A 115,343-nucleotide genomic window follows, 5' to 3' on the forward strand; every position below is an offset into this window, starting at 1 on the left:
GGTTTAGCAACTTTCATTATAACAGAGAGCCTTCTTATTTTTTTATTTTTTTGTCACAAATGTATTATACCCTTACACGTTGCCATTCAGAGTAACTATATCACTGACTTTCGATTATAACTTGTCACATCAGTGCCAAGTTTTTCATACAATTCTTTTTCAGTAATCTTTCGGTTCCTAAGCGCTTGTAACTCTTTTTTTGTAATACCAATCAGTGCAATGAAGTCCACACGACCATAGGGTGTTTCAAGAGATTGTAAGTCTTTATCTGGAACTGTAATAAATGCAACAATGTTAGATGTACCTGCAATATCTATACCGACATTTTTCTTTGAGTACATACCTTCCACTAAATAAGTATCTTCATAAGGCTTTACTATACTATTTTCTTGTATAATATATTTTGCAAACTTCTGCAAAAGCAAAGCTATATTAAGCAGTTCTTTTTGTTCCTCAGCTTGATCTTTATATTCTCTTTTCTTTAATTTGAAGGTCAATTCCATACCAAATCCACTTTTTGTTTGGTCTTTACTCTCTTTATCATGCAATTCTGTTAATCCATATGTAATGAAGTGAAAATAATCTTCTTCTTTATGTATACTAATTTTCTCTAAAGGTTCTGTTCCGCCAGATTCCCATGGTACTTTCGGTGTGTAGTATCTTACACTCCACACAGAGGGGTGTATACGTTTTACTTCATTTTCTATAGCATCCATCCCATAGCGGTGCGTTTCTATAGCAGGAGAAGACTCATTGGACTCACTGGCTTTTTTAGGTGCAATATTAGCAAATTTACTGTTTGGTTTATCCAAATTAAAATCGTACCAAGGGTACCTTATATCATAAGGAATTGTAGTACCAGCATAGTAACTTATTCCTTCCTCCATATTACTAGTTCCAGTGATACCCGTCACCTCATTATCTGCTACACCATTCATAGCAAGAGCTCCAAAGAAGATTTGTCCTATCACAGCTATTAATAGTAACACCTTTTTACATACTTTCATTGTATCTCCTTTTTCTATACTGACAAAAAATCAGATATATATATTATATCAAACCATTATCTCATTTCCCATGATATCTTTTAATCCTACTATTCGTTGTATCAATAGTTCTTCCATGACTTTCATAATGACATAGAGAAAAGCAGTCCCATAGGAACTGCCTTTCATGAATAACTATTCTATTGTATCGTATCAATTATTTAGAACATGCATCTAACAGGTACGCAATGCCAATGAAAGGTATACCAGCACGCTCTCCTAAACCAATTTCACATGTGGAGCTAGAACTTACTCCTAGAGTTGCTCCGTATTCTTTTACTTCATCCCCTAAATCACGTGTAGCGGAATGGTTCAATTCCGGTGTAAAGAAACCTTTTTGCCCTGCAAAGCCACAGCATGCAAAGGATTTAATATTGAATACTTGATCTGTACATGCACGAGCAATGAGTTCAATGTATTTTTCTTTACCTACTTTTTTAATTTTACATTGTTTGTGAACAATGACACGTTCTTTACATTTCACAATGTCTAATCGTGGCACAATATGTGTATATAAGAATTCAGAAACATCCAAAATTGTTACCGATTTAATATGTTTTAAGGCATGTGAGAAACAAGCAGAATGATCAATAACCACTGGATACACACCACCACAGCTTGCTTCTAACAAAGCATTCTCTAAATCACGCAATGCGCGTTTATCAATATCTTCATAATTTTCAAAGCTTAATCCACAGCATAAGTTTTCAATATGAGGTGGATAAATGACATTGTAATTAGCCTTTTTACATAAGTTTTCCATAACTTGTTGTAAACTACGAGTATCTTTTTGACCTTGATTTGGTTTAAATGCTCGGTTAGCACATGTACTGAAGTAAACTACATTATCATTACCTACTGTATTACGTTGATTTTTTAATGTATGACGATTAGCTTTTGGCAATGTAGTAGGTGCATATGGAGTAATTCCAGTTAATTCATGAGCTCCTTTAGTAATCTTAGAAATTAATTTTTGAGTCAGAACTTTACCAGCTGCACCACCTAATGTAACCCCCATACGAGCTGCTGCCAAAGTTGCTGGGAAGTTATCATAAATGGCTTCTGCAATACCATGACCTTTTGCAGTCACTTTACGAACAGATAAAGCAATTTGTGCTGTATCAATACCTAGTGGACATAACATAGAACACATAGAACATGCCGCACATGTATCGACACCATAATATTGATAACCTTCTGCCAATGCATCTGCTTCTGCATGTTTACCTTCTTGACGCAAACGAGTTTCTTCACGAACTAATGAGATACGTTGACGAGGGGTCAATGTAATATTTTTAGATGGACAGTTTTTCTCACAGAATCCACATTCAATACACATATTGAACAATGGATCGATAGCTACCATCGCTTTTAGGTTCTTTTTATATACATCTGGGTCATCTGTAATGATAACATCAGGGTTGATTAAATAATTAGGGTCAAATAATTCTTTGATGCGGCGATTTACTTGGTATGCTTTCACACCCCACTCTAATTCTACGAATGGAGCCACCATACGACCAGTACCGTGTTCCGCTTTGATACTACCTTCAAGGGCTGCCACGCGTTCAGCCATTTCTTTCACTAGTCCACTGAAATTATCTCGTTCTCTAGGATCGTTCAAATCTGGAGTGATGATAAAGTGTACGTTACCACTTAACGCATGACCGAAGATGATACCATTATCCATAAAGTCATAGGTATGGAACAATTCAGTGATCATTTCAATACCTTTTACGAAGTCTTCGATTTTAAAGCATACGTCTTCGGTAATAACTGTAGAGCCCGATTTACGTTGGCCAGCGGCGATTGGTAACAAGCCTTTACGGATATACCACCAAGAATTATATTCTGCTGGATCTGTGGAATACAAGCTCGGAATAATAGTTGGAATATCTTTTAATTGATTTTTAATATATTCTACTTGTTCAGCTAATTCTTGTTCATTATTACTTTCAGATTGGAACAAAATACAGCTAGTTCCCTCAGGTACCCCACGTACGAAATCAGGCACTTGCTCAAGGTTTTGTACACTCTTCAAGCTAAGGTAATCCATCATTTCCGCAGATACAACGTATTTACGACCCATGTTAGCTAAGGTAACAACCGCACGAGATGCATCGGATAATTCTTTGTAGAATACAAGACCGCAGGCTTTGAATTTTTTGTCTTCTACTGTGTTATACACCACTTCGGATACAAAGCCTAATGTACCTTCAGAACCGATGAAGATGTGGTTTAAAATATCTACGATATCTTCAAAGTCAACTAAGGTATTAATGGAATAGCCTGTTGTATTTTTAATTTTAAATTTGCGTTGGATTAATTCCACTAATTCAGGGTCATCAAAAATCCATTGGCGAAGATCTAATAAACCTTTCACAAGATCTGCACGAGATGTTAAGAAGGATTTCACACTAGCTGGGTCGCTGGTATCTAAAATAGTGCCATCCACTAGTACCACACGAACAGATTTCACTGTTTGATAAGAGTTTTCTACGGTACCACAGCACATACCAGAGGAATTATTGTTGAAAATACCACCTACTAATGCACTGGCAATAGTAGCTGGATCGGGACCAATTTTACGACCGTAAGGAAGTAATTTTTCATTTGCATCAGAGCCAATAACACCGCAGTCACAGCGCAACGCTTTGCCACCATCAAGAACTTCCATCTGTTTAAATCCATCGTTTGCAACAATTAATACATTATCACTGGATGCTTGACCAGATAAAGAAGTTCCTGCTGCTCTAAATGTAACTGGTGTACCATATCGATTCGCCAATTCTAATAAACGAACCACTTCTGCTTCATTGTTTGCTTTCACCACAACTTCTGGCACATAGGAATAACAAGACGCATCGACACCATAGGCATAGCGGTGTAAGAAGTCTGTAAATACTCTGTCAGGACAAATCGTAGCTGCCTCAGTAGCAAATGAGGAAAAATCGTAACGTAACGGTGCTTTCATAATAGGACCTCCTAGCATTACTGCATGTATCAATCTTCACAATATTGAACCACTTGTTCAAAAAATCATAGAACACTATGTTATATCTATAGCTTATCATATATTTAATACTAAGTAAAATCTTTAATAATTTTTTATAATTATTGCTATTACCAAAAATCATAATAAATTTACAAAATTATTTTTTTCTTATATAATAGATAAGGAAATGAAAGTAGGTGACAAAATGCACGTATTAGGGGAACATGTATTAATCGATTTATATTCATGCATTGACGAAAAAATAGAATCTCCCGCTATTTTACAAGAAGCCATTGTGAATGCCCTGGCTATTACAAATCAAAGAGTAGAAGAAATTAACTGCCAAATTTTAGATGACGAAATTTTCTTAGTTGCAGTATCTCACCACTGCCATGTCATTCTTCATGCCTATCCACAAATTGGTTATGTAGCAGCAGATATTTATACATTTGAACGATCTGTAGAAACAAAAGTTATTATGAAAGAACTACAACGCTCTGTAGGATCTGAAAAAGTAAAAGCTACTAGTATTCGTCGTGGTGACTTTGGCAATGAACGAGATATGAAACCTCGTAAACAATCTTCATTAACTACTATGGGGCGAGTAACACGTACTCGAACTCGCTTGACAAAAACAGGTAAGAACATCACTAGCAAAGGAGTAAATGCTCTAAAAAAAGTGATGGGTACAAAAAAATAATATCGAACATAGAAACGGCTAGTTACTCATGGAAACTAGCCGTTATTTTGTTCGGTATTATAAAATTGATAGATAAAAGGCTGAGTCTAAATATATTCTATCTAGATTCAGCCTTATAATATGTGATTAGACTATTCAATTATAGCTGCAATGATAAGTGTCTACCACTTGGCTCATAGGCAGTAATAGTAACACCGGCAGTTTGAAATAACCGTTTTGATGCTTGCACTTCCCGAGTATCCTTGTAATCATCGCGCCAATAAATGACTTCTTTAATACCACTTTGAATGATAGCTTTTGCACATTCATTACAAGGGAACAAGGTGACATAGATTTTGCTGCCTTCTAAAGAACCGCCTCGATAATTTAAAATCGCATTCAGTTCACTATGAACAATATAAAAGTATTTATTGTCTTCTTCACGATTACGATTCCAAGAAAACTCATCATCATCACAACCTAAAGGCATACCGTTGTAACCGATAGATAAAATTTTATTATCATCGCTAACAATACAAGCCCCAACTTGTGTATTGGGATCTTTGGAACGCTGCCCTGCAAGCATAGCAACGCCCATAAAGTATTCATCCCAACTAATATAGTCCTTGCGCTTTTCCATGGGGAACCTCGACTTATTTTACGACAATATTAATTAATTTTTTAGGTACTACAATGACTTTTACAACAGTTTTACCTTCTGTAAATTCTTGTACACGTGGTAATGCTTTCGCTGCTGCTTCTAATTCTTCTTTAGATACAGATACTGATACAGTCAATTTATCACGCACTTTACCATTCACTTGGACAGCGACTTCTACTTCATCTACTACAAGTGCAGATTCTTCATAAGTAGGCCAAGAAGCCGCATGAACAGAACCTTCAAATCCACATTCATGCCAAATTTCTTCTGTAATATGTGGTACAAATGGCGCTAACAATAATGTTAATTTTTCAACTAATTCTTTTGCTAAATCGCTTTGTACTGTGTCATGACTATCTTTAAATTGGTACATAGCATTTACCAACTCCATAACAGTGCTGATGGCTGTATTAAAATTGAATTTACCATCTAAGTCTTCTGTTACTTTTTTGATAGCACGATGTAATTCACGGCGTAATGCTGTTTCGTCTTTGGATAAGCTATCATGATGACCAGCCGCACCTAATTGTTGATATGTATCGATGATACGCCATACACGACCTAAGAAACGATAGGAACCTTCTACGCCTTGGTCACTCCAATCAAGGTCACGATCTACTGGTGCTGCGAATAAAATAAATAAACGAGCTGTATCGGCACCATATTTCGCAATGATTTCTTCTGGAGATACTACATTGCCTTTAGATTTAGACATCTTAGAGCCTTCTTTTAACACCATGCCTTGTGTTAATAAAGCTTTGAATGGTTCGTCCACTTCTACTAAACCAATGTCATGTAATACTTTGACAAAGAAACGAGCATATAATAAATGCAAGATAGCGTGTTCAATACCACCAATATATTGGTCAACATTCATCCAATATTTAGCAATTTCTTTATTGAATACTTCTTTATCATTACGTGCATCTGCATAGCGTAAGAAATACCAAGAAGAATCAATAAATGTATCCATTGTATCAATTTCACGACGAGCAGGACCTCCACAACATGGGCAGGTAGTATGTAAGAAACTTTCCGATGTTGCCAATGGAGAAATAGCACCACCATCAAAGGATACGTCTTCTGGAAGTTTTACTGGCAATTGATCTTCTGGGACTAATTGTTCTCCACATTTGTCACAATATACCACAGGAATTGGACAACCCCAATAACGTTGGCGAGAAATCAACCAATCACGCAGGCGGAAGTTTACAGTTTTACGACCTGTGCCCTGTTCAGTGAAATAATCACCTAATGCTTGACGAGCTTCTTCAGAAGTTTTACCACTGAAGTCACCAGAGTTCACCAATACACCATCTTCTGTAAATGCTGTATCTAAAGAGGCAAAATCTAAATCTTGAGCACTGTTTTGTATCACCCAATTGATCGGTAAGTCATATTTTTTTGCAAAGGCATAGTCTCTTTCATCATGTGCAGGAACACCCATGACAGCACCTGTGCCATAATCTGCTAATACATAGTTAGCAATCCAAATTGGCACTTCTTTGCCAGTGATAGGATGTGTCGCATAAGAGCCTGTGAACATACCTACTTTTTCAGCTTCTGTAGATGTACGCTCAATATCACTTTGATTGCGCAATGTTTCAATAAACGATTCTAACTCTGCTTTATTAGCAGCATCCTGGATCAATTCTTTTACATATGGATGCTCAGGTGCCAACACCACATAGGATACACCAAATAAAGTATCTACTCGCGTTGTGTACACTTCAAATGATTTATCAATTTTAGGCACATGGAATGCAAATTGCGTACCTTCACTACGACCAATCCAGTTGCGTTGCATTGCTTTTACGCGATCTGGCCATTGGTCTAATGTGTCTAAATCTTCTAGCAAACGATCTGCATAATCAGTGATTTTTAAGAACCATTGTTTCAAGTCCTTTTTCACCACATCATTATCACAGCGCCAGCATTTACCATCGATAACTTGTTCATTCGCTAATACTGTATGATCGTGTTCACACCAGTTTACTTTGGCTTCTTTTTTATAGGCTAACCCTTGTTTATAAAATTGTTGGAATAACCATTGTGTCCAGCGATAGTAATCTTCTTTACACGTCGCAACTTCACGGCCCCAATCATAAGATAAACCCAATTCTTTTTGTTGACGTGTCATGTTGGCAATATTATCTAATGTCCAATCTTTTGGAGATACACCATGTTTAATCGCTGCATTTTCCGCAGGCATACCAAATGCATCCCATCCCATTGGATGTAATACATTAAAACCACGCATTTTTTTGAAACGCGCTACCACATCACCAATCGAATAATTACGCACATGTCCCATATGTAAATTGCCAGATGGATAAGGGAACATCTCTAACACATAGTATTTTTCTTTACTAGGATCATATTCCGTTTTAAAAACACCTGATTCTTCCCAATATGTTTGCCATTTCTTTTCAATATCTTGTGCCACGTATTTCTCGTACATGCTATGCCTCCTCATTCGTATGATTTATTACATTTAAGTATACTCCAATTATCGCCTAATATGCAAAGACTTTTTATAAGCCACAGCTTATTTCCTTTTAAATGTTAATACTACTTCTTTACCATCTTTTACAATCGTCGTAGAACGTGTTCCTGTGCTATCCTTTACATCTTCTTGCTTATCTTTTTGTTTCTTGTCTTTTTTCTTATCTTTTTTATCTTTCTTACTTTTAGATGCTTTTGTCTTTGTTTCTTGTTTTTCTAGCTTTTCCGAAGTACTAGGTTCAATCTGTTTCACACCATCTTTGTGATACACGCTATCTAACGCATAACTAATAACCGGCCATGCTTCTGGTGATTCAAATCCTTTCCTCCAAGCGGCTACACCAGCTAAATTAAGATCATTCACGATTGACATTTTATAACTTAATGATTGAGGATCTTCAAACCAAATTTTAGTAATTGACCCTTCATATGGTTTTGTTTCATCGTATATACCATATGTCCCATTCATATTAGTGAAAGTTACATAATTAGCTTTTAGACTATCATCCCAACGTATTGCCTCTTTAAAAGTTTCTTCTAATGCTAATGCTTTCGTCATAGCCAAAGTTTTACCTTTAGCTTTTCCTTGCCAAGAACCTTTTACCGGAATCGTCCATTCTCTCATGTAAAATGGCACCCCTAAGATAAGTTTTGAGTTAGGTACTTCCGACAATACTGTTTCTGCATGGTTTCGAACCCATGGATAGGATGCTACTGGCCCTGCCTTATCACTGGATGCCCAAGTTTCATCATAGGCCATGAGTATCACATAATCTACGGAGTCCGCGTAGCTTTTACGATCATAGGACTTAGACCAATTCTCACTGTCTGAATATCCTGTAATATCAATGGATGAATATAAATTATTATTACGTAATCCTTTGGCCAGAAAATCAACAAACTTTGCCATCTGCGCTTTATCTTTATAATGGATATTTTCAAAGTCAAAATTGTACCCATCATATCCATATTCAACAGCATAATTCACAAGCCCTTGCTTATACCGTTCCCATAGAGATTCATTTTTTAATATTTTACTTGTCAAGTCAGGATTAAACTGATTTGTAATTAAGGGCCATACTCGATATCCTTTGTTCGTGTATTCTTTGACATATTCATAGGATAACTTAGAACTTGCTTTTAATCCTTTTAGATCCAATTCAAACCAACTAGGCGAGATAATGGATGTGCCAGACTGTACATACTTATCTTCATACTTAGGTTCAGATACAAAAGGATCAAATACTATCGTAATCGGCAATGTTATCTCTTGTCTTGCAGGAACATGCAACATAGGTCCCTTATATTGTACATCCTTAACATCTGTTCCTACTTGTACAGTTTCGCGTGAAGCTTGTCCGTAAGGAATATGAATCATTGCTTCTACTTGATGATACATTCCAACTATAGTCCAAAGAGATATACTTAATATGACACTTTTTATACACTGTACATGTTTCATAATAGCTCCTATCAGCATACCATTCCGTATGCATCTACACCGTTATTCTTTAACTAATTATAAACTCATTAAATGTATTGGCTTCCATAAATTTGCCGTATTTTGTAATCGTACTCATTTCCTAGCCGTGCAATTAACTCAAACACTTCTGTCTGCTGTAATAAAGACTCCCCTCCTGTAATTGTAACAAGCGGATTCCCTAGGTCTCAAATCCGATCTGCCACAACTTCTACAGACATAGGGGTGTACTCATTCCCTTCATAGCTATAGGGAGTATCACAATAAGAATATCGTAAATTGCATCCATAAAGCCGCAAGTATGTATAATTTCCAAACTGGATAACTAATATATTATACCATAGATAGAAACACTATATCTAAAATATCCACAACTTTATTATAAAACTATCAATATAATCATTATAAACATAGAGTCTTCTATCGTAATTACAGGCATTTTATGATACACTACAATGGTAGGATATATTGTAATACTATGACATGAAATATAAAAGGAGGATGTATGCATCAATATTTATTCTTTATAGGAGAGTTTCCTATTCGCGCCTATGGTCTATTATTGGCATTAGGTATTATTAGTGCTGCCATTGTGGGCTATTTCATCATGAAAAAAGATGGCCGTGGTTGGGAAAAACACATGGTTGACTTTACTATTACTGTTGCTATTGCCGGAATCATTGGTGCTCGCTTATGGGATGTATTCTTCTTCGATTGGGGATACTACCATAATCATATATCAGAAATTCCATATGTATGGCAAGGTGGTATGGCTATCCAAGGTGGAGTTCTATTAGGTGCTATTGCAGGTATCTATTATTTAAAAAAACACAATGTAGATCCTTGGGCATTCGCTGATCTATTTGCTCCAGCACTCATGGTTGGTCAATCTGTTGGGCGTATGGCCAATCTAATGAATGGAGATGCCTTTGGACACCCAACCGGTGGTAATTATGGCATTATTTATCCAGAAACTACTCTAGCCTATCGCACCTATGGAAACCAACCTTTATGGCCAGCAGAAATTTGGGAAGGTCAAATCGACATCATTATATTTGTCATTTTACTATTAGCAAATGTGTTCCCTCATAAAAAAGGTCAAATCTTTTGCTTATATGCCTTCTTATATTCTGGGTTGCGCTTCTTCCTAGAATTCTTACGTGGTGACTATGTAAACTTAACCTTGGGATTTAAATCTGCTCAGGTCACTAGTTTAATTGTAATGGCTATATCATTTGGGATCTGGCTATATCTACACTATAAAGGAACAACAGATACACATGTATTCCCTACAGTGAAAGGCAAAAAACAAAAATAAGAAAAAGAGGAAAGGATGTATATAACAACACCTTTCCTCTTTTTCTTATCTAAGACAATACGTCTTCTGCTATAATTAATGCATCTAATTCTTCTAACGCACGTTGCGCAATCAATGCATTCTTTTCTTTTTTCTTACGTACTTTCGCACCCCAAGGTTCCATAATACCAAAATTTATATTCATAGGTTGGAAATTTGATCCTTCATAGGCACTAATATAGTGGCTTAATCCACCTAATGCTGTTGTTTTAGGGAACGTAACAAACTCTTTTCCACGAAGCATACGAGCTACTTGAATGGCTGCCATCATACCTGCTGCCGCTGATTCTAAATATCCTTCTACGCCTGTCATTTGACCAGCAAAGAACAAACGAGTATCCGACTTCAATTGGAATGCGTGGTTCAGTAATTCAGGAGAATTGATATACGTATTACGATGCATCACGCCATAACGAATGAACTCTGCATTTTCTAGCCCTGGAATCATTTGGAAGACCCTCTTTTGCTCTCCCCATTTTAAATGGGTTTGAAAGCCCACTAAATTATACATAGTAGCTTCCTTATTTTCTTTACGTAATTGTACCACTGCATGCCACTCAATGTTGTTCCGAGGATCTACAAGTCCTACTGGTTTTAATGGTCCATATCGCAATGTATCTACTCCACGGGATGCCATAATTTCAACCGGCATACAGCCTTCAAAATAGATTTCTTTTTCAAAGTCTTTTGGTTGCACCACATCAGCTGTAGTTAAGGCTTCATAAAAAGCATCATATTCTTCCTTTGTCATAGGACAGTTCAGATAGTCTGCATCACCTTTATCATATCGGGATGCAGCAAATACTTTGTCATAATTCAATGACTCAGCTGTAACTATCGGTGCTGCAGCATCATAGAAATAAAAATCCTTTGATCCTGTTAAGGCTTTGATTTTAGCCCCTAAAGCTTCAGATGTTAATGGACCACTGGCAAAGATGACAATCCCTTCTGGTGGAATCTCTGTCACCTCTTCATGAAATACAGTGATCAAAGGATGCTCTTTAATCCGCTTTGTAATTCTTTCACTAAATGCATGACGATCTACCGCTAAAGCACCACCTGCAGGCACTTGCGTTACATCAGCAGATTCCATAATCAAGGAGTCTAGACGACGCATTTCTTCTTTCAAAAGACCCACTGCATTTTCAATCGTATTCGCACGAAGTGAATTAGAACACACTAGCTCTGCAAATTGATCGGTATGATGCGCCGGTGAAGAAACGTTAGGACGCATTTCATATAAATGTACTGGAATCCCTCGTTTAACCAGTTGATAAGCCGCCTCTGATCCAGCAAGGCCAGCTCCAATAATAGTTACATATTCATTCATTCTTTATCTTCTTTCTTTGTTCTAGATTTACGTTTTGGTCTAGTTTCGCAGTCTGCATTAGAACAAAACTGTTTCGTTGTACCATTTTTATAGACTTTTTCAGCCATTAAGCTACCACAAACGGGGCAGGTTGCATTGATTGGTTTATCCCACATCGTAAAGTCACAGTCTGGGTACCCTTCACACCCATAAAACAGACGACCACGTTTTGATTTACGCTCTAAAATCTCATGTTGTTTACACTTAGGGCACATGACGCCTGTGCTAACTGTAATGGATTTAATATTTCGGCAATTAGGATAGTTTGAGCATGCCAAATATTTACCATATGGGCCTAGTTTATATACCATGTCATGGCCACATTTTTCACAAAGAATACCACTTTTTTCTGCCTCAATTTGTATTTTTTCAGCAGACTCAGCCTCATATAACTCTTTTTCAAATCCTTCGTAAAATTTATGAATAACAGCTTCATAAAAATTAGTGCCTTGTGCAATATGGTCTAAATCTTCTTCCATAGAAGCCGTAAATTTTGTATTAATGAACTCTCCAAAATGAGAGGTTAAAAACTCTACCACAGCAAATCCTAACTCTGTAGGTACAAACTGTTTATCCTTACGCTCCACATAATTTCGTTTTAAGATTGTGTCAATTGTGGCTGCATATGTACTTGGACGTCCAATACCTTGTTCCTCCAACACTTTAATAAGGCCCGCCTCTGAATATCGACTTGGTGGTTGTGTAAAATGTTGAAGTCCATCCATAGAAATAGGCTCCACTATGTCTCCCTCTGCAAAATACGGCAACATACGGTCCTCTTCTTTTTTAGTGTCCTCATAGACCTCTGTGAACCCCACAAATAATACACGACTCCCCGTCGTTTTTAATGTATAGTCATCTATTTCAAATTGTACAGTTACCGTTTCACTTTTTTGTGGTGCCATTTGGCTGGCTAAAAAACGATTCCAAATCAATGTATACAGTTTTAGCTCATCACTAGTTAAATAGGTAGCTACCGCTTTTGGTGGTAGTTCTAACATAGTAGGACGAATAGCTTCATGCGCATCTTGTGCATTAGCTTTTGTACCAAAAGTATTCGGTTTTGATGGGTAAAAATCTGGCCCAAATGTTTTGAGAATATAGGATTTAGCTGCCACTTGCATATCCTTTGAAATCCTTGTGGAGTCCGTACGCATATAAGTAATCAATCCCACATGACCATAGCCACCAATTTCTTTACCTTCATACAAATGTTGCGCCGCTGCCATCACACGCTTAGCATTCATATTTAGTTTACGCACACCATCTTGTTGCATCGTGGATGTCGTAAAAGGGGCTGGCGCTTTTCTACTACGCTGACGTGTTTCTATAGTTCGAACAGTCGCCTTTCTATCGCGAATATCTTCTAAAACTGCAGTGCTTTCTTCTTCATTAGAGATACTTAATTTATCTTCCCCTTTGTGCGTCACTACTACATCAAAGGTCTCTTTGGTATTTGTCTTATACTGACCTTCTATGGTCCAATATTCTTCTGGTACAAAGGCCTGTATTTCTCGTTCACGATCACAAATAATCCGCACTGCTACAGATTGTACTCGACCAGCACTAAGACCTTTGCAAATTTTTTTCCACAATAACGGGCTTAATTTATATCCTACGATTCTATCTAACACACGACGCGCTTGTTGTGCATCAACCATATGCATATCAATAGGTCTAGGATGTTCCATTGCCTCTTGAATAGCATGTTTAGTAATCTCATTAAAAGTAACACGACATGGCGTGGTTCCATCCATATTTAAAATATGGGCCAAATGCCACGATATAGCCTCTCCTTCACGGTCAGGGTCAGTGGCCAAGTAGATAGCTTTTGCTTTATCTGCTTCTTTACGCAAGTCTTCGATCACTGCTTTTCTACCTGGTACATTTAAATAGCGTGGTAAGAAGCCATTTCCAATGGAAACACCCATCTGCATCTTCGGTAAATCTCGCAAATGCCCCATACTTGCTTTGACCACATAGTCTTCACCAAGAAATTTTTCAATCGTATTTGACTTCGCAGGTGACTCCACAATGATCAACGTTTTACCTTCATCATTATAAGTTCTTGTAGCCTCCATCGTGATAGGCTCAGGACGCATCACCAAAGGTCTAGGCTCTGGTACTTTTGTACGCTGTTTTGCATCTGTAGTTGTCTCTTTATCTTTTTGTTTCGTTCCCGTCACAAAGGATCTAGTAATGGCCAAGAATCATTTCCTCCTCTAAACTTGAATGACATACCCTTGAGCGGTATGCATAATCAACTTTTTGAGCTCTAATTGTAACAACAAACCATGAAGAGAAGATAAAGTGTACCCTGTGCTTCCTATCAATTCCTCAATCGTGGTGACACCCCTTGGATTCATAGAAGACAATATAACTTGTTCTTCCTCATTCATGTGACATTCTTTGCTACTCTCCATGTTACTATACTTTGTGACCTTTTGCCAACCATATTCATGCATGACTTGTTCAGGATCTGTTAAAACAGTAGCACCTTGCTGGATTAACCAGTGGTTACCATCACAGGTATGCGTCAATACATTTCCTGGTATAGTAAATACATCTCTACCTTCATTAATGGCCATATCTGCGGTAATGAGAGATCCACTGCTTGCCTTTGCTTCCACCACAATAGTGCCTCTTGTCATACCACTAATAATTCGATTACGCAGAGGAAAATGATGCGCCTTAGCTTGTATATGTGGTCCATATTCTGATAATAACAGTCCCTCATTATCTAAAATCTCTAAAAATAACGAGCGATTACTCCTTGGATACACTACATTGAGACCACATCCCATAACAGCCACCGTTGGAGTCTGACCCTGTAATGCGCCTTCGTGACTGGCCCGATCAATCCCCATAGCTCCACCGCTAACAATAATTACACCAAGATTTGATAAGGATCTACCAAAATATCGTGCTACTTGTATACCATAGGTAGAGCATTTTCTAGCCCCTACCATCGCTATAGATCGCTCCATAGATTGTAATACTTCGATATTACCTCTTCCATAAAGCACCATGGGACTATGGTAGATTTCTAACAAAGATGGAGGATACATAGGTGATTCTCTAGTAATAACCTGTATATGATATCGTTCTAAGTCTTCTTCTAATTGTTGTAAATAAGTTTCATCAATCGGCCTATGATTTTCATCGTATAATTCGTAGGTACAACCTAAAGATGGATCAACACTATGATGAATCACATGATGCCATGCTTCTTTTGCACTTTGATAATAGGTTAACAAATGGCCTAAGCTGGCGTTACCCAATCCATTCACATGTTGTAATGCGCTAGCATAGATTTCCTCTTTCATATTACAATCCCTCCTGAACTTGACGATAACTCAAGGCCTCAGCAATATGATGAGGTTCAATGTAATCTGATGTTTCTAAATCAGCAATGGTTCTAGCTACCTTAATGATTCGATCATAACTACGTAGACTTAAATGCAATGTAGTAAATGCGGCGTCTAATAACTCTTTTCCTTTCTCTGAAAGTGCTCCGAATTTTTCTATATCACCATGACTCATATGAGCATTGACCTGGATGTTAGTTCCTTTATAGCGTTTCATTTGAATCTCCCTAGCTCGAATGACACATTCACGAATATATGACGTGGTCATAGTATCTTTAGGCCCATGTATATCTGTTAATGTAGGTCTTTCGATGGGAACGATTAAATCCATCCGATCTAAAATAGGACCCGATAAGGCTCGTTGATAGCGTTGGATCTGTGTGGCCGTACATGTACATTGATGATCTTCATTGGTGCCAAACCAACCACAAGGGCAAGGATTCATAGCCATCACAACAATACAATCACTTGGATAGGTAGTAGCCATGCCGATTCTAGCAATATGAACCTGACGTTCCTCTAAAGGCTGTCGTAGAACTTCTATGACAGGTCGTCGAAATTCAGGTGCTTCATCTAAAAATAGAACTCCCTTATGTGCTAGTGTTATCTCCCCTGGTCGCGGCAATTGACCACCACCAGCCATCGCGACGAGGGTGCTTGTATGATGAGGGCTCCTAAAAGGGCGTTGCTCCATTAAACGACCACGTGTTAATAATCCCATAACACTATAGATTCGACTAACTTCTAACTGCTCTTCTCGAGATAAAGGGGGTAATAAATAGGGTAACCGTTTCGCTAACATCGTTTTTCCAGATCCTGGGGGGCCTGTCATCAATAGATGATGTCCACCCGCTGCTGCAATTGCGAGAGCACGTTTCCCCATCGCCTGCCCTTTTACATCTCGTAAGTCCAATATTTCATCAGCCATTTCTTCTTTATGTAATACATTTTCATCTACTTCTGAAGTAGGGACCATATAAGTTTCTATACTCTCTGGATGTTGCACGATCTCTACAACTTGAGCTAATGTACTCATCCCTAAGACTGGCAATGAAGCGCCAGCTTTTGCTTCATCACGATTCTCTTTTGGAACAATTATATCTTGAACATTAGATATACTCTGCATGGCTTCTACCTTGTGAAATGTAGGATTTGATACACTCATCACCATAGATAACATACCGATTACCGGCTGTAGCGAACCGTCTAATGAAAGCTCCCCTATAAATACATGTTGAGAATCAGCAACAGATCCTCTTTTCTTAGATTTGCCTTCTTCTTGTGCTCTTAAAATGCCCATCGCAATAGCTAAGTCTAAGGAAGATCCATCTTTCCGAATATGAGCAGGCGCTAGATTGACCACAATTCGTTTCATAGGAAACTCAAACCCACCATTCTTTATGGCAGACCGAACTCGCTCTTTTGCTTCTTTTACAGATGTAGCTGGTAGCCCAACAATATCAAAACTAGGTAAGCCTGGGCTAATATCTACTTCAACGGTCACAACATATCCATCTATGCCATTTATACAAACTCCATAGGTTTTTGCATACATGATACTCCTCCTATCTCCTATAGCTTACATCCTTTCATATGCCGTATTTGTAGTTCTCCATCCTGTGGTACATACACCTCTATAACATCAAAACGAATGTATTCATAATGAATGTCACGAGTAGCTAAAAACATAGAAATAACGCTCCGTATATGTTGTTTCTTTTTCCAATTTACAGCCTCACAAGGCATACCATACGTCCTACTTCTTCTTGTTTTCACTTCCACCACAATCAGCCCTGCATCTTGCATAGCAATGATATCAACTTCCCCAAAACGGTATCGTAAGTTTCTCTCCAACACTTGGTAACCATGCTTGTCTAAATACTTTGCCGCTAGCGTTTCCCCATAGCGCCCTAATTCTATATGATTCATAATTACCTCCTTAGTTCTACCTTACTTTCATTTTGAAAGAATGTAAACATCACATACTACACTGTTAAGAGTGTGTAGCACTAAGAGCGTTATAATCTATTGATATATTTAAATATGAGGTTATAAATTGAATGAAAAAATATAATATTCAGGAATAGGCAGCTTTACTTATCGCTAATCAGTTCTTGTTTTGATTATAGGATAAGATTAGGGGTATAGGACAAAAAGGAGTTATAGGGCAAAAAAGAGTTATAGGTCAAAATGAGTGGTAGACTAATCCCAATATTTCTTATGTAATACAAAAAGCACCCTTATAAAGTCGATCTATAAGAATGCTTTGTATATATCTATTTAGTTTTACTCATGTCTATATATCTTCCACTGGTTTACCTGCTACAATGGATTTGATAGGTTCAAAACTATGTCTATGCAAGGGAGTAATCCCTAATTCTTTAATAGCCTGCTTATGCACATCTGTATAATACCCTTTATGGATAGCAAATCCAAATCCTGGATATTCTTCATCCATAGATTCCATGAAGCGGTCCCGTGTTACCTTTGCTATAATGGATGCCGCCGCAATAGACGCACTTTTAGAATCTCCTTTAATCAGAGATTCTACTGGTACCTCTAAATCTGGTAATTTCATGGCATCAGATAGCACAGCTTCTGCTTGTACAGGCAAATTGCGTATAGCTTCGTACATGGCTTGTCGTGTAGCCTCATATATGTTCAGTGTATCGATCTTCTCTGCCTCATAAGACACGCAGTGTACAGCTACTGCTACCTCCATAATTTGATCAAATAAGGCATCACGCTTTTCCGGAGTCAGTTTTTTAGAATCATTTAATCCTACTAGCTTGCAATGAGGCGGCAAAATAACAGCGGCTACTGTGACAGGACCTGCAATAGGACCTCTGCCCACTTCATCTACACCCGCTACTAAGAATTTTCCTTCTTCATAGAAACTATCTTCATAGGCGTACATAGCTTCTAACCGTTGTTGCTCTTCTAGCACTTTTTTTTGCTTTCGCAAATACACACCAGCAGCGTTCTTCACAGATTCACGGGAATCCTCCAATGCCCATTGTACATAGTCAAAGGGACATTCTCCTTGCAATAGGTCTTTAATTTCTTTTACTTTTAAATCGTGAAACTCACTCTTCGTCAACATAGTACGGCTCCTCATCGACGCCATCAAAGGTAATGTATCCCAATTTGTTATTTCTGTAATCCGTCAAAATCACACGGCGCACCTTGTCATAATCCACGACGCCACCGCTTACCAAACAACCACGACGACGACCAATAGCCTCTAACATGGTATCTACGGATGTACGCTCTTCTTCCGTCAATTTATAACGCTCATGCAATAATGTCGGTTCATGCTCTTCTAAATATGCCAACAACTGCTTGATAACAGAATCTAAATCATACACATCGTCGGAAATAGCTCCTGTCATCGCTAACCGAGCTGCTGCTCGTTGGTCTTCAAACTTAGGCCATAATACACCTGGCGTATCTAATAATTCTAGATTTTTACCTACTTTCACCCATTGTTGACCCCGAGTATGACCCGGTTTATTAGCAGTTCTTGTCGCAGCAGAACCAGCCAATTTATTAATTAATGTAGATTTACCTACATTGGGTATCCCTAGAATCATAGTACGTACTGTACGACCTTTGATTCCTTTTTTTAGCCATCTATCGATGATGGGCTGTGCTAAGGATTCTACGGTTTTCACGAGTTGCTTATTTCCTTTGCCATTTTTAGAATCAATAGCAATGGCATGAATACCTTCATTTTTGAAAAATTCAATCCATTCCTTTGTAGCTTTCGGATTTGCCAAATCACATTTATTTAAAATCACTACATGTGGTTTATCCCCGATCAATTCTCGGATCACAGGGTTGGCACTACTGCGAGGAATGCGTGCATCTAGTAATTCGATAACCACATCAACTTTCTTTTTATGTTCCGTAATCATGCGAGTGGCTTTTGCCATATGGCCTGGGAACCACTGCACGACTGGAAAAATTTCTTGACTCATACTTCACCTATTCGTCTATTATTTGTATTATACAATTATTTTAATCAGTCTATTCCCATGCAATTCTTATATCTATCATGGCACTACTATCAAATTACATCATTTCTGTGAAAGTATGTACCTAGCACTATGACAAGATTTGTAATAGACATCAAAATGTATGGTTATTGCAATAGGAAATAAAAAAAGGTTAGCCATAGACTTACGTCTCATGGCTAACCCTTTTAAATTAGCGTTTTTCGCGAATACGAGCAGCTTTACCAGTAAGGCTACGTAAGTAGTACAATTTAGCACGACGAACGATACCGCGACGAGTTACTTCGATTTTTGCTAGACGTGGGCTGTGAAGTGGGAATACACGTTCAACACCAACGCCAGAAGCGATACGACGAACTGTGAAAGTTTCACGAACGGAACCACCTTGACGGTTGATTACCAAACCTTCGAAAACCTGAATACGCTCACGGCTACCTTCCACAACTTTTACGTGTACTTTTACAGTATCACCAGCGCGGAACTCAGGAATGTCAGAGCGAAGCTGTTCTTTTTCTAATACATCAATAATATTCACGATTTTTTCCTCCTATTTTGCAGACGTTCATTACTTACACCTTATAAGCAGAGGACCATCTCAAATTAACAGTATTATTCTATCATAAATGAAAGTTTTTATGCAAGAGGGAAATTATAAAATTTGAAGCACTTAATTCAAATTTGTTTCCATCTACCAATCAACTGGAATTATCACTTTAGTACTTAGGTAAATAAAATCCCCATACATTATTACTAAATTCACCGGCAGCAAATTTATGAAGTTCATCGTTAATATACACAACATAAATAGGAAACCTACAACTCTGATGATATAGCGGATCCGTTACTGATACGTATTCCCCTGTTTCATGCCAGTCATACTCAAAAATATTTGTATCAAACAGAATTGCATTCCCTTCTATACCTGTAATTTCATATTGCCATGTCATTTGTTTGCATTTTTTCAATCTTATTTACTCCTCTTAAAACTGGAATTCGGCAAGATGTTAGCTCTATATTTTAGTTTTTGATCTTTTTTATCATATCTAAATACAATTTCTTGCCACCATCATTATTAGCTAAATCATGTTTTGTTTGTAAAAAAGAAATTACTTCTTTTTTGTATTCTTCAGGGACATTTTGGATATTTTGATTAATAATATGGACCAAATTTTGATGTGCAATTTTTTTTGGTGTCATTTTTTGCATACTCATAAAGTATTTCCATTTATCAGGGTAATATTTAAAATGTTTTAAACGCGGTAAATAGATAGAAACATAGCCTGCAAGTCCTTTTTTATAAGCATTTGATAAAATAAATTTATAAATTTCAGTGCTTTCTTCAAGTTGGTATCTTAGTATCATATTTCCCAAAATAGATATGATATTCAATAGTATTTTTTCATTATCTGAATAATTAAGTGCTATCTGTAAAAGTTCCTCAGCAAATTTGTCATCTTTAAAATACGGAGAATAGTATAATGACATTTCATCTCTAGGTGTTTTTTCAAATAACTTAAGAATATTAACTACTTCTATTTCCGTTTTCATTTTCCAGTTTTTAATCTCTACTTGAAGTAATCGAATATCATTTATTTTTTTCTTGATCTTGAATGGAATATTTTCACTCATGACTCCCTCTTTTAATATTTTACATTTTATTCAAGCTCTTCCTCTGATATTAGCATTCCTATAAATTCTTCAAAATTATTTGCAAGGACTTGAACTTCATAATCATATTCCTGAAAACAAACGGATACTTTGGGTTCTCCATCTTTTCCACATTCACGATAATCTAAATAGATCATGTCATGTCCACCAGATTCTGTATCTGCAATAATAATACCTATATCTCGTGGATATTCCCATTCCTTAAACCAAAATTCATTTCCAAATTTTCCAAATAAAGAGTTGCGCTTCTTACCCCCTATTCCAAAAAATCCAGCAAGCCCAATTGTGTTTACCTCATTTCTTTTAGCATATTCATTAAACCAGTATTCTTTTTTTGGAGCACCACCATTTTGTATTTTCATAAGTTGAATATAAGACTGAGGCAATTTGAGCCCTAATTTATTTTCATAAAATGCTATTATTTCATCAGTTAATGGTTCTTCTACATAGTTTTCGGTATAGTATTCATGACTATTCCAAAAATCCTTTAAATCACTATTTTCAAACATTGTTAGTCCCTCTTCTTCCATGCTCTCCCTCCGTTGCTTAATACATATATACCTATCCAACAATAGTTGCTTCTTTGACGATCAGATTGTCAAAATCCATGGTAATTATTTTTTCGGTCATGTCCATGTGCTTCAACCGTATAACCACTTACTGACATGGTTGTTCCCTCCCTACACAAATTTTTCTAAATGTACAGTTAATAGATTGACACTAATACGGCTCTTTCTTGCTCTGCCATTTTCTCATAAAATTTTTTCAAACTTTCAAATGAGGTTCTTACATCATCTTTAATTTCATCAGCTTCTTCTTCGTATTCCCAAATATCAGGGTAAATATCATTTTGGCGAAACGCACTCAGATCAAATTTATCAATATATGTTTTAAAATCAAGCTTTTGTAACGCTTTTGCTATTTCTTTCACTCTATCACTTTTCGTTCCAGATATAAATTCTTCGATTTCTTCCCCAGAAATATTAAACTGCCCTACAATCGCTTCGCTGATTAAATTATCTTTAATCGGTTCGAGGGCAGATTTTCCTGTCAACAAAAAATGAAGTGCATCCCACATTTTATCTATATCACAAATTTCTAAGTTCTCTTCATCTTGTGCTTCTTCCACATCATCAAGACACATAAATTTTTCTAATTCAATGTCAGTAGTTGACTGATAATTTGCAATCATTCCCATTTGTTTTTCCTCCATATTTTACCGTATTGTTCTTTACTTCCGCACCCGCTGTAGGTTGGATTTTATAGATTGCCGTTGACTGGCTTTGCTATCTGGCTGATAAAATGGTATTCATAGCGCAAATACGCCAAATATCATTTACATGTTCAAACTCAATTTTCAAATCTTGCTGAAAATGAGCAAGTACTGTTTGATTATCCCATTCATATTTCGTATTGTTCCACGAGAGAAATCCCTCCACAAAAATTTTGTGATCAATATTAAATTGTTGAATACATTGCGTCGTTATAGATACGAATTTTTGAACATCGACGGAAGCAAACACACTATCAGGAACATCTGAAAATGCAACAAAAATTGCTCCACCAGAATGTGGGCCTCTATAATAACAATACTTATCAGCCAAGCCACAAGTTACTATAGACAGGTTATGTCCGTTGAATGTATCGTCTAATGTAAATTTTGCTGTCGTTAGCGGATCTAAATTCCAGCATTCCCCAACTACTTTTGCGTGTGTGGCTACCTGAATAATTTTCTCGGAAAATCCATTGATATTTTCCCACCCCCACATCCATGTGTTACTTAATGTTGCCTCGCTTCCGATAAATTGAAGCGGATACTTTTGATTTCCAAAAACTATTACGCCCTCTGAAAAATCAACACTCCAGTCCTGCCCCTTTACCACCTGTTCACTACAAGCAGTCTGTATTGCTATCATTTTACCTAAGCAAGCTGAAAACACTTGAAACCAGTTTCCTGTATCAATATTGAGATACTCAATCCAAATATTTTTTCTTTTATCCTGTTTTCTGTCTTTTCCCCAAAATCTCATCTGTATTCCCTCCATATTTTAATGTATTGTTCTTTACTTCCTCCCCCTTTATGGGTTTGGATTTTTCAGCAAGTCCGACTTCTGTCCAATCTTTTTCAGCCACTTCTTTTCTTCCTCGGACAGCTTCTTCAAATTCAAAAATCCATCATGTTATTTTTCATCTCATTTTGTACAAGTTCCCGTATTTCTTTATTTTTCATCAAGTCCTCTAAATTTAAATTTACAAAATTATATTTCTATAATAATTGTGTAAATTAAATTAGAAATGCTTAATGCACATAACTACTCTATTCTAGTTCCATCTGGTAATATAATATCGCCTTTTTCTCCACTCACATCAAAAAATCCCACATTATGTTTTTTAGCTAAATCTCGCATAAGTTCATAGGCTTCATCTGCCACAGACCAAGGAAAAGCTACATAAATCACATCATATCCGATACAATAATCAGCCATGGGCATTTCCATTTTTGTAGCTTCATCTTCAGCAAGATTATCAAAATTTGGTGCATACTCTCCATTCATAGGTATGAATGTATCTTTCATTTCCATAAACCAATTTTGCAAATTAGGAGAAGATACTCCTATTGTTTCATAATCGTGTTCTTCTTCCCATTCTGTTTGCTTATCATACCAAACCATAAATTCTTTTTTTGTATTAGGTGCTTTTGTTTTTTCAAAAACCATTAAATCATAACTCATACTTAGTTTCTCCTGTTTCTTAGTTTGCTACTTTACCGCCTCGGTATGCGTGTAAGATGTGATGAAAGTTCTTTCAATGCCTGTCTATAAACACCGGGATTTATGTGTCAAGTCTATATATTATTTCTCCTGTATTATATATGTTAAGGATTCCACTTACTGGCTCTTTGTCTTCCTGCCGAATCCACCCCGAATATATCGTAGAACATTCGCTATATCCTTCAGTCAAAATTTCAAATTCAGCATTTGAATACTGTTTAATATAATCGGCTAACGTCATAGCCTTTCCTGCAAAACTGCCTTCATACACTATTTTATCAAAAATGAGTATATTGCAATCATCAATATCGCATTCTGTAAAATCAATCTCACCCGAATAAATAAGCTCCCCTTGACCTCATCTTTCTATCTCAGCACCAAAAACACAAGACCACAAATAGCTAATACTAGTCCACAGATTCCAATAAAAACTCTATATCCTTTTTCTCCCCATACTTCAAAAATAAAAGCATGACGAGCCTTATCACCAACGGTTGCACTAGAAATCCATTTCCAATCTAAAATTGCCCCTATCAAGAACAAAAGTCCTCCGGCTATTAGCACATACTCAAAATGGGATCTTAAAAATTCAAATATATTTTCCATACGATATGTTCTTTCTCATCTAAAATTCTAAAGATACGATTTTTTACTATTCAAATCTGTTACAAAATACGGATTATCTTGCTTAATCAATTCGTATAGTCTTAATGCATTATCACTATCTTCTTTTAGCTTTTGTAAATCATTTTCCGTTATTCCAACAATTTGTAAAAAATCTGTTTTTCCGTAAACCGTATCTATTGTGTTTAACTCAGTATCATTCACAATGAACAGAGCGGTAATTTTTGAATCTTTATCATTACAAATCGAACTACCGTCACCTTGTATATATTGATAGGGTTCAAAAAATCTTTCAGATGAATAAGTGTATCTAGCCAAGTTACCTAACATATCCATCGCCCACATACAATCATCGTTATCAGCTTTAAGTTTGATCGTCATCTCATAGCCCCACTTGTTCCATTCACCACCAAATGCTTCCTCATTCCCATAAAGTTCTGTCATACCAAATGTAACAATGTGTTTATATCCGTTAGAAGAATCATATATTGAATATCCATCTAAATATTCATCACCACCAAAAATCGCTCTTCTTGTAATGAGTGTGCCAAAGTGCGCAGGTTCTTGGTTTTTGTAAATGACTTTTAACGCTCCTTCGATTGCTTCCCAACCGGGTGCATAGTCTTCATCTTCTCTTACTCTTTTAATAAATTCTTCTTTTGTTATTTTTTTATCACCTTTATTTCTTAGCTTATCAAATAACCCCATAATTCATACTCCTATTCCTTCACTGTAACACAGCCCCAGCCATCATAGTATCCCTCTAGTTCTTCGGCTAACTCCATCAAATACCAAGTTACGCGATTTACATTGTGAAAGTCATCTTCTCTGCCAACAACAATTTGATATGGATACTCGTTTGTTTCATCTATAACCTCATCTGCCCTTTCATCAATTCGTCTAAATCCTTCAGTTTCCACTTTCTCCAAAAATTCTTTTCTTTTTTCTTTGGTCTTAAAGTAAAGGCAATGCTCCAGAACTCTAGGCACCATAGTATCGCCATCCATTTGTATTTGGTGAATTAGTCTAATATTCAAAATACCTTGATACTCATATTTATCAGGATAAAGAGCATTAAAATAAGTCTCCCACTCTTTGTCTTCATCCACCCAGAACTTATATTCATAATCCGGGAATTGTTCTTTTAAGGCAACTGCAAATGCTTCTTCATAACCTTTTTCATCTTCTACATAAGCAAAAATGCTAAGTCTCTTGTCCCATCTTAAGAAACCTGCCAATATGCCTTCTTTTTCTTTGATGACGCTTTCAAGCAAATCTTCGATATGATATAACGTTTCTTCTTCTTCCTTTATTGGAAGACCATCTTCATCAGGATTTTTTAGCATGACAGAGATTTGTATCCTTTTCGTATATTTCACTTGTGGGTCAAACTCAAGCAGGGCTAAGCCTAAATTCAGTCTAACACTTGCCAGTTGTCCATCAGACCATCTGCAAAGATATCCTCCCCAGTCCTCTATGATTCCACCATCATCCTCGTCTCCTACTAAAATTTCACGTAAAAGACCTTCTGTGTAGTCATCATGTAAATTATATTTTTCTTGAACCTTTGTTATCTTTTCATATATGGCTTCAAATTCTTCCTCGCTTATACTATTATAATCATCAACATTTTCTATACCATGCTCTTTCAGAATTGCTTCAAATTCTTCTTTTACCACACCCTCTATTTCAGCATATTTTTCGCGCGTTTTCTTTCTTTTTTCAATTTCCTCTTGGCACTCTTTTACGACTTCCAGTGCATTTTTATCTTCCGGATCTAACTCTGCCCAGCGCTGTGCATAGGGAATTGCTTTTTCTTCTTGGCGAAATAAATATTGATAGCCATATGCCATACGCATATTCCACTCTGCCTTGTCTTGACCTTCTTTTCTAACAGACTCAAGGATATCTAATGACTTTAATAAAACTTCATATCCTCTGTTGTATTCTGTTCCCTTGTCATCATCCCCTACAATAGCAAAATTTTGTAATGCACGAGCAAGCTGATAAGTGATTTCATAATCTCTTTCTTCAGCCGGAATACTCTCTAAGGCATTGATACATTCTGTATGTTTATCTTTCTCTGTAAGTTCATCAATCTTTGCAAAAAATTCTTCTCTGTTTTCTTTGTTATAAATGAGTTCAGTTTTCACAGTAAATTTCTCCGTATCTCTTCCACCAAGACTTCTTTTTCTTCTTTTCATAAGAAATCTTTAGTGTGTCCTGATCAGGAAGAGCAACACCTTTACTCCGTGTGATTTGATGAATATCATCTGTAGAAAGTCCTATTGTTTCTCCATCCTTAAATTCCACATTATCTTGCAATACATATGATGAAATTGAAGATATAAACGATAGCAATTTTCCTGCTTCTTCATCGACATCTAAGATTTCAAGCTCTAATTTTCCAAAAGTTTTCATTCCATAAGTGTAGGTAGATAGCCCATTTTTACTCCTATATAAGCCGAACCATACCCAGGTAAAAATTGGAAGCTCCCCATCTCTAATCATCTCAGCAGATTGCATATAATAACTAGGCTCAAATACTACACCACATGTGAATACGCCAATGGCGTTTTCTTGCTTGCAGCAAGTAGCCATGATTTTCGTATAAAGTATGCCCCTTGATATTACATCTTCTTCATCCCCCAAAATAGCTACAAAAATGTGAGCCTTATGAGTCTTTGTAACCTCTACAGCCTCTTCCCACATCCAATTATTTTCTGCGTTGATTTCAGCTTCTTCATTTGGTATAGGTGCAGGGAAATTACTGATTATTATACTATATTTATCAAAATAGGTAACGATTGTATCTTCATCTCCCGTATCTTCTTTTGATAGTTCAATTTCCCAATCCGCTTTTAAATCGCTGATTAATTTTTCTTTATCCCATACATCTTCTGAAAGTAAAACACTTCCACAAAATGAGCCTACAGTTTCCTCTTCCGATGTAAAACCTTCTTCGTTAGCATAGTCAAATTCTTTAGTCATTAGTTCTTTGTTCATAAGTGGGAATCCTTTCTTACACATAACATTCTATGTTTCACTCCTCCGAATTATCTACAATTATTGTATCATCCACATATTTAGCAATCAATATCAATACCTGTCTTTTTATCATTCTCCTATCCTTTTCATCATTTTTCCTGTAGTTTTCCTTCATTTTTCTTTAGTTACCAATACAAAAATACCTAGCTCATGATCTATTCATAGAGCTAGGTATTTTTATAGTTGTATTCAATTATATAGGTACGATGAAACTATCCAATGTTTCAGGGCTCATACATGAGAACTTACTTCCCCTCTACATATTGTCGCAATCGTTCAATTCGTTTTTCTGTGGCTGGGTGTGTGCTATAAAGTTTACTCATAAGTCCACTTTCACTACTTTCAGAGGTGTAGTTACGCAAGGTAATTAAAGCATTATGTAGTTCAGCCCCTAAGCCGATTTCATAAGCATATTTATCAGCACGGTATTCTGCTCGTCTGCCTGTGAACAAATCAGTAATGATTAACGGTGCTTTAATCACCCACTGCATGAACAAAATCTGCAAGATTACACAGAAATAGAATACCTGTACAATGATAGTAATCACCGGCAACCGTAAGTATTGAATCCACAATATGACACGAGCAAATAGTTCATACACACGAATACACATTTGACCCAAATAATTCATATAATATCGAGAGAATCCATAGGCGCTATCTTTGTAATGAATATGACCCATTTCATGAGCCACTATGCCTAGTAATTCATCATACGGTAAGGTTGCTATGGTTCCCGTATTAATGCAAATTCGGTTATGACCCATCGCAAAGGCATTGATGGAATCATCATTCTTAATAAACCAATCAAATTGTGACATATCGATACCAGTATGATTTTGCATATCTTTTTGAATCATCTGCAGAATCTCTACCTCTTGCCCTAGGGGACGACGTCCTCCATAGAGCCACATAGTAATGCGATGAAACCAAGGAATTTGCGCTAGTGCCGCCACAAGTAACACAGAGGTACCTGCTACGGCATAGCTAATATTTTCCAAATTGATACGCACATGAAAGAGGTCCATCGCTTTCATTAAAAAAGGATGATTAATAGGCCCAAAGATAACTTGGTACATATACACAATACTGCCAATGATAAACACATTCGCAAAAAATGTTAATACTGTGATAATCATGGGGACCTATTTTAATTTACCCAAGTTACTTACTTCATAGGTCATGCGCAATAATTGAAGACGATTTTGCTTCACTGCTTCGTCTTTATCCATAACCATAACATGCTCAAAGAATGTTTCAATATATGGCACCAAGGATTCTGCCAAGCTTACAGCTTTCACATAGTCTCCAGCTTCTAAGGCTTTACGATTTGTTGTATACACTGGTAATGCCGCTTTGTACAAGGCTTGTTCAGAATCTTCTTTCAATAAGGATTCCTCAACGCCTGTGAAAGTCACATCTTTTACCATGTTAAAAATACGTGTGTAAGCTTGCATTAATGGTTCGTTTTCATCAAGACGGTTGGCTGTTAAGGCTTGTCCTAAACCTTCTGCTAAGGCAACTGTCACAGTATCTTGGCTCAATACGATATCTACTACTTGATATGGCATTCCTTGTTCTAACAAGATATTTTTCAAACGAAGGATGAAGAAGTTTTCTAATTGACCTAGTAGTTCTTCTTGTTTTTCACTAGCCACGCCTAACAATTTCATCGCTTTTACCCAGATTGGACGCATGGATAAGGACCATTTGCTATCCATCAAGATATTGATGATACCGATTGTTTGACGGCGCAATGCATATGGATCTTGGGAACCTGTAGGGATTAAACCACGGCTGAAAGTAGCCACAATAGTATCTACTTTGTCAACAATACTCAAAATACGACCTGCATCGGTAGTTGGTAAGATATCTCCAGCAAAACGAGGTAAGTATTGTTCAAAAATTGCTTCCCCTACGGCCGGTATTTCACCATCTAGTAAGGCATATTCTTTACCCATAATACCTTGTAATTCAGTAAATTCGCTCACCATACCTGTCGTTAAATCTGTTTTCGCAAGATGTGTAGCTCGTTCTAGCGTAGCTGTATCTGCAAAGCCTACTTCTTTTGCTAGTACAGCACCTAATGTTAGTAGGCGCTCTGTTTTATCTTTTAAATTGCCCAAACCTTCTTGGAAGACAATTTTTGTCAATGCTTCATACCGGCCTGCTAATGGTGTTTTACGGTCTTCATTAAAGAAGAACTTCGCATCGTCTAAACGAGCGCGAAGTACTCGTTCATTACCAGCTGCCACCACATCCAAAGATTTGCTATCGCCGTTACGAACAGTTAAAAACATAGGAAGTAATTTACCTTTGCCGTCCACCATTGGGAAATAGCGTTGATGGTCTTTCATTGGTGTAATAATACAGTCTGATGGTAACGCTAAATAGCTTTCATCAAAAGTACCACAAAGTGCTGTTGGATATTCTACTAGGAAAGTAACTTCATCTAATAAATCCTCATCCCACACCACAGTAGCCCCTTTAGTGGCTGCTAGTTCTGTTAATTGTTTACGAATTGTCTCACGGCGTACATCTTGGTCAATCATAATGAAGTTCTTAGTTAGTGTATCTAAGTAATCTTTTGGTTCTGTTATGGTCAATTCAGATTCACCTAAGAAACGATGTCCACGGCTTACATTTGTACTTGTTACATTAGCAAATGTCACTGGTACTACATCTTGACCAAATAATGCCACCAACCAACGTACTGGACGAACGAAACGTTCTTCTAAATCGCCCCAATGCATGGATTTAGGGAAACTTAATCCTGTAATCAAGGATGATAATACATCAGATAAGACTTCTTTTGTATCTAAACCAGCTGTCGTTGTGTCAGCAAAGATGTAACCATCTACTACTTTCAGTTCAGATACGTCTAATCCTTTACCGCGAGCAAAACCGATAGCTGCTTTTGTAGCATTGCCGTCAGCATCATAAGCAATAGATACAGATGGGCCTTTATGAGTTTCCTGAACATCTTCACTACGTTCTGCTACGTCATTGATAAGTAATGCAACGCGGCGAGGTGTGGCATACACTTTTACATCCCCATGAGCAATGTGGCGTTCCGCCAAAGCTGCTGTTGCTAATTCACCTAATTGTTTGATAATATTTGGCAAAAATCCTGCAGGAATTTCTTCTGCCCCAATTTCAAAGAGTAAATCCTTAGCCATCTTATTTATCTCCTTTCAACAATGGGAAACCAAGTTCTTCTCGTTTCGCCAAATAGTTTTGTGCACAAATACGAGCCATGTTACGAACACGACCGATGAAAGCTGTTCTTTCAGAAATAGAAATGGCACCGCGTGCATCTAACAAGTTAAATGTATGGGAACATTTCAACACATAATCGTAAGCTGGCAATACAAAGCCTAATTGACAAACACGAGTCGCTTCTGCTTCGTACATGTCGAATAATTTGAACAACATATCTGTGTCAGCCAATTCAAAGCTGTACGTAGATTGCTCTACTTCATTCGCATGCCATACATCGCCGTATGTGTATTGTTCATTCCATTGTAAGTCATACACATTTTCCACGCCTTGAATGTACATCGCCAAACGTTCTAATCCGTATGTGATTTCTACAGATACTGGTTTTACATCGATAGATCCCACTTGTTGGAAATAGGTAAACTGTGTGACTTCCATGCCGTCTAACCAGACTTCCCAACCAAGGCCCCAAGCACCTAATGTTGGAGACTCCCAGTTATCTTCTACGAAACGGATATCGTGATCTTCTGCATGAATGCCAAGAGCAGCCAAACTTTGCAAGTATAATTCTTGAATATTGTCTGGAGACGGTTTAATAATCACTTGGAACTGATGATGTTGGAATAAACGGTTCGGATTGTCACCATAACGGCCGTCCGCTGGACGACGGGATGGTTCTACATAACATACAGACCAAGGTTCAGGTCCTAAGGCATGTAAGAATGTAGCAGGGTTCATGGTACCCGCCCCTTTTTCAATGTCATATGGTTGTTGCAAAATGCAACCTTGTTCACCCCAGAAATTTTGGAGTGTAAAAATCATCTCTTGAAATGTCATTTCCATTCCTCCTTATGTTTTACAGGGAATAAAAAAGTCCCTGCAACGAAAATCGCTACAGGGACGAGATATACCCGCGGTTCCACCCTAATTGGCTAATGCCCTCTTTTAAAAAATAGCCTTTACTAATTGTCCATACCTAGTATGGTACAACGTTCCTGCTCATGCTCCACAGCGCCTTCTACTCAATCGTGAGCTTTCACCGTCCTCACTCGCTAAAGGGAGTATACTCCTCTGCTTCATCGCTTATGTATATACTATTGTATGGATAAAAGGGATTAGTGTCAAGGTGTATCCACTGAATCAACGATGTAAGTTTTTCATTACTTTTACTATACCCATATTCTTCAATAGTTCGGTAATATGTTCAGCACATTATTTTTCTAAGAACATCTTACACCACTCCATGTTCTCTATCCACATGGCCGTTTCATATTCGATGTCTTCCATTTCTGTGATGGCTGAAATCACCGCAATGCCGTCCACAGGCTCAGCTAGGACATCATCAAAGTTATCTCGATTGATGCCACCAATGGACACCATTGGGATAGTCGGATTATGAGCCCGTAAGGCTAAAATTAATTCTGGGCCTCGCACAGTTTTGGCATCTTTTTTTGTGCTTGTCTCATACATAGGACCTACACCGATGTAATCCACATAGTCCAACTTTGTGTTTTCTAACTCTTCTACAGAATTAATGGACGTCCCCACAAGAGCATTAGGTAATTGTTTGCGTACCTCTTCAAGAGCCATATCGTCTTGACCTACATGAACTCCATCAGCACCAATTCGTTCTGCTAATTCTACATCATCATTGATGATGAAAGGCACTCCATATTCCTTACAAATGTGTTGCAACTCTCGTGCCAACTGTTCTTTTTCGTCCCCTACAAGAGCACCTTCCCCTTTTTCACGGAATTGAAAGCACGTAATGCCACCTTTACACGCTTCTGTAAGAGTTTTGTGAATATCCTTCGTATTCGGTGTTCCACAAATGAAGTACAACCCCATCATGGATCGCACTATATCTATATCATGATGTTTCAAAATAATCCTCGTTTCTTAAATGCCAACTATAAAAGATCACTTATAGTATACCATGACACCTAGTATAGTCGATATGATATGAATCATACCTGTATTACTCAGCATACTCATCCCCATAGGCCATATGATTCACTGGTCCATTGCCTGTGCCCAACGCTGGATTATGCAAGATTGCTAGGCGAATATACTCTTTACCAATGGTAATGGCATCTTCCAAGGATTTCCCTTTTGCTAATTCCGCTGTGATCACCGCTGAGAATGTACAACCTGTGCCATGGGTATGTACTGTATCATATTTAGGACTTGTCCAAGATCGACGCATGGACATAGTCTCTTTCGTAAATAAATAGTCTGTAGCCTCCTCACCGATGTGACCACCTTTAATAATCACTGCTTGAGGACCTAACTCTTGTAAAATACGAATTCCGGCTGTATGCATAGCTTCTACCGTATCGATTTTCATATCTGCCAACACTTCAGCCTCACTACGGTTCGGAGTAATCAAAGTCGCTTTCGGAATCAATTTACTTTGTAAGGCTTTCACAGCCTCATCGGAAATCAATCGATCCCCACTAGTGGCGATCATCACAGGGTCTAACACATAGGGTACCTTAGGATCTATATATGTCCCGATGAGTTCCATCATCTCTGCTGTGGCTAACATACCAGTTTTAACTGCTTCTGGTACTATATCTGTATACACCGATTGTAACTGTGCTTCAATCATAGATACATCCATATGGACAATGTGGGTTACACCACGAGTATTTTGTGCCACTACGGAAGTAATCACAGCCATACCGTATACATGACGACTTTGAAAGCTTTTTAAGTCCGCCATCACCCCTGCACCACCTGTTGGATCTGTTCCCGCAATCGTTAATGCTCTATGTAATTTCATAGCTATCTCCTTTACTAGTAACAAAAAAGAACCAATCCTTCGGACGGTTCTTGTACGATTCTTAGTATTCGATGCCATCCACTTTCCTACGCCAGCATTATCTGGTTCAGGTCTAGGGTTTTGATACTCATCAATCTCAGCATAAGCACCCCTAGTGGTTCTTATATTAATTTAGTTATATCATGAAATAGGAACCAATGCAATATAAATTCCTATTGACGTAGTATCCTTCACTCCGTATAATACACCTATAAGGGGTGCTCACTGAAGTGGGCTGAGAAGTCTCTATGTGTGACTAACCCATAACCTGATTTGGATAATGCCAACGTAGGGATATATTAGTATATTTTTTATAATACCTATACAAATACACAAGGACATATTACTATATGGATCCTTCTTATAATACTAGGTCTCTTAAGAATATCTATCATCTACAGGCTAATCGTTTCAGATTAGTCTTTTTTGTTCCCACTGGCATGGATAGGAGTATTCATGACTGATTCAAAACTTTCATCATCGCGGTTGTCCCTCATTTGGTTCGGCGCCGCTCTTTCCATTGCGGAAATTATGACGGGCACCTATTTTGCGCCCCTAGGATTTTCCGACGGCCTATTAGCCATCATCATCGGTCACGTCATCGGCTGTTTGTTATTATTTGGTGCAGGACTCATCGGCGCTCGTGAACACATGAGTTCTATGCAAACTGTATCCACTGTCTTTGGCAATGGAGGCATGAAATTATTTTCCATTTTAAACGTTCTACAACTGATTGGTTGGACCGGTATTATGATTTATGACGGTGCTCTTGGTGCCGTAGAGTTATGGAATCTACCATTCACTGCGTGGACTTTCATTATCGGTGCTCTCATCATTGTATGGCTCTTCATTGGTATCCGTAACATGGGCTATATCAACAGCATCATGGGCTACGGCTTAGGTATCCTCTGCATCTATTTGTTAATTAGCTTGTTACAAGAAAGTTCCATTCACAGCCAAGGAATCATCACTGATGAAATGACTTTCACGGCGGCCTTAGAATTATCCATCGCTATGCCATTGTCTTGGCTTCCATTGATTAGCGATTACACTCGCTTGTCCAAGAACCCTGTAGCAGGTACTGCGGCTAGCGCCACTGTATATGGCATCACTAGTTCCATCATGTATGTGTTAGGCCTAGCAGCGGCCCTCTATACAAATGAAACCAACATTGCAAAAGTTCTTCTTCACGCCGGTTTAGGATTTGGTGGGTTAATCATCATCGTATTCTCTACTGTCACAACTACTTTCATGGATGCATTATCTGCTGGTATTTCCTCTGAAAGTTTACAAACTAAATACTCTGGTCGTACCATCGGTATTATCGTTACGATCATCGGTACCATTGGCGCATCTATCTATCCAATGGATAATATCATTCCTTTCTTATATATGATTGGATCTGTATTCGCCCCAATGATTGCTATTTTATTAACCCACTATTTCTTATTACGTCGTTGTCCGTACCTTGACCATGGTCCTACCCTATACATTATTTGCTGGGCATCTGGTACCGTTATGTACCATCGTTTCCTTGACAGCAATCCATTCTTAGGAGCTAGCCTATCTACCATCGTAGGAACAGCATTAGCAACCATTGCAACGACCTATATTATAAGCCTAATATCTAAAAAGAAAAAAGAAATATAACCGTTTACTATACTATTTAGTGCGTATATAAGCACTCATTATATCATCACACACTTTACAATAACTTCACAAAGCAAAACAGGAGCATTCCTTCTATGAAAGGTAGCTCCTGTTTTCATTTTAATATATTAATTATATCATCATCTCTAAAAACTCAATACTATGTAATGTATATCCTAGTTGATATGTTAAAAGTTTCCGTAATAGAATTTCTAATTGATCCCATTGATTCGCAGTAAGACGTAGAGGCTTTGTAGGAATCCAATCATAGTTCAAAATCAATGTGATAGCTTGTTGTAGATCTTGTTTCACTACATATTGACAGGTTTCATAGATTTCATCACAAAGACTTGCCATTGCCTCTGGTTCCTTACAATGTTGTCCTTGGGGAACAAATCCAGCAATACTTAACATATGCCACCCTAATACAATAGACCCTAATCGAACTGGCTTATCTTGTATGGCTTGTAAAAATCGACTCATATTCGTATACACACCACGATCTAATGTACCTTTTTCAAATAAAGCACTCACTAGTTCACCGCTAAAGGTAGCGTAGGAAATATCTTCTAAACTTTCATAATTACGTGTAGAAATCCCATCCATCTGAATAATATCGTACATGTCTCCATTAGGCGCTACTGTTAAATATAAACGGCTTAAGGGCTGCAAATATGCCCCTTCTTTATAGTTAGCTTTACGCTTATGAGGCACAGAGCAAAGTATAATGCCTTCTAACTTTGTGAGGAACGCATAGATACTGTAATATTTTCGCTTTTTACGCCACAGTACAATGGCTTCACTAGTAAACGTATTTGCTTTCATCTATATGTCCTCTCCACTCAGGTATACTCAGTTTCAATTACAACATTACACTAGGATGTTATTATGTATTATGCATAATATTATATAGATTGACTTACATATGTGCCTTGAAATTGAATTACTATCAATTAACTTTTGAAACCTATATCCATATTATTCTGCCGCAATTAACTCCCTTTCATCAGGAACTGGTACAGCATAGACACGCTCAATACGATATCCCTGCATTTCCGTCACTGTAAAGGTGTATCCATCTACAATTATGACATCACCAACGGCTGGGGTTCGTTCTAGGATACCAAAGATAACGCCACCAATAGTATCTTCGTCCACATCACCGAAGGAAATATCTAATAGATCTTCTACTTCATCAACTAATACTTTTCCGGCAAAATTGTAAGTACCGTTGGAATTTTCCACAATAGCCGGTAGATCACGTTCATGTTCATCTTGAATATCTCCAACCAGTTCTTCTAGAATATCCTCAAGACCTACTAAACCTACCATACCACCGTATTCATCCACCACAACAGCCTGATAAATACGACGTGTTCGCATGTGCTGTAATAGAACAGATAATTTCATCACTTCTGGAATAACAAGAATATTACGGCGTATGGACCGTAAATCTTCGCTTGCTTCTTCACGACGTTCCATTAAGTCCTTAATATGGACAAGACCAATTATATGATCCTTATCCTCTAAACACAAAGGATAGCGAGTGTGGCTTGTAGAAGATACGATATGCATAGTCTCTTCAAAACTATCCTGGGTGTATACACACACTACATCTTGCCGAGGAATCATAACCTCTTTTGCAATGCGGTCAACAAAATCGAATACATTGTCGATGAGCTCACCTTCCACATGGTCAATTTCACCTTGTTGATGACTACGACTCACCAATACACGGATTTCTTCTTCTGTATGAACTAAGTCAATTTCTGTACGATACGGAGCTTTGAAAGCTTTTAATATAGTATTTCCAATCCACTCTGCTACATATACAAAGGGTAATACTATTTTTCCAACCATACGAACTATAGTTACACTGAAGCCTACATAACGTTCTGGAAAGGATAGCGCTAACCCTTTCGGAATAATTTCACCAAATATGAGTACTATTACCGCAAATAATGCTAACACAATCCACTCTACTACAATAGTATAGGTTGAATCATAAAATCCTAACTGTTGCAGTATAACATCTGTACTAACTTCTAAATATCGCCCCATATAAACAGCTAAGACAATAATAAAAAACAAAATAAAGAATGTAGACGTATTCATAAACCGTTCAGGTCGTTGATATAATTCACGTAATTCTTCTTTTTTTCCATCGCTCAATGTATCCATATCTTCTAAATGTTCTTCACGAAGACGAGCAAAAGAAAACTTACTAATCACAAATACACTAATAATTAAAATACAAAAGATGGCAAATAGAATCATGCCACCCGTGACGGGGGTATCGATATAAATCAGTCCTTTCTATTAATACACTGTAAAGATATATACAAATAATATGTTACTTTTGTCTATTGTATTATATTTTATCCTATTCTATGATGAGTCTATCTCATCAGTATTCATCATTCATAGGTAATACAATATACTATATGACCTAGGTTTAATTGCGATATCCTAATTCCGATAACATACCGGATTTATTACGCCAGTCTTTTTTCACTTTTACCCATAAGTCTAGGAATACTTTTGTAGCCAATAAACGCTCTATATCACCACGAGCTTGGCGGCCAATAGTTTTTAACATGGCCCCTTGTTTACCAATGATGATACCTTTTTGGGAATCTCGTTCCACGTAAATAGTAGCTCGTACATAGGTAGTGCCATCCTCTCTCGTTTTCATTTCATCTACGTCTACAGCAATAGCATGGGGAATTTCATCATGGGTCTGCAATAGAATTTTTTCACGCACAATATCAGAGATAATCAAACGCTCCGGCTGATCGGTAATCATATCATCAGGGAAGTATTTTGGACCTTCTGGCAAATGTTTTTCTAATAAATTCACCACTTCCTCAATATTGTCTCTTTCCTTTGCAGAAATCGGTACCACCGCCTCAAAAGGATAGCTATTTTCATAGGATACAATAGCCTCTAACAAGTCTTGTTTTTCCATTATATCAATTTTGTTCACAATGAGGAACACTGGTACATTCACCTTACGTAATTGCTCAATGACGAAGTTATCCCCAGGACCACGTTTTTCGTTCGCAGCCACCACAAACAGAACCGCCTCTATTTCACGCAAAGAATCTACGGCTTGGTCCACCATGAATTCACCCAATTTATGTTTTGGCTTATGAATTCCTGGTGTATCCATAAATACGATTTGCTTCTTTTCATCTGTATAAACACAAACAATACGGTTCCGTGTTGTTTGCGCTTTATCAGATACGATGACAATTTTATCATCAATCAATGCATTAATTAATGTAGACTTTCCTACATTTGGTCGTCCTACAACGGCTACAAAGCCTGATTTGAATCCTTTTCCATTATTCATTATATGGCATATCCTCTCGTACATAACCTAAATTACCAAGCACAAACTCTTCTTCTGTGCGCATTTCTTTTTTATCTTCATCTGTCATATGGTCATAGCCTAAAATATGTAAACAGCTATGAACAGTTAAATAGGCAAGTTCACGAATAAAATCATGGTTATACTCTTTTGCTTGTTCTGCTGTACGCTCTAAGGAGATAACAATATCTCCTAATAATTGACCTTCTTCCTCGATAGAAGCTTCATCTCCCTCATTGAGGGCAAACGATAACACATCTGTAGGCATATCTTTTCCACGGTATTCACGATTTAATTCCTGAATTTTTCTGTTGTTACAGAGGAGCACACTATATTCATCTTCCTCGTGCAATCCATACACACGAGCCACTTCATTACAGCACCGCTGAATGACCTCTTCGTAAGTGCTATTCTGTTCCATTCCCTCATCATAGGAAATACTTACAATCATTCTTGTTTCCCTTTCTCTGAAAGTTGATACTCTTCATAGGCTTTCACAATACGACCTACTAAATCATGACGCACCACATCTTGGTCGGAAAAATAAATACATCGAATCCCTTTGATGCGTTGTAACACTTGCTCTGCCTCAATCAAACCGGATGTGATTTTCGGAGGTAAATCAATTTGCGTAGGATCTCCATTGACCACCATTTTCGATTGATACCCCAAGCGAGTTAAAAACATTTTCATCTGTTCTGGCGTCGTATTCTGCCCTTCATCAAGGATAACAAAGGATCGTTCCAAGGTGCGACCACGCATGTATGCTAATGGTGCTACCTCGATAGTCCCTTGTAAGAGCATCTTCTGCACTCGTTCTACACCGAACATATCATGTAAAGCATCATAAAGAGGGCGTAAATAGGGATCTACTTTTTCTTGTAAATCACCTGGCAAATATCCTAGCTTTTCTCCTGCCTCTACGGCAGGTCTCGTTAAAATAATGCGATCTACTTCACGATTTTTCAAGTAAAATGCTGCCAGTGCAACAGCTAAATAGGTTTTTCCTGTTCCTGCAGGACCAATACCAAAGGTGATCGTATTGCAACGGATACTATCTACATACTGTTTTTGGCCCACTGTTTTAGGAATGATAGGATTCCCCTTCACAGTCACATTGATAGTATCTTCGTAGAGTTGAAAAAGAGCCTCTTTTTCGCCTTTTAAAATCATATTGGCAGCAGTACGCACATGATGATCGGCGATTTTAATATGATTTTTAAACAAGTATAACAGTACATCTAGAACTTCCATTGCTACTTGTACAGATTCCTCTGAACCTGTTATATCCACAATAGTATCTCGATGTAATATATCAACTGTCAATAGTTCTTCTAATACTTTCATGTGAGATCCTTGAGGTCCCACGATAGGTCCTACCATGTCATAAGTAGGTATGGTAAATCTCTGATTAGCCATATGCTTCCTTTCACAGAAATTTTTGAACCGCAGCACCATGTAAATAATTATAGCCACTGCCTTGAGAAATATCTTCGTCTTCCATAATCTGGTCTATCAAATCTTGTACGCGCCACCAACCCATAGACCAATTCGTAAAAATCGTATTTTCCTCTGGCGCACGTCCTACTAGTCGTTGTAATACAATCTTAGGGTCTAGGTAACGTAAGAATTCTACCACTCGTCGAGCGTATTCTTCTGCACTGATTAAGGTAAATTCACCAGCCTCATAATCACGTGTCATTTTCGTATTCTTTACTAAGTATAATGCATGAAGCTTCACTTGGTCTACTTGTAAGGCTGATAAAGTTTTCGCTCCTTCAATGACATCGTCCATGGTGTCCCATGGAAGGTTGAGTATCATATGAGTACACACTTCAAACCCATAGCGCTTGATACGTAATACTGCATCGATAAACTCCGCCATCGTATGCCCACGGTTTACCTTTTGTAGTGTATGATAGTTCACCGATTGTAAGCCAAGTTCTACATAGATATCAATGCCATATTTGTTTTGTATATCTTTTAAAATATCTAAATAGACATCATGTACACAATCAGGTCGTGTGGCAATGGCAATGCCTACCACATGTTCTAAGCACGCTTCCTCCACATAGTGGCGGAACTTCTCTGGTGGCAAATAGGTATTACTAAAATTCTGAAAGTACGGTATATATTTATAGGCCTTATACTTTTTTGCAATATGTACCACAGTCTCATCAATTTGCTGTTTCACCGTCATCGAGGCTGGTCGATTTTCGTAGCCTGCTCCAATTTCACCGCAGAAGGTACATCCACCTACACCTGCTGATCCGTCACGATTGGGGCATGTCAAAGGTAATGCCACTGGAATTTTATACGCCTTCTCCCCATAGCGCTCTTTGTAAAACACAGATATCATACGATACCGCTTTGGCTTTGTCGTATCACTCATATCACACCTCCTCGCTGATCGTTGGACTCGCATCATGTTCGTAATGAGTTAGTTGGGTATTTCCACATTGTTGAGGACGTATAAAAGGTTTCGTCTCACCTTTTACGTCGATGATGATAATATATCTATTATCGGCTATAACATTATCAGTCGTAGCCCCAAGAATCTTACTTTGTTTAACCGCACTGGTTTCTTGTGTATAGCATTCCTGATCACTATGTATAGAACTTGTGGTAGAATAATTGTACTCCACATTTTTGGATGGTACAACTTCTATAGCATCATAGAAACTTCTTGGAATCCCTAAGTACGGCAATGATTCCCCACAGACCTTAATCGTATGGTAATCCTGTCGGATTCTTCGCCATTCTACAAAGGAATAGTTAGGAATGTATTGTCGAACTAAGTCTTCCTCACGCCAGAATATTTCGGCATCTTGCATTTCTTGTTTTCTGTCTTTAGACAAACCAAATCGTTCATCACGGATTTTCCCATTGAAAGAAGTCAGTACATCATAGCGCAATAAATCACATGCCACTCGATCTCCTTTCAAGGTGAAGAACTCATAGAGAAATGCTATTTGATCTGCATCGTTTAGTTTGCGGTCTTGATTCCCTTTTTCTAACCATAGCTTGGTCATGTCTTCAAAATAGGCAAAGGCCGATCCTTCTTGGATTAAGCTTTTACTAATGTATCCAAAGACTGTGCGATACCGTTCACTATTATAGAAACGTTCAAACACATCTTCAAAATGTTTCAACATACGCACATCATCATAAGGCAAGACATGAGTTTGTAGTACTTCGTAAGGTGCTTTCGGATTCGCAATATACTCGTACTCTGCCATGGAACGTACGCCAGAGCCTTTTAATAACTTTAAAAATCCAATCTGCAACGCATGAGGTTGCAAACTGAATAAATCATTAAAGGATTTTTCAAAAATAGACTTACTTTCATGTGGCAAACCAACAATTAAGTCCATATGCACATGAGTGCGCCCCGCCTTGATAATCGGAGGGATAACGGACTGAATACGGCCCCAATCATTGCGCCGATGGATGGCATCCAATGTCTTATCATGAGTACTTTGGACACCAACCTCAATCTGTATTTGTCCATGACGAGTAGAACTTAAAATATCCACTTCTTTTTCAGTCATTAAAATGGATTCCATTTCCAAGTGAAAGTTCGTCTGTCCCCCATGGTCACGCATCCACTCCATCAATGGAATATGATGATGAGGAGCACAGTTGAACGTACGATCCACAAACTTCACCTGTTTTACATTGTGACTCACAAACCAAGCCAACTCTTCTAATACCCGTTCTCGGGGAAAGAATCGAACGGTGTTGCGATTACCAGATAAACAATACTGGCAACAAAACGGACAACCTCGTGAAGATTCGTAATAGACAATTTTATTTCCTAAGGTCAGCATATCTTCTTCCGTGTACGGGAAAGGTATAGTGCTTAAATCCTTTACCTCTACCACCTCTTCAGATCCCTGAATATGACCCTGTTCTCGGCCTAAAATGCCAGGTATGACGGGATTAACAGGAGATTGCCCTGTACGAATTGCTTTCACAAAGGAAGTAAAAGCCTCCTCAGCTTCCCCTTGCACAATATAGTCAATATAGGGGTTATCTTCTAATAGTTCCCTCGCTGTATAACTTACCTCAGGGCCACCTAAGATAATCTTAGTACTAGGACGGACCGCTTTGATCATAGAACATAGATGCAATGTCATATCGATATTCCAGATATAACAAGCAAAGCCTATTACATCTGCATCTAACGTGGTGACATTGTTTAAGATATCTAAAATAGGCATATTAATAGTGTATTCCACTATCTCATATGCCTCGTCCTTCGTTCTTCCATAGGCCTGCAAATAGCGCAACGCCAAAGAAGAATGTATATATTTTGAATTCAACGTTGAAATAATAACTTTCATCTGTACCTCACTCATCGAATGAAACTAGTTCATCGGCTATTTTTCTATTATATCATATAATACAACCCTCTCCCACATAATAAAGTCCTAAAAAACGATGACAAGCCTAACGTGTATAAGTGGTACGAACACTTATCATTTACGTTAGGCTTTGTCATTTCTAGTTAAGGAAACAATAAATATCTATAATTAATTTTAATAGTTTTACCATCCCTATCCTAGAGGAACGCAGTCAGGCGTAGCAGCCTTTGTGTCAGCCCTTACTGACTAAATAAAACAAACACAAGAAGAGCACGACATGTTCCAAAGCAAACCTACCGTAGGATCAGTTTGTGAAGGAATATGTCGTGCTCTAATTATACTCTGAGAAACGCAGTTAGACGTAGTAGCCTTTGTGGCGTCCTTATTAACTGAATAATACAAACACAAGAAGAGCACGACATGTTCCAAAGCAAACCTACCGTAGGATCAGTTTGTGAAGGAATATGTCGTGCTCTAATTATACTCTGAGAAACGCAGTTAGACGTAGTAGCCTTTGTGGCGTTCTTATTAACTGAATAATACAAACACAAGAAGAGCACGACATGTTCCGGAGCAAACCTACCGTAGGATCAGTTTGTGGAGGAATATGTCGTGCTCTTCCCTTTATCTAATTAAGACCGTCACAAGGCTGCATAGCCTTACAAGTGACGACCCACGAGGCTGCATAGCCTAATTAGTGACGTTTAAATCCCATTTTTTCCATAATAATGAACAGCATAGGAATGATTGCCACCCCAAAGAATGTAGCTGTAATCATACCAAATACTACTGTTACGCCCAAGGATGCACGGGCACCTGCGCCAGCGCCACTTGCCAACATCAATGGCAAACATCCAATGATGAATGCTAAGGACGTCATCAAAATCGGACGTAACCGAATCTTCGCTGCTTCAATAGCGGCATCTACATAGTTCATACCTCTTTCATCAACACGAATCTTAGCATATTCGATGATTAAGATGGCATTCTTCGCTGCCAAGCCCACTAATGTAAGTAAGCCGATTTGGAAGTAAATATCCAAGGCAAAGAAATGTGTAGATTTCATCATGGCACCAATCATATTGAATAACCATGGACCAAGAACAGCACCAAAGATACCTGTTGGAACAGATAATAATACTGCAAATGGCACTTTCCAAGATTCATACAAGGCAGCCAACACAAGGAATACAAAGACAATACCGAATCCAAAGATAATCAACACTTGAGACCCCGCTTTGATTTCCTCACGAGTTTGTCCACCCCAATCATAGGTATATCCTTGTGGCAATGTATTTTTCGCCACTTCTTCTAATGCTTTGATAGCATCACCAGAGCTGACACCTTGGTTAGTATTACCACCGATGCTCACTGCTGGGAAGTTGTTATATCGTGTTACCACAAAGGCAGATGTCGTTTTTTGCGGTGTAATATACGTATCAACTGGCACCATTTGACCTGCAGCGTTACGAACAGTTAACAGATGATTCATACTAGGATCGGTACGGAACTGATTGTCCGCTTGTAACATAACTTTGTAGTTTTTACCAAACTTAGTAAAGTCATTTAACTGCATACCACCATAATATCCTTGTAAGGCTGTATAAATATCTGTCACCGCTACGCCATCACGAGCCGCTCTATCACGATTCACATCAAAATTATAGGATGGTGTGGCCGTATTGAAAGTCGTATAAATACTGCGGAACTCAGGACGTTTTTGAGCTTCTCCTAAGAACTGTTGCACTACCGCATTCATTTGTTCTGTACTATGACCCGCTTTATTGATGAGGTACATGGAGAAACCACCTGTATTACCAAGACCTGGGAGGGATGGTGGATTCAACGGAATAATCGTTCCTCGTGGGTCCTTAGAACCATGGATGAAAGTATTTCTAATCTTCGAACCAAGCTGTTGATCTGGTTGCGTTCTTTCATCCCAATCAATTAAGGATGTAAAGATGGCACCACCACTAGTTTGTGCCGTTCCTGACAAGACATCAAAACCTGGCACTGTGATCGTACCATTCATATCTTTATCTTCATTCAAGAAGTGACCTAAATCAGTTAACACATCTTTTGTACGGCTAGAAGTAGCCCCTGGCGGCAAGGATACCGCAACCAGAAAATAGCCACTATCTTCAGCAGGTACGAATCCACTTGGCACCATACGCATCATACCAAAAGCTGCACCTAAGAAGATAGCCAATGCCAACCATGTGGCCCATAGACGATTGGACCAACGAGCTAAAAGAATACCATACTGATCGATTCTTCGATCCAAGAATCCATTAAACCACTCCAAGAAACGACCCACTATATTAGTAGTCTCTTTTGGCTTATGTGGTTTTAACATAATACCACACAATGCAGGCGTCAATGTCAATGCTACAAAGGCAGAATTAATAACAGAAATAGCTACTGTTAAAGCGAATTGTTTATACAATACCCCCGTTAAACCACCCATGAAGGCCACTGGAACGAATACGGAAATCAATACAAAGGCAATACCAATAACAGGGCCTTGTACTTTTTCCATGGCTGCCACAGTAGCCGCTTTTGGTTTCAACCCATTGTAGCGCATTTCATATTCTACAGCTTCGATTACGACGATGGCATCATCCACGACGAGGCCAATCGCTAACACCATGGCTAGCAAAGTCAATGTATTAACAGTAAAGCCCATTACTTGGAACGCCGCAAAAGTACCAATCAAAGATACTGGCACTGCAATCATTGGAATCACTGTAGACTGCCATGTTTGCAAGAACAAGTACACAATTATCGCTACGAGAATCAAGGCTTCTGCAAAGGTTTTTACTACTTCTTTCATAGAAGCTTTTACGAATTTTGTATTATCTACAATAATCTTCGCTTGCATATCCGGTGGGAATGCTTCTTCTTGTTGGTGAATAACCTCTTTTACAGCATTGATTGTTTCTAATGTATTCGCATCATTCGTTAATGAAACAGCAAATACAGCTACTGGTTTATCATTGCCCGTTTCTTTTGAGAAGCTTGTAGGCTCTACAGAATAACTTTGTGCCCCTAATTCAACACGAGCTACATCTTTTAAATGCAATAAATTATTCTTTTTATCTTTTTTAATTACGATATTTTCAAATTCTGAAATTTCAGCCAAACGACCTTGTACTTTCACAGATGTGTTGAAAGCTTGATCTTTGTCAATTGGATCGGAACCTAACGCACCTGCTGCAGCCTGTTTGTTTTGACTGCGAATCGCATTGCTTACATCTGTTATGGTAACGCCATACTTAGACATTTTTGTAGGGTCTAGCCAAATGCGCATAGCATAGTCAGCACCGAACTCCTGCACTGTACCCACACCATTCACAGATTGGATGGCATCCATCATGTAGTTAGTGGCATAGTTTTTCAAGAAAGTTCTATCATAACTACCATTTGGCGATACCAAGGAGAATACCATGGCCATATCACCAGAAGATTTCGTAGTGGTCACGCCCACCGTTTGTACTTCGGATGGCAAGGATGCCAAGGCACGGGCTACACGGTTTTGTACGTTTACCGTATCCATATCGGCATCAGTTCCTTGCTCAAATTGAACTGTCAAGTTATAAGAACCATCCCCTGTACTCGTGGATTTCATATAATCCATATTTTGGACGCCAACGATTTGTTTTTCGATGACTGCCGCTACCGATTCGCTTACAACCTCAGCATTGGCACCCATATAGGCAGTACGAACCTGTACCTGTGGTGGTGAAATCTGTGGATATCTATCGATTGGCAGTTTTGATAAGGAAATCAACCCTAGCAATGTAATAATAATAGAGATTACGATGGCAAAGATAGGGCGATTAATAAAGAATTTTGACACAATATCACCCTAATTACCTTTCTCAATATCTTCCTTGCTTAATAAAGTTGCCTTAACTTCTGCTCCATTTTTCGCTTTTGTTAAGCCGTCAACAACGATTTCATCGCCTACTGTTAAGCCTTTCCCATCTTTGGAAGGACGAATGATAGTGTATTTACCACTAGTACCACTTGTTGTTACTGGTACTTGTTCTACTTTACCATCTCGGATGACCATCACAAATGTTTTATCCAGTACTTGTAATAAAGCACGAGACGGCACTAAAATTGCCCCTTGAATAGTTTCACCGCTAGTAATAACGGATGCATACATATTTGGTAACAACATATGATTTGGATTTGGGAATGCTGCTTTTAAAATCAACTGACCTGTACCGCTATCTAAGTTTTTCGCAGCTTCCACAATGCGACCTTTAATTGTGCTTACAATTTTGTGATTATCATCGTAAGTACCATAGATTTCACCATTGGACAATTTCAATTCTACTTCGCCATCTACAGAACGATGTGCTTTTTTATATTCTAAGTACTCCGCTTCACTCATGCTAAATTGTACATATACTGGATCTGTAGAGTTCAATGTGACAAGTGCTGTTTGACCAGCTGTAACAAAGGTCCCTAGATCTACATCATCCATTTCCAATGTACCATCAAATGGCGCATATACAACTGTATCTTGCAAATTATTTTCCGCTAAGCGGATTTGTGCTTCCATCGCTTCTAAGGCAGCGCGATTTTGGGCCGCCACACTCGCTTGTGTATCCAGTGTTTGGCGGGCAATGGCATCTTCATTTGCCAATGTTTGATAGCGTTGTAAATCGACTTGAGAGTTTTGGTACGCTGCGCTAGATCGTGCTGCATTGGCTTGTGCACTAGCTAGGTTCGCTTCGTATTGACGTCCATCGAGACGATACAATGCTTGACCGGCTTTTACCGTGTCGCCCCCTTTTACATATTTTTCAACAACTCGACCGGATACATTCGCTCGAATCACAATAGAATTTTGTGCCAATACAGTACCATTGAAAGATTCTTGTACATTTGTATCAGTAGCTGTGATTTTATAGGAGTTAACCTCCGTTGGACCTTGCCCCGGAGCTTGTCCACCACAACCAGATACAAGTACAAGGGCTGCCAAGCTAGCTGCCACTAAACCATTATACGCTTGTTTTTTCATTCATTTCACCCTTATTTGTAATACCCTGTAATATAACTGAAATAACCTTTGGCATATATTTATAAATATCCTCATGATGATTGGAGCTTTCAAACACAATGCGTCGTACAGCACCTTGCAACATCATAATGATAATATCAACATCCACATAGCGAGCAATAGTTCCTTGCTCTTGTTGGTGTAGTAAATAGTGTTTAAGTAAGTCCCAATCTTTCTTGAACAAAGTTTTCAACGTTTCTTGTAGTTGCGGTATATAAGAAGATTTCTATGAAAGATTCTCCACTGAAAGCCGCATACAAATTTGATCGTACTCTAAAATACCTATTTAATACTTCTTCTACAGTAAGACTTTTATTGTTCACAATATTCTCATGCTGTCTGTAAAAGTCTTCTGCCCCATGGACTAAAATGGTTTCTACAATTTCATGTTTAGAACGAAATTGTTCATACAACGTACGTTTACTAATAGTCAATGCTTTTGCTAAATCATCCATGCGGAATGATATGCCTTGCTCTTCAATCATTATGGCCGCCGCTGCTAAAATTTTCTCTTTAACGGTAACCAATATAGTCCTCCTTTCACACTCTCTTGTATAAACACTAAAAACTCAATCTACATTGTTCAGTACCACTTTTAAGTTTACTTAAAATAGGAACAAATGTCAAACTAAGAAAGTAGCCAATCTACTATACTTACTACATGTATACCATCATAATCATCATCTAATGCCAAATCCATAGAAAGAACTATTTTTTTATAGTTATTAGGAATTTTTTGTAATGGTTTTAGCTCTCTTTGTCTTACTGTTTCATCCTTCATTGTTTCCGTTACTTGAATATAAAGTTTTTCCGTTGCTGTTGTTGCAATAAAATCCACTTCTAATGTATCTACCTTACCAATAGCTACATCGTATCCTCTTCGCAATAGCTCAAGATATACTACATTTTCTAAAGCATGCCCTCGATCCCTATCACGTATTCCTAGCAAATAATTACGCAATCCCATATCGACAATGTAGTACTTACCCAAGGTACGCAAATATTCTTTTCCTTTTATATCAAATCGTTTGACATCATAGAATAAATAGGTTTCTTTTAACGCGCCTATATAAGCAGCAATCGTTTGATTGGCAGGCTTCCCTTGTTTTTCACGATTCACTATCATCTGTTCAGATACAAGAGTATTGCTAATAGAGTTAAATGATGTAGTATTTCCAATATTATCGGCTAAAAATAAAATTATTTTTCTAAGTAATTCTGCATCGGTGACTTGCCGTCCTTTACGATTTCTTTCACGCTCTAAAATATCACGCACCACTACAGTAGAATACACGCCATCTAATAGTATGAAAGCTTTATCCTGTTCTAATCCTACATCTGCTATCCCTGGCATGCCACCATACCGCATATACGCATCGAATAAATCACTTAGTTCTACAATATCCTGTTGCTCATTCACTGCGCGTTTCTTAACATGTCCCATGGGCGTTTTATATTCTGTAACTTGATATCCGTGAAAGTCTATAAATTCACTAAACGATAACGGATACATTTTAATTTCAACATATCTTCCAGATAAATAAGTGGAATATTCCGATGATAACAAATACGAATTGGACCCCGTAATATAAATATCGCAATTAAAATCTACTCGGAACGAATTAATAGCTAATTCCCACTGATCAATCTTCTGAAGTTCATCAAAAAATAAATAGTATGTATTCTCTGTGGTAACTTTATTTTTCACATAATTGTATAAATCCTTATAGGTCATTTCTTGAAATGTTAAAGATTCAAAATTAATGGCTATAATTTGCTCCTCAGGGATTCCTTGCCGTATTAAATATTCCTGCATTAAAAGCATTAAGCTAGATTTTCCACAACGTCTGATTCCAGTGATGACTTTAACAGGTTCTGTATCTTTAAAAGCAATCAGCTGTTCTAAATATTTGTGTCGTACTTTTAATTGTTTCCTACGATTCATTCGTATCACTCCTTTTACATGTATTATACCCCAAACTTCTATTTTTAGAAAGTTTAGGGCATTAATACCCCAAACTTTTATTTTTCAAGAGTTTAGGGCATGAATACCCTAAATTTACAAACAAAAAATGCCACGTCTTAGCGTAGCATTTCTGTAAAAGCAAATTAATTGTCCCATACTTTCGGGATATAATATTCTGTAAATAGTTTGATGGCATAGTTATCCGTCAGTCCCGCCACATAATCCACGATATCTTGGTCTGTGATAGGATTATCATGGTGGATTTCATGACGAATTTCTTCTGGATGCTCTTTATAATACATAAAGAGGTGTTTTACTACATAATCGCCTTTATTTCGATCTGGAATTAATGAAGGAGCACGATAGACTCGTTCAAACATAAAGCGACGGAAAATATTCATGGTTTCTACCCCACGGTCCGACATGGAAATCACAGGTTGATCCATAGAAGATGTCACCATATCTGTCACCATAGCCGTAATCATCTTAGAATGGGTATCTCCAAAGACTTGTACCACTTCTTTCGGCAAATCATCTACCTTTAGCATATGTGCACGCAGTGCATCATCAAAATCATGGCATAAGTACGCAATACGGTCAGCTGTACGAATAATTTGCCCCTCTAGAGTAATCGGTATATGAGAACCTGTATGACCTAAAATACCATCACGAACTGCCGTAGTTAAGTTGAGTCCTCGTCCATTTTTTTCAATACTTTCCACCATGCGCAAGCTCTGTTCATTATGATTGAAATGGCCTACCATATCACGAAGAGCATATTCCCCTACATGACCAAATGGCGTGTGTCCCACATCATGGCCCATAGCGATAGCTTCTGTCAAATCTTCATTCAAACGCAAAGCACGGGCAATAGTCCGACCAATTTGACCTACTTCCAAAGTATGTGTCATACGAGTTCGGTAATGATCTCCAGGTGCAATATAAACCTGAGTTTTATGTTTTAATCGGCGGAAACATTTACTATGAAGAATACGATCCCGATCCCGCTGAAAATCTGTCCGATACGGATCTTGTTCTTCTTCACGGTCACGCACAGACTCTCTGCTCTTAGCTGCATAAGGACTTAGAATCGTGTATTCTCGTTCTTCTAGCATTTCACGAATACTCATATGACACCTCCTCACTTATCGCGTTTCCATGACGCGATTTTTTTGAATGATTTGCATTACCATTCCTGCCGTTTCCTCAATGGATTTGTTTGTCACATCAAGGACGGGACAATGCAACCGTCTCATCACAGTTTTTGCGTAATTTAATTCTTCTTCAATACGGCTTACATTCGCATAGTTAGCGTCTGCATGTAACCCCATTGTACGAAGACGTTCTTCACGAATATTGTTTAGTTTGAAAGGATCAATAATTAACCCCACAATTTTGCGACCAGGGATTTGGAATAATTCCTCTGGCAAAGGTACTTCTGGTACCAATGGCAAGTTGGCAGCTTTTATTTTTTTGTAGGCTAAGAACATGGACAATGGTGTCTTACTTGTACGAGAAATACCAATAATGACAATATCTGCTTTTTCAAAACCTTTTGGATTTTTCCCATCATCATATTTCACAGCAAATTCAATAGCCTCTACCTTTTTAAAATATTCTTGGTCTAGCTTATGAATCATACCCGGTGCCAATCGAGGCTCAGTCTCTGTCATGGTTCCCACTGCATTCATCACTGGGCCCATGATATCCACGGATTGCACCCCTTGCTCTTTACAAGCCATATCCAAGTAAGCACGAAGATCTGGCGATACAATAGTATGACAGATTACATGTCCACCAGCCGCTGCCTCTTTCACTACTTCATTGATTTGTAATTCATCATTAATATAGGGCACACGAACAATATCAATTGTTTCTTTATCATATTGACTCGCCGTAGCACGCGCCACAGATTCTGCTGTTTCCCCTAAAGAATCAGAGATTGCATAAATAATTTTAGCCATACTTACTCCTATCGTTTTCCACAATCCCAGAATAAACGAGTCACTGTCGTCTTTGAAATACGACCTAGCACTCGATATTCCTTATTTGCTTCTAATAATACCTTATCTATCACAGGGACGCAATCAATTTCGAAATCAATCATCCGTTCTACTGCTTCCACAACAGGCATATCCGGGTATGCTACTACTACTTTACTGGTCGGTGTCATAATCATAGAAATAGGCATAGTGTTTAAATCAGATCCACCTAAGGAAGCTCGTAATAAATCCTTACGAGATACTACACCTTTTAATATGCCATCATCACAGATTAAGATAGTTCCCACATCTTCTGTAAACATGGTCACAATCGTATCGTACACAGATGTAGTAGAGCTCACTGCCACCACACTGGACATGACTTGTGCCACTGTAAAGCTGTTGATTTCAGCAGCTAAGGGATTATTCGCCACTTTACCCACATAGTAATACCCTACCTTAGGGCGTGCGTCTAAAATACCCATCATCGTTAATACCGTCAAATCTGACCGCAAGGCTGACCTCGTTAACTCCAATTTTGTAGCGATGGCTTTCCCTGTAATAGGCCCCTCTTGCTGTACGATTTGCACGATCGATTCTTGTCGTTTTGAAAGATTCATACTATTACCTTTCTATGAAAAAGGAGACTCCTTCCAGAGCCCCCTTATGTATTACCAATCTAAAGATTCTGTATTTTGACGACCTTTGCCTGTCAAAGCATCTAGCATAATGCGTTGTTCCAATTGTGCCACCATTTTTTTAGTGGATACCACAGCATCTGGATTTACAGAAATAGAATCGATGCCATGACGAACTAAGAACTCACAGAACTCTGGATATACACTTGGCGCTTGTCCACAGATGGATACAGTTTTGCCATCTTTGTGTGCCGTTTCAATTAAATGTTTAATCGCACGTTTCACAGCCAAGTTTCTTTCATCATAAATATGTTGTACTGTTTCATTATCGCGATCACAACCCAATACAAGCATAGTCAAATCGTTGGAACCGATAGAGTACCCATCCACATATTGATTGAATTGATCTGCCAAGATAATGTTCGCAGGGATTTCAGCCATCAACCATACTTTGAAGTCTGCATTACGTTGTAAGCCATGTTCCGCCATGATGCGAGTCACTTCGGCTGCTTCCTTCACAGTACGACAGAACGGAATCATAACTTGCAAGTTTTTAAAGCCAAATTCATCGCGCACTTTTTTGATGGCTTCTAATTCTAACAAGAATGCAGGTGCATAGCGTTCATCATAGTAGCGAGAAGCGCCACGGAATCCCAATAAAGCACTGGACTCTTCTGGCTCGTACTTGTCACCACCATTCAAATCACGATATTCACTAGATTTGAAGTCGCTCAAGCGCAATACAACTTGACGAGGCGCTAAGGCTGCACATACTTTGCGCATACCTTCTGCTAAGGTATCGATAGCAAAATCACGACGTCCTGTTTCGATTAAATGCATAGGATGTTCATGGATGAAAGTAGTCCAAATGAACTCTTCACGCATTAAACCGATACCATCACAAGGTAATACACCATATTTTTCAGCCAAGTCTGGATCGCCTAAGTTCATGTAGATTTTTGTACCTGTAATAGGAGTTGGCTCAACATAGCGAGCTTCTGCAACTGGTTCTACTTTTTTCGTAGCTTCTTCTAAAATTCCATCATACACAATACCATTCGTAGCATCTACAGTAATCATTTGACCGTCGGTAATCGTTTTAGTAGCTTCTTCACTGCGAGATTTTGTACCTACAATACATGGAATCCCCAACTCACGGCTTACGATAGATGCATGACAAGTCATACCACCAGCATCGGTGACAATGGCTTTCGCTTTTTTCATGGCTGGTACCCAGTCAGGAGCAGTCATTGTAGTAACAAGGATTTCTCCTTCTTTGAAATCATCGATATCTTCTGGATTTTCGATGACATGGGCACGACCTGCTGCTTTACCTGGGCTCGCAGGAAGACCTTTTACAATAATCTTACGTTCTGTGGTAGTCGCTTCTACTACAGCTTCTTCTTTTTCTTTCTTTTGAGAGAATACAGTTTCTGGGCGAGCTTGTAAAATCCATACTTTTCCATCGCGCTCATCAATGCCCCATTCCATATCCATGTAGCAACCATAATGTTTTTCAATCGCTTTAGCATAGGTTGCTAGTTCGATAACTTGTGCGTCTGTAATCACTTGTGCACGAGCCTCTTCATCAGGAATTTTAATTTCTTCACAATCTCCATCAGGTTTACGTACTAATGCTACGTTTTTATCATTAATCATACGATCTGTAATTTGCATCGTCGCTTTGTCTACAGTGAAATTATCTGGTGTTACAGTACCTTGTACTACATATTCACCAAGGCCCCAAGAACCTTCAATGATGATCGATTTGTCATCGCCATTCATAATGTTCACAGAGAACATAACACCTGCTGCTTTGGAGTATACCATCATTTGGATAGCCGCAGACAAGGCTACCGTCATATGGTCAAAACCTTGTTTTACACGATAGTAGGTAGCACGGTCTGTGAAAGTAGATGCATAGCATTCTTTAACTTTCGCAATGATCATATCTGCGCCACGAACATTTAAGTATGTATCTTGTTGACCCGCAAAGCTAGCATCTGGCAAATCTTCTGCCGTAGCACTAGAACGAACTGCTACAAATGGGTTTTCTTCCCCAACCTTTTGAGCTAACTCTTCATAGCCCTTGCGAATCGCCTCAGCTAATGGAGCTGGCATTTCTTCATCCATAATCATTTGACGGACTTCTGCAGTGACTTTACGTAACAACGCAGAGTTCTCTACATCATGCAATTCTTCCAATTTAGCTTTAATACGTTCCACCAAACCAGTTTCTTCCATGAAATAACGATATCCATGGGCTGTCGTAGCATAGCCATAAGGAACAGGAACATTCGTAGAAGAAGTCATTTCTCCTAAAGAAGAAGACTTACCACCAACAATATCCACATCCTCACGATGCAATTCATCAAACCAAAGAACATATGCAGTATCACGACTCATGATTCATCCTCCATTAGAAATAGTATTCATAATTTAATTATATAGTACAACACATATAATAAATAGTCAAGCATTATTAAGAATGTAAGTAAAAGTGATTCAGAAAAATAATCGTCATATGCCCCAATTTATTAATAAAAAACTCCAGATAATAGCATAAGTTAAGGTAGAATATACATTCAATCATCTTATAACCGATATACCATAATTAGTATAGTACAAATAAAAAAGCACCCTATACGGGTGCTATGAATAGATTGACTAAGTGGGAGTCGAACCACACGCTTCGGACGTTTTACCTGCTATACAGCGCCCTAGGTCTTAACTTTAAGGACTGTTTTTCAAGCCATCACCAATATTTCTATTAGCGGCCTAAGGAAACCCCTCTAGTTCAGTTTTTCTTGTAAAGGCCCGCGTTCTGCTGCCATTAAACTACTAGTCAATCTATTTGAATCTATTATTCCATCTTTTTAATACTTTTGCAACTATTTGTCATGTGATTGTATTAATCTTATAGCTATGCTCAACCGATTAAATCAGTCTAACCCAAGCAGAGGAACGCAGTTAGACGTAGTAGCCTTGTGGCGGTCCTTTACTGACTATTTCATACGAACACAAGAAGAGCACCACATGTTCCTGAACAAACCTACCGTAGGATCAGTTTGAGAAGGAATATGTGGTGCTCTTCCCTTTACACTATTTAGTTAAAACTGCCACAGGCTACATAGACTAACAAGAGACGATTTTGATGAATTTCCGCTTTCCAACTTGCAACACCATACCGTCTTTCAACACGATATGCTCTTCATTGCATTTTTCGCCATCAATTTTGAATGCTCCAGCTTTAATGGATCGTCTAGCTTCTCCATTACTTGCTGTTAATCCTGCATCAGATAATAATTGTGGAACGAAAACAGGTTCTTCTGTAATAGCTACTTTATATTCAGGAATGTCTGTTGGCATCGCATGTTTTTGGAACACACGAACAAACTCTTCTTGACCAAAGTTAGCTGCTTCTTCACCGTGGTACAAACGAACGATAGTATGAGCCAATTTCATTTTCACATCTCTTGGATGCGCTGTACAAGATTCTAGGTCCTTAGCCAATTGTTCTTGCTCTTCAATAGACATATCTGTGACAAGCATAAAATAACGCATCATCAGCTCATCTGGAATCGACATAGCTTTACCATACATCTCAGCCGGAGCCTCACTAATACCGATGTAGTTACCAAGGGATTTACTCATTTTTTGAACCCCATCAAGGCCCTCTAAGATCGGCATCGTAATGATCGTTTGCTCTGGCATTCCCTCTTCACCTTGTAAATGACGGCCCATTAACAAGTTGAAAGTTTGGTCAGTACCGCCAAATTCTACATCAGCTTTCAAAGCGATAGAATCGTAACCTTGCATCAATGGATACATGAACTCATGAATGCTAATTGGTCGACCTTCTGTATATCGTTTATGAAAGTCATCTCGTTCTAACATACGAGCTACGGTGTATTTAGAAGCGAGTTTCAATACATCTGCGAAGTCTAATTTACTCAACCATTCGCTATTGAAACGAACTTCTGTTTTTTCAGGATCTAAGACTTTAAAGATTTGCTCTTGATATGTTTTCGCATTGGTAATGACTTGTTCTTCTGTCAATGGAGGACGTGTCACACTTTTACCAGTAGGGTCACCGATACGAGCTGTAAAGTCACCGATTAAGATAATGACTTTATGTCCAAAATCTTGAAATAATTTCAACTTACGCAATACTACCGTATGTCCTAAGTGAATATCTGGTGCCGTTGGGTCCAAGCCTAATTTAATAATCAACGGCGTATTAGTTGCCACGGATTTTTCTAATTTCTTTTTAAATTCATCTTCTGGTAAAAGATCAGCCACCCCATGGGAAATGAGGCGAAACTGTTCTGCTGCACTAATCATACATATCTCCTATTCTGAACCTTTCGAGGATTTAGGAACTGTAGCCGGCTCTTTCGTAGGGCCTGCTTGTTTTTTAGATCCTCCATCATCTGATGGTGATGGACTATCATCATTACTTACCTCGTCTTGTTTATCCTTATCTTTGTCTTTATCATCTTTTTTATCTTTATCGTCTTTTTTGTCTTTAGCTGGGTTTACATTACCTGCATAAGCTTCTTGTCCAACACCATCTGGAACAGGGAAGTTAGATGCTGGCGTATTCGCTAAGACAGATTGCATATACTCACGCCAGATAATCGCAGGGGTTTGACCACCTGTAATACCTCGTAAGTTCTCAGCCCCACTATCATCACCAATCCATACGACAGTGACTAACTCAGGAGTGTATCCAGCGAACCAAGCGTCTTTTTCATCATCAGTTGTTCCCGTTTTACCGGCTGCTGGTCGACCAAAGTACGCTTTAGTACCTGTACCTTGCTTAACAACAGATTCCAACATATTCGTCATCATATATGCATACTTAGCATCTACAACACGAGTTTCTTCTGGAGACCCTTCTTCTACGATGGCGCCATTACGGTCGATGATTTTTGTAATGGATACAGGTTTAACTTTCACACCATTATTTGCAAAAACACCATAAGCAACAGCTAAATCAATTGGTTTAACTCCATGTGTCATACCACCTAATGCAACCGCTAAATTATCTCGATCGCCTTCCTGGATAGTAGAAATACCCATTTGTTCTGCTAAACTTAAGACTTTTTTCATGCCAACCTTGTTAGCAGCCATAACTGCAATCACGTTATTAGAATGTACCACTGCACTACGCATAGTCATAGCACCTGAGTGATTTCTAGAATAGTTCTGCGGTGTCCATCCATAGAATTGAGTAGGTTTATCTACATATACAGTACCTGGATTATCCCCTTCCTCTAAGGCCGCTAAATAGACGATTGGTTTAAAGGAAGATCCTGGTTGACGAACAGCCATAGTGGCACGGTTAAAGGAGTCACCTCCACGACCACCTACCATCGCTATAATATGTCCATTATGAGGATTGATCGAGATCAACGCACCTTGAGGCTGATGTAATCCATTTTCATCAGTATAGTAATCAGGCAAGTTTTGCATAGCTTTCTCTGCAGCACTTTGTGCCTTTCTATCGATCGTCGTATAGATTTTCATACCTTCTTTGTAGATGGCATCAGCTCCATATCGTTCAGATACTTCATTGATCACATAATCGATGAAATACCCTAAACCACCATGTTCAGATGTAGTTTCTGGTTTTTCTGCCAACTGTAAATCTGCTTGTTTTGCTTCTTCGGCTTGTGCAGGAGATAAGTAATCATATTTTACCATCTGTCCCAACACAACAGCCTGTCTATCTTTAGCTGCTTGTAAATTGGTAAATGGGGAGTAATAGTTTGGACTTTGTGGTAATCCTGCTAATACCGCCATTTGTGCTAATGAAAGATCCTGTACATCTTTACCAAAGTATACATGCGATGCAGTTTGTACACCATATGCACCTTGACCAAAATAAATTTGGTTCATATACATTTCTAAAATTTCTTGCTTCGTATATTTTTGTTCAATCCGCAATGCTAACAGTGCTTCCATCACTTTACGTTTGAATGTACGATCTTGCGTTAAGAAAGCATTACGAGCTAACTGTTGCGTGATAGTAGAACCGCCTTCAGCTACACCATCGTGAGCAAGATTTACCCACAAAGCACGCATGATACCAATTGGGTCAATACCATGGTGACTATAAAAACGATTATCCTCTGTCGCAATAAATGCATTTTGAAGGTTCTTTGGCATATCTGCCAATTTCACTGGCAATCGATTTTCCGTGGAATGAACCGTCGTAATTAACTCCCCATCAGCATCATAAATTTGAGATGAAGCTGCTGGTTTTACATTACTCACATCTGGCAACGAAGACATAGTGGCTCCTAAAAAGCCACAACCTGCGCCTGCCACAATTAATATAAACAAGATAAAGAACATCCAAAAGGATCGTTTCCATGATGATTTTTTCTTTACCGGTTTCTTTTTCACAATCCGTCTCCGAGGAGGAACAGACGTTGATGAACTAGGACTCATATGTCACCTCTCTAAAGCTCATTATTTCCTATAGAACTCCCTTAATTATACTCTATTTGCATATTTTTGTACAAATCGAATTATATCCCTAGCATATCACTACAACTTAGAAAAATATGAACGTCATCAAAACAAACCTAACATAAGATTCGTTATTTCAACAGTACTGTAGTCGCACCTGCACCACCTTCATCTAAGCTTGCCACATCGTAATCACCAATGCCAGGCAAAGTCCTTAAATATTCATGTACTCCAGCACGTAAGGCACCAGTTCCTTTACCATGTATAATACGAACAGAGTTCAACCCTGCCAAAATAGCTTGATCAATAAATCGACCTACTTCTACAACAGCTTCATCTACCGTTTTACCAATGATGTTTAATTCCGTTGACGCCTGTTGTTGGCGAACTACAGCCAACCCTGACCGTTTCCGTTGACGATTGGACATAGGTGCAGGATTTTCTTTACGCAATAAAGCACTAGCTTCCTCACGAGTGGCTGCTAATAGATCCTTTTCTTTCACAGTCACCGTTAGTCCATTCATATCCACTTGAATCCGTTTCCCTTGGATAGCCAATATAGTTCCTAACGATTGTAGGTTATCTAGGAACACTACATCGCCCACTTTTACCTTAGTCACATCTAATTGATCTCGTTTTTCTATCACACCTGTAGGAACAGCTACATTGGATACGCCTTTTCTAGCTTTAGAAATAGCATCTTGACGCTTTTGTTTATCCGTTTCATTAAAGGAACCTTTTAACTCTTTAATGATTTGTTCACTTTCAATACGAATTGAACGCTTCATATTTTGCGCTTCTTCACGTGCTTTTTCTAAGATAACTTTTTTCTTATCTTGTAATGCTTTTTTATCTCGCATCACTTGGGTACGCATACGGCGAACTTCTTCTTGTTCTTTTTTCAAAGCTCGTTCTCGTTCTTGCATTTTACGTAGCTCTTGGTTTAACTCACGGAGCATATCTTCCATAGCACTGCGTCCATTCAGCTCCCACTGTTTGCGAGCTAAGTCTACTACCTCTTGGGGTAAACCTAAGCGTGCTGCAATGCTAAGAGCATGAGAACTACCTGCTACGCCAATATGTAAACGATATGTTGGACGCAAAGTTCTTTCATCAAACTCTACATGACCATTTTCGACACCTTCCGTTTGGTATGCATAGGTTTTCAGCTCATTATAGTGAGTGCTGACCATCATTAATGCGCCCTTTTTACGGAAATATTCAATGATTGCAATCCCTAAGGCACTTCCTTCTTCTGGATCCGTACCAGAACCTAATTCATCTAGTAACACTAAATCATTTGGTCCTACCTTTTTCAGTATCCGAATTACCTGCGACATATGGGCAGAGAAGGTACTCAAGCTAGCTTCAATACTTTGTTCATCCCCAATATCTGCATAAATATGGTGAAAGATTGGTAACGTAGACCCACTGTCCGCTGGAATACATAATCCACTCTGGTTCATCAATGCCAACAACCCCAAAGTCTTTAAGGATACCGTTTTACCCCCAGTGTTGGAACCGGTAATTAGTAAAATACGATACTTCGTCCCCAAAGTGATGGTAGTAGGCACTACCACATTAGGAGCCAACATAGGATGGCGAGCTTGTAGTAGGTTTACTTCTCGACCTTGACTGATCGTAGCACGAACAGCTTTCATCCGTATAGCCAACTCCGCCTTACCATAGACAAATTCTACGTGAGATACACGTTTACATGCATCCAGTAATGTATCTGCATGAGCTCGTACCAGTTCCGTTAGTTCTTTGTAAATACGAAGCACTTCTTGTTCCTCTGCCAAGATAGCCTCTTGCAATTCATTATTTAAATCCACCAAACGCATCGGCTCAATATACAAAGTAGCTCCTGTGGCAGAACGATCATGAATCAACCCTGGAAAAGCTCCTCGATATTCCTGTTTTACAGGAATGACGTAGCGATTATTACGCATAGTCACGATAGCTTCTTGAAAATATTTTTGATTATCCTTGTCCTGTAATATTCGTTGAAGGTCATTTTTAATAGCGTTCTTTGTACGACTCATAGTCATGCGCAACTGTTGTAATTTTGGTGTAGCACTATCCAATAAAACACCATAGGCATCAAAAGTCCGTTCAAAGCGTTTTGTCAGCTTATCATGATTTGCTAAATCCTGTACCCACAAAGATAGCAATGGATAGAGCAAATATTTTTCTTTAAAAAATCGATGCATCCGATTATATGCCAAGATAGTAGTATGCAAGTCCCAAAGTTCTTCACGAGTCAAAATGATTTCTTTACGACTTTTTGAACAGGTAGTACGAATATCTTTCGTGCCACTGATAGGTTGCTCCACTTCTTGCTCTAAAGAGCGCATAGCTTCCACAGTTTCATCTAGAGCATCTTCAATTTTTTGACGGTTGTGCATAGGTTGTAAATTTAGTGCATATTCTTTAGCAATGGCAGATGAACACACATCAGCTAGCTTTTGTCGTATATGTTGAAAGTCTAAGACTTGTTCACTATTCATTATGATTCCCCTAAAATTCCTTTAAAAAAGTGTCCTCGTGTGATATGAGTAGCTCCTTCTTTACTCGGTGCTTTCAAAGTCCCCTCTAGTAATTGATGATACATACTCACCTCTTTAGCAATCCATTTAGGACCTCGTTGTCTTCCATCAATGACCAACCGCTGTAACCCAGAACGGCGTAAGTCGTCGATATAGCTTTTCATATCTAGCTCTCGACTATTCATAATATGAGTGCGACAGAATGGATCTGTATAGATAGGGAATAACTCACCTTTTCTATCTTGTAAGGAATACTCTTTTTTCGTGCATACTAAAGGGCATCCCCGTTTATAGCCTGTACCTGCAAAACTGCTGATAGGACAATATTCAGAAATCATCAATTCTACACGGCCTTGCACAATAGCACCAATAGGCATAATGTCTTTACTAGCCATCATATTCATTTGATGTAAGGTAGCTTCTAAGGACACATTAGTAGTACTAAATCCTAAGTCATTCAATATAGCAAGAGAGTGTGAATTGAAAGTTTGCAGACCTGTATCACCTTCCACCACACCGGTATATCCCAGTTGATGTAATACTTCCAAAGCCCCCAAGAAATGCACTCGAATCCCATCTGGATTGGCTTGTACCATATGAGTTACCATATCCCTAAAGGCTGTACTTTCATTATCCTTAATCACCCTTGGGGTACTAAATAAAATTTCCTTGTTAGCCTCACGGCACATTTGTACAGCTTCTTGATATACGGAATATGCCACTGGGATTCTGTGTAATGGATCGCCAAACACAATACGGTCTACTGGCGTCATAACTGCCTGCTGCAGTCCTTCTAAGGAATCCACCAAGATTTCTAATTGTTTTGTACTAGATTCTAGGATATCCACCTGTGTAAATCCTAACACCTGTCCTACAGTTTTTGTCATATCACCCAATAGTTCCATCCCATTTGGCAAATTCTCTTTACGAGCTTCCCAGGACTCGACGTATTGACCGATAAGTAATTCCTCCATAGCATCTACGGCACTTCTGCGAAGGCTATTTAATACACTACTAGGCCACATATAAGGTCCTTCTGGAACTGTTACATGATCTAAATCAAACAGCGTATTTCCTAAACGACCTAATTGTTCCGTAATTTTCTCCACAGAGGTAGGTTTGTTAGTAGCGATTTGCAATACATATTCATCAGTGACGGTTATGGTTTGACCAGACTCTAACATCATCGTCAATGACACAGTGCTACCTTCTTCGCCATGCAAGAACATATAGGACTTGTATTTACGAGTAAAATCTTTTAACCCCCGTTGTTTGGTGTATCCACCTTGGCTGGCACGATAGACCTTGCCTGCACTAATAGTTTCCGTGAGTGAAATGTGATATATATTACGATCAAAAGTCATATCCGCCGTCACTGTAATATAGTGTACATCTCCCGTATGGGCGATGACTTTCAGCAAGTCGCCTTCTGCTACAGCCTCCTTAGTGCGCAAGACCAGCATACGTCCTTTAACCTGTCCTTCCCCAAGGTATTTTCCTAAATGGTTAGGCGCACTGATGGTCATCATCGACTTAGAGCCATTATTTTCTAAGTAGGCTGTAGAGAAACCACGATTAAACCCCTCTTCTAAACGAGCAAAATCTTCCTTAGTCGCCTGCCCCGCACGATTAATGATAGTCCGATACGTGCCGATTACTTCATGCACATAGCTTACCTTTTTCATGCGACCCTCTACTTTGAAGGATGCTACACCAGCTTCGATAAGCTCTTTCATATAGGCACTATAGTTCAAATCCTTAGGGCTCATGATATAGGTTTCTTTGTCGTGTGTAATTTGCTCACCATCTAAAGTAACCAATTGATATGGCAAGCGACATGGTTGGGCACAAGACCCACGGTTCCCACTACGACCACCGATAAAACTACTCATCAAACATTGTCCAGAATAAGAAATACAAAGAGCTCCATGAATAAAGACTTCTATTTCAGCCTTTGCATGTTTACAGATATGACGGATTTCATCTAAGCTCAATTCTCTAGATAAAACCACTCGTGTAAAACCCAATCGTTCTAAAAATTGTACAGTCTCTAAATTGGTAGCTGTCATTTGGGTACTTCCGTGAAGTTCTAGAGAAGGTGCTACTTGACGAGCAATTCTTGCCACGCCCAAATCTTGTACAATAATGCCGTCTACACCAATGCGTTCTAACTCACGCAAATGATCTGCTAAGGCTTTGCTTTCACGATCACCTACTAGAATATTCACGGTTACGTAAATACCCACTTGTAATATATGAGCTAGGCGCAGAGCTTCTCGTAACTCATCATACTCAAAATTTCCTGCATGAGATCGAGCATTGAATACCTTGCCACCTAGATAAATGGCATCAGCCCCTGCTTCAAGGGCTGCCATGAAGTTTTCCATTGTCCCTGCTGGGGCTAATAATTCCATCATAACTCCTTAATACTAAATCGGTCACCCCTGAAAGAGATGACCGATTCTATACATCCCGTAGGATTTACATGTTATCGTAATGTACAACCTTTATCAGCTAATGTTGCTAAAATCGCTTGGATTCTATCTTCAATATCAGCATCTACCAATGTTCCTTCATGAGAACGGAAAGATAACGTATACGCTAAACTACGATATCCTTCTTGAATATGTTCTCCTTCATATACGTCAAAGATACGAACATCTTCTAAATACTGTCCGCCTTCTTGCTCCATGACAGACAAAATTTCTCCAGCTTGCACCGTTTTTGGTGCCACAATCGCTAAGTCACGACTTGTACCAGGGAATTTAGAAATACCTGTGAAAGAAATACCTTTACGGTTTACTTGTAACAATGCTTCTAAATCCATTTCGAACAAGTACGCTTTACCATTGATATCATAATGGCTTGCAACTTGTGGATGCAATTCACCAAAACGTACGATTTCAACATCCTCTACAGTGATACTAGCACTCACACCTGGATGTAAATAATGTTCTTGGCTACGGCTGATTTCATACTCTTCAACACCAAGATTTGCTAATACAGATTCAATAATACCTTTTAGATCATAGAAATCTACATTTCTAGCCGGTACATTCCATTCTTGGCTATCCCATTTGCCTAGGATAACCCCTGCTGCCATCGTGCGTTCTTTTGGCAATTCTGTGAGTGGTAATGCCTTCGGTTCGTACACAGCAGCCACTTCAAAGACAGCTAAATCCAAATTCTTTTGTGCTACATTGCGTTTTGCTGTTTCTAATACGCTAGGCACCAAAGTAGTACGCATTACAGGGAATTCCTCTGAAATTGGGTTCAGAATAGGAATCGCTTGATGTCTGCTATCTGTTTCAGGAATCAACAAATCTTGTAAACTATCTTTATGCATGAAACTGAAAGTAATAATTTCATCTAAACCCGATTCAGCCAAAGCATGTTTCACATCATGTACTAATGCATGCATAGGAGACACTGTCCCCGTTTGGATACGTGCCAATGGTGTAGTAGGTGCGATATTATCATAATTATGAATGCGTGCTACTTCTTCTGCAATATCTGGCATGCCTGTTACATCATCACGCCAAGATGGGATAGTTGCTACTAATGCCTTACCATCAACTTTCACGTCGAAGGATAAGGTTGTTAAAATGTTAACCATCTCTTCTTCTGCAATATTCGTACCCAAATACGCATTCACAGCTTCACTCGTGAAAGATACTGTACGCACTTCTTTCGCAGTTGGATATACATCGATTATACCTTTTGCTACCGTAGCACCTGGTGTAATGTCCAATAACAATTGTGCTGCCCGATCTAACGCTAGTGGTGTCACTTCACTATTCACACCACGTTCAAAACGACCAGATGCCTCAGAGCGCAAGCCTAATGCACGAGACGTACGGCGAATGGATGCTCCATTAAATACAGCAGCTTCCAATACAACTGTTGTTGTTGCATTGGATACTTCACTATCAGCACCACCCATCACACCAGCTACCCCTACAGGACGGTCAGCATCAGCGATAACAAGCATAGTATCTGCTAATGTGCGATCATTGCTGTCTAAGGTTTGAATTACTTCTCCCTCTGTAGCTTTACGAGCTACTAAACTATGTCCATGAAGATGATCATAGTCGTAAGCATGCATTGGTTGACCTAATTCCAACATTACATAGTTCGTTACGTCCACCACATTATTGATAGGACGAATACCGCAATTACGCAAACGATTTTGTAACCATAATGGAGATTTTTGAACTTTTACATTTTCGATTAAACGTCCCATGAAACGAGAGCATAATTCTGTATCCTCAATGGAGATACTTAAACGACCTTCAATAGACGGTCCCTCTTCTTGGACTGTGACCACTGGGAATGTAGCTTCTGATTTACCTAATACGGCAAATTCTCGGCTTAGACCCACCATGGAGAAACAATCTGCACGGTTTGGCGTTAATTCAAATTCATAGACTATATCGTTAAGACCCAATACTTCTTTTACGTCTTGACCAATAGCTGTACCTTCCGGGAAGATATAAATGCCAGTAGCTTCTTCTGGTAATACTACATCTGTAGATAAACCAAATTCTGCTACAGAGCAGAACATGCCTTCTGACGTTTGTCCGCGAAGTTTGCCCTTTTTGATTTCTGTACCATCTGCTAAACGAGATTTATGGTACGCCACAGGAACAATCTGTCCCACTGCCACATTGGTTGCGGCTGTTACGATTTGTTTCGTCACAGGCTCCCCTTCTTCTGTTAAGCATTCTACTTGGCATACTTGCAATTTATCTGCGTCAGGATGTTTCGTAATCTCAACGATTTTTCCTGTGTATATCTTTTTAATACCTGTATCACAGTTGATTACTTCTTCTACTGGAATACCCGCTTGTGTTAAGGTATCTGCAAACTCTTGAGGGTTCTCGCCAATATTCACAGATACATAGTCTTTCATCCATTGTAAACTAGCTTTCACGATAACCTCCTAGAATTGCGTTAAGAAACGTTTATCATTTTCATAGAACAAACGTAAATCATTAATACCATATTTCAACATTGCGATACGTTCTACGCCCATACCAAAGGCAAAACCTTGCACTTCATTTGGATCGTAACCATTCAATTTCAACACATTTGGATGTACCATACCACAACCAAGAATTTCTAACCAGCCTGTATGAGAGCATACACGGCATCCTTCACCGTGGCACATGCAACAAGAAATATCTACTTCTGCACTTGGTTCTGTAAATGGGAAGAAACTTGTACGGAAACGTACGGCTGTATCTTCACCAAACATGTGTTTCAAGAACAATTCCAATGTTCCTTTCAAATCAGAGAAGGTAATATTCTTGTCGATGACAAGACCTTCTACTTGATGGAACACTGGAGAATGTGTAGCATCATAGTCCCAACGATATACTTTCCCTGGTGCAATCATGCGGATAGGTGCATTTTTTTCACTGCGTTGTAATGTTCTAGCTTGCACTGGAGATGTATGGGTACGAAGTAGTACGGAGTCTGTAATATAGAAAGAATCCTGCATATCACGAGCTGGATGGTCTACAGCTAAATTCAAGCATTCAAAGTTAAAATAGTCCGATTCAATTTCAGGACCTTCTTCTACAGCATAGCCCATGGACACAAAAAATTGCTCAATTTCTTCATTGATTTGTGTTAACGGGTGCAAATGACCTTTGCGAACAGGACGACCAGGTAAGGTAATATCGATTGTTTCCTGTTTTAACTTAGCAGCCAATACGGCAGACTCCATTTGTTGTTGCACACCGTCTAATGCCTCTTCCAATGCGACACGAACTGTATTCACCAAGGCTCCCATAGCAGGACGCTCTTCTGGAGATAGTTTACCTAAGCCTTTTAACAAGGATGTAACTTCCCCTTTTTTACCTAAATAGGTAACACGAATATCCTGTAATTCCTGCAAGTTCGCAGCCCCTTGTATTTGGGCAATTGCTTTCTCTTGCAATGCTTGCAATTGTTCTTTCATTGATTCCTATCCTCCAACTATTCTTCATCTAATAACGACCATGGTAATTCTGGTAACGCCAAATCGTCAAGAACCATAAAGGTTCCACTTCCCATATAGACGAGTTCTCCCATGTCGTTATACAAACGACAAGATGTAACCATCGTGCTCTGTCCTTTGTGCTCCACATTGGATACACCACGAATTCTTGCATTGTTAGGCAATGGTTTCACAAAGTTACCATTGATTTGTGCCGTTGTCACTTGCTTTCCTAAGGTAATACAAGCCAATCCCATGAGGTAATCTGACAAACTCAAATGCACCCCACCATACACATCGCCTCGTGGATTACTGTGTAATTGTTCTTCACTGTGAAAGTCTAGTTCCACATGTCCAGGAGATACATTCTTAAGTGTTACATGATGCAACACTTCAAAAGGATGTGAACTTGTATGGTCTTGAAAATATTCCAGCAATGTCTTATGTTCCATATTTGTAACCTCTCTAAGCTTATCTCTTTATTATAGAGGATATACTACCTCATTATCAATAGATAGACCTAGAAATCCTTGATTAAATTCAACAAGCCCTCCTCATCTATCACTGGGATGCCTAATTGTTCTGCCTTAGTTAATTTACTACCTGCATCTTCACCAGCAATCACTAAGGTTGTCTTTTTGCTGACAGAGCCTGTTACCTTGGCGCCATGAGCTTCTAGGATAGCTCCTGCTTCAGTGCGTCCCATGGAAGTGAGCTTACCAGTCAATACAATAATTTGTCCTTCTAATTCATTGCCAGCTGCTTCTTGTACTTCCTCTTCTAATCGTACACCAGCATTACGCAATCCTTCAACCAATCGTCTATTACGATCATCACCGAAGTATTCTACTAAGCTTTTCGCCATAGTTGGACCGATTCCATCAATGCTAGTCAACTCATCTATGGTGGCATTCATTAGGCTATCAATGGAAGTAAAGTATTTAGCAATGGTTTGCCCTGCTTTAGCACCAATTAAACGTATACCCAGTCCAAATAAAACTCGACCTAAGCCACGTTGTTTAGAATCGTCAATCGCTTTTAGTAAGTTTTGCGCCGACTTTTTGCCCATTCGCTCTAAGGATGTAATATCCTCTTCTTTCAAATGATACAAGTCCACTACCGTTTCAATACGATGGTTGGTTACTAAGGCTTCTACAATACTTGGTCCTAATCCATCAATGTTCATGGCATCACGGGAGGCAAAGTGAATGATCCCTTCCTTCTCTACTGCAGGGCAATGTTCATTACTGCAATAGATCGCCACTTCCCCGTCACGACGTAACGTAGGAGATTCACAAACAGGACACATGCTAGGCATTTCATAAGGTGTTGCATCAGCGTGTCGTTTGTCTAGTACTACCGAAATTACCTCTGGAATGATTTCTGCCGCTTTATGAATACGCACTGTGTCACCAATGCGAATGTCTTTTTCTTTAATAAAGTCTTCATTGTGCAAAGTAGCCCGTGATACATTCGTGCCAGATACGAAGACAGATTCCAATTCTGCAGTTGGCGTTAACACCCCTGTGCGCCCTACATTGATCGTAATATCTTTGACTATGGTCTCCACTTCTTCCGGTGGATATTTAAATGCCGTCGCCCATTTCGGGTCCTTCGCTGTGGTCCCCAATGTCTCTTGGTCTTCAAAGTCATTTACTTTTATCACCATACCATCTGTATCATAGGGCAAGCTATGACGCTCTGTATCCCAATAGCGTATATGCTCCACAACCTCTGTAATAGAATCACATAACTTATAATGAGGATTTACATGAAATTTGAAAGCTTCTAATTGCTGCAGCAATTCATATTGTGTATGTATATTAGATCCTTCCGAAGAGCCAATAGCATAAGCAAAAAAATCTAAATTTCGACTTGCCGTAATGGCTGGATCTTGTTGACGTAACGAACCTGCTGCCGCATTGCGTGGATTGACAAACGTCTGCAAGCCAGCTTCTTCTCGTTCTTCATTGATCCGTTTGAACTCCTTGTGTGGCATATAAGCTTCTCCACGAATTTCAATGAAAGGAGGTGCATTTTCAATGACTAATGGAATGGACTGGATAGTTTTTACATTGGCTGTTACATCTTCCCCTACACGACCATCACCACGTGTGACAGCTCGCACAAAGAGACCATTTTCATAATGTAAGTTAACCGCTAAGCCATCAATCTTCAATTCCACCACATATTGCGGCGCATGACCCAACTCTTTTTCGCAGCGCATCCCAAATTGTTCTACTTCAGCATCATTGAATACATTACTTAAACTGAGCATACGTTGTCCATGCACTACTTTTTCAAAGCTGCCTTCTACCTTTGCCCCTACTCGTTGTGTAGGAGACGTAGGCACAATATATTCAGGATGAGCCGTTTCTAAATCCACTAATTTTCGATATAATACATCATAGTCATAATCTGAAATGATAGGCGCATCTTTTACATAGTACAAATAGGCATGATGAGCTAATTCTCTTTGCAATTGTTGAATTTCTTCTTGAATCTTCATTATATTTATTTCCTTAGTTTTTGTATCGGTGCAAATTTAGCCATAATTTGACGCAACCCTTGTGTAGGGAACTCAATTTTTAATTTTACATTAGCACCTTCACCAACTACATCAACCACTGTACCTTCGCCCCATTTCGTATGCAGAGCTGTATCACCCACAGCCCAGTCAACAACTTGTGGATTCCGAATGATCGGTTTTGTGACAGGACGGTTTGCCACCGACTGATGAAATGGCACATTGCGTTGTAATTCTTCCTTCACAGTGCGTTTTGGGCGAAGTTCTTCCACCAATTCTTGAGGAATCTCCTTTAAAAAACGAGATGGTAAATAACTCATCGTTTTACCAAATACAGTACGAGAAGCAGCATTCGATACATATAGCTCTTCTTCTGCCCTTGTAATTCCTACATAAGCAATACGGCGCTCTTCTTCCACTTCTTCAGGGTTCATCAAGGTCCTGCTATGTGGGAATAACCCTTCTTCTAAACCAGCTAGAAATACCACTGGAAATTCAAGACCTTTTGCGGCATGTAATGTCATCAAGGTCACTTTAGATTCTTCTTGTTCAAAGGAATCTACATCATTCACCAATGCTACTTGCTCTAAGAAATCTTGCAATGTACCTTCAGGATTGGTGTCCATAAATTCCTTTGCCACAGACACTAACTCCCCGATATTTTCTAACCGTGCTTGATCCTGTGGATCTGTGCTATTTTCTAGCTCCACCACATAACCAGTTCTATCTAAAATAGCTTCAATAATACCTTGTACAGAAAGTTCTGTAGCTTCATTTACAAGAGTAAAAATTAGGCCCATAAAATCTTCTAACTTTTCTTTTGTTTTTCCTTTAATCGTAGGTATTTGATCTAATTGGCTTAAGGCTAGAAACATAGAACTATTGGTAGATCGTGCAAAATCTTGTAATTTACCAACAGTAGTTAATCCAATACTACGTTTTGGCACATTAATAATACGTTGTAAACAAATATCATCAAAAGGGTTCATCAAAATTCGTAGATAGGCTAAGATATCTTTGATTTCTTTACGATCATAGAACTTCGTCCCCCCTACCATGGTGTAAGGAATTCCTCGTTTAATCATAGATTCCTCTAGTACACGAGATTGCGCATTTGTACGGTACAGAATCGCCATATCTCCATAGCTTCGATTATGAATCTCTTTTTGCTTTTTAATAGTATCCCCTATGAAAGCCCCTTCTTCTTGTTCCGACTGTGCTTCAAAATGACGGATTTTGGCACCTTCTGCTTTATCTGTCCACAATACTTTTTCAGGGCGTCCCTCGTTGTAATCAATAACAGCATTAGCAGCCTCTAAAATCGTTTTCGTCGACCGATAGTTTTGCTCTAATTTAATAAGTTTTGCCTTAGGATAATCCTTTTCGAAATCTAAGATATTTTGAATATCTGCCCCACGCCATGCATAAATACTTTGATCCACATCCCCTACGACACATAGATTATGCCATTTAGAAGCTAATAAAGATGCCAATGTGTATTGAGCATGGTTTGTATCTTGATATTCATCAATCATTATGTATCGAAATCGATGACTATACTTTTCTAATACAGTGGGATTTTCTTGCAATAATTTAACGGCCACTAATAATAAATCATCAAAATCTAAAGCATTATTTTTACGCAATTCTGCTTCATAATAATCGTACACTTTAGACACTTGTTGCGTATAGAAGTCACGAGCATTACGTCTGAAATCCTTAGCTAACTGCAATCTGTTTTTTGCATCACTAATCTGCGCCTGCATAGCTCCTACAGGATAATATTTATCATCTAAATTTAATGCCTTTATGGCTTGTTTGATAACAGTCTGCGAATCACCAGAATCATAAATAGAAAAATTTTTACTATAGCCCATAAAGGAATCTAATTCAAAACGTAAGAATTTAGCGCAGAAAGAATGGAATGTGCTGAGCCAAATACGATGTGCCGTATCACCAACCAAACCTTCTACACGTTCCTTCATTTCTTTTGCCGCTTTATTGGTAAAGGTGATGGCTAAAATTTCATAGGGGCTTACTCCTTGTGTCAACAAATAGGCGATACGATATGTTAATACTCGTGTTTTTCCTGACCCAGCGCCAGCCAATATAAGTAGAGGACCTTCTGTGGCATATACAGCCTCTTGTTGCTCTTTATTTAAACCGTCAAATATCATAATACCTCTCTTGCATAGAACAAGGGTGCGCTGAGTTTATACTCCAACGCACCCCCTAGTATCAATTAGCCTTTCATAGCACCCACGATAGGTGGTACTACTTGTTTTTTACGGGATAATGTATGTTCTAAATATACTTCATTGTCCACAGGTTGTGCATTAAATGCAGCTGCTACCACATCATTCGCATCACCAACAAATATTAAATTAGTGGCTTCTGTTAAAATGTTTGTAATCATTAAGTAAGAAGCACTGTAATTATTAGCACTGCGCAATTCTTCCATCGCTTTTAACAAGCAACCTTTGCGACCTAAAATATCTGTTGTATCCATCACTTGGATTTGTCCAATACTGATGATTTTACCATTTGCTTCAAACTCTTTTAAATCTGTGCGAACAATTTTTTCATCAGAATAGTCGGACACATCAGAGCCGGCTTTTAATAATTCCATGCCATACTCTTCTAAGTTAACACCAGCGATAGTTGCTAATTTTCTTGCCGTTTCTTTATCTTTTTCAGTACAAGTAGGAGAACGGAACAATACTGTATCAGAAATGATAGCAGATAGCATCAACCCTGCAATATTTTTAGGAATCTCTTGACCATATTGCCAGTATAGATTAGCAAGAATCGTGCAAGTACATCCTACAGTTTCATAATGAATGAAAATAGGATTATCTGTCACTAAACCACCGATACGATGATGATCGATATTTTCGATTAATTCTGCTTCTTCGATATCGTCAATAATTTGTACTTTTTCATTGTGGTCCACAAGAACAACTTTTGTTTTTTGCTTTGGAGCTTCTACATTAGAACGAATGATACCTAAGTATGTACCATTATCCACTACAGGATATCCACCGATGTGGGAGTTAGTTTTGAAGTCACGTAATTTCGTTTCTTTGCTAATCACTTGGCAAGAAGTTTTTGTGCAAATCTCACCAGCTGTAGCTATGTGACCACCCATCGCTGCTTCTAAGGCATCAATCAAACGTTGTGCCGTAATCGTACCTACATAAGTAGTTTCATTTTCTACAACTGGAATACGATTCATTTCATGTTGCTTACGCCATGCTAATACATCTTGTAAAGATGCCTTTGCATCTACGGCTGGAATTGCTTCTAGTACATCTTCTACTGTAACTGCAAAAGATGTAACAATCTCAGGATGTTCAAATCCAAAGTATTGTAATGCAAAGGATGTTTCTTTATTAGCTTGGCCTGCACAAATTGGTTGTGCTGGAATACCCATTTGATTTTTTAAGTTTGCATAAGAAATAGCAGAACAAATAGAGTCTGTATCAGGGCTCTTATGTCCTGTCACTAAAATTGTATCTCTTAACATAGTGTCACCTCATATAATCTTCACTTGAGTTATTTATTAATGTTCTTACATTATACCATAAACGCTTAGAAAATGCATACAAAAAAGGCCTTGCAAACTTCTGTTTACAAGACCTCTTCATTCGTTTCTATTATGCATTTTTAGAAACTACTTGTTCTCCTTTGTAAGAACCACATGTTGGGCAAACGCGATGCGGCATCATTGGTTCGTGACATTGTGGACAAGCTACATAACCAGGTACTTCTAATTTCCAGTTAGCACGACGACGATCGCGACGGCATTTGGAAAGTCTACGCTTTGGTACTGCCATTATCTGCACCTCCTTAACATAATCACTAGGTATTAATCATCATTTTCTTCCTTCAGCAATGTTCTTAGCACTGCTAATCGAGGATCTACCACAAAGGATTCACAAGAGCATGGTGAAACATTTTGATTTGCTCCGCAATGAACACACAATCCTTTGCAATCATCCTGACATAACACTTGAGAGGGCTCATTGATGATTAATGTTTCCCGAATGGTCTCCGTTAGATCGATTTCTTCCCCATCGAAAGAAATCACATCATCGTCTCCATAGGTGGAATGTGAAACACCAAAAGTCTCTTCAAATGGAACAGTATGGGTATAATTAGTATCGGTTAAGCATCTTGAGCACTCATAATGTCCATTTGTCGTAATCGTGCCATTCACCACATAATGTTGACCATCGTAACGAAGCTCACCACTAATGGTTATATCATGACGGCTCCAAGGAAAAGCAGATACGTCACCAAGATCATCCCCTGATGTCGTACATAGAAAAGGGACTATACGTCCAATCTGTTCTTTTGCTTGCTCTACTTGCAGTTTCATAATTTTACCTCGACTATACTATTATAGCTACCTATACTATCTTTGTCAAATACTAGCACTATATGTTGTTGATTTTCCTAAAAACTCATACAAGACTTAGCGCTGGCTTGTCATGTTAAAAAGAGCTCCCCTACTGGAGAGCCCTTATGTATGTGGATTAATCTACCAAATAAATTAATTACATTTCTTCGAATTGGTCTTTACCAACCCCACAAACTGGGCAAAGGTAATCAGCTGGTTGATCTTCGAATTTAACGCCTTCAACAGCTTCGTCATAAATCCAACCGCATACTACGCAAACGTATTTTTTATCCATCGTGTGCACCACCTTTCGTACTAACTAGTTATCTCAGATACTTCATCTATAAACAGTATACCACCACAATCGAAAACTTTCAATATATTCTCAATCTTTTTCTATGTTATTTTTGTATACCTATTTGCAAACTACGCATAGTAACTGATTGGTACAACATATTGAATATCCTCAACGAATGCGTACATATCACCAACGTCGACTGGCTCCACCGCCTCCGGAAGAGCCACCGCCGAATCCTCCGAAACCGCCTCCACCTGAACGTCCTGAATTACCTCCACCTCGTCCAGAAGCAAGTATCCACAGCAAAGATTGTGTTAAGGTTCCTCCCAAGAATGCAAAATCAACAATGACCAATAAGAATATGCCCACACCTATCAAGAGAAGATCAAAAGTTGTCAACGGTACACTCTCTGTACCTGTATCAATTTGACTTCCATCAATGGATACGCCATATTCCTTGGCAGCCTCACCTACCAGCACTCGATAGGTAGCGACTATACCTTGACCTATGTGCCCCTTTTTAAACGCTGGGCTCGCATACTCGTCTAATATTTGGCCTGCCTTAGCATCATTGATAGCGCCTTCTAGCCCATAGCCAACTTCAATACGCATTTGTCTATCTTTCAAGGCTACTAAGAACAAAATACCATTATTAGTCTCTTTTTGACCTATCCCCCAGGAACGGAATACTCGATTCGCATAGTCTGTTACATCTTCACCATCCAACGTAGGGACCACTAACACAGCTATTTGGGCTTTAGTCTTTTTCTCTAGTTCCAAGCCCATTTGATTCATAGTCTGAATTTCTTCTTTGCTTAGACTCTGTGTTTGATCTAATACATACCCATTCTTAGGGGGATGTGGCACATCTAAGGCAAAGACAGAAACACTAGCAACAAGCATCCATATAGTTATTAATACACGGCTAATACTGACAGCCCATGTCCATCGTTTTGTCATTCTACCTCCCTAATAAGATAGCCAATCTATATACAGAATTAAAACTGTACTTTAGGCGCACCTTGTGCATTTTGATCAGCTTCAAAGTATGGTTTTACTTGAAATCCCATAGAGCCAGCAATTAATGATGCTGGTAGTGTGCGAATCTTTAAATTATAAGCTTGTACACTACCATTATAATCTTTACGAGCTACGGCAATGCGATTTTCTGTACCTGCCAACTCATCTTGTAATGCTCTAAAATTTGCATCTGCTTTTAAGTTTGGATAGTTTTCTACTACAACTAGTAAACGACTCAAAGCACTACTTAACTCTTGATTTGCTTTTGCCGTTTCTTCCACCGTCTTCGCACCACCTAGTTTAGCTCGTGCATCTGCTACTGCTTGGATGCTGTCCTTTTCATGCGATGCATAACCTTTTACAGTGTTTACCAAATTCGAAATTAAATCAGAGCGTCGTTGCAATTGTGTTTGCACCTGTGCCCACTGACTATTCACCTGTTCTTCCGTTTGCACCAAGCCATTATAAGAACTAAAAATCCAAATTAAGATAACACCTAAAATACCAAAACCAATTATCCAAGACTTTTTCATAAGCCCTCCTTTTCATGTCCTCGCATATAATAAGCTGCTACTCCTTGTTAGCACATTGTATCATATACGTGTCTACTTCCTAATCATTAACTAGTCGATATTATAATCACTTCATGCACCATTCCCCATAGAAAAGTAAACCACCATGTGTATGGAGTGTAGTACATGGAATTCTCTTATATTATACATTGTTTTATACATCTTTTATAGTAACTATATTTTTTCATTCTATTAGGCTATAATGAAAGCATGTTGAAATTCCCTGTGATTTCTTTTACAGAAACCACTCTATATAGGAGGTACTATGAAAACTAGTTTAACAGAATTATTAGGTATTCAATACCCTATTATCCAAGGTGCTATGGCTTGGACTTCAGAACATACATTAGCTGCTGCTGTAGCCAATGCTGGTGCTACCGGTGTTATCGCCACTGGCGGCCGCGATACGGAGTGGGTGCGCCAAGAAATTCGCCAATGCAAATCCTTAACTGATAAACCATTTGGTGTGAACCTGATGTTGATGGCACCAAACTTAGACGATATCTTAGCTGTCATAGTAGAAGAAAATCCTGCATTCGTAACATTAGGGGCCGGCAATCCTGTTCCTTTCATTGAACCATTACATGCAGCAGGCATTAAAGTTATCCCTGTGGTTCCAAATGTAAAACTAGCCAAACGAGTTGCTTCCGCAGGAGCTGATGCCATTATCATTGAAGGCCAAGAGGCTGGCGGTCATATCGGCACGCAAACAACAATGGCCTTACTAGAAAATGTAGTTCCAGAAGTTACTATTCCTGTTGTCATTGCAGGTGGTATTGTCGATGGCCGTGGACTTGCTGCTGGTCTTACAATGGGAGCTGCTGGCGTACAAATGGGCTCTCGCTTTATCTTGGCGGAAGAATGTAAAATGCATCAAAACTGTAAAGATGCGATCATTAATGCCACAGATACTGATTCTACAGTAACGGGATTGACGTTCAATCATGGTGTACGTGGATTAAAAAGTGAATTTACCGCTCGCTATTTAGAAGCTGAATATAGTTGCGCTCCTAAAAGTGAGTTGACGGCTATGGCCATTGGCACTAACAAAAAAGCTGCTGTAGATGGCGACATAGTAGATGGTGTTGTGCAAGTAGGCCAAGGCTTAAACCGATTGACTGCTATTGAACCTGCTAAAACAATTGTAGAATCCGTTGTGGCAGAAGCGAAAGAAGCGATTAAAAAAGCACAACAGTTTATCTAAACTTTTACAACTAATGACTAGTACAATACTGTCTAATACATGCACTACATCCTCTTGGCGAATGATCAAAGCCAAGGGGATTCTCATACAGTACTAACTTCACACAGTATTATATAGGAGGATAACATGTTACCATTCAAAGGAAAATATCCAAAATTAGACCCAAAAAGTCATGCTATGCCAGGTGCTGAACTAGCTGGCGATGTTGAATTAAAAGAATATGCCTCTGTATGGCAAAATGTGTCAGCTCGAGGTGATGTCAATAAAATTGTGGTAGGTCGTTACACTAATGTACAAGATAATTCTGTACTACATGTAGACGATGACCATGCTTGTATCCTTGGCGACTTTGTTACCATCGGCCACAGTGCCATCATCCACGCTTCCACGTTAGAAGACCACGTACTAGTAGGTATGGGAGCTATTGTTCTTAGCCGTTGTCACATTGGTCGTGGCTCTATCATCGGCGCTGGTGCCCTTGTATTAGAAGGCACAGAAATCCCTCCACACTCTCTAGTAGTGGGTAGTCCTGCTAAAGTCATTCGTACCGATGAGAAAATGATAGAAAAAATCCACAACCAAGCTGTCAAATACAAAACATTGTGGACAAAAGAATATGGATTTTTACCAGATGCTGATGGCGAAGTATGGGATCCTAGCCAAACTATTGTTTAATAAAAAATATATTAAAAACAAAACGATATGGCATAAGCCATATCGTTTTTTATATCATTTTTTCTTTTTTCAACAAAATAGATAATTGGTCCTACTATCAGCATGATGACCACTACAATTATTCGTATTGTTACGGTATCATCAGAAACTGTATCCACAGGTTCCTTTTTTACAGTACCACCTTCTTTAATTTTATCTTTATATTTTGCAAGTAAGATATTAGCAATGCCAGCATTTTGGGATCCCGATTCGATTTTTTCTCTTGGGTTGTTAGGAAAGTCTTGGTCCACTATTGCTTTGCCTGTTTTTCTGTCATACAACGTAACATGTTTAGATTGCACCCATGCTGCATCATAAATGTATAGATCAACTACAGAGTACTCTTTATCATTGTTAGGATCATCTAACTTTACTTCAATTTGAACCGTAGGAGGCAATGCATCTTTAGATCTAGGCGCTCCATACCCTTGTATAGTTTCTGAATTTATATAATATTTTATACCACTATCATCAGTACCCAAATAATCCCAACTTGCATAAGACACACTTGAAGCTAAGAGAAATACTAACGCCAATATAATATTCTTCATCTTATCATGACTCACTTTAACTACATCCTACCACATGTAATGTGCATGCTACTTATTTAATAGTATCAATTCTTCTATATAACGTCAATATTCTTATTTCCCCAAAGCTATTATACAAATACGGCTATTTGACTTATATCCATCAAATAGCCGTTATTGCTATACTACAATATACTGTTTATTCTAAGTACAACACAACCTTACCTTTCAGTAACGATGCTTGTATATCAATAATCCGCTGATTACTGCTCCCCCTAAATGCTAAGCCAGGATCTCGTAGCTCATCAACAAATTTCCCATCTACTAAGATATGGCACCGCTCTAATAATTGTCGTTTATGAGGGCAAGCCAAAATTTCTTCATAGGTATATCCCGAATAGACCCAAATTGGTTTGTCCGGGGCTACTTCTAAAACTCTATCCACGAGGGGAACTAATCCATCCACATTTTGAAACGGTTCTCCTCCCAGTAAGGTTAATCCACTGCAACTAGGGGCTACTACATAGGACAACAATCGCTGTGTATCGTCTTCAGTCCATTCTTTTCCTGCAGAAAAATCTTGGTACTCTTCATTAAAGCAATTGTAGCAACAATGTGTGCAGCCTGTTACAAATAAAGATGTACGAATACCTTCACCATTGGCAATGTCATATTGTCTTAACTGTCCGTATCGCATGGTACACCTTCTTTCAAAACAAGTTAGATATGCATAACCCTGTCTTTAATCTCTTTTGTCCGCCCTTCATTCCAGAAGTTTTCGCCTAGATAACCACAAGTTCTACGGATAACAGTCAAAGTGTCTCGATTTGTATTGTGGCACCGAGGACATTCCCATTGCACTTGATCATTCACGATAATTTCCCCATCAAATCCACATTCATGACAGTAATCAGATTTTGTATTAAATTCTGCATAGGAAATTGTATCATAAATATACTGCATCATCGTCAATAAGGCTGGAATATTGTTAGTCATATTAGGAATCTCAGCATAGGAAATACATCCACCTGTAGATAACTTTTGAAATTCAGATTCAAAGGCAAATTTATCAAATACATTGATTTCTTCACGTACATTCACATGATAACTATTCGTATAATAGCCTTTATCTGTAATATCAGGAATTTCTCCAAATCGAGCACGATCAATAGAGGAGAATCGGTTAGTTAAGCTTTCAGCTGGCGTACCATATAAGGCAAAGCCGATGTTGTGTTTGCTACGCCATGTTTCCGTAGCCTTGTGCAAACGTTCCATTACTTTTTTAGCAAATGTATGTCCTTCTTCAGATGTATTAGAGTGACCTACGATCAGCTTTGTTGCTTCATATAAACCAATATAACCTAAAGAAATCGTAGCATAGCCGCCTTCTAATAACGGGCGAATAGGAGCTCCCTTAGGTAGTCTAGCTATGGCACCATACTGCCAGTGAATTGGAGATACATCGCTTGTGACATCCTTTAATAATTCGTAACGGAATAATAATGCTTTTTCTGCCAACTCTAACCGTTTTTCTAAAATTTCAAAGAATGCCTCTTCTTTACCTTGTGCTAAAATCCCAATTTGTGGCAAGTTGAGACTCACCACTCCAATATTAAAACGACCATTAAAGACATAGTCACCTTGGTCATTTTTCCAAGGGGATAAGAATGAGCGACATCCCATAGGTGCAAACACATTACCTTCATAAATTTCTTTCATTTTCTTTGCAGAAATATAATCAGGATACATCCGTTTCGCTGTGCATTGTGCAGCTAATTCTGTTAAATAATAGTATTCACTAGTAGGGTGAACATTATGTTCATCCAACACATAAATCAATTTTGGAAAAGCTGGTGTAATATATACATCCGACTCATTTTTAATGCCTTGAATCCGCTGTTTTAAAATCTCTTCATCAATCAAAGCAGCTTCTTTCGCTAGTTCACTGCGTGGATCAAAATACATAAATAGTGTGACAAAAGGAGCCTGTCCATTCGTAGTCATCAAAGTATTAATTTGATATTGGATCGTTTGGATACCATCTTTCACTTCTTTTTTTGTTCGATTCCAAGCAATTTCTTCTGCTTTTGTTACATCTGGCTCCATTCCATACACTTCTACTTGTTCTTGTAACGTTAGCTCCAAGTATTTTTCATAAGATTTTCTCACATACGGCGCCAAAATGCGATCTATACCATTAATACTTTGTCCACCATATTGACCAGATGCCACTTGAGCAATAATTTGTGTTGTCACCGTACATGCCACTTGAAAAGACTTAGGTGTATCAATGCGTTTTCCATTAATGACCGTACCATTTGTCAACATATCTTCTAAGTTCACAAGACAGCAATTAAACATCGGTTGAATGATATAATCCATATCATGGAAATGGATAGCCCCACTATCATGAGCTTGTACGATGTCAGTAGGAATCAACTTTCTACGAGCAATATCCTTGCTCACTTCCCCGGCAATTAGATCTCGTTGTGTAGACACAATGGATGCATCCTTATTAGAGTTCTCATCTAATACAGCCACATTCGATTTATTCAATAGGCCAAATACGTCTTTATCTGTGGTATTTTCTACACGTTTGAAAGCTTGTACAGCCTTATAATTTTCATAAGCTCGAGCAGTTGCTGGATTGTTATTTTCTAACAATTTATAATAGACTTGTTCCTCTATGGCATAAATTGTCATATTTCTATCTATTTTTTGTGCATAGGCTTCGATTTCATTGGCAATTTGGAGGGCTAAGCCAGCTGTATAGACACCTGTACTACTATGCATCGCCTTTTCTATAGCAATGATAATTTTTTCTTTATCAAATGATGCTAAACTACCGTCACGTTTTATAACCTGTGTCATACTAATTGCCTCCTCACTACCATATGCCATCTACTTTCTATCATCTGTAGGGCCTATTCTATATGTAGTAACAAAATATAATCTATACGTCTTAAAAAGATCGTCATATCAAAATAAAATTCACCTACTCTGTGAATGAGGAATGATACTTACATTCAGACATACAAAAAGAGCAACCTTTGCTCTTTCTTTGTTACTACACATGTAGTTTGTTCTCTATGTTATATCTTTATAACTTTAGTGTACTATATATTGTAGTTATTTTCAATCTGCAATACAATATCATGTATTACAATTAGATATACAATATACAGAGATAAATAATACTATATCCCATTAACCCCTAGTAATTCAAAGAGATTTCTTATATTTCATCTCGTATACAATACTATCAAGCATTACAAATTGATATATGCCACAACTTCACCTATATGTCTGTAATAAAATAACGACTATCTCTATAAGAGATAGTCGTTACATACATTCGCTATTGTAATTTAATTTTTGTAGCAATCCATGCTGATAGGATCGCTTTTACAATATCACCAATCACAAATGGATAGAACAAAATCGTTAATGCTTTTTGTAATCCTTCCATATCAAATGGGATTTTTGCAACCCACATGAAATAAGGTACAGCTGCTAAATAAGTAATAATGATACTTACCAATGTCGCCACAACAGCATAGCGCAAAAAGCTTTTTGTATTCCCTTTTAAACAACTGACTGCTGTATACGCAATTGGCCAAATCAAAATGAAGCCACCTGTTGGTCCCCAAATTTTACCCATTCCACCAGTAAAGCCAGTAAATACTGGTAATCCAACAGCCCCCAACAGTACATACACCACTAGTGTGATAAATGCTTGTTTTGGAGGTAATAACAACCCGATTAAACACAAGGCGATGGTAATCATAGAGATCATACCTACACCCATTGGGTTTGGTATAGATAACTGAGCCATTACACAAGCCAAGGCAACCAATAAGGACATTCTAACTAAATCGGTCGTCTGAATGGTGCGTTTCACCTTATTAGTGGTTATACTCTCTGCCTCTGAAGAAGAATGCATATTTTTATTACTCATTATGATTCATTAACTCCTCTGTATACACCCATTTGCAGTCTGCCAATCCACCATGAGTTCCTACTAATTGACAATGGCCTTTTTGAAGCTTTCCATCTGTATGAATAGCCATTTTTTCCGCAGAAATGACATCGCCACCATAAAACGGTGATGAAAAGGTGATGTCTAGCTGAACTAACATCTCTTCATCTAATACATGATGTGCCATATGTGATAAAACCATCAATTCCGGCACGATTGGAACATCATCACGATACATAGGATTCATATCTTGTACAGCATCTGCAAACTCAAGAATTGATTCTTGGGTAAAAATAAATTTAGTTCTTGTTCTATCCTTCAAATCACAAGGCCAAGTTTTCGGCATTTCCTCTAATGATACTTCACCGTGCCCCTTCCAATCAGGATTCGATTGTTCTAACATAGTAGACACTATGGTGCCTTTAGGATTCGATGCACTTACTATGTGCTCTCGTTTCTTTGGAGTATAGTTAATTTGTAACTGCGGTGATCTTGTAGTTCGTTTGTATTGTACAGTTCGTACAATAGCGGTATTAGGTATGTCCCTTACACTTGTCAAGCCCTTACATAGTGTATGCATAAGTGCCTCCTCCCCCATTCAATGGGTATACTGGATCTTACAAGTCTTACATAAATCTTACTTTGTTACACTTTTATTATATTAATCAAATCGTATATAGTCAACTTATTTTTCAAATTCATTGTTAACAAATTTTATATTCAACGTTAACGCAATATCTTCTTAGATTCTTAATCGAACTATCTACCTTGAAAAAGGACCATCATCACTTGCATCTACTACAAGTAACGATGGTCCTATTTTTATTACAATGTGACATGTACGCCGATGAGTTACTATTCCATATTAGAAGGAGTAACCTACACCCGCATGTAAACCTTTCACATCATTTTTAGTTTCATTCATTTTATATTGATCATATTGGTAATACACGTTCAAATCAATATCAGGACGCAAACCATAGGAAGCACCTACTTGGAACGTATGCTTAATATCATTACCAAAACCTGCTTTTGCATAGCCTTCTACCTTATCAGATAATTGAGTATGCCCAATCACACCTGCTTGGTATCCAAAGCCGCTGTGTTTGTCCCCCATATCCACATAGGTACCAGCACCATATACATTCACATTTGGATGTACCGCATAGGCACCTGTTAATTGGTGGTCATTAATATCCGCTCCTGTGCGATGCACTTTATTAAAGGAATATTGAGCTCCTACTTTATCGGATAACCCTTGTTGTGCAGATATACCAAACCCATTTCTACGTTTGGAATCATTTGCTGATTTATTGCTGACAGAATATTCAGCACTGATTTTAGTTTCACCAGCATTAATTTTTGTAACTGGCACTGCTGCAGCAAATGCAGAGGCACCAAAAGCTGCCAATACAACTGTTGCTACTAATACTTTTTTCATAGCATCCTCCTATAAGAGAATCTTATCGTTTCATAAATGCAGGCACTTCTGGAGAGTTACTACCTGCACCAAATGGAGATTTACGAGCAAAGCTATTGCTGGAACCTTGATCACCAAATCCAGTTGCTACTACTGTAATATATACTTTGTCTCCAGCATTCTCATCAATAACAGAACCAAAAATAATATTTGCTTCTGGATCTGCAGCTTCAGAAATAATTTCTGCTGCTTCATTGATTTCGAATAAGCTTAATTCTTCGCTACCTGTGATGTTTAACAAGATACCTTTCGCACCGTCAATAGAAGTTTCTAACAATGGGCTGTTGATAGCTTGTTTTGCAGCATCCACAGCACGGTTTTCGCCTTCGCCAACACCGATACCCATCAATGCTTCACCTTGGTTAGTCATGATAGTTTTAACATCAGCAAAGTCAAGATTAATTAAACCTGGTTTTGTAATCAAATCAGAAATACCTTTGATACCTTGACGCAATACTTCATCCGCAGTTAAGAACGCATCTTTCAAAGATGTTTTGCGGTCAATAATGCCCAATAAGCGATCATTTGGAATCGTGATGATAGTGTCTACTTTACCAGTTAATGCTTCAATACCACGTTCTGCTTGTTCTTTACGTTTTTTACCTTCAAAGCCAAATGGTTTTGTTACAACACCTACTGTTAATGCACCAGCTTCACGAGCACATTCAGCTACCACAGGAGCAGCACCTGTACCAGTACCACCACCCATACCAGCAGTAACGAATACCATATCAGCACCTTGAAGGGCTTTCAAAATATCTTCGCGACTTTCTTCTGCAGCTTCACGACCTACTTCTGGATTAGCACCAGCTCCCAAGCCTTTAGTTGCTTTTTCACCAATTTGAATACGAACTGGTACGTTAGTTCCATCCAAGGCTTGTGTCTCTGTATTAGCTACTAAGAAGTCAACATTTTCTAAGTCGCTGCCAATCATACGAGAAACGGCATTTCCGCCGCCGCCACCAACACCAATAACTTTAATTTTTGCAAATTCTGACATCGAATGATCCTCCTCTTCACTAGAGATATATTTCATATACGATCCTATGACATTATACTACTAGTCTACCTTATCTTTTATAATTTGCTTTTATTTTACAATATATTTTAATTTTTTTCAATGAAAGCCATTAACAAAATCATTGCTAGCTTACATTAGTCAAGATTTTATTGAGTTTTAATGTAAGGAGATTTAATATTTACATCAATAAATTCTGCAGAAACATGGCGCTGCGATACATCCTGAATCATGTCGGTAGTAATTTTAGCTTTTTCTTCTAAATCACTTCTATCTCCAATGTGAATCGGCAATCCATCCACTGTATAAGCGATGATATGCTCAGCATCACCTACATTAATTTCTCCAATTTGTTTTCTTTTATCTTCAGGAAATCCCATCATGTACGTAATAGCCCCTCGAATTCCCTCTGATTCAACAGTGTCCCCCAATAAAGCGTTTCCCAAGCGCACGCCAGATATAATAGGCACTGTCGTGTCAGGAATGGTTGGGCTACTTGCGATAACCATACCTTGCCTATCTAAGGCAACAAAGCCAAATTGGGAGGGTACTACCACAACAGCTGTACGTTCTTTCATATCTACTTGCAAAGTAAGAGGAAGTGCATACGATACATGCGCTGTATCAACACGCATATCTTTTTGCAATCGTTCTTCAAGCGCTCCCGTTCTCACACGTAATATATTCACTGGATATCCTAAATCGCCAATGGCCACCACATCTTCTGATGACAGCTGATTCGTGCCTGTCACCTGAATTTGTCCTATTGGCAATGGCAATGTAAATAGGCCAATAATAAGAGCGGCACCAATGACAGTTTTCCACACGATAGACTTAGAAGGAGTACGTTTCTTTTTGATACGTCGCCGCCTTTTTACTCGGCGTGGACCATCCGGAGTATCAATGGTAACAATTTCCCAAGTAGAGTCCTCTTCCGCAGTAGGAGAAACAGTTCTTTCATCAACAGTAGCAACTGTATCGCCTTCCTGTCTTTCAAATCTAAATTCCTCAGGTCTATTTGAACGCATATCCACTCCTAAAACTTATGTAATCCAGCGGAATGTAAAATTTGTTCGCATAGCTCAGGAAATTCGATGCCGACAGCTTTTGCTGCTTTTGGCACTAAGGAAGTAGCTGTCATGCCTGGCACTGTATTATATTCTAGTACAAACATGTCTTCACCATCATTCATCATGATATCAACACGAATCACTCCAGCGCATTGCATTTGGCGATACACAGATTCGCCGATTTGCTGCATCTTAGCGGACTGTTCCTCCGTAATTGGGGCAGGCACCAAATACTCAGTAGCACCGGTTGTATATTTAGAAGCATAATCATATTCTCCAGAGTGAGGTCTAATCTCTATAACTGGAAGTGCTTTTCCATCTAATACGGATACAGTAAACTCTCTACCATCCACAAAATCCTCTACAACGATGACATGATCAATCTCTAAGATTTGTTTAACTTCTTGCTCTACCTTAGATGCTTCTTTAATAATAGATACACCAATACTAGAACCTTGGCTAGCCGCTTTCACTACAAATGGCACCGTAAAATTGCTAGTAATATCAGTTAGAATCTCTTCCACTGATTGTTGTTGTTGATCGTAGGATTTTGATCGAGCAGTAGGAATCTGAGCCCCTAAGAAGACATACTTACTCATCTTTTTATTCATCCCTACAGCATGAGCCATAATACCAGAACCTGTATAGGGAATACCAGCCATTTCTAGAGCTCCTTGCAACGCCCCATCTTCACCATATTTACCATGGATTGCGTTAAATACAACATCACATTCTAATTGTTGCAAGTCTTGCACCACAGTAGTTGGATTACATTCTAATGTATTGGCTTTGTATCCTTTACTTTGTAACGCCTCTGCAATAGCACTAGCTGTTCGTCTCGATACTTCAGCTTCTTTTGATGGCCCTCCCATGAGGACAACAATGCGTTTATCTTTCACTTTATTTCTCCTCCAATAAAGCTAATATTTTTGGCCCATATTGATTAATATTACCTGCACCCATAGTGATAACTAAATCGTTTGGTTTAATCACTTTAAGAGCTTCTTCTGGCAATGTATTTACATCTGCTATATAGCGCACTTCTTTTCCTGTTAACTCTTTAATCATCAATGGAATCGACATGCCATCAATCCCTGGCTCTGGCTTTTCTCCGGCGCTATAAATATCAGTAATAAACACTACATCGGCTTCTGTGAAAGCTGTACCAAACTCTCTGAGCAACAATTTTGTACGACTAAATCGATGTGGTTGGAATAAAATCACTACACGGTGGTCTTCTAATGATTTTGCCGCCTTAATAGTAGCTGCAATTTCTGTTGGATGATGGGCATAATCATCCACAACCCATACGTCTTTCACATGACCTTTCGTTTCAAATCTACGTTTTGCACCAATAAATTTACGCAATGCTTGTGCCACTACTTCAAAGGACAAACCTTCTCCAAGGGCCACAACAAGTGCACCCAATGCATTCAATGCATTATGTTGTCCCGGTACAGCTAAACGCAAAGTGCCTAACACTGTATCCTTATGAATCACTTCAAAGGTAGTAATCCCTTGTTCAATACGTAAATTATCAATACGATAGTCATTGCCAGCGCCTAATCCATAGGTAATACAAGTTCGTTTGATGTCTGGCATAATACGACGAATAGACGGATTATCACCACATACAACAGCCACACCATCTTCTGGTAATTTCATAGAAAACTCTGTGAAAGCTCGCAATAAGTTTTCCACCGTCCGATAATGATCCATATGGTCATTTTCAATATTTGTAATTACAATGCGTTTCGGATTTAAATGCAAGAAAGATCCATCACTTTCATCGGCCTCAGCAATACTATATTTTCCTTTTCCTACATGGCTACTACCTTGTAAATAATCTACCTCTCCACCGATAATAATCGTTGGATCTTGGTTGGCTTCCATGAAAATTTGTCCTAACATCGATGTTGTTGTCGTCTTTCCATGAGCACCAGCTACAGCAATACCATATGTCTCATCCAATACAGCTTTTACAATGTCAGATCGATGCAAAATCGGAATATTACGTTCACGAGCTCCAATAATTTCAGGATTATCTTCATGAATCGCAGTGGATCGAATGACAACATCCGACCCTTCTACATGCGATGCATCATGGCCTAAGAAAATGGTTGCCCCAGCATTTCTAAATTTTTCTGTTGTGGGAGATTCTTGAATATCTGAACCTGACACAGTAAATCCTTTTTCAATTAACACATGAGCAATAGCGCGCATGCCAGAACCGGCGATGCCGATTAAATGTATACGTTTATAGGTATCTAACATGAAGATACTCCTCTCTATGATTTAGTAATAGATAATGCTAACTTTGCAATGTCTTCTGCTGCGTTTGGTTTTCCTAGCCCTAACGTAGCTTCTGCCATCAATCTACGTCGTTCTGCTGTCTCTAATAACGATGTTAATGCTGTTAACAACGTAGTTCCATTGAGCTCTGAGTCAAGAATCATATCAGCCGCTCCAGCTGATACAAAAGCTTTCGCATTATATGTTTGATGATCTGCTGCAGCATACGGATATGGTATCAAAATAGATGGAATCCCACGGACTGCCAATTCTGCTAATCCAATGGCTCCGGAACGGAAAATTGCCACGTCAGACGCTGCCATAGCCATATCCATATTGTCTAAATACGGTACAATATATGAAGCTTCACTATATATGGCACCTTCTTGAATACCTAAGCTGTCGCATACACGTTTATATTCATCAGTACCTGTGGCATGAATAATTTTTACATCGGTTCTGTCTTTGAACGCTTCATGAACAGCTGTCATGGCCGTGTTAATACTTCGAGCACCACGAGATCCACCTGCTACTAAGATCGCTGTTTGATGCTCTTGAATACCAAAAAACTGCCGTCCCTTTTCACGATCCGCTGCTACTACAGCTGGTCTTACAGGATTCCCTGTATACACTACTTGTTTGGCTTTTGGAAATGCCCCAACCGCCTCTTCATAACCAACAGCTACTACATCCACAAAACGGCTTAATATTTTATTTGTAATACCTGGCACTACATTTTGTTCTTGAATCAACGTAGGAATCCCACGCAAAGCTGCTGCCATCAACAGTGGACCACACACATAGCCACCTGTACCAATCACAATATCAGGCTTAAACTTTGAAATCAAGCGATTTGCTTTCCACAAAGAACTGATCGTTTTTCCTGCCGTAATGAACGTATCTATGGAAAAGCTACGTTGCAATCCCTGTACAGGTAATGTAGTAAAAGGAATTCCTTCTTTGGGAACGATACGAGATTCTAATCCCTTATCCGTTCCTACATATAAAAAATTGGCATCTACCATTGTTTGTAATGTTTTATATATGGTTATGGCTGGATAAATATGTCCACCAGTGCCACCACCTGAAATCATGATATTCATGTATAACCTCTTACAATCGTTCTACAAGTCTGCGGAAATGATCCCCGCGATCTTCAAATCTGGCATACCAATCAAAACTAGCACATGCTGGGGATAATAACACAATATCTCCCTCTTCCGCAATACGAGCACTCAGCAGCACAGCTTCTTCCATAGATTCACAACGATGAATATGCGCCACACCGGCTTTGACTGCTGCTTCAGCAAACCGTTGGGCAGCTTCACCAATTAAGATAAGTTCTTTCACATTGGTTTTTACTAGGTCCATCAATTCCTCTAAGTCTGTCATCTTATCTTTTCCACCCGCAATCAGTATAAGCGGTTCCGTGAAAGATTCCAAAGCTTTGATTGTAGAATCTGTGTTCGTCGCTTTAGAATCATTGTAATACGTCACACCTTGTAACGCTCTAATTCGCTCTAGTCGATGTTCTACACCATGAAATTTTGAAATAGCACGATATATATCTTCAACTGGCACACCCAATGCATAGGTTAAAGCAATCACACTCAATATATTTTCAATATTATGAGACCCAGGAATGTGTATATCTTTTGTTGTAATCACCGGAACAGCCTGACCATGCAACACTGCATAACAAGTATCTTTATCGAAATATGCTCCATCTGTGACAGGTCGAATTTGACTGATACCTAATACTCGGCCTTTCACTCGTTCAGCCATGTCTGCCACAATAGGAGTATCAAAATTTAATACTGTATAATCGCCAAGCTCTTGATTGACAAAGATATTTTCTTTCGCTGCTTGGTATCGTTCCATCGTTTTATGACGCAATAAATGGTCCGGCGTTACATTCAACAAAATAGCACCCTTTGTACGAAATTTATCAATACTTTCCAGTTGATATGACGATAACTCCGCTACTAATACTCCCGTCTCTGGAACAGCTAATGCTTGTTCACTTAAAGAATACCCAATATTACCACCAACATACACATCCCACTCTGCTTCTTTTAGAACTGCTGCTAATAAAGAGGTAGTTGTAGTCTTTCCATTTGTTCCAGTCACACCAAGGATAGGAGCTTTCGATACTTCATAAGCGATTTCTACTTCTCCCACTACTGGAATATTGCGTTTTTTAGCCTCACAAATGATAGGAATCTCTAAAGAGATGCCAGGTGAAACTACTACGCGATCCGTATTATCTAAAAGCACAAAATCTTGCTGCCCCGTAATCACAGTAATGTTATCATCTAAAAATCGCTGGTTTTCTTCAACATCAAATTCAATTTGTTTATAGTCATTTAGTGTTACCGTAGCCCCTAATTTTGCTAATGTATGTGCTACACCAATACCGCTCAGTCCTGCACCTAATACCAAAATATGAGAACCTGTATAATCCATTTTATCACCTTTCCCTATATGCAAGAATAACGGCTCTTACTTGGTAGAGCCGTAATCTATATTATTTCATGCTGAGAATTCCAATTCCAAGAATGGCCACCACTAAGGCTACACTCCAGAATACATATACTACTTTTCGTTCACTCCAGCCACCTAATTCGAAATGATGGTGAATCGGGCTCATTCGGAAAATACGAACTCCACGAGTTTTAAACGAAGCCACTTGTAAAATAACAGATAATGCTTCTACTACAAACACAAAACCAATAATTATCAGTAATAATTCCGTTTTAGTGGCAATGGCCATACCTGCAAAGGCCCCACCTAAGGCTAGAGAACCAGTATCTCCCATAAACACTTTTGCTGGATTTGCGTTAAAATATAAAAATCCAATACAAACTGCACTTACAATCATACCAAAAAAAGTAACACTTAGGGAACCCGCTAATATACCAACGACTGCAAAAGCTGCACTGGCAATCGCCGATGTGCCTGCTGCTAATCCATCTAAGCCATCAGTTAAATTCACCGCATTGGTAGTTCCTAAAATGATGATAAAGGCCAGTACATAATAACCTATACCTAAATCTACTGTTACATCTGCCAATGGAATCCACAATGTAGTAGGCAGTGCGGCATACTCTACAGCAATATAGCAAAATACTACTGCTAATATAGCTTGCCCTAACAACTTTTGTTTCGCAGTAAGCCCTAGATTTCTGTGTTTGACAGCTTTGATGAAATCGTCACTAAACCCTAATACACCATGGCCTAATGTCAAGAATAATAACATCCATAATGTAACGGAGTACGGTGGTACAATACAAATCGTCAGTACCAAGGCTAGTAACATGAATAATCCACCCATAGTAGGCGTTCCAGCTTTCGCTAAATGAGCTTGTGGCCCGTCTTCACGAATCGATTGTTGCGCTTTCAATCGCTGCAACATTGGAATTCCAATTTTACCTAATACTAATGTACTCACTAGGGCTAAGCCAAAGGCTATTGCATAGTCCATATTCATGCTACATATCTCCTTACTTATCCATGTCGTTCTTTAAAATCTTCTATAATACGTTCCATTTTTAGGCCCCGTGATCCTTTTACTAGAATCACATCGCCTGCTTGTTTTACGTCATAATACGCATTCGCTATATCAAGATGGCTATTCCCTACATACACAAAAGGAACACCAGCCTCTTTAGCGGCAGCGGCCGCTAATTTCATCATTTCCCCAAATGTAAACACCATATCGTAGGATTCAGCACCCAGTAATTTTCCAATCTCTTTATGAGCAGATACTGAATGTTCACCTAACTCAAGCATATCGCCCAACATGGCAATCTTGCGCATGCCTTGTAACTGACCAAGCGCTCGAATTGATTCTGTCATACTATTAGGGTTTGCATTATACGCGTCATTGAGAACTGTAAAAGTTGGAAACGGTACAATTTCTTGACGCATAGGAATCCCTGGAAACTCTTGAAAGGCTTCTACAATTTCTTCTCGTGGCACACCTAAAATAGTTCCTACTGCAACTGCTGACAATGCATCATACACATTGTGAATCCCAATCATAGGCAAGAATATCTTCCAGGCTCCACTTTCATCATGAACTGTGAACTTAATACCTTTAGATGTATATTCCAGCGTAGCGCCTTGCACCATAGCTTCAGAATCCATACCATAAGTAAGTACTTTTGCATCTGTCACCTGTGCCATCGGAAGCACAAACGGGTCATCATGATTTAGAATAGCTACCCCTGTACTTGGCAAGGCTTCAATCAATTCTTGCTTCGCTTTTCCAATATTTTCTTGCGACCCTAATAGTTCAATATGACTAGTGCCTACATTGGTAATCACACCTATAGTTGGCTCTGCAATTTCTGCTAGTTCCGCAATTTGACCAAGTCCGCGCATCCCCATCTCAAGAACACATATATCATGATCCTCCGTCAATTGCAATAACATTTTAGGAACGCCAATTTCATTATTATAATTTTTTTCCGTTTTTAGCACTGTAAAAGCTTTCTCCAGAACAGCACTAATCATTTCTTTCGTTGTTGTCTTACCAGATGAACCTGTAATACCTATGACAGGAATTGGAAACCGTCTACGATGATAGGTCGCTAACTGTTGATATGCCAATAATGTATCCTCTACTTCGATACATACGAGCCCTTCTATAGATTTACCAATCTTAACAATAGCACCTGTGGCACCACGCTCTTTGGCAGTCTGCAAGAAGTCATGTCCATCAAATGTCATACCTTCTAAAGCTACAAAAAGTCCATTTTCACCAATGGTACGTGTATCCGTAGATACATCTGCAAAGGTAATCGAACTTGTTCCTGTATACTGTCCATGTGTTGCTTCTAGCACTTCTTGCACTGTAAATTGTGCCATATTATCTCTCCTTTAGAGCTTCTCTAGCAACTTCACGATCATCAAAATGAATCGTTTCGTCTTTTAATATTTGATAGTCTTCATGGCCTTTACCAGCAATGATTACTACATCTCCTGCTTTTGCTTCTGCAATGGCTGCAAAAATTGCTTCTCGGCGATCTACAATAACATCATAGTCTACTCCGTCACGCAAGCCTTCTTTGACGCCTACTTCTACATCTTTCACAATTTGCACTGGATCTTCTGTTCGAGGATTATCTGAAGTAACAAATACTCGATCACCATATTGAGCCGCAATACGCCCCATAATAGGACGTTTGGTAGCATCGCGATCACCACCGCAGCCAAAGACAACTATAATACGGTTTTCCACAATTTTCTTTGCTGTTTGCAAAATATTTTCCAATCCATCTGGCGTGTGGGCATAATCCACAACTACTGCAAAATCTTGACCTTCTTCGATAAGTTCAAAACGACCAGGCACAGCTGTGAAAGTTGCCAATCCTTTCACGATGTCATCCGTCGTCACGCCTTCATATAGAGCAGCACCTACGGCCGCTAATGTATTATATACGTTGAATAGACCTGCAATTTTTGTCTGAATTGTATAACTTTCTTCCCCGTAGGTCAATGTAAATTCAGAAGATTTGGCTGTAACACTCAAATTAGACGCATTCATAGTGCCCTTACCCTCTGTGCTATACGTAATCATTGGTGCTGTTGTTACATTTACAATCGCTTGACCATACGCATCATCTACATTAATAACAGCTCCTTTTCCTTCTTTCACTTGGTAAGAAGCGCTAACTTGCTTGAACAATGTCGCTTTTGCCGCTAGATAGTTATCAAATGTTTTGTGAAAATCTAAATGATCTTGTGTTAAGTTTGTAAATACAGCTGTATCATATTCCACGCCTGCTGTACGGCCTAATGCCAATGCATGAGAAGATACTTCCATAATACAATGCGTCACACCAGCATCCACCATTTGTTGCAAAATTTGTTGCAAGTCAGCCACATCTGGCGTGGTATTGTGAATCGGATAGGATTGGTCATCGATTAAAATATGAACCGTTCCAATAACACCTACTGTATATCCTTGAGATCGTAATAGATGCGCAATAATATGAGTCGTTGTAGTTTTACCATTAGTACCTGTCACACCAATCATACGCATCTTAGAGGCTGGATAATCATAGAAAAACGGCACTGCATCTTGTAAAGCTTGTCGTGTATCTTCTACATACAATACTGCTACGTGAGCAGGCACGGTCACAGGTTTAGATGCAATAATTGCTACAGCACCATCTTCTACTGCCTTATCTACAAAAGTGTGTGCATCTACTGTAGCCCCCACTAAACATATGAATAAGCTGCCTTCTTGTACTGTGCGAGAGTCAGCTGTAATATGACTCACTTCTGCTGTTACTGGACCCTCTACCTTTATAGGAGACACAATTTTCACAATATCTGCTACACGTTTCATACCGATTCCTCCAATCATAGCGAAAGCAGTCCAAAAGGACTGCCTTCATCATTCTCTAATATCCTTTTTCGTTGTAACCTTTCGTTCTTCCACTGTATTCTTAGTGGTATAAACGAAATTATCTGGTAATACCATGCCAAGTTTTTCTTGCGCAATTTTTTGAATGCGCGTTGGAGATTTTAGTTCTGCTAACTCTAAATTATACTCGTAATTCGTACGATTTTCAAAAACTATTTTTTCTTGTATTTGTACAGTTTCTTTTCTTACGTTTTCTGTAACACCCGTGATAATCAAACAAATCATTCCTAATATAACACCAAAGATCAAGGTCACTACACACTCTCTCATATTCGGTGTCACATCTAAGATAAAATCAGGTGATTTGACTTTTTCTTTTCTGGCGGGTTCTACATAGGGAGCCGATTGTTCCCAATATGTAGCCTTTCGTACTAACATAGTATTCCTCCAAACTATAATTTCACGGCTACCCTCAACTTGGCACTACGGGACCGTGGATTCTCTTCTACTTCTCGTTGACTAGGCTCTATGGCCTTATTTTTTGCTTTTACAGTTGGTACATTGTGGCACACACACATCGGCAAACTTGGTGGGCATGTACAACCTTGCGCTAACTCTTTAAATGTTTGTTTCGTAATTCTATCTTCTAAAGAATGGAACGTAATCACAGCAATTCGTCCACCCGAGTTTAGCATAGATACGGCATCTACAAATGCATCATGTAAAATTTGAAGTTCTTGATTCACTTCAATACGCAACGCTTGGAACGTTCGTTTCGCTGGATGCGGTCCGTCTTGTCTTGCTTTGGCCGGTATAGCTCGCTTGATAATATCCACCAATTGACCAGTCGTAACAATTGGCTCCTCGGCTCTCGCTTCTACAATGAACTCTATGATACGTTTGGCCCAACGTTCTTCCCCATACTCCCAAATGATGCGATATAGTTCTTCACTAGAATACGTGTTAACTATCGTTTCCACAGTTAATACTCCACTTTGATTCATTCGCATATCTAATGGACCATCTTGCATATAGGAAAATCCTCGTTCGGCTGTATCTAATTGATGACTGGATACACCTAGATCAAAGACAAATCCATCTACTTTTTCTATACCTGCATTGAGCAAGGCTTGTTTTAAGTTAGAGAAATTAGTTTCAATTACTTTCACCTGACAGCTCAAATCTTCTAACCGTTTTGATGCTGCTTGCAATGCCGCCACGTCTTGGTCTAAACCTACAATCATACCTTCTGCAGATAACTGTTCACCAATGGCATGGGAATGTCCTCCCCCACCCAAAGTACAATCTACATAGATTCCATCTGGTTTAATTGCCAATCCTGTTAGCGTTTCATTGAGTAACACACTCACATGATGAAAGTCCATAATCCCTCACTTAAAATCCAATGTCATCTAAATCCAACTCTTCGGCTAATTCTTCAATATTGCCATAAATCTCATCATTATAGGCATCCCAACGAGCTTTATTCCATACTTCAATGCGCTCACCATTACCAACGATGATAGCATCTTTTTTTAACTCTGCATGCTTTCTTAGATTACTTGGAATCAAGACACGACCTTGCTTATCAAACTCAAGATCTGCGGCTCCCCCTACAAAGAAACGCACAAAGGCACGTTGTGCAGATTTATTGGAACTTTGGGCACTTAGCTTTTTGGCAATTTCTTCAAATTTTTCTTGTGTATAAATGGCTAGGGTATTATCTAAATATCTGGTAACAACACAGTTTTCACCAAGCTGTTCGCGCATTTTAGCAGGAATTATCATGCGTCCTTTACTATCAATTGTATGTGAAAATTCACCTTTAAACATAGCAAGGACACCTCCTTTTTTATACACCTTTTTGCCCTATTACCACTATATGGTAAATTCTACCACATTTCACCACTTTTAACAACAAAATAACCACTCATTTTATAGATATTTATGCAAATTTTTCTTGCAATTCGTTTATAACGAACTTTTTTCTAAATAATTATATATATGTTCGTATATAAAACATAATATCGAACACTTTTTACAGTATAAAATGGTGGGGAAAAGTGGTGGGAATTTTCTGTTTTTCTTCATTTATTCTATGTACTATAAAAAATCCAGTATATTCACTTGAAAAATAGAGTATATAAGGTATTGATACACTCGTGGGAAACACACAAGAAAATACCATAAAATAAAAAAGACAGGTGAATCTATGATTCACCCATCTTTTCTTAACAGATATATGTTATATGCTATTATCCCTATTATTACGTGTTACAGCTGTCCAACTCGTTTCATGGCATCATATATACGTTGTGCCAATCCTGTAATTTGTCGTTTAGGAACTGAACATACTGCCACCCGAATCCCTCTAGATACAGGAATTAAGTACACATGTTCTTTCATCAATTCCTCTGTCACTTCAGCTGGTGCATCGCTTGGTATGGTCACAAAGAAACCTCCCATATATGGCAGCATAGGAAGCCCAATCGCTTTACCTTCTTCTTCTAAAATAGCAGCACGTTCTTCTACTAACTTAGAATAACCAAGAATTTCCTCTTCATACTGTTTCATTTTTTCTGGATCATGAACGATATTCGCCATCGTACGCATAGCTGGACGATTAATATTGGACCAAGTACCACGAGAGGTCATTTGATTGATATCAAAAAACTCTTGTGCCACTTCTGCATCAGAAGTAATCCCTAACATACAGCCCACACGTTGTCCATACATCGTGAAACCTTTAGAAATACTGTAGCAAGCTACTCCTAGTATTTCTTTAGGTAGATTTTCGAATTTCTTGAAGAAACGACGAACTTCTTCTTTTTCACCAGAAAAATCAATATAAGCCACATCAATACCGATGATTACTTTATTCTTTCCATTAGCTACCAAATTTTTAGACATGTCTAAGACTTTATCCCAATCACTTTCACATAAAGAGAATCCTGTTGGGTTATTACCAGGTGTATTGATGATAATTAACACATTTTCCTGTATCTTAGCCAATTCTAAGGTAAGCGCTTCTAAAGCAGGGAAATTAAATTCAAACGCCTCATCAAACAAAGGATATGTCACTAATTCTCTACCATTATCTGCACAAATTTGTTTATAAGCACCCCAATGCCAATCAGCCGTGATGACCTTATCTCCAATTTCTGTATAGTTGTGAACTAAATGATGAATACCACCTGTACCACCAGTCGTAGCAATCCCTTCGATATAGGCGTTTGGACGAGACTCACTAAAACATTCTTGCTTACATGCCTCGATGAACTCCGGCAATCCTTCAATTGGAGCATATGCGATGTATTCATTGCGTGGCAAATTACGGAACTCATCTTCTACAACCTTTAAAAATACGATATCTCCGTTTTCATCAAGGATAGACCCGACAGTACCGATTAAAACATTTTCTTTACCATATGTTCTTGCTGCTTCTTGCGCTCGAGAGTTTGTTGCAAAGATGGCGTCATTTGCTTTTTTCCCACGCGCTTGTTTCGCTGCCATGCTCATGTGTAACACCTTCCTAATTTATACTTATATGTAATATCTATCTACTAGTGTACAAAAAAATTGCTTTGACTACAAGACATTGAGCTCATGTATACACAATAGTTTTTACTACCTTCAATTTCATTTATATTTTGAAAGTATCTTCTGTATACATATCTAGCATGTAATGATATGTATATGCCATTATATAATCATTTCTCTATATTCTTATAGTAATATGTACGTTCCATTTCTCTTTGTAACAACTATATATTAAAAATATAGAAAATAAAAAGCAGATACACAACCGCAATGGATCGTATATCTGCTATCTTTATATAGTTACCTGCCAAGGTCAATTCACCAGTATTGAATCCTCTATATATCTTTTACTTTTCTAGGATATTTAAGATAAAATTTAGAGAATTATTCCACTCTACCACCCAAATACGCTTCCATCACTCTAGGGTCATGGCGAATTTCTTCTGCTGGTCCTGAAAGAACGATTTTACCTGTTTCTAATACATATGCATAGTCAGCTATTTTTAAAGCTTGACGTACGTTTTGCTCTACTAATAATACAGTCGTTCCTTCGGCACTAATCTCTTTGATAACTTCAAAGATTTCGTTCACTACCAACGGCGCCAAACCCATGGATGGTTCATCTAGTAACAACAGTTTAGGACGAGCCATCAAAGCACGGCCGATCGCAAGCATCTGTTGTTGTCCACCAGACAAAGTACCACCTAATTGGTAGCTACGTTCGTCAAGGATAGGGAACCGTTTGAACACTTTCTTAATATCATCGTTGATTTCAGCATCCTTACGAATATAGGCGCCCATTTCTAGATTTTCGTAAACACTCATATCTTGTAATATTTGGCGCCCTTCTGGAACGAGGGAGATACCAGCTTTCACTATGTCATGTGTTTTCATGGACGTAATATCCTTACCTTCAAAAGTAATGCGACCTTCTGTTGGTTTTACTAAGCCCATAATAGAACGCATAGTTGTCGATTTACCAGCACCATTGGCACCAATCAAAGATACAATAGAACCTTGAGGAACTTCTAAGTTAATAGATTTTAAAGCTGTAATATGTCCATAACCAGCTACTACATTTTCAATTTTTAACATATTATTCCTCCTTTCCTAAGTACGCTTCGATTACATCTGAATTGTTTTGAATTTCTTGTGGAGTTCCTTCTGCAATCTTTTTGCCGAAGTTCAACACTGCTAAACGGTCACAAATATTCATCATCAACGCCATATCATGCTCAATGACCACCACGGTAATACCTAAATCACGGATTTTTCCGATCAATTGGCGCAATACCTCTGTCTCACTATCATTCATACCTGCCGCAGGCTCATCTAATAAAATCAATTGTGGATGCGTTGCTAAGGCACGAGCAATTTCCAAACGACGTTGCTTACCATATGGTAAGGATGTAGCTACTTCTTCTGCATCCTCTTCTAAACCAACGAGTTTTAAAAACTCATAGGCAATACCACGACAACGCTCTTCTTCAATGCGTTGGCGTTTTGTACGGAAGAAACTAGACAACACACCAGAACCTGTACGACAATGCATACCTGTCAATACAGTTTCCAAGGCTGTCATATTACCAAAGAGACGGATATTTTGGAACGTTCTAGCAATCCCCATCTCCACTGTACGATGTGGCTTAATACCTACCACATTCATACCATCGAATACAATATTACCAGTACTTACAGGGAACACCCCAGTAATTAAGTTAAATAACGTCGTTTTACCAGCACCATTGGGTCCGATCACACCAAAGACTTCCCCTTGATTCACTTGGAAGGTAACTCCTGTCAAAGCAGCCACGCCGCCAAAGCTTTTACTTACATCATCTAATTGTAATAGCATGCTACCCTCCTATTCTTGATCAGATTTGCTTTGTGCTTTATACGCTTCAAAGCGTTCTGTTAATACTTGTGATTCTGGAATGTATGGTTTCTTTTTTACACCTAGTTTACGATAGATTTTTTCCATTAATTCTTCTGTCAAAATACCATCTGGGCGAACAGCCATCAAGATAACTAATAAAGCCCCGTAAATAATATCACGATAATCCGCTAAGAAACGCAATACTTCTGGTAATAATGTCAAAATGAAAGAACCTAATACAGAACCCCACACTACATTAGAACCACCAAATACTGGGAATAATAAAATTTGTACTACTTTGTGGTAACTGAAATCTGTAGGGTTGATAAAGTTCGTAATATGAGCATACAAACCACCACCAATGCCGGCAATAAAAGCGCCGATGACAAAGGCTAACATTTTGTAATACACCACATTGATACCCATCAACTCTGCTGCATGGTCATCTGCTTTGATAGCTTGGAATGCACGACCTACACGACTATTGTGGATACGTAAACAGAATAGAATAACCAATGCTAAAATCACTAATAAGATAACAATCGTTAACAAGTTACCCCATGTTAATGCATCGATATCTAACAATCCGTCCATATCGAATTCATACACATAGTTTGTCAATTCTTGGGCAATCGCTGGAATTCCTGAAAGCCCCAATGCACCATGTGTCACTTCCAAGTTCAAGAAAATAACACGTACTACTTCACCAAAACCTAAGGTAGCAATGGCTAAATATAACCCTTTTAAACGCGTCGTAGGTAAACCAATCACAATAGCTACTAAGGCCGCTACAATACCACCAATGAAGATAGCAATCGGAATCGGTAGCTCAGCTTTCAGAGCCAGCAAAGCACCCACGTAGGCACCAACACTCATGAAACCTGCTGCACCCAATGTCAACTGCCCTGTAGAAAGGGTGAAGAAAATGGAAATACCCATAATGGCATTGATGATGAAGAACATCACAATTTGTAGATAATATGGATTTAAAATTTCACTCATGGTCGTCCCCCCTTATCTTTGGATCCGAATAACCCTTGTGGTCTCCAGAATAATAAGAGAATGATTAACCCAAAGGCTACTGCATCACGGTAAGAAGATGCTCCATAGGCAACAGAGAATACTTCAGATACACCTAAGATGAATCCGCCTACCATGGCACCTGTAATATTACCAAGACCACCTAGGATTAATACAGCTAACCCTTTAAATCCGATGACAACACCCATCATAGGCTCTACAGCATCGAAAGATAAGCCAACTAACACCCCAGCGGCAGAACCTAATGCAGAGGCCAACATGACTGTTACAGAAATAACTAAAGTAGGGTTAATGCCCAATAAAGATGCTGTTTCCGTGCTTAAGGATACGGCACGGATAGCTTTACCGATTTTAGTCTTTTTAATGAGTACATTTAAAATCAACATTAACACAATGGATACGCCAAGGCCAATAATTTGAACCATAGAGATTTTGAACATACCAAAATCGATAAGTCCACCAATAAAATCTGGTGGGAATGAACGTGTTTGAGGACCCCACACAAGCAAGGCTACACTTTCAATAAAAATAGAGACACCAATCGTAGAAATCAATGGCGCCAAATGGGATACATTTTTTTTGCGAAGTGGACGAAGTGCCACAAACTCTAACAAATATCCAAGAATTGCCCCTACGAGCATAGCCACAAGGATGGCTACAAAGATATTAGCTTCAAAGACTGTCACCATAAATAAACCCACGAAGGCACCTATCATAAAGATGCCTCCGTGAGCCATGTTGATGATGTTCAACACACCAAACACCAGTGTCAATCCGATTGCTAATACTGCATAGAGACTGCCTAAAGTAAGGCCATTCACTAATTGCTGTAAAAACATCGTTTAACTCCTATTTTTGTAATGCGTCGAACTGACCATTTTTAATTTGTAAAACTTGAACTTCCATAGATGGATCGCGTTTTTCGTTAAATTGGAATTTACCAGTTACCCCTACGAAGTCTGTAATGCCTTTTAATGCGTTACGGAATTTTTCGCGATCTGTTGTAGAACCTGCTGCTTTCAATGCTGCTTCGTACAAGAACACAGCATCATATGCTTGTGCTGCGAATTGATCTGGTTCATGACCATATTTTTCTACATAGGCTTTGCGGAAGTCGCGAACTTTTTGGTCATCTTTGTTAGGGAACCAAGGTGTACCTACGATCGCACCATCAGCAGCGGCACCTGCATTTTTAATGAACGCTGGACTATTGAAACCATTAGAACCTACCACTGGTTGGTTCATACCAAGCTCACGCATTTTTTTCATAATCAACGCACCTTCTTGGTACAAGGAAGCAACGATGATGATATCAGGTTTTGCTTGTTGAATTTTAGTCAACTGTGCAGAGAAATCTGTATCTTTGTCTGCAAACGTTTCTGTTGCTACAATTTGAACTCCTTCAGATTCCAATGCTTTTTTAGCAGTATTGTTTACAGATACCATTTGGTCATTGTTGTTAGAGTACATAATAGCTGCTGTTTTGAAACCTAATACTTTATGAGATTGACGAATCGCTGCGTCTACTGCCAAAGATTCTGGTACAGCATTACGGAAAATATAATCTCCGATATCAGTGATGCCTTCTGCAGTTGTAGAAGTACCCAATGCTACCACTTTATTTTTATTGGCAATCGGGCCTGCTGCCATCATTTCACCAGATAACATAGGTCCGATGACAGCTACGACTTTATCTTTAGCAATCACTTTGTTCATCGCATTGATGGCTTCATTTTTGTCACCTTTTGTATCTTCCACTAGCAAATTGATTTTTACATTGTTAGCATCGCCATTAATTTGTGCTACTGCCAACTCTGCGCCATTCTTAATGGATTCGCCATAGGCAGCTGCTGCGCCAGACGTCGTAGTCAATAAAGCTACTTTTGCTTCATTTGCATTGTTTGTTGATGAACTATTGCCACCGCAACCAGCGATCGCCGCAGCTAAAATAGCCGTAGCACCCAATGCTAGTGCACGTTTGAACATGGATTTTTTCATGTTACACCCTTCCTTTTTTTTAACTCTTCTTTTGGATTTTCTAACTGTGAAAGTCATCTTTATCTTTTTCACTTTATCAGCTTAAAGAACAATTGATAACACTATAGAAAATCTATGCTTTCCTATTATGAATGTACCATGAGTATTTTGTCAAATATAAATATAAGAATTTAGTTATGAGTTTATTTAGTAAGCCTACAACGTATATTTTACGCACTTTTGTATTTGTACAGAGCACAAATATCTTTTCTAATACAAAAATGGTGATGAAAGTTACTACTCTCATCACCAAATTATCTACATACTTTTTTATTTAATTGTTGCTAACAAAACTTTGCATACTTTTCTTTCAGTAATGTCATTAATTCACAGTATACAAATAATCATATTGTTCTTGTGTCAATGTATCTAAGTCATAGCCCATGGATTGCAATTTTAGTTTCGCAATTTCTGCATCCACTTCATATGGCAATACATGTACATCATGTTCCATATCCTTGCCATGGTGCAAGATATATTCTGCCGCCAATGCTTGCATTGCAAAGGACAAGTCCATGATTTCTGCTGGGTGTCCATCACCTGCTGCTAGGTTTACTAAACGACCTTCTGCTAGTACATACAATTGGCGACCATCTTGCATATGGTAGGCCTCGATATTTTGACGCACTCGTTCATGAGATACAGCCATTGCTTCTAAATCTTTCACATTCACTTCGCAATCGAAATGGCCTGCATTACAAAGCACAGCACGATCTTTCATCACCGCATAATGCTCTTCTGTGATAACGTCTTTACAGCCTGTAACCGTACAGAAAATATCACCAATTTTAGCTGCTTCCACCATTGGCAAGACTTTGAAACCATCGAATACAGCCTCGATGGCTTTAATTGGATCCACTTCTGTTACATACACGTGAGCACCTAGGCCTTTTGCACGAAGTGCCACGCCCTTACCGCACCAGCCGTAACCAGCAACCACTACGTTTTTACCTGTTACCGTTAAGTTCGTAGTACGCATAATACCATCCCAAACAGATTGGCCTGTGCCATAGCGGTTATCAAATAAGTATTTACAGTTAGAATCGTTAACAGCGATCATAGGGAATGTTAATTGTTCAGCCTCAGCAAGTGCTTTCAAACGATGTACACCTGTTGTGGTTTCTTCACTGCCACCTAATAAACGTTCTTTCGCATCCGTTCTTGTTGTATGTAACAAGCTTACTAAATCGCCACCGTCATCAATAATAATATGCGGTTTATGATCTAATGCTTTATTTAAAAACATCGTATATTCTTCATCAGTGCAATTGTACCAAGCATATACAGTTAACCCCATGTCTACCAATCCTGCCGCTACATCATCTTGCGTAGATAACGGATTGGAACCTGTAACAATAACCTCGGCACCACCACGTTGTAACACCGTAGATAAATAGGCAGTTTTCGCCTCTAAATGAACGGATACAACGATGGTTTGACCTTTGAAAGTTTGTTCTTTTTCAAAACGGTCTCCTAATGTGTTCAAAGTAGGCATGAAATTAGCTACCCAGTCGATTTTTTTACGACCTTCAGCAGCTAAGGAAATATCTCGAATTAAAGATTGCATTAGCGTTCTCCTTTTAGATTCTTCACCATAGATTATAATTGAAATCCACCATACTCAGCCATACGATGGTGCGCTGGATAATCCGCATTCACATCAATGCTCTTAATGACTTCTTTCACCAGCGATTGCAACTGTTCTGCCATTTGTTGCATCATATCTACCACTTCACCATGTGTCAAGGCAGATTCAGAAATGCCTGCTGCGTAGTTTGTGACCATGGAAATTGTCATATATGCCATTTCCGCTTCATTCGCTAAGGTCACCTCTGGTACATTCGTCATACCCACCGTTTGACCACCTAACATAGCATACATGCGAATTTCAGCAGGCGATTCAAAACGTGGACCTTCCGTACATACATAAGTACCACCATTGTGCACTGTTAATCCTAAAGATTTCGCAGAAGATTCTACAATACTACGCAATTCAGGACAGTAAGGATTGGTAACATCCACATGCGCCACTGGACGATCACCGCCTTCGTAGAATGTATTCACACGGTTTTTCGTAAAGTCCAAGAATTGATCCGTTAGCACAAAATGACCAGGTCCAAAGTTTTGATCCAAAGAACCTACCGCTGTCGTAGATACGATGAACTTAACACCTAACTTTTTCAAACCCCAAATGTTGGCACGATAATTAATCTTATGCGGTGGGATAGAATGATCACGGCCATGACGAGCTAAAAAATACACCGTCTTATCTTCATAAGTTCCACATATATAATGAATCTCTCCATATGGCGTCATCAAAGACGATTCCGTCATCGTATCAAACATATTTGGATCGTACACACCGGTACCACCAATAATAGCAATAGCTGACATATAGTTCCTCCTTGTGAAAGATAGAAAAATATCTAATCTAATTTTATTATAGCATGGAATAGGACATATTGTAGAAATAGACTATATATATTACAATCTATAATCACAACATATATACTATGGCTTTCTAAACCCTTTCCTGAAACTCCATACTTATCATCCCAGGGAACAGTATTTTATAATAATCCGCTGCTACTTTTAAAGTTTCTAACAGCTTCAAGCAATGTCTTTCTGTACTCGTACCTACATTTGCCTTATGTTGTATCCAACGTTGTACATGGCGACTAAACCTTTCCACTACTTCACATACTGGAACACCCCATTGTAATTCTAATGTTGGTACATCTGCGTATGGAATCGCATTACCTTTGAATTGTTCTACATGAAACTCTAAGATCTTGCTTAATTGCTTCATGCATCTAGGAAAATCCCCAGTCACTTCATTACGATAGTTTAGTTGTAATAGAATCTCTTTCGCTACAACATCTATAGTTTGCAGCCAAAATAATAGTGTTAGTATATTTTTCTGCTTACTTCTCCCCATAATGATATCTTGAGGCTCCTTACTATTTACCTTGCCTGCTTTAGCCTTCTCCATTGTATACGTGTAGGAGAATAATGTCGGCAAGGTCTCTATACCTGCAAAAATGACATATAATTGCAGTTCTATCCCTTGTAACTGTTCTTGTGTTATCTTTGTAGACTCTTTTGCATACTTTTCAATCGGGTCGATGAGGGGAGACACATAGTCATGCATCTTTGACACTACCTTAATGATATCTTCCCGTGTATCATCTTTCAACAAAAGAGCAGCAAGCTCATTTCTGCTTTGCTGCTCTTCACTTATATTATTCTTTTGTTTTACGAGTTGTATCTCCCATACGAGTTAATTTTACTTCTCCTAGTGCTACACCTCGGGTATGTTGTGTATGAGACCATACTTTATCATGTCGATTCAAATATCCTAAGAAGGTAACGGGTACCCAAGAATAGATGAATAATGGATATAGTAAATAATAGAACCATACTTTTGGAGGCACTTTAATTTGCGCCAACACGATAAGTGGGAATAAATACTGTCCCACCCCAATAATCTGCCACACTTGTACGGGCAAGATTTGGTAAATAATATTGGTATAAAATGGAACAATCCCATTAATATACGTCATGATAATATAGAATGCCGATAATAATAAGAAGTATGGCTGTGTAATCTGCACTATCCCATCGAGGATTGTCCATTTCCCCTTCTTAATCCCTTGTACAAAGAGTTTCGGTATATACCGTTCTCCCGTATCAAAGTGCCCTTGGGCCCATCGTTTTCGTTGGTTCCAAGATTGCATAAATGTCAATGGTTTCTCATCATATACAATCGCATTGTGTGCCCAGGTTGTTTTGATACCATGGATCAACAATTTTAGGGAAAACTCCATATCTTCTGTTAAGCTATTACAAGACCATCCGTAATCTCGAATAATATCGGTACGAATACACATACCTGTACCACCCAAAGCTGTGGATAGTCCCAAGTTATATTTTGCCAAATGCCACATATGGTTGACCATCCAAAAAGCAATGGCAAATGTTCCCGCCACCCATGTATCGGTTGGATTCTTAGCGTTCAAGTACCCTTGAATCACTGACTCTCCTTTTTCTAAATGGCGATTCATTTCATACAGAAAGTGCGGATGCACAAGATTATCTGCATCAAAGATGACAAACGCATCATAGTTACGTTCCATGGCGAATACGGTATCAAACATCCATCCCATGGCATAGCCTTTGCCCACTTCGTCCGTATTGAAACGTTCATACACTTCTGCTCCTGCTTCACGAGCAATCTGTGCCGTATTATCTTTACAGTTATCAGCCACAACAAAAATATCATATAAATGACGAGGATAGTCAAGAACTTGGAGATTGTTGACTAATTGACCAATAACAGCACTTTCATTATGAGCACATACAATAATGGCAAAGGAATGTTTTGGAGGGCACTCTGTTGTATCACTTTTATGCCACATACCACAAACCATTAACACAAAGTAATACAATGTATAGAATACAATGATTACCTGTATGGGAATCATAACTAGGTCAAACCAAAGGTAATTCATCCTAGCCCCTTCCTATTTACGAATATTGTTGATAATCGTATTGCTAATGCCATATACGGTATACAACACAAAAATAAGTACTGGCCATACGCGATAGTCCAATAATGCAAGGAATACACCACAAGCTACGGTAATTCCTACTGCTATAGGTTGTACTGGATCACTACCTTTACCTTTAAAGTCTGGATGATGCACGTTGCTGACCATCAAGTAGCCTACGAATATCATTGCAATCATCAATACTACATCTGGAACTCGAACACCACTCAATACATAGGTTGCTGCCATACATCCTGCTGCTGGAATAGGTAATCCTTGAAAGTAACCGTGTACTTCTTCTGTCATAATATTAAAACGAGCTAATCGGAAAGCCCCCAATACAGAAAATACCAATAAAGGGACATAGCCTAACCACCCATAGTGATCTAAGCTCATCATATATAGCATATACGCAGGAGATACACCAAACCCAACCACATCCGCTAAGGAATCAAGTTCACGACCAAAATCACCAGATACTCCCAATGCTCGTGCGATGCGACCATCTAGGCCATCTGCTAGTAATGATAATAGGACACATATAGCTGCCCCTGTAAAGTTTCCCGCTGCAGATAAACTAATACCAACGACACCAAAGGCTAGATTAGCTGCTGTACATAGATTGGGAAATATAGACTTATTCATCTTTCACCCTCCCAATAATCGTTTCTCCACCTTTTACATGTTGACCTTTTCTTACGCAAATATCTACATCTAAAGGTACAAACAATTCTGTGCAAGAACCGAACTTAATCATACCATACAAGGTACCTTGTTCTAAGGTATCTCCTAAATCTGTCCAAGACACAATCCGTCTAGCTAACAATCCCGCAATTTGTGTCACCACAATTTCCATGCGATCGTTTTTAATGCTAATTGTATGTCTTTCATTTTCATAGCCTACTGAATCCTTGTAAGCTGGTAAGAACTGACCTTCTGTATATTGACGGAAAGTAATTTCCCCCGCCATAGGTGCACGGTTCACATGCACATCGAATACAGATAGGAAAATAGTTACTTTTTTGCATTGTTGATGCAAATAGGTATCTTCAAATACTTCCGTCACTTCCATCACCTTGCCATCCGCTGGGGACACAAGTATAGTCGGATCGTGAGGAATACGGCGATTAGGATTCCGGAAAAAATATGTAAAGAATAATGCCAATATAAACGGTATAATTCCTAACCACCATGATACGAAGTATCCCACTAGGCCTGCTACCAACAAGCACACACCTATTAAGGGATATCCTTCTTTTACAATAAAACCCATACTAAAACCTCTCTGATGCTTTGCCTCTATCATACTATTGTATAATAAGGCATCTATTGTTTATGCCGCCAAACAGCCCACATAAACTTTGGTAATGCTAACATACGAATGATACGCTTTGGTTGTAATAGTAGGCGATATAACCACTCTAGCCGATTGCGTTGCATCCATAGAGGCGCACGTTTCAACATGCCCGCCATCACATCGAATGAACCACCCACACCCATGGCTACAACGCCATCTAGATGAGCGAGTCGATCTCGAATCCAGAATTCTTGCTTAGGTACCCCAAAGGCAACAAACACGAGTTGAGCTCCACTGCGTTCTATATCCTTAAGAATTTCTACTTCCTCTTCCTCAGTAAAATATCCAGAATGATATCCTACCACTGGCAAGTCGCCTAATTCTGCTGTAGCATTCTCCAATGCCTGTTTCACAACACCTTCTGCACCGCCTAAACAATATACCTTAATATGATTATCTTTAGCGGCTTGCAATAGATGGTGTAGTAAATCACATCCTGTCACTCGTTCAGGAAAGGATTTACCTTGTTGCTCTGCAGCCCATAGCACACCTGCTCCATCGGGAACTACGAGGTCAGCTTTTTGCAGAACCTCTAACAATTTTTTATTTTCTTGAGCCATCATGACCATCTCTGCATTTGCTGTAGCTACCATATGTAAGCCCGGTGTTCCCACTAATGTGACCACCTTTTGTACGGCTTCCGTCATTGTTACCACATCAATCGGCACGGACAGCACATGTATTTGATTCTGCACCATTCACCTCATCCACTCTAGTACGTAAACAAGAAGGACAGGACATACGAAAATAGTAAGACTATCTTCATAGACCTATCCTTCTGGTAGGTAATTTTCCTAATTATTTCTTTTCGCAGCGCATAACGCCAGCTTCCATATAGTTGTCAGCTTTCATATCTACAAAAATAACTTTTACCGCTTCAGCAGGTACTTTTACAGTTTCTACTGTTGCTTTAGTAATTGCTTCACCAAGAGCTTTCTTTTGTTCGAAAGTACGACCTTCAACTAATTCTACATGAATAATAGGCATGAGTTATTCCTCCCTTACCACTACGAATCTCTAGCACTGTGCTAAAGATAGAATCTTACCTTATTGTATCATAATTTGGCCTGGATAAACAACTTTAGCTATACAAAATACGCATATATTGAGAACCAAATCTTGCTTCCATTTGATGTCGAAGGGTAGCCTGGACCTCTACAAATCCCTTCTCACGCAAATAGGTATTCGCATCTTCTCTAGCTTCTACGAGAATAGGTATATCCTTAATGATATTAGCCACCTTTAAATCAGGTAATCCCGACTGCGATAATCCGAATAACTCTCCAGTGCCTCGTAACAACAAATCTTGTTCCGCCAATTCAAATCCATCTTGTGTTTGTTCCATCAGTGATAGCCTCGTTTTGCTATCTGGATTTTTACTATCGCTGATCAATATGCAATAGGCTTGTGCGGACCCACGTCCTACACGCCCCCGCAGTTGGTGCAACTGTGAAAGTCCAAATCGCTCCGCATCATGAATGCACATAATCGTTGCATTGGGTACGTTCACGCCCACTTCAATGACTGTGGTAGATACCAATAAATGAATCTCTCGGCGATTAAACGCATCCATTACTTCTTCTTTTTCTTTCGGTCGCATTCGACCATGTACCATACCTACACGATAGTGCGGTTCAAAGTATTCCTTATACTCATAGGCAATCTGCTCTGCTGCATGAAGATCCATCTTTTCTGATTCTTCTACTAACGGACAGACAGCATACACTTGCCGCCCCTCTTTCATTTCTTTTTCAAAAAAATGTAATAAGCGTTCCTTATACGATGTATCCACTGCATAGGTTTTTACCGGTTTACGACCTGGTGGCATCTCTTTAATCAAAGATACCTCTAAATCTCCATAGATAGATAAAGTCATCGTTCTTGGTATAGGCGTAGCTGTCATAATGAGTACATGAGGATGATCTCCTTTTCGTTGTAACTTCGCCCGTTGCTCTACTCCAAATCGGTGTTGTTCATCCACCACGATGAGTCCTAATCTATGAAACTCTACTCCTTCTTGGATTAAGGCATGTGTTCCTACTACGATATCTATATCACCCTTTTGCAGTGCCTCATATACATCTTGCTTCGCTTTGGTAGAGCCTGTTAACAGGGCCATTCGTATCGGTGCATCACCAAACAATTCTTGAAAGCTTTCAAAATGTTGGGAGGCTAAAATTTCTGTAGGTGCCATAATAGCCCCTTGAAATCCATTTTCTACAGCCTTTGCTAGGGCTAATGCAGCCACTACGGTTTTTCCTGACCCCACATCGCCCTGTACCAGACGTTGCATGGCCTTTGGCTCTTCCATATCGCTAGCAATGTCTGCAAAGGCTTTCTTTTGATCTTCCGTTAATTCAAATGGTAGACTCGAACGAATGCGTTCCACTAACGAGCCATTCCCATCCATTGCATGTCCACCTTGTACCTGTTCATGAGCCCGTAATAGGAGTAATCCCATTTGCATTATCCACAACTCTTCATAGGCCAATTGTTTTCGTGCCTCTTGATGGCGTTCCCAAGAGGTAGGAAAATGCATTTCCTTAAATGCATCGTATCGGCTCATAGTGCATCGATGTCTCTGCACCTCTATAGGCAAAACATCCTCTAACTCTTGATGATGGTCAAACCAATTCTTAATGGCCATACGAATGCTCCATTGCTTCATTCCCTCTGTCAATCCATACACAGGAACAATCCCTCTATCTATAGTTTGTCCTTCTTCCAGTATCTCTATTTGGGGGGAGTTCATTTGCAAATTACCATAGGCATGCTCTAACTTTCCATACGCATAGATCTGTTGTCCAGACTTGTAAAAATTCTTTTTATAGGCTTGATTGAAAAATACTAAATTTATTTGCCGAATACCATCCCCTACAGTAACCGTTAAAATATGCATTCTAGGGCGAGGGCGCTTTTCGCTGACCCGTACCACACGCCCTGTAGTTCCTGCAGTTTCACCTACTGGCACTTCATGAACAGAATACACTTGCCTTCTATCCTCAAAGGTGCGCGGAAAATAGTGTAACAATCCTGTTACACTGGTGATGCCTAGTTTATGTAATTGTTTCACCCGTTGTGGCCCTACTCCTTTGATGGATTGCAATTGTTCGTTCATGTTCTATCTATACTCTTTCTAGTTACACCACTTTTGTGAAAGTGTAGCGTACTATATTCTCTATCAATGATTACTACAGTTTCAAACATGGCAAAATTACCACGGTCTAGTAGCTCTGCTATATAACTACTAGAGAATACGTATACCGTAGCTAACAGATCGTATTATGCATTATATTATACCATAGTGCCTGTCATGAAAGTGAACTAAAATCGGGTTATAGGACAAAATGAGTTGGTAGACTAATCCCAATCTTTTGTCAAAGATATATCATAATTATGTAAATCACTCCATACAATTGCATCTCCCCAGATAGGGATTTCTTCCTCTAGAGTTTATCTTTCTGACATCTCTTTATATATCTTAGCTATACTTTTATCGGTTGGCATCACCTTAAGAATCTCATCATATGGAAGTGGGTGTGGAGAATGCATATAACACCACCAAAAAACAGCTTTTATCCTACGCTCAATAGATAATCCTCTATGGTCTCGTAACATAGCCCTTAATTGCGCATTAATGCCCCCTTCTATCCTGTTATTCGTAGCCGGTAACGCTCTTTCATTAGCTAATGTATCTTTAAGGTAGGTAAACAATATATCCTTCTTCACTAACTGCCAAAGAGATCGTTCTGCTTTTACCAACCTCTCATGTTTAGGGCGTAATGTGCCATATTCGTCTCGCGTCATTTCACTTAAAAATGTCTTATGCTTGTTAGACCAGAGCTGCAATCGTTCTTCCCATGCTTTAATTTCTTCATCTGTATGTATAGCCAATAGATCTTTTGCTAGTACATATAACTCTATTCCAGCCAATGTTTTTTGGCCTAGATGTCGTATATCTCTTGACTTGGCAATACACATGGTATAAGCACCTTTGGATTTTAGTTGTTTTCCAGATTTCCTTACAAGCCTTTTTGAAGCCAGTACCACCATCAGTAACGACTATATTGGGCGAAGCAATCCGTTGCAATAAAGCCTCCCATGCTGCTGTATGCTCGTATCTACATACATACCAACCCAATACATGTGTCTCATCACAACATATTAATACACATGCTTTCCTCCCTAAATAAATGCCATCAACAAATACTATATCCTTATGCTCCTCTATCTTAGGCGGCATAGGCCATATCTCCCAAAATTGAGCTGTATTTCGTCTAAATGTACGACTACTTACAGACATTTCATCTTGGGTTTTACCACTTAACAACCATTGAATAAATTGATGAAAATACTTTGTGGTACGATTAATTGCATTTGTAAAAACCGTCTTACATTCGGGGCACTGCCATCTTTGAGTTCCTTTTCTTGTTTTTCCGTATTTATGGCAAGGAAATCCACAATTTATGCATTTTATTTGATTCATTATTCAATTCTCCTAACTATCTACTATTGTAAGAAAATTAAATATCATCCAGTACAGTAATTGCAAGGGGTATCAGACGTTTTACCAACTCATTTTGTCCTACCTCAAAGTTTTTTTAAACAACTTTAAAATTCAATGAGCCTAGTATTTAACTAGGCTCATCACTATTATAACCAACTCATTTTGTCCTATAACCCCCAAAATCCATAAAATGGCGCAAAAAAGAAGGACACTTTTTTGAAGAGTCACGTGTGTTAGGCGTTGTATCAAAGTGTCCTTCTTATATTTAATTATATTTAAATTATACATCTTGTGTAAAATAAACGCAAGTTGTTTTTCAATAAAATTTGACAGATTTTACAATTTTAGTATATAGTTAATAGGCTAGTATAATATTGCCTGAAAAGGGAGAAATGCACTTGCATTGCCTAGCCTTTTTATGATAAAATACATATGTTATATTAGTAGTAAACACTTTGGAGGTGGAAACAAATGGCAAACCTTTGCGAAGTATGTGGTAAATCCACTACTACGGGTATGAATGTTTCTCATTCCCATATCCGTTCCAAACGAACTTGGAAACCAAACATCCAAAGAGTACGAGCAATTGTAGACGGCGAAACTAAACGAGTTAACGTTTGCACACGCTGCCTTCGTTCTGATAAAATTACACGCGCGTAAGATTTTGAAGGTACATGTACTCAAAAAAGAGGCTATCAGTCAGGAAGAATATTCTTCAGTACTGATAGCCTCTTTTGCTATGTCTAGTTTCCTAATGCATGTAAGAAACTTTCCCCTACAAATGGTTCTGTTACACCAAAGTTGTCCAATATAGTTTGTCCAATATCGGCAAAGCTACGTCTATCCCCTAGCTCAATGGGCCCTGTGAAAGATGGTGAGTATGCTAAGATTGGCACTAGCTCTCGTGTATGGTCCGTACCTTTCCAAGTCGGATCATTACCATGGTCTGCCGTAATGAGTAGTAAATCATCTTTGGTCAATAGTTCCAGTAATCCTCCTAGTTGATAGTCAAACATTTCTAACTCACGACCATAGCCTTGTACATCTCGACGATGTCCATACAAACTATCGAACTCTACTAAGTTCACCATTAGATAGCCATGGATAAAAGTACCTTCTGACATAGCATCAGATGCACTATCCATACGATGTGTACCATTCGTACTGTGCCCCAACAAGGCAGCCACTAGGTTCATGCCATGGGAATTGGACTTCGTCGGATAGGATTGATTTAATCCAATATGAGCGTAAATATCACCTA

General features: G+C 38.7%; 99 protein-coding genes, 2 pseudogenes and 2 riboswitches (1 of these 103 running past the window's edge). Of the genes and pseudogenes, 6 read left to right on the top strand and 95 right to left on the bottom strand.

Annotated elements, in window-relative coordinates; all coding sequences use genetic code 11:
- Positions 1-95: 95 nt before the first annotated feature.
- Complete coding sequence (locus EO122_RS03455; protein ID WP_127009390.1) at positions 96-1,007, bottom strand: suppressor of fused domain protein; 912 nt, start codon at positions 1,005-1,007, stop codon at positions 96-98.
- Between the two features lie 196 nt (positions 1,008-1,203).
- Positions 1,204-4,020 carry an FAD-binding and (Fe-S)-binding domain-containing protein gene (locus EO122_RS03460; protein ID WP_127009391.1) on the bottom strand — a complete coding sequence of 939 codons (2,817 nt, stop codon included), beginning with the start codon at positions 4,018-4,020 and terminating at the stop codon, positions 1,204-1,206.
- A 208-nt stretch (positions 4,021-4,228) separates the two neighbouring features.
- Between EO122_RS03460 and EO122_RS03465 the strand changes: the two genes are divergently transcribed.
- A complete protein-coding gene (locus tag EO122_RS03465; RefSeq protein WP_126937283.1) occupies positions 4,229-4,741 on the top strand; it encodes an S-adenosylmethionine decarboxylase family protein in 513 nt (170 codons plus the stop codon).
- Positions 4,742-4,880: 139 nt separating this feature from the next.
- On the opposite strand, the gene EO122_RS03470 is transcribed toward EO122_RS03465, so the two are convergent.
- The 3 genes from EO122_RS03470 to EO122_RS03480 all read right to left on the bottom strand — a co-directional run bounded on the left by EO122_RS03470 (position 4,881) and on the right by EO122_RS03480 (position 9,285).
- Positions 4,881-5,360 (bottom strand): dCMP deaminase family protein, encoded by a 480-nt coding sequence (locus tag EO122_RS03470; RefSeq protein WP_127009392.1) that lies wholly within the window; start codon positions 5,358-5,360, stop codon positions 4,881-4,883.
- A gap of 13 nt (positions 5,361-5,373) precedes the next feature.
- A complete protein-coding gene (leuS, locus tag EO122_RS03475) occupies positions 5,374-7,842 on the bottom strand; it encodes a leucine--tRNA ligase (RefSeq protein WP_127009393.1) in 2,469 nt (822 codons plus the stop codon).
- 87 nt (positions 7,843-7,929) lie between these two features.
- On the bottom strand, positions 7,930-9,285 hold the full coding sequence (locus EO122_RS03480; RefSeq protein WP_164725950.1) for a glycosyl hydrolase family 18 protein: 1,356 nt from the start codon (positions 9,283-9,285) through the stop codon (positions 7,930-7,932).
- A gap of 586 nt (positions 9,286-9,871) precedes the next feature.
- Between EO122_RS03480 and lgt the strand changes: the two genes are divergently transcribed.
- Complete coding sequence (gene lgt, locus EO122_RS03485; protein ID WP_127009395.1) at positions 9,872-10,684, top strand: prolipoprotein diacylglyceryl transferase; 813 nt, start codon at positions 9,872-9,874, stop codon at positions 10,682-10,684.
- A gap of 49 nt (positions 10,685-10,733) precedes the next feature.
- On the opposite strand, the gene trmFO is transcribed toward lgt, so the two are convergent.
- The 24 genes and pseudogenes from trmFO to thiD all read right to left on the bottom strand — a co-directional run bounded on the left by trmFO (position 10,734) and on the right by thiD (position 33,591).
- Positions 10,734-12,053: a methylenetetrahydrofolate--tRNA-(uracil(54)-C(5))-methyltransferase (FADH(2)-oxidizing) TrmFO gene (gene trmFO / locus EO122_RS03490; protein ID WP_127009396.1), complete on the bottom strand. Its 1,320-nt coding sequence runs from the start codon at positions 12,051-12,053 to the stop codon at positions 10,734-10,736.
- A complete protein-coding gene (gene topA / locus EO122_RS03495; protein WP_371413181.1) occupies positions 12,050-14,299 on the bottom strand; it encodes a type I DNA topoisomerase in 2,250 nt (749 codons plus the stop codon). Before topA ends, trmFO begins: the two co-directional genes overlap by 4 nt.
- Positions 14,300-14,314: 15 nt before the next feature.
- On the bottom strand, positions 14,315-15,418 hold the full coding sequence (gene dprA, locus EO122_RS03500) for a DNA-processing protein DprA (RefSeq protein WP_127009397.1): 1,104 nt from the start codon (positions 15,416-15,418) through the stop codon (positions 14,315-14,317).
- Between the two features lies 1 nt (position 15,419).
- The gene (locus tag EO122_RS03505; RefSeq protein WP_127009398.1) at positions 15,420-17,015 is read right to left on the bottom strand and encodes a YifB family Mg chelatase-like AAA ATPase; all 1,596 of its coding nucleotides are present in this window, start codon (positions 17,013-17,015) and stop codon (positions 15,420-15,422) included.
- A 17-nt stretch (positions 17,016-17,032) separates the two neighbouring features.
- On the bottom strand, positions 17,033-17,389 hold the full coding sequence (locus tag EO122_RS03510) for a YraN family protein (protein ID WP_127009399.1): 357 nt from the start codon (positions 17,387-17,389) through the stop codon (positions 17,033-17,035).
- A gap of 367 nt (positions 17,390-17,756) precedes the next feature.
- Entirely contained in the window at positions 17,757-18,560 is an 804-nt protein-coding gene (locus EO122_RS03515; RefSeq protein ID WP_371413182.1) for a ribonuclease HII, read from the bottom strand.
- A complete protein-coding gene (ylqF, locus tag EO122_RS03520; RefSeq protein WP_127009401.1) occupies positions 18,547-19,440 on the bottom strand; it encodes a ribosome biogenesis GTPase YlqF in 894 nt (297 codons plus the stop codon). Before ylqF ends, EO122_RS03515 begins: the two co-directional genes overlap by 14 nt.
- Before the next feature lie 229 nt (positions 19,441-19,669).
- Positions 19,670-20,011, bottom strand: coding sequence for a 50S ribosomal protein L19 (gene rplS, locus EO122_RS03525; RefSeq protein ID WP_062402893.1), 342 nt, complete (start codon positions 20,009-20,011; stop codon positions 19,670-19,672).
- A 178-nt stretch (positions 20,012-20,189) separates the two neighbouring features.
- Entirely contained in the window at positions 20,190-20,423 is a 234-nt protein-coding gene (locus EO122_RS03530) for a hypothetical protein (protein ID WP_206168504.1), read from the bottom strand.
- A 70-nt stretch (positions 20,424-20,493) separates the two neighbouring features.
- Entirely contained in the window at positions 20,494-21,105 is a 612-nt protein-coding gene (locus EO122_RS03535; RefSeq protein ID WP_127009403.1) for a hypothetical protein, read from the bottom strand.
- A gap of 26 nt (positions 21,106-21,131) precedes the next feature.
- The gene (locus tag EO122_RS03540; protein WP_206168505.1) at positions 21,132-21,674 is read right to left on the bottom strand and encodes an SMI1/KNR4 family protein; all 543 of its coding nucleotides are present in this window, start codon (positions 21,672-21,674) and stop codon (positions 21,132-21,134) included.
- A 176-nt stretch (positions 21,675-21,850) separates the two neighbouring features.
- Entirely contained in the window at positions 21,851-22,357 is a 507-nt protein-coding gene (locus tag EO122_RS03545; RefSeq protein ID WP_206168506.1) for a YfbM family protein, read from the bottom strand.
- A 73-nt stretch (positions 22,358-22,430) separates the two neighbouring features.
- Positions 22,431-23,174, bottom strand: coding sequence for a DUF6882 domain-containing protein (locus EO122_RS03550; protein ID WP_127009404.1), 744 nt, complete (start codon positions 23,172-23,174; stop codon positions 22,431-22,433).
- 48 nt (positions 23,175-23,222) lie between these two features.
- Positions 23,223-23,312, bottom strand: a pseudogene (locus tag EO122_RS03555) (transcriptional regulator); the annotation flags it as partial.
- Positions 23,313-23,456: 144 nt separating this feature from the next.
- Entirely contained in the window at positions 23,457-23,876 is a 420-nt protein-coding gene (locus tag EO122_RS03560; protein ID WP_127009405.1) for a hypothetical protein, read from the bottom strand.
- A 405-nt stretch (positions 23,877-24,281) separates the two neighbouring features.
- Positions 24,282-24,521, bottom strand: coding sequence for an immunity 17 family protein (locus EO122_RS03570; protein ID WP_127009406.1), 240 nt, complete (start codon positions 24,519-24,521; stop codon positions 24,282-24,284).
- Positions 24,522-24,548: 27 nt separating this feature from the next.
- Positions 24,549-25,247, bottom strand: coding sequence for a suppressor of fused domain protein (locus EO122_RS03575; protein WP_206168507.1), 699 nt, complete (start codon positions 25,245-25,247; stop codon positions 24,549-24,551).
- Between the two features lie 11 nt (positions 25,248-25,258).
- Complete coding sequence (locus EO122_RS03580; RefSeq protein WP_127009407.1) at positions 25,259-26,692, bottom strand: DUF695 domain-containing protein; 1,434 nt, start codon at positions 26,690-26,692, stop codon at positions 25,259-25,261.
- Positions 26,682-27,545, bottom strand: a complete 864-nt coding sequence (locus tag EO122_RS03585) for a DUF4261 domain-containing protein (protein WP_240632647.1) — start codon at positions 27,543-27,545, stop codon at positions 26,682-26,684. The genes EO122_RS03580 and EO122_RS03585 overlap by 11 nt, the downstream gene beginning before the upstream one ends.
- A 287-nt stretch (positions 27,546-27,832) precedes the next feature.
- Positions 27,833-28,726, bottom strand: coding sequence for a zinc metalloprotease HtpX (locus tag EO122_RS03590; RefSeq protein ID WP_127009409.1), 894 nt, complete (start codon positions 28,724-28,726; stop codon positions 27,833-27,835).
- Positions 28,727-28,732: 6 nt separating this feature from the next.
- Complete coding sequence (glyS, locus tag EO122_RS03595) at positions 28,733-30,766, bottom strand: glycine--tRNA ligase subunit beta (RefSeq protein WP_127009410.1); 2,034 nt, start codon at positions 30,764-30,766, stop codon at positions 28,733-28,735.
- A 1-nt stretch (position 30,767) separates the two neighbouring features.
- Positions 30,768-31,643 carry a glycine--tRNA ligase subunit alpha gene (gene glyQ / locus EO122_RS03600; RefSeq protein WP_009354040.1) on the bottom strand — a complete coding sequence of 292 codons (876 nt, stop codon included), beginning with the start codon at positions 31,641-31,643 and terminating at the stop codon, positions 30,768-30,770.
- Between the two features lie 375 nt (positions 31,644-32,018).
- Entirely contained in the window at positions 32,019-32,690 is a 672-nt protein-coding gene (gene thiE / locus EO122_RS03605; protein ID WP_206168508.1) for a thiamine phosphate synthase, read from the bottom strand.
- Positions 32,691-32,784: 94 nt separating this feature from the next.
- Positions 32,785-33,591 carry a bifunctional hydroxymethylpyrimidine kinase/phosphomethylpyrimidine kinase gene (gene thiD, locus EO122_RS03610; RefSeq protein WP_127009411.1) on the bottom strand — a complete coding sequence of 269 codons (807 nt, stop codon included), beginning with the start codon at positions 33,589-33,591 and terminating at the stop codon, positions 32,785-32,787.
- Positions 33,592-33,657: 66 nt separating this feature from the next.
- Positions 33,658-33,754, bottom strand: a riboswitch (TPP riboswitch).
- A gap of 80 nt (positions 33,755-33,834) precedes the next feature.
- A riboswitch (TPP riboswitch) is annotated at positions 33,835-33,942 on the top strand.
- A gap of 144 nt (positions 33,943-34,086) precedes the next feature.
- Here thiD and cytX point away from each other — a divergent pair.
- On the top strand, positions 34,087-35,280 hold the full coding sequence (cytX, locus tag EO122_RS03615; RefSeq protein WP_127009412.1) for a putative hydroxymethylpyrimidine transporter CytX: 1,194 nt from the start codon (positions 34,087-34,089) through the stop codon (positions 35,278-35,280).
- Between the two features lie 132 nt (positions 35,281-35,412).
- Here the strand turns inward: cytX and EO122_RS03620 are convergent, their stop codons facing one another.
- From EO122_RS03620 to EO122_RS03770, 31 genes are all read right to left on the bottom strand, one after another.
- Positions 35,413-36,105 carry a DNA repair protein RecO gene (locus EO122_RS03620; protein WP_127009413.1) on the bottom strand — a complete coding sequence of 231 codons (693 nt, stop codon included), beginning with the start codon at positions 36,103-36,105 and terminating at the stop codon, positions 35,413-35,415.
- 153 nt (positions 36,106-36,258) lie between these two features.
- On the bottom strand, positions 36,259-37,557 hold the full coding sequence (locus tag EO122_RS03625) for a hemolysin family protein (protein WP_127009414.1): 1,299 nt from the start codon (positions 37,555-37,557) through the stop codon (positions 36,259-36,261).
- 178 nt (positions 37,558-37,735) lie between these two features.
- Positions 37,736-38,635, bottom strand: coding sequence for a GTPase Era (era, locus tag EO122_RS03630; protein WP_127009415.1), 900 nt, complete (start codon positions 38,633-38,635; stop codon positions 37,736-37,738).
- Positions 38,628-39,104: an rRNA maturation RNase YbeY gene (ybeY, locus tag EO122_RS03635; protein ID WP_127009416.1), complete on the bottom strand. Its 477-nt coding sequence runs from the start codon at positions 39,102-39,104 to the stop codon at positions 38,628-38,630. Before ybeY ends, era begins: the two co-directional genes overlap by 8 nt.
- Positions 39,101-40,072: a PhoH family protein gene (locus EO122_RS03640; RefSeq protein WP_127009417.1), complete on the bottom strand. Its 972-nt coding sequence runs from the start codon at positions 40,070-40,072 to the stop codon at positions 39,101-39,103. Before EO122_RS03640 ends, ybeY begins: the two co-directional genes overlap by 4 nt.
- Before the next feature lie 10 nt (positions 40,073-40,082).
- Entirely contained in the window at positions 40,083-41,045 is a 963-nt protein-coding gene (locus tag EO122_RS03645) for a TIGR01212 family radical SAM protein (protein ID WP_127009418.1), read from the bottom strand.
- A 1-nt stretch (position 41,046) separates the two neighbouring features.
- Entirely contained in the window at positions 41,047-42,999 is a 1,953-nt protein-coding gene (locus tag EO122_RS03650; RefSeq protein ID WP_371413183.1) for a DUF4080 domain-containing protein, read from the bottom strand.
- A gap of 715 nt (positions 43,000-43,714) precedes the next feature.
- Complete coding sequence (locus EO122_RS03655) at positions 43,715-46,879, bottom strand: efflux RND transporter permease subunit (protein ID WP_127009419.1); 3,165 nt, start codon at positions 46,877-46,879, stop codon at positions 43,715-43,717.
- 9 nt (positions 46,880-46,888) lie between these two features.
- The gene (locus tag EO122_RS03660) at positions 46,889-48,055 is read right to left on the bottom strand and encodes an efflux RND transporter periplasmic adaptor subunit (RefSeq protein WP_009354038.1); all 1,167 of its coding nucleotides are present in this window, start codon (positions 48,053-48,055) and stop codon (positions 46,889-46,891) included.
- Complete coding sequence (locus EO122_RS03665; protein WP_127009420.1) at positions 48,036-48,278, bottom strand: hypothetical protein; 243 nt, start codon at positions 48,276-48,278, stop codon at positions 48,036-48,038. Before EO122_RS03665 ends, EO122_RS03660 begins: the two co-directional genes overlap by 20 nt.
- Positions 48,250-48,621 (bottom strand): TetR/AcrR family transcriptional regulator, encoded by a 372-nt coding sequence (locus tag EO122_RS03670; protein ID WP_127009421.1) that lies wholly within the window; start codon positions 48,619-48,621, stop codon positions 48,250-48,252. Before EO122_RS03670 ends, EO122_RS03665 begins: the two co-directional genes overlap by 29 nt.
- Before the next feature lie 101 nt (positions 48,622-48,722).
- Positions 48,723-50,039 (bottom strand): ATP-binding protein, encoded by a 1,317-nt coding sequence (locus tag EO122_RS03675; RefSeq protein WP_127009422.1) that lies wholly within the window; start codon positions 50,037-50,039, stop codon positions 48,723-48,725.
- A gap of 164 nt (positions 50,040-50,203) precedes the next feature.
- Entirely contained in the window at positions 50,204-51,190 is a 987-nt protein-coding gene (locus EO122_RS03680) for a deoxyguanosinetriphosphate triphosphohydrolase (RefSeq protein WP_127009423.1), read from the bottom strand.
- A gap of 15 nt (positions 51,191-51,205) precedes the next feature.
- The gene (locus EO122_RS03685) at positions 51,206-52,024 is read right to left on the bottom strand and encodes a pyruvate, water dikinase regulatory protein (RefSeq protein ID WP_126937313.1); all 819 of its coding nucleotides are present in this window, start codon (positions 52,022-52,024) and stop codon (positions 51,206-51,208) included.
- Positions 52,025-52,032: 8 nt separating this feature from the next.
- On the bottom strand, positions 52,033-52,662 hold the full coding sequence (locus EO122_RS03690; RefSeq protein ID WP_127009424.1) for a CBS domain-containing protein: 630 nt from the start codon (positions 52,660-52,662) through the stop codon (positions 52,033-52,035).
- 51 nt (positions 52,663-52,713) lie between these two features.
- Complete coding sequence (ppsA, locus tag EO122_RS03695) at positions 52,714-55,086, bottom strand: phosphoenolpyruvate synthase (protein ID WP_127009425.1); 2,373 nt, start codon at positions 55,084-55,086, stop codon at positions 52,714-52,716.
- A gap of 729 nt (positions 55,087-55,815) precedes the next feature.
- The gene (gene tyrS, locus EO122_RS03700) at positions 55,816-57,024 is read right to left on the bottom strand and encodes a tyrosine--tRNA ligase (protein ID WP_127009426.1); all 1,209 of its coding nucleotides are present in this window, start codon (positions 57,022-57,024) and stop codon (positions 55,816-55,818) included.
- Between the two features lie 9 nt (positions 57,025-57,033).
- Positions 57,034-59,139 carry a penicillin-binding protein 1A gene (locus tag EO122_RS03705; RefSeq protein WP_127009427.1) on the bottom strand — a complete coding sequence of 702 codons (2,106 nt, stop codon included), beginning with the start codon at positions 59,137-59,139 and terminating at the stop codon, positions 57,034-57,036.
- A 152-nt stretch (positions 59,140-59,291) separates the two neighbouring features.
- The gene (locus tag EO122_RS03710; RefSeq protein WP_127009428.1) at positions 59,292-61,670 is read right to left on the bottom strand and encodes an endonuclease MutS2; all 2,379 of its coding nucleotides are present in this window, start codon (positions 61,668-61,670) and stop codon (positions 59,292-59,294) included.
- Positions 61,670-64,126, bottom strand: a complete 2,457-nt coding sequence (locus tag EO122_RS03715; RefSeq protein ID WP_240632649.1) for a DUF3656 domain-containing protein — start codon at positions 64,124-64,126, stop codon at positions 61,670-61,672. The genes EO122_RS03710 and EO122_RS03715 overlap by 1 nt, the downstream gene beginning before the upstream one ends.
- A gap of 71 nt (positions 64,127-64,197) precedes the next feature.
- Positions 64,198-66,642, bottom strand: a complete 2,445-nt coding sequence (gene pheT, locus EO122_RS03720; protein ID WP_127009429.1) for a phenylalanine--tRNA ligase subunit beta — start codon at positions 66,640-66,642, stop codon at positions 64,198-64,200.
- A gap of 9 nt (positions 66,643-66,651) precedes the next feature.
- Positions 66,652-67,674, bottom strand: a complete 1,023-nt coding sequence (gene pheS / locus EO122_RS03725; protein WP_127009430.1) for a phenylalanine--tRNA ligase subunit alpha — start codon at positions 67,672-67,674, stop codon at positions 66,652-66,654.
- A gap of 17 nt (positions 67,675-67,691) precedes the next feature.
- Positions 67,692-68,144, bottom strand: coding sequence for a PaaI family thioesterase (locus EO122_RS03730; protein ID WP_127009431.1), 453 nt, complete (start codon positions 68,142-68,144; stop codon positions 67,692-67,694).
- Between the two features lie 68 nt (positions 68,145-68,212).
- On the bottom strand, positions 68,213-70,201 hold the full coding sequence (gene ligA / locus EO122_RS03735) for an NAD-dependent DNA ligase LigA (protein WP_127009432.1): 1,989 nt from the start codon (positions 70,199-70,201) through the stop codon (positions 68,213-68,215).
- A gap of 5 nt (positions 70,202-70,206) precedes the next feature.
- A complete protein-coding gene (gene pcrA, locus EO122_RS03740) occupies positions 70,207-72,396 on the bottom strand; it encodes a DNA helicase PcrA (RefSeq protein ID WP_127009433.1) in 2,190 nt (729 codons plus the stop codon).
- Positions 72,397-72,461: 65 nt separating this feature from the next.
- Complete coding sequence (locus tag EO122_RS03745) at positions 72,462-73,745, bottom strand: manganese-dependent inorganic pyrophosphatase (RefSeq protein ID WP_127009434.1); 1,284 nt, start codon at positions 73,743-73,745, stop codon at positions 72,462-72,464.
- A gap of 130 nt (positions 73,746-73,875) precedes the next feature.
- Positions 73,876-74,055, bottom strand: coding sequence for a 50S ribosomal protein L32 (rpmF, locus tag EO122_RS03750; protein ID WP_009354192.1), 180 nt, complete (start codon positions 74,053-74,055; stop codon positions 73,876-73,878).
- 32 nt (positions 74,056-74,087) lie between these two features.
- Positions 74,088-74,600, bottom strand: coding sequence for a DUF177 domain-containing protein (locus EO122_RS03755; RefSeq protein WP_126937325.1), 513 nt, complete (start codon positions 74,598-74,600; stop codon positions 74,088-74,090).
- Between the two features lie 178 nt (positions 74,601-74,778).
- Complete coding sequence (locus tag EO122_RS03760; protein ID WP_126937326.1) at positions 74,779-74,916, bottom strand: rubredoxin; 138 nt, start codon at positions 74,914-74,916, stop codon at positions 74,779-74,781.
- A gap of 189 nt (positions 74,917-75,105) precedes the next feature.
- Positions 75,106-75,879, bottom strand: a complete 774-nt coding sequence (locus EO122_RS03765) for a YgcG family protein (RefSeq protein WP_206168509.1) — start codon at positions 75,877-75,879, stop codon at positions 75,106-75,108.
- A gap of 38 nt (positions 75,880-75,917) precedes the next feature.
- A complete protein-coding gene (locus tag EO122_RS03770) occupies positions 75,918-76,472 on the bottom strand; it encodes a LemA family protein (protein WP_127009435.1) in 555 nt (184 codons plus the stop codon).
- Between the two features lie 304 nt (positions 76,473-76,776).
- Here EO122_RS03770 and EO122_RS03775 point away from each other — a divergent pair, with 304 nt between their 5' ends.
- Positions 76,777-77,715, top strand: a complete 939-nt coding sequence (locus tag EO122_RS03775; RefSeq protein WP_127009436.1) for a nitronate monooxygenase — start codon at positions 76,777-76,779, stop codon at positions 77,713-77,715.
- A gap of 126 nt (positions 77,716-77,841) precedes the next feature.
- Positions 77,842-78,390, top strand: a complete 549-nt coding sequence (locus EO122_RS03780; protein ID WP_127009437.1) for a gamma carbonic anhydrase family protein — start codon at positions 77,842-77,844, stop codon at positions 78,388-78,390.
- 11 nt (positions 78,391-78,401) lie between these two features.
- On the opposite strand, the gene EO122_RS03785 is transcribed toward EO122_RS03780, so the two are convergent.
- The 34 genes and pseudogenes from EO122_RS03785 to EO122_RS03950 all read right to left on the bottom strand — a co-directional run bounded on the left by EO122_RS03785 (position 78,402) and on the right by EO122_RS03950 (position 114,061).
- The gene (locus tag EO122_RS03785; RefSeq protein ID WP_164725951.1) at positions 78,402-78,995 is read right to left on the bottom strand and encodes a hypothetical protein; all 594 of its coding nucleotides are present in this window, start codon (positions 78,993-78,995) and stop codon (positions 78,402-78,404) included.
- Between the two features lie 163 nt (positions 78,996-79,158).
- The gene (nrdG, locus tag EO122_RS03790; protein ID WP_127009439.1) at positions 79,159-79,656 is read right to left on the bottom strand and encodes an anaerobic ribonucleoside-triphosphate reductase activating protein; all 498 of its coding nucleotides are present in this window, start codon (positions 79,654-79,656) and stop codon (positions 79,159-79,161) included.
- Positions 79,657-79,679: 23 nt separating this feature from the next.
- Entirely contained in the window at positions 79,680-81,830 is a 2,151-nt protein-coding gene (gene nrdD, locus EO122_RS03795) for an anaerobic ribonucleoside-triphosphate reductase (RefSeq protein ID WP_127009440.1), read from the bottom strand.
- Between the two features lie 487 nt (positions 81,831-82,317).
- Positions 82,318-82,860, bottom strand: coding sequence for a biotin transporter BioY (locus EO122_RS03800; RefSeq protein ID WP_240632650.1), 543 nt, complete (start codon positions 82,858-82,860; stop codon positions 82,318-82,320).
- Between the two features lie 49 nt (positions 82,861-82,909).
- Complete coding sequence (locus EO122_RS03805) at positions 82,910-83,518, bottom strand: hypothetical protein (RefSeq protein WP_127009441.1); 609 nt, start codon at positions 83,516-83,518, stop codon at positions 82,910-82,912.
- A gap of 285 nt (positions 83,519-83,803) precedes the next feature.
- A complete protein-coding gene (locus EO122_RS03810; protein WP_126937335.1) occupies positions 83,804-84,379 on the bottom strand; it encodes an outer membrane beta-barrel protein in 576 nt (191 codons plus the stop codon).
- Between the two features lie 22 nt (positions 84,380-84,401).
- The gene (ftsZ, locus tag EO122_RS03815; protein WP_240628907.1) at positions 84,402-85,418 is read right to left on the bottom strand and encodes a cell division protein FtsZ; all 1,017 of its coding nucleotides are present in this window, start codon (positions 85,416-85,418) and stop codon (positions 84,402-84,404) included.
- Positions 85,419-85,585: 167 nt separating this feature from the next.
- Positions 85,586-86,464: a cell division protein FtsQ/DivIB gene (locus EO122_RS03820; RefSeq protein WP_127009442.1), complete on the bottom strand. Its 879-nt coding sequence runs from the start codon at positions 86,462-86,464 to the stop codon at positions 85,586-85,588.
- 8 nt (positions 86,465-86,472) lie between these two features.
- The gene (locus EO122_RS03825; RefSeq protein WP_127009443.1) at positions 86,473-87,405 is read right to left on the bottom strand and encodes a D-alanine--D-alanine ligase; all 933 of its coding nucleotides are present in this window, start codon (positions 87,403-87,405) and stop codon (positions 86,473-86,475) included.
- Position 87,406: 1 nt separating this feature from the next.
- Complete coding sequence (murC, locus tag EO122_RS03830; protein ID WP_127009444.1) at positions 87,407-88,780, bottom strand: UDP-N-acetylmuramate--L-alanine ligase; 1,374 nt, start codon at positions 88,778-88,780, stop codon at positions 87,407-87,409.
- A gap of 14 nt (positions 88,781-88,794) precedes the next feature.
- The gene (gene murG, locus EO122_RS03835) at positions 88,795-89,901 is read right to left on the bottom strand and encodes an undecaprenyldiphospho-muramoylpentapeptide beta-N-acetylglucosaminyltransferase (protein WP_127009445.1); all 1,107 of its coding nucleotides are present in this window, start codon (positions 89,899-89,901) and stop codon (positions 88,795-88,797) included.
- A 10-nt stretch (positions 89,902-89,911) separates the two neighbouring features.
- The gene (murD, locus tag EO122_RS03840; RefSeq protein WP_127009446.1) at positions 89,912-91,264 is read right to left on the bottom strand and encodes a UDP-N-acetylmuramoyl-L-alanine--D-glutamate ligase; all 1,353 of its coding nucleotides are present in this window, start codon (positions 91,262-91,264) and stop codon (positions 89,912-89,914) included.
- 61 nt (positions 91,265-91,325) lie between these two features.
- Complete coding sequence (mraY, locus tag EO122_RS03845; protein WP_127009447.1) at positions 91,326-92,288, bottom strand: phospho-N-acetylmuramoyl-pentapeptide-transferase; 963 nt, start codon at positions 92,286-92,288, stop codon at positions 91,326-91,328.
- A 17-nt stretch (positions 92,289-92,305) separates the two neighbouring features.
- Positions 92,306-93,670, bottom strand: a complete 1,365-nt coding sequence (gene murF, locus EO122_RS03850) for a UDP-N-acetylmuramoyl-tripeptide--D-alanyl-D-alanine ligase (protein ID WP_127009448.1) — start codon at positions 93,668-93,670, stop codon at positions 92,306-92,308.
- A gap of 1 nt (position 93,671) precedes the next feature.
- Positions 93,672-95,156, bottom strand: a complete 1,485-nt coding sequence (locus EO122_RS03855) for a UDP-N-acetylmuramoyl-L-alanyl-D-glutamate--2,6-diaminopimelate ligase (RefSeq protein ID WP_127009475.1) — start codon at positions 95,154-95,156, stop codon at positions 93,672-93,674.
- A gap of 48 nt (positions 95,157-95,204) precedes the next feature.
- Positions 95,205-95,612: a cell division protein FtsL gene (locus tag EO122_RS03860; protein WP_126937345.1), complete on the bottom strand. Its 408-nt coding sequence runs from the start codon at positions 95,610-95,612 to the stop codon at positions 95,205-95,207.
- Between the two features lie 14 nt (positions 95,613-95,626).
- A complete protein-coding gene (rsmH, locus tag EO122_RS03865; RefSeq protein ID WP_127009449.1) occupies positions 95,627-96,559 on the bottom strand; it encodes a 16S rRNA (cytosine(1402)-N(4))-methyltransferase RsmH in 933 nt (310 codons plus the stop codon).
- A gap of 10 nt (positions 96,560-96,569) precedes the next feature.
- On the bottom strand, positions 96,570-97,007 hold the full coding sequence (gene mraZ / locus EO122_RS03870; protein WP_126937347.1) for a division/cell wall cluster transcriptional repressor MraZ: 438 nt from the start codon (positions 97,005-97,007) through the stop codon (positions 96,570-96,572).
- A gap of 441 nt (positions 97,008-97,448) precedes the next feature.
- Positions 97,449-98,693 carry an aminotransferase class I/II-fold pyridoxal phosphate-dependent enzyme gene (locus tag EO122_RS03875; protein ID WP_127009450.1) on the bottom strand — a complete coding sequence of 415 codons (1,245 nt, stop codon included), beginning with the start codon at positions 98,691-98,693 and terminating at the stop codon, positions 97,449-97,451.
- A gap of 405 nt (positions 98,694-99,098) precedes the next feature.
- Positions 99,099-99,809: an ABC transporter ATP-binding protein gene (locus tag EO122_RS03880; RefSeq protein WP_127009451.1), complete on the bottom strand. Its 711-nt coding sequence runs from the start codon at positions 99,807-99,809 to the stop codon at positions 99,099-99,101.
- A gap of 1 nt (position 99,810) precedes the next feature.
- A complete protein-coding gene (locus tag EO122_RS03885) occupies positions 99,811-100,569 on the bottom strand; it encodes an ABC transporter ATP-binding protein (RefSeq protein WP_127009452.1) in 759 nt (252 codons plus the stop codon).
- A gap of 9 nt (positions 100,570-100,578) precedes the next feature.
- Positions 100,579-101,592 (bottom strand): branched-chain amino acid ABC transporter permease, encoded by a 1,014-nt coding sequence (locus EO122_RS03890; protein ID WP_127009453.1) that lies wholly within the window; start codon positions 101,590-101,592, stop codon positions 100,579-100,581.
- On the bottom strand, positions 101,589-102,470 hold the full coding sequence (locus EO122_RS03895; protein ID WP_126937352.1) for a branched-chain amino acid ABC transporter permease: 882 nt from the start codon (positions 102,468-102,470) through the stop codon (positions 101,589-101,591). The genes EO122_RS03890 and EO122_RS03895 overlap by 4 nt, the downstream gene beginning before the upstream one ends.
- A gap of 10 nt (positions 102,471-102,480) precedes the next feature.
- On the bottom strand, positions 102,481-103,629 hold the full coding sequence (locus EO122_RS03900; RefSeq protein ID WP_127009454.1) for an ABC transporter substrate-binding protein: 1,149 nt from the start codon (positions 103,627-103,629) through the stop codon (positions 102,481-102,483).
- Between the two features lie 361 nt (positions 103,630-103,990).
- Entirely contained in the window at positions 103,991-105,235 is a 1,245-nt protein-coding gene (locus EO122_RS03905; RefSeq protein WP_127009455.1) for an adenosylhomocysteinase, read from the bottom strand.
- A gap of 32 nt (positions 105,236-105,267) precedes the next feature.
- A complete protein-coding gene (gene mtnP / locus EO122_RS03910; protein ID WP_127009456.1) occupies positions 105,268-106,062 on the bottom strand; it encodes an S-methyl-5'-thioadenosine phosphorylase in 795 nt (264 codons plus the stop codon).
- Positions 106,063-106,189: 127 nt separating this feature from the next.
- Positions 106,190-106,864, bottom strand: coding sequence for a hypothetical protein (locus EO122_RS03915; RefSeq protein WP_164725953.1), 675 nt, complete (start codon positions 106,862-106,864; stop codon positions 106,190-106,192).
- A gap of 46 nt (positions 106,865-106,910) precedes the next feature.
- Positions 106,911-108,179 carry a glycosyltransferase family 2 protein gene (locus EO122_RS03920; RefSeq protein ID WP_127009458.1) on the bottom strand — a complete coding sequence of 423 codons (1,269 nt, stop codon included), beginning with the start codon at positions 108,177-108,179 and terminating at the stop codon, positions 106,911-106,913.
- Between the two features lie 12 nt (positions 108,180-108,191).
- Positions 108,192-108,863 carry a CDP-diacylglycerol--serine O-phosphatidyltransferase gene (pssA, locus tag EO122_RS03925; RefSeq protein WP_127009459.1) on the bottom strand — a complete coding sequence of 224 codons (672 nt, stop codon included), beginning with the start codon at positions 108,861-108,863 and terminating at the stop codon, positions 108,192-108,194.
- Positions 108,856-109,491 (bottom strand): phosphatidylserine decarboxylase family protein, encoded by a 636-nt coding sequence (locus EO122_RS03930; RefSeq protein ID WP_127009460.1) that lies wholly within the window; start codon positions 109,489-109,491, stop codon positions 108,856-108,858. The genes pssA and EO122_RS03930 overlap by 8 nt, the downstream gene beginning before the upstream one ends.
- Positions 109,492-109,544: 53 nt before the next feature.
- Complete coding sequence (locus EO122_RS03935) at positions 109,545-110,270, bottom strand: WecB/TagA/CpsF family glycosyltransferase (protein WP_127009476.1); 726 nt, start codon at positions 110,268-110,270, stop codon at positions 109,545-109,547.
- Between the two features lie 103 nt (positions 110,271-110,373).
- Complete coding sequence (locus EO122_RS03940) at positions 110,374-110,562, bottom strand: 4-oxalocrotonate tautomerase (RefSeq protein WP_009353866.1); 189 nt, start codon at positions 110,560-110,562, stop codon at positions 110,374-110,376.
- A 94-nt stretch (positions 110,563-110,656) separates the two neighbouring features.
- Entirely contained in the window at positions 110,657-112,693 is a 2,037-nt protein-coding gene (gene recG, locus EO122_RS03945) for an ATP-dependent DNA helicase RecG (RefSeq protein ID WP_127009461.1), read from the bottom strand.
- 242 nt (positions 112,694-112,935) lie between these two features.
- Positions 112,936-114,061 (bottom strand): annotated as a pseudogene (locus EO122_RS03950) (IS1249 family transposase).
- A gap of 492 nt (positions 114,062-114,553) precedes the next feature.
- On the opposite strand from EO122_RS03950, the gene rpmB reads away from it, so the two are divergent.
- Positions 114,554-114,742, top strand: coding sequence for a 50S ribosomal protein L28 (gene rpmB / locus EO122_RS03955; RefSeq protein WP_038144954.1), 189 nt, complete (start codon positions 114,554-114,556; stop codon positions 114,740-114,742).
- A gap of 83 nt (positions 114,743-114,825) precedes the next feature.
- Here rpmB and EO122_RS03960 read toward each other — a convergent pair whose 3' ends face one another.
- Positions 114,826-115,343: the 3' end of a phosphopentomutase gene (locus tag EO122_RS03960; protein ID WP_127009462.1), read on the bottom strand. Its footprint extends 709 nt past the window's final position; the window shows 518 of its 1,227 coding nt (coding positions 710-1,227); its start codon lies beyond the right edge, outside the window; its stop codon occupies positions 114,826-114,828.

This window comes from Veillonella sp. CHU110, from assembly GCF_003992255.1.
Lineage (GTDB): Bacteria > Bacillota > Negativicutes > Veillonellales > Veillonellaceae > F0422.

What these genes read in the sequence shown, in the direction of transcription:
- EO122_RS03455 (WP_127009390.1), bottom strand. Translation starts at nt 1,007, where the DNA reads ATGAAAGTATGTAAAAAGGTGTTACTATTAATAGCTGTGATAGGACAA.
- EO122_RS03460 (WP_127009391.1), bottom strand. Translation starts at nt 4,020, where the DNA reads ATGAAAGCACCGTTACGTTACGATTTTTCCTCATTTGCTACTGAGGCA.
- EO122_RS03465 (WP_126937283.1), top strand. Translation starts at nt 4,229, where the DNA reads ATGAAAGTAGGTGACAAAATGCACGTATTAGGGGAACATGTATTAATC.
- EO122_RS03470 (WP_127009392.1), bottom strand. Translation starts at nt 5,360, where the DNA reads ATGGAAAAGCGCAAGGACTATATTAGTTGGGATGAATACTTTATGGGC.
- leuS (WP_127009393.1), bottom strand. Translation starts at nt 7,842, where the DNA reads ATGTACGAGAAATACGTGGCACAAGATATTGAAAAGAAATGGCAAACA.
- EO122_RS03480 (WP_164725950.1), bottom strand. Translation starts at nt 9,285, where the DNA reads ATGTATCATCAAGTAGAAGCAATGATTCATATTCCTTACGGACAAGCT.
- lgt (WP_127009395.1), top strand. Translation starts at nt 9,872, where the DNA reads ATGCATCAATATTTATTCTTTATAGGAGAGTTTCCTATTCGCGCCTAT.
- trmFO (WP_127009396.1), bottom strand. Translation starts at nt 12,053, where the DNA reads ATGAATGAATATGTAACTATTATTGGAGCTGGCCTTGCTGGATCAGAG.
- dprA (WP_127009397.1), bottom strand. Translation starts at nt 15,418, where the DNA reads ATGAAAGAGGAAATCTATGCTAGCGCATTACAACATGTGAATGGATTG.
- EO122_RS03505 (WP_127009398.1), bottom strand. Translation starts at nt 17,015, where the DNA reads ATGTATGCAAAAACCTATGGAGTTTGTATAAATGGCATAGATGGATAT.
- EO122_RS03510 (WP_127009399.1), bottom strand. Translation starts at nt 17,389, where the DNA reads ATGAATCATATAGAATTAGGGCGCTATGGGGAAACGCTAGCGGCAAAG.
- ylqF (WP_127009401.1), bottom strand. Translation starts at nt 19,440, where the DNA reads ATGAGTCAAGAAATTTTTCCAGTCGTGCAGTGGTTCCCAGGCCATATG.
- EO122_RS03530 (WP_206168504.1), bottom strand. Translation starts at nt 20,423, where the DNA reads ATGACATGGCAATATGAAATTACAGGTATAGAAGGGAATGCAATTCTG.
- EO122_RS03535 (WP_127009403.1), bottom strand. Translation starts at nt 21,105, where the DNA reads ATGAGTGAAAATATTCCATTCAAGATCAAGAAAAAAATAAATGATATT.
- EO122_RS03540 (WP_206168505.1), bottom strand. Translation starts at nt 21,674, where the DNA reads ATGGAAGAAGAGGGACTAACAATGTTTGAAAATAGTGATTTAAAGGAT.
- EO122_RS03545 (WP_206168506.1), bottom strand. Translation starts at nt 22,357, where the DNA reads ATGGAGGAAAAACAAATGGGAATGATTGCAAATTATCAGTCAACTACT.
- EO122_RS03550 (WP_127009404.1), bottom strand. Translation starts at nt 23,174, where the DNA reads ATGAGATTTTGGGGAAAAGACAGAAAACAGGATAAAAGAAAAAATATT.
- EO122_RS03560 (WP_127009405.1), bottom strand. Translation starts at nt 23,876, where the DNA reads ATGAGTTATGATTTAATGGTTTTTGAAAAAACAAAAGCACCTAATACA.
- EO122_RS03570 (WP_127009406.1), bottom strand. Translation starts at nt 24,521, where the DNA reads ATGGAAAATATATTTGAATTTTTAAGATCCCATTTTGAGTATGTGCTA.
- EO122_RS03575 (WP_206168507.1), bottom strand. Translation starts at nt 25,247, where the DNA reads ATGGGGTTATTTGATAAGCTAAGAAATAAAGGTGATAAAAAAATAACA.
- EO122_RS03585 (WP_240632647.1), bottom strand. Translation starts at nt 27,545, where the DNA reads ATGAACAAAGAACTAATGACTAAAGAATTTGACTATGCTAACGAAGAA.
- EO122_RS03590 (WP_127009409.1), bottom strand. Translation starts at nt 28,726, where the DNA reads ATGATTATCACAGTATTAACATTTTTTGCGAATGTGTTTATCATTGGC.
- glyS (WP_127009410.1), bottom strand. Translation starts at nt 30,766, where the DNA reads ATGGCTAAGGATTTACTCTTTGAAATTGGGGCAGAAGAAATTCCTGCA.
- glyQ (WP_009354040.1), bottom strand. Translation starts at nt 31,643, where the DNA reads ATGACATTTCAAGAGATGATTTTTACACTCCAAAATTTCTGGGGTGAA.
- thiD (WP_127009411.1), bottom strand. Translation starts at nt 33,591, where the DNA reads ATGAAATTACATAGAGCATTAACGATTGCGGGAACAGATCCAACAGGT.
- cytX (WP_127009412.1), top strand. Translation starts at nt 34,087, where the DNA reads ATGACTGATTCAAAACTTTCATCATCGCGGTTGTCCCTCATTTGGTTC.
- EO122_RS03620 (WP_127009413.1), bottom strand. Translation starts at nt 36,105, where the DNA reads ATGAAAGCAAATACGTTTACTAGTGAAGCCATTGTACTGTGGCGTAAA.
- EO122_RS03625 (WP_127009414.1), bottom strand. Translation starts at nt 37,557, where the DNA reads ATGATTCTATTTGCCATCTTTTGTATTTTAATTATTAGTGTATTTGTG.
- era (WP_127009415.1), bottom strand. Translation starts at nt 38,635, where the DNA reads ATGAATAATGGAAAAGGATTCAAATCAGGCTTTGTAGCCGTTGTAGGA.
- ybeY (WP_127009416.1), bottom strand. Translation starts at nt 39,104, where the DNA reads ATGATTGTAAGTATTTCCTATGATGAGGGAATGGAACAGAATAGCACT.
- EO122_RS03640 (WP_127009417.1), bottom strand. Translation starts at nt 40,072, where the DNA reads ATGGCTAATCAGAGATTTACCATACCTACTTATGACATGGTAGGACCT.
- EO122_RS03645 (WP_127009418.1), bottom strand. Translation starts at nt 41,045, where the DNA reads ATGAGTGATACGACAAAGCCAAAGCGGTATCGTATGATATCTGTGTTT.
- EO122_RS03650 (WP_371413183.1), bottom strand. Translation starts at nt 42,999, where the DNA reads ATGAAAGTTATTATTTCAACGTTGAATTCAAAATATATACATTCTTCT.
- EO122_RS03660 (WP_009354038.1), bottom strand. Translation starts at nt 48,055, where the DNA reads ATGAAAAAACAAGCGTATAATGGTTTAGTGGCAGCTAGCTTGGCAGCC.
- EO122_RS03675 (WP_127009422.1), bottom strand. Translation starts at nt 50,039, where the DNA reads ATGAATCGTAGGAAACAATTAAAAGTACGACACAAATATTTAGAACAG.
- EO122_RS03680 (WP_127009423.1), bottom strand. Translation starts at nt 51,190, where the DNA reads ATGAGTATTCGTGAAATGCTAGAAGAACGAGAATACACGATTCTAAGT.
- EO122_RS03685 (WP_126937313.1), bottom strand. Translation starts at nt 52,024, where the DNA reads ATGGCTAAAATTATTTATGCAATCTCTGATTCTTTAGGGGAAACAGCA.
- EO122_RS03690 (WP_127009424.1), bottom strand. Translation starts at nt 52,662, where the DNA reads ATGAATCTTTCAAAACGACAAGAATCGATCGTGCAAATCGTACAGCAA.
- ppsA (WP_127009425.1), bottom strand. Translation starts at nt 55,086, where the DNA reads ATGAGTCGTGATACTGCATATGTTCTTTGGTTTGATGAATTGCATCGT.
- tyrS (WP_127009426.1), bottom strand. Translation starts at nt 57,024, where the DNA reads ATGATTAGTGCAGCAGAACAGTTTCGCCTCATTTCCCATGGGGTGGCT.
- EO122_RS03705 (WP_127009427.1), bottom strand. Translation starts at nt 59,139, where the DNA reads ATGAGTCCTAGTTCATCAACGTCTGTTCCTCCTCGGAGACGGATTGTG.
- EO122_RS03710 (WP_127009428.1), bottom strand. Translation starts at nt 61,670, where the DNA reads ATGAATAGTGAACAAGTCTTAGACTTTCAACATATACGACAAAAGCTA.
- EO122_RS03715 (WP_240632649.1), bottom strand. Translation starts at nt 64,126, where the DNA reads ATGATGGAATTATTAGCCCCAGCAGGGACAATGGAAAACTTCATGGCA.
- pheS (WP_127009430.1), bottom strand. Translation starts at nt 67,674, where the DNA reads ATGAAAGAACAATTGCAAGCATTGCAAGAGAAAGCAATTGCCCAAATA.
- EO122_RS03730 (WP_127009431.1), bottom strand. Translation starts at nt 68,144, where the DNA reads ATGGAACATAAGACATTGCTGGAATATTTTCAAGACCATACAAGTTCA.
- ligA (WP_127009432.1), bottom strand. Translation starts at nt 70,201, where the DNA reads ATGAAGATTCAAGAAGAAATTCAACAATTGCAAAGAGAATTAGCTCAT.
- pcrA (WP_127009433.1), bottom strand. Translation starts at nt 72,396, where the DNA reads ATGATATTTGACGGTTTAAATAAAGAGCAACAAGAGGCTGTATATGCC.
- EO122_RS03745 (WP_127009434.1), bottom strand. Translation starts at nt 73,745, where the DNA reads ATGTTAAGAGATACAATTTTAGTGACAGGACATAAGAGCCCTGATACA.
- rpmF (WP_009354192.1), bottom strand. Translation starts at nt 74,055, where the DNA reads ATGGCAGTACCAAAGCGTAGACTTTCCAAATGCCGTCGCGATCGTCGT.
- EO122_RS03755 (WP_126937325.1), bottom strand. Translation starts at nt 74,600, where the DNA reads ATGAAACTGCAAGTAGAGCAAGCAAAAGAACAGATTGGACGTATAGTC.
- EO122_RS03760 (WP_126937326.1), bottom strand. Translation starts at nt 74,916, where the DNA reads ATGGATAAAAAATACGTTTGCGTAGTATGCGGTTGGATTTATGACGAA.
- EO122_RS03765 (WP_206168509.1), bottom strand. Translation starts at nt 75,879, where the DNA reads ATGACAAAACGATGGACATGGGCTGTCAGTATTAGCCGTGTATTAATA.
- EO122_RS03770 (WP_127009435.1), bottom strand. Translation starts at nt 76,472, where the DNA reads ATGAAAAAGTCTTGGATAATTGGTTTTGGTATTTTAGGTGTTATCTTA.
- EO122_RS03775 (WP_127009436.1), top strand. Translation starts at nt 76,777, where the DNA reads ATGAAAACTAGTTTAACAGAATTATTAGGTATTCAATACCCTATTATC.
- EO122_RS03780 (WP_127009437.1), top strand. Translation starts at nt 77,842, where the DNA reads ATGTTACCATTCAAAGGAAAATATCCAAAATTAGACCCAAAAAGTCAT.
- nrdG (WP_127009439.1), bottom strand. Translation starts at nt 79,656, where the DNA reads ATGCGATACGGACAGTTAAGACAATATGACATTGCCAATGGTGAAGGT.
- nrdD (WP_127009440.1), bottom strand. Translation starts at nt 81,830, where the DNA reads ATGACACAGGTTATAAAACGTGACGGTAGTTTAGCATCATTTGATAAA.
- EO122_RS03805 (WP_127009441.1), bottom strand. Translation starts at nt 83,518, where the DNA reads ATGCATACACTATGTAAGGGCTTGACAAGTGTAAGGGACATACCTAAT.
- EO122_RS03810 (WP_126937335.1), bottom strand. Translation starts at nt 84,379, where the DNA reads ATGAAAAAAGTATTAGTAGCAACAGTTGTATTGGCAGCTTTTGGTGCC.
- ftsZ (WP_240628907.1), bottom strand. Translation starts at nt 85,418, where the DNA reads ATGTCAGAATTTGCAAAAATTAAAGTTATTGGTGTTGGTGGCGGCGGC.
- EO122_RS03820 (WP_127009442.1), bottom strand. Translation starts at nt 86,464, where the DNA reads ATGCGTTCAAATAGACCTGAGGAATTTAGATTTGAAAGACAGGAAGGC.
- murC (WP_127009444.1), bottom strand. Translation starts at nt 88,780, where the DNA reads ATGTTAGATACCTATAAACGTATACATTTAATCGGCATCGCCGGTTCT.
- murG (WP_127009445.1), bottom strand. Translation starts at nt 89,901, where the DNA reads ATGAATATCATGATTTCAGGTGGTGGCACTGGTGGACATATTTATCCA.
- murD (WP_127009446.1), bottom strand. Translation starts at nt 91,264, where the DNA reads ATGGATTATACAGGTTCTCATATTTTGGTATTAGGTGCAGGACTGAGC.
- mraY (WP_127009447.1), bottom strand. Translation starts at nt 92,288, where the DNA reads ATGAATATGGACTATGCAATAGCCTTTGGCTTAGCCCTAGTGAGTACA.
- murF (WP_127009448.1), bottom strand. Translation starts at nt 93,670, where the DNA reads ATGGCACAATTTACAGTGCAAGAAGTGCTAGAAGCAACACATGGACAG.
- EO122_RS03855 (WP_127009475.1), bottom strand. Translation starts at nt 95,156, where the DNA reads ATGAAACGTGTAGCAGATATTGTGAAAATTGTGTCTCCTATAAAGGTA.
- EO122_RS03860 (WP_126937345.1), bottom strand. Translation starts at nt 95,612, where the DNA reads ATGTTAGTACGAAAGGCTACATATTGGGAACAATCGGCTCCCTATGTA.
- rsmH (WP_127009449.1), bottom strand. Translation starts at nt 96,559, where the DNA reads ATGGACTTTCATCATGTGAGTGTGTTACTCAATGAAACGCTAACAGGA.
- mraZ (WP_126937347.1), bottom strand. Translation starts at nt 97,007, where the DNA reads ATGTTTAAAGGTGAATTTTCACATACAATTGATAGTAAAGGACGCATG.
- EO122_RS03875 (WP_127009450.1), bottom strand. Translation starts at nt 98,693, where the DNA reads ATGAGCATGGCAGCGAAACAAGCGCGTGGGAAAAAAGCAAATGACGCC.
- EO122_RS03880 (WP_127009451.1), bottom strand. Translation starts at nt 99,809, where the DNA reads ATGTTAAAAATTGAAAATGTAGTAGCTGGTTATGGACATATTACAGCT.
- EO122_RS03885 (WP_127009452.1), bottom strand. Translation starts at nt 100,569, where the DNA reads ATGCTATTACAATTAGATGATGTAAGTAAAAGCTTTGGCGGCGTGGCT.
- EO122_RS03890 (WP_127009453.1), bottom strand. Translation starts at nt 101,592, where the DNA reads ATGAGTGAAATTTTAAATCCATATTATCTACAAATTGTGATGTTCTTC.
- EO122_RS03895 (WP_126937352.1), bottom strand. Translation starts at nt 102,470, where the DNA reads ATGTTTTTACAGCAATTAGTGAATGGCCTTACTTTAGGCAGTCTCTAT.
- EO122_RS03900 (WP_127009454.1), bottom strand. Translation starts at nt 103,629, where the DNA reads ATGAAAAAATCCATGTTCAAACGTGCACTAGCATTGGGTGCTACGGCT.
- EO122_RS03905 (WP_127009455.1), bottom strand. Translation starts at nt 105,235, where the DNA reads ATGCAATCTTTAATTCGAGATATTTCCTTAGCTGCTGAAGGTCGTAAA.
- mtnP (WP_127009456.1), bottom strand. Translation starts at nt 106,062, where the DNA reads ATGTCAGCTATTGCTATTATTGGTGGTACCGGTGTGTACGATCCAAAT.
- EO122_RS03920 (WP_127009458.1), bottom strand. Translation starts at nt 108,179, where the DNA reads ATGAATTACCTTTGGTTTGACCTAGTTATGATTCCCATACAGGTAATC.
- pssA (WP_127009459.1), bottom strand. Translation starts at nt 108,863, where the DNA reads ATGAATAAGTCTATATTTCCCAATCTATGTACAGCAGCTAATCTAGCC.
- EO122_RS03930 (WP_127009460.1), bottom strand. Translation starts at nt 109,491, where the DNA reads ATGGGTTTTATTGTAAAAGAAGGATATCCCTTAATAGGTGTGTGCTTG.
- EO122_RS03940 (WP_009353866.1), bottom strand. Translation starts at nt 110,562, where the DNA reads ATGCCTATTATTCATGTAGAATTAGTTGAAGGTCGTACTTTCGAACAA.
- recG (WP_127009461.1), bottom strand. Translation starts at nt 112,693, where the DNA reads ATGAACGAACAATTGCAATCCATCAAAGGAGTAGGGCCACAACGGGTG.
- rpmB (WP_038144954.1), top strand. Translation starts at nt 114,554, where the DNA reads ATGGCAAACCTTTGCGAAGTATGTGGTAAATCCACTACTACGGGTATG.